The sequence below is a fragment of the Streptomyces coelicoflavus genome (genome assembly GCF_045041415.1).
GTDB classification, from domain to species: Bacteria; Actinomycetota; Actinomycetes; order Streptomycetales; family Streptomycetaceae; genus Streptomyces; species Streptomyces coelicoflavus.
The window spans coordinates 7,491,624-7,603,094 of record NZ_CP108218.1 but is presented as its reverse complement, the minus strand read 5'-3'; the positions used below and the strand labels follow the sequence as shown (position 1 = coordinate 7,603,094).

The 111,471-nt window shown below is 73.3% G+C and carries 105 protein-coding genes and 1 pseudogene (2 of these 106 running past the window's edge); 66 read left to right on the top strand and 40 right to left on the bottom strand.

Annotated features, from left to right (window positions below):
* On the top strand, nt 1–562 hold the 3' portion of the coding sequence (locus OHA99_RS34265) for an NAD(P)-dependent alcohol dehydrogenase (RefSeq protein WP_405698675.1). It extends 479 nt beyond the left edge of the window; 562 of the gene's 1,041 nt are visible here — the last part of the coding sequence; its start codon lies beyond the left edge, outside the window; it ends in the stop codon at nt 560–562.
* Between the two features lie 120 nt (nt 563–682).
* Here OHA99_RS34265 and OHA99_RS34260 read toward each other — a convergent pair whose 3' ends face one another.
* A complete protein-coding gene (locus tag OHA99_RS34260; protein ID WP_153181304.1) occupies nt 683–2,212 on the bottom strand; it encodes a helix-turn-helix domain-containing protein in 1,530 nt (509 codons plus the stop codon).
* A gap of 145 nt (nt 2,213–2,357) precedes the next feature.
* On the opposite strand from OHA99_RS34260, the gene OHA99_RS34255 reads away from it, so the two are divergent.
* The 3 genes from OHA99_RS34255 (at nt 2,358) to OHA99_RS34245 (ending at nt 5,420) form a co-directional block, all read left to right on the top strand.
* On the top strand, nt 2,358–2,978 hold the full coding sequence (locus OHA99_RS34255; RefSeq protein WP_194280210.1) for an L-threonylcarbamoyladenylate synthase: 621 nt from the start codon (nt 2,358–2,360) through the stop codon (nt 2,976–2,978).
* Between the two features lie 92 nt (nt 2,979–3,070).
* Nucleotides 3,071–3,826, top strand: a complete 756-nt coding sequence (locus OHA99_RS34250; RefSeq protein ID WP_366473669.1) for a dienelactone hydrolase family protein — start codon at nt 3,071–3,073, stop codon at nt 3,824–3,826.
* Between the two features lie 91 nt (nt 3,827–3,917).
* Nucleotides 3,918–5,420 (top strand): metallophosphoesterase family protein, encoded by a 1,503-nt coding sequence (locus tag OHA99_RS34245; RefSeq protein ID WP_405698673.1) that lies wholly within the window; start codon nt 3,918–3,920, stop codon nt 5,418–5,420.
* Nucleotides 5,421–5,444: 24 nt separating this feature from the next.
* On the opposite strand, the gene OHA99_RS34240 is transcribed toward OHA99_RS34245, so the two are convergent.
* On the bottom strand, nt 5,445–6,473 hold the full coding sequence (locus OHA99_RS34240; RefSeq protein ID WP_405698672.1) for a TauD/TfdA dioxygenase family protein: 1,029 nt from the start codon (nt 6,471–6,473) through the stop codon (nt 5,445–5,447).
* A 113-nt stretch (nt 6,474–6,586) separates the two neighbouring features.
* On the opposite strand from OHA99_RS34240, the gene OHA99_RS34235 reads away from it, so the two are divergent.
* Both OHA99_RS34235 and OHA99_RS34230 read left to right on the top strand, forming a co-directional pair.
* Nucleotides 6,587–7,417 carry an aldo/keto reductase gene (locus tag OHA99_RS34235; RefSeq protein ID WP_153181300.1) on the top strand — a complete coding sequence of 277 codons (831 nt, stop codon included), beginning with the start codon at nt 6,587–6,589 and terminating at the stop codon, nt 7,415–7,417.
* 56 nt (nt 7,418–7,473) lie between these two features.
* Nucleotides 7,474–8,115: a DNA polymerase ligase N-terminal domain-containing protein gene (locus OHA99_RS34230; protein ID WP_405698670.1), complete on the top strand. Its 642-nt coding sequence runs from the start codon at nt 7,474–7,476 to the stop codon at nt 8,113–8,115.
* Here the strand turns inward: OHA99_RS34230 and OHA99_RS34225 are convergent.
* The 4 genes from OHA99_RS34225 to OHA99_RS34210 form a co-directional block, all read right to left on the bottom strand.
* Nucleotides 8,110–10,467 (bottom strand): SpoIIE family protein phosphatase, encoded by a 2,358-nt coding sequence (locus OHA99_RS34225; RefSeq protein WP_405699044.1) that lies wholly within the window; start codon nt 10,465–10,467, stop codon nt 8,110–8,112. The genes OHA99_RS34230 and OHA99_RS34225 overlap by 6 nt on opposite strands.
* 61 nt (nt 10,468–10,528) lie before the next feature.
* Complete coding sequence (locus OHA99_RS34220; RefSeq protein WP_153181297.1) at nt 10,529–10,996, bottom strand: peroxiredoxin; 468 nt, start codon at nt 10,994–10,996, stop codon at nt 10,529–10,531.
* Nucleotides 10,993–11,373: a DoxX family protein gene (locus tag OHA99_RS34215; RefSeq protein ID WP_381501848.1), complete on the bottom strand. Its 381-nt coding sequence runs from the start codon at nt 11,371–11,373 to the stop codon at nt 10,993–10,995. The genes OHA99_RS34220 and OHA99_RS34215 overlap by 4 nt, the downstream gene beginning before the upstream one ends.
* A gap of 72 nt (nt 11,374–11,445) precedes the next feature.
* The gene (locus tag OHA99_RS34210) at nt 11,446–12,096 is read right to left on the bottom strand and encodes a TetR/AcrR family transcriptional regulator (protein WP_007446502.1); all 651 of its coding nucleotides are present in this window, start codon (nt 12,094–12,096) and stop codon (nt 11,446–11,448) included.
* A 244-nt stretch (nt 12,097–12,340) separates the two neighbouring features.
* On the opposite strand from OHA99_RS34210, the gene OHA99_RS34205 reads away from it, so the two are divergent.
* From OHA99_RS34205 to OHA99_RS34190, 4 genes and pseudogenes are all read left to right on the top strand, one after another.
* On the top strand, nt 12,341–13,795 hold the full coding sequence (locus tag OHA99_RS34205) for an MFS transporter (RefSeq protein ID WP_366473663.1): 1,455 nt from the start codon (nt 12,341–12,343) through the stop codon (nt 13,793–13,795).
* 96 nt (nt 13,796–13,891) lie between these two features.
* On the top strand, nt 13,892–14,872 hold the full coding sequence (locus tag OHA99_RS34200) for an ATP-dependent DNA ligase (protein ID WP_405698667.1): 981 nt from the start codon (nt 13,892–13,894) through the stop codon (nt 14,870–14,872).
* Nucleotides 14,873–15,013: 141 nt separating this feature from the next.
* Nucleotides 15,014–15,790 carry an NPP1 family protein gene (locus OHA99_RS34195; RefSeq protein WP_153181294.1) on the top strand — a complete coding sequence of 259 codons (777 nt, stop codon included), beginning with the start codon at nt 15,014–15,016 and terminating at the stop codon, nt 15,788–15,790.
* 39 nt (nt 15,791–15,829) lie between these two features.
* A pseudogene (locus OHA99_RS34190) lies at nt 15,830–16,432 on the top strand (hydroxymethylbilane synthase); the annotation flags it as partial.
* A 63-nt stretch (nt 16,433–16,495) separates the two neighbouring features.
* Here the strand turns inward: OHA99_RS34190 and OHA99_RS34185 are convergent.
* The gene (locus tag OHA99_RS34185) at nt 16,496–17,020 is read right to left on the bottom strand and encodes a hypothetical protein (RefSeq protein ID WP_381501842.1); all 525 of its coding nucleotides are present in this window, start codon (nt 17,018–17,020) and stop codon (nt 16,496–16,498) included.
* Nucleotides 17,021–17,322: 302 nt separating this feature from the next.
* Here OHA99_RS34185 and OHA99_RS34180 point away from each other — a divergent pair, with 302 nt between their 5' ends.
* Complete coding sequence (locus tag OHA99_RS34180) at nt 17,323–18,114, top strand: SigB/SigF/SigG family RNA polymerase sigma factor (protein ID WP_153182107.1); 792 nt, start codon at nt 17,323–17,325, stop codon at nt 18,112–18,114.
* Here OHA99_RS34180 and OHA99_RS34175 read toward each other — a convergent pair.
* Nucleotides 18,062–18,466 (bottom strand): ANTAR domain-containing protein, encoded by a 405-nt coding sequence (locus OHA99_RS34175; RefSeq protein ID WP_381501862.1) that lies wholly within the window; start codon nt 18,464–18,466, stop codon nt 18,062–18,064. The two genes, OHA99_RS34180 and OHA99_RS34175, sit on opposite strands and share 53 nt — an antisense overlap.
* A gap of 128 nt (nt 18,467–18,594) precedes the next feature.
* Here OHA99_RS34175 and OHA99_RS34170 point away from each other — a divergent pair, with 128 nt between their 5' ends.
* The gene (locus tag OHA99_RS34170) at nt 18,595–19,398 is read left to right on the top strand and encodes a VOC family protein (protein WP_194280209.1); all 804 of its coding nucleotides are present in this window, start codon (nt 18,595–18,597) and stop codon (nt 19,396–19,398) included.
* A gap of 10 nt (nt 19,399–19,408) precedes the next feature.
* Here OHA99_RS34170 and glgX read toward each other — a convergent pair whose 3' ends face one another.
* Both glgX and OHA99_RS34160 read right to left on the bottom strand, forming a co-directional pair.
* On the bottom strand, nt 19,409–21,556 hold the full coding sequence (gene glgX / locus OHA99_RS34165) for a glycogen debranching protein GlgX (RefSeq protein ID WP_405698665.1): 2,148 nt from the start codon (nt 21,554–21,556) through the stop codon (nt 19,409–19,411).
* Nucleotides 21,553–22,068: a pep a2 gene (locus OHA99_RS34160; protein WP_087792384.1), complete on the bottom strand. Its 516-nt coding sequence runs from the start codon at nt 22,066–22,068 to the stop codon at nt 21,553–21,555. The genes glgX and OHA99_RS34160 overlap by 4 nt, the downstream gene beginning before the upstream one ends.
* Before the next feature lie 314 nt (nt 22,069–22,382).
* Here OHA99_RS34160 and OHA99_RS34155 point away from each other — a divergent pair, with 314 nt between their 5' ends.
* The 6 genes from OHA99_RS34155 to OHA99_RS34130 all read left to right on the top strand — a co-directional run bounded on the left by OHA99_RS34155 (nt 22,383) and on the right by OHA99_RS34130 (nt 31,230).
* Complete coding sequence (locus tag OHA99_RS34155) at nt 22,383–22,664, top strand: DUF5133 domain-containing protein (protein ID WP_153181290.1); 282 nt, start codon at nt 22,383–22,385, stop codon at nt 22,662–22,664.
* Between the two features lie 61 nt (nt 22,665–22,725).
* Nucleotides 22,726–24,732 carry an alpha-1,4-glucan--maltose-1-phosphate maltosyltransferase gene (locus tag OHA99_RS34150; RefSeq protein WP_405698663.1) on the top strand — a complete coding sequence of 669 codons (2,007 nt, stop codon included), beginning with the start codon at nt 22,726–22,728 and terminating at the stop codon, nt 24,730–24,732.
* Nucleotides 24,729–26,447, top strand: coding sequence for a maltose alpha-D-glucosyltransferase (gene treS, locus OHA99_RS34145; protein ID WP_007388064.1), 1,719 nt, complete (start codon nt 24,729–24,731; stop codon nt 26,445–26,447). The genes OHA99_RS34150 and treS overlap by 4 nt, the downstream gene beginning before the upstream one ends.
* A gap of 28 nt (nt 26,448–26,475) precedes the next feature.
* Nucleotides 26,476–27,837 (top strand): maltokinase N-terminal cap-like domain-containing protein, encoded by a 1,362-nt coding sequence (locus OHA99_RS34140; protein WP_366473255.1) that lies wholly within the window; start codon nt 26,476–26,478, stop codon nt 27,835–27,837.
* A 3-nt stretch (nt 27,838–27,840) separates the two neighbouring features.
* Complete coding sequence (gene glgB / locus OHA99_RS34135) at nt 27,841–30,066, top strand: 1,4-alpha-glucan branching enzyme (RefSeq protein ID WP_366473256.1); 2,226 nt, start codon at nt 27,841–27,843, stop codon at nt 30,064–30,066.
* 72 nt (nt 30,067–30,138) lie between these two features.
* Complete coding sequence (locus tag OHA99_RS34130; RefSeq protein WP_153181286.1) at nt 30,139–31,230, top strand: glutamate--cysteine ligase; 1,092 nt, start codon at nt 30,139–30,141, stop codon at nt 31,228–31,230.
* A 62-nt stretch (nt 31,231–31,292) separates the two neighbouring features.
* Here the strand turns inward: OHA99_RS34130 and OHA99_RS34125 are convergent, their stop codons facing one another.
* A complete protein-coding gene (locus tag OHA99_RS34125; RefSeq protein ID WP_007446583.1) occupies nt 31,293–31,529 on the bottom strand; it encodes a DUF6480 family protein in 237 nt (78 codons plus the stop codon).
* Between the two features lie 153 nt (nt 31,530–31,682).
* Between OHA99_RS34125 and OHA99_RS34120 the strand changes: the two genes are divergently transcribed.
* Together OHA99_RS34120 and OHA99_RS34115 are read left to right on the top strand one after the other, a co-directional pair.
* Nucleotides 31,683–33,593, top strand: coding sequence for an AMP-dependent synthetase/ligase (locus tag OHA99_RS34120; protein WP_405698662.1), 1,911 nt, complete (start codon nt 31,683–31,685; stop codon nt 33,591–33,593).
* A gap of 130 nt (nt 33,594–33,723) precedes the next feature.
* Nucleotides 33,724–34,158: an ATP-binding protein gene (locus tag OHA99_RS34115; RefSeq protein ID WP_153181284.1), complete on the top strand. Its 435-nt coding sequence runs from the start codon at nt 33,724–33,726 to the stop codon at nt 34,156–34,158.
* Nucleotides 34,159–34,167: 9 nt separating this feature from the next.
* On the opposite strand, the gene OHA99_RS34110 is transcribed toward OHA99_RS34115, so the two are convergent.
* Together OHA99_RS34110 and OHA99_RS34105 are read right to left on the bottom strand one after the other, a co-directional pair.
* A complete protein-coding gene (locus OHA99_RS34110) occupies nt 34,168–34,641 on the bottom strand; it encodes an ATP-binding protein (protein WP_153181283.1) in 474 nt (157 codons plus the stop codon).
* A 43-nt stretch (nt 34,642–34,684) separates the two neighbouring features.
* The gene (locus OHA99_RS34105) at nt 34,685–35,056 is read right to left on the bottom strand and encodes a PRC-barrel domain-containing protein (protein ID WP_153181282.1); all 372 of its coding nucleotides are present in this window, start codon (nt 35,054–35,056) and stop codon (nt 34,685–34,687) included.
* A gap of 331 nt (nt 35,057–35,387) precedes the next feature.
* Between OHA99_RS34105 and OHA99_RS34100 the strand changes: the two genes are divergently transcribed.
* The 10 genes from OHA99_RS34100 (at nt 35,388) to OHA99_RS34055 (ending at nt 51,075) form a co-directional block, all read left to right on the top strand.
* Nucleotides 35,388–39,383, top strand: a complete 3,996-nt coding sequence (locus OHA99_RS34100) for a HAMP domain-containing protein (RefSeq protein WP_153181281.1) — start codon at nt 35,388–35,390, stop codon at nt 39,381–39,383.
* Nucleotides 39,380–41,842 carry a SpoIIE family protein phosphatase gene (locus OHA99_RS34095; RefSeq protein WP_366473258.1) on the top strand — a complete coding sequence of 821 codons (2,463 nt, stop codon included), beginning with the start codon at nt 39,380–39,382 and terminating at the stop codon, nt 41,840–41,842. The genes OHA99_RS34100 and OHA99_RS34095 overlap by 4 nt, the downstream gene beginning before the upstream one ends.
* A 124-nt stretch (nt 41,843–41,966) precedes the next feature.
* A complete protein-coding gene (locus tag OHA99_RS34090; RefSeq protein ID WP_007446567.1) occupies nt 41,967–42,359 on the top strand; it encodes an STAS domain-containing protein in 393 nt (130 codons plus the stop codon).
* A 155-nt stretch (nt 42,360–42,514) separates the two neighbouring features.
* Nucleotides 42,515–43,414 (top strand): STAS domain-containing protein, encoded by a 900-nt coding sequence (locus OHA99_RS34085; RefSeq protein WP_153181279.1) that lies wholly within the window; start codon nt 42,515–42,517, stop codon nt 43,412–43,414.
* A complete protein-coding gene (locus OHA99_RS34080) occupies nt 43,411–43,842 on the top strand; it encodes an STAS domain-containing protein (RefSeq protein ID WP_051005889.1) in 432 nt (143 codons plus the stop codon). Before OHA99_RS34085 ends, OHA99_RS34080 begins: the two co-directional genes overlap by 4 nt.
* The gene (locus tag OHA99_RS34075) at nt 43,842–44,282 is read left to right on the top strand and encodes an anti-sigma regulatory factor (RefSeq protein ID WP_007446573.1); all 441 of its coding nucleotides are present in this window, start codon (nt 43,842–43,844) and stop codon (nt 44,280–44,282) included. The genes OHA99_RS34080 and OHA99_RS34075 overlap by 1 nt, the downstream gene beginning before the upstream one ends.
* The gene (locus tag OHA99_RS34070) at nt 44,282–45,346 is read left to right on the top strand and encodes an ATP-binding SpoIIE family protein phosphatase (RefSeq protein ID WP_153181278.1); all 1,065 of its coding nucleotides are present in this window, start codon (nt 44,282–44,284) and stop codon (nt 45,344–45,346) included. Before OHA99_RS34075 ends, OHA99_RS34070 begins: the two co-directional genes overlap by 1 nt.
* Complete coding sequence (locus OHA99_RS34065) at nt 45,343–47,076, top strand: PP2C family protein-serine/threonine phosphatase (protein WP_153181277.1); 1,734 nt, start codon at nt 45,343–45,345, stop codon at nt 47,074–47,076. Before OHA99_RS34070 ends, OHA99_RS34065 begins: the two co-directional genes overlap by 4 nt.
* A 244-nt stretch (nt 47,077–47,320) precedes the next feature.
* Nucleotides 47,321–48,697, top strand: a complete 1,377-nt coding sequence (locus OHA99_RS34060) for an NAD(P)/FAD-dependent oxidoreductase (protein ID WP_194280208.1) — start codon at nt 47,321–47,323, stop codon at nt 48,695–48,697.
* Between the two features lie 131 nt (nt 48,698–48,828).
* A complete protein-coding gene (locus tag OHA99_RS34055) occupies nt 48,829–51,075 on the top strand; it encodes an FUSC family protein (RefSeq protein WP_194280207.1) in 2,247 nt (748 codons plus the stop codon).
* Nucleotides 51,076–51,098: 23 nt separating this feature from the next.
* Here OHA99_RS34055 and OHA99_RS34050 read toward each other — a convergent pair whose 3' ends face one another.
* The 5 genes from OHA99_RS34050 to OHA99_RS34030 form a co-directional block, all read right to left on the bottom strand.
* On the bottom strand, nt 51,099–51,533 hold the full coding sequence (locus tag OHA99_RS34050) for a hypothetical protein (RefSeq protein ID WP_042825638.1): 435 nt from the start codon (nt 51,531–51,533) through the stop codon (nt 51,099–51,101).
* Nucleotides 51,534–51,561: 28 nt separating this feature from the next.
* On the bottom strand, nt 51,562–52,395 hold the full coding sequence (locus OHA99_RS34045; RefSeq protein ID WP_165686865.1) for a DUF1206 domain-containing protein: 834 nt from the start codon (nt 52,393–52,395) through the stop codon (nt 51,562–51,564).
* 159 nt (nt 52,396–52,554) lie between these two features.
* A complete protein-coding gene (locus OHA99_RS34040; RefSeq protein WP_153181274.1) occupies nt 52,555–52,800 on the bottom strand; it encodes a DUF5133 domain-containing protein in 246 nt (81 codons plus the stop codon).
* 56 nt (nt 52,801–52,856) lie between these two features.
* Nucleotides 52,857–53,723 (bottom strand): SigB/SigF/SigG family RNA polymerase sigma factor, encoded by an 867-nt coding sequence (locus OHA99_RS34035; protein ID WP_153181273.1) that lies wholly within the window; start codon nt 53,721–53,723, stop codon nt 52,857–52,859.
* Nucleotides 53,724–53,909: 186 nt separating this feature from the next.
* A complete protein-coding gene (locus tag OHA99_RS34030; RefSeq protein WP_153181272.1) occupies nt 53,910–54,365 on the bottom strand; it encodes an ATP-binding protein in 456 nt (151 codons plus the stop codon).
* A 151-nt stretch (nt 54,366–54,516) separates the two neighbouring features.
* Between OHA99_RS34030 and OHA99_RS34025 the strand changes: the two genes are divergently transcribed.
* The 3 genes from OHA99_RS34025 to OHA99_RS34015 all read left to right on the top strand — a co-directional run bounded on the left by OHA99_RS34025 (nt 54,517) and on the right by OHA99_RS34015 (nt 57,068).
* Nucleotides 54,517–54,732, top strand: a complete 216-nt coding sequence (locus OHA99_RS34025) for a hypothetical protein (RefSeq protein ID WP_366473259.1) — start codon at nt 54,517–54,519, stop codon at nt 54,730–54,732.
* A gap of 48 nt (nt 54,733–54,780) precedes the next feature.
* Nucleotides 54,781–56,259 carry an aminotransferase class I/II-fold pyridoxal phosphate-dependent enzyme gene (locus OHA99_RS34020; RefSeq protein ID WP_405698657.1) on the top strand — a complete coding sequence of 493 codons (1,479 nt, stop codon included), beginning with the start codon at nt 54,781–54,783 and terminating at the stop codon, nt 56,257–56,259.
* Nucleotides 56,260–56,612: 353 nt separating this feature from the next.
* Entirely contained in the window at nt 56,613–57,068 is a 456-nt protein-coding gene (locus OHA99_RS34015; protein ID WP_153181270.1) for a cyclic nucleotide-binding domain-containing protein, read from the top strand.
* Nucleotides 57,069–57,075: 7 nt separating this feature from the next.
* Here OHA99_RS34015 and OHA99_RS34010 read toward each other — a convergent pair whose 3' ends face one another.
* Together OHA99_RS34010 and OHA99_RS34005 are read right to left on the bottom strand one after the other, a co-directional pair.
* The gene (locus tag OHA99_RS34010; protein ID WP_228126259.1) at nt 57,076–58,386 is read right to left on the bottom strand and encodes an MFS transporter; all 1,311 of its coding nucleotides are present in this window, start codon (nt 58,384–58,386) and stop codon (nt 57,076–57,078) included.
* 97 nt (nt 58,387–58,483) lie between these two features.
* Complete coding sequence (locus OHA99_RS34005; RefSeq protein WP_153181268.1) at nt 58,484–59,098, bottom strand: LysE/ArgO family amino acid transporter; 615 nt, start codon at nt 59,096–59,098, stop codon at nt 58,484–58,486.
* 77 nt (nt 59,099–59,175) lie between these two features.
* On the opposite strand from OHA99_RS34005, the gene OHA99_RS34000 reads away from it, so the two are divergent.
* Together OHA99_RS34000 and OHA99_RS33995 are read left to right on the top strand one after the other, a co-directional pair.
* Nucleotides 59,176–60,078, top strand: a complete 903-nt coding sequence (locus tag OHA99_RS34000; RefSeq protein ID WP_366473260.1) for a LysR family transcriptional regulator ArgP — start codon at nt 59,176–59,178, stop codon at nt 60,076–60,078.
* 125 nt (nt 60,079–60,203) lie between these two features.
* Entirely contained in the window at nt 60,204–60,455 is a 252-nt protein-coding gene (locus OHA99_RS33995) for a WhiB family transcriptional regulator (RefSeq protein ID WP_054100096.1), read from the top strand.
* 29 nt (nt 60,456–60,484) lie between these two features.
* Here OHA99_RS33995 and OHA99_RS33990 read toward each other — a convergent pair whose 3' ends face one another.
* Both OHA99_RS33990 and OHA99_RS33985 read right to left on the bottom strand, forming a co-directional pair.
* Nucleotides 60,485–62,158, bottom strand: a complete 1,674-nt coding sequence (locus tag OHA99_RS33990; RefSeq protein ID WP_366473261.1) for an FAD-binding dehydrogenase — start codon at nt 62,156–62,158, stop codon at nt 60,485–60,487.
* Between the two features lie 38 nt (nt 62,159–62,196).
* On the bottom strand, nt 62,197–62,820 hold the full coding sequence (locus OHA99_RS33985; protein WP_405698655.1) for a TetR/AcrR family transcriptional regulator: 624 nt from the start codon (nt 62,818–62,820) through the stop codon (nt 62,197–62,199).
* Nucleotides 62,821–62,942: 122 nt separating this feature from the next.
* Between OHA99_RS33985 and OHA99_RS33980 the strand changes: the two genes are divergently transcribed.
* The 3 genes from OHA99_RS33980 (at nt 62,943) to OHA99_RS33970 (ending at nt 65,641) form a co-directional block, all read left to right on the top strand.
* Nucleotides 62,943–63,575 (top strand): alpha-ketoglutarate-dependent dioxygenase AlkB, encoded by a 633-nt coding sequence (locus OHA99_RS33980; RefSeq protein ID WP_405698653.1) that lies wholly within the window; start codon nt 62,943–62,945, stop codon nt 63,573–63,575.
* A gap of 77 nt (nt 63,576–63,652) precedes the next feature.
* A complete protein-coding gene (locus OHA99_RS33975; RefSeq protein WP_153181263.1) occupies nt 63,653–64,399 on the top strand; it encodes an MBL fold metallo-hydrolase in 747 nt (248 codons plus the stop codon).
* 9 nt (nt 64,400–64,408) lie between these two features.
* Nucleotides 64,409–65,641 carry a DUF4032 domain-containing protein gene (locus OHA99_RS33970; RefSeq protein WP_153181262.1) on the top strand — a complete coding sequence of 411 codons (1,233 nt, stop codon included), beginning with the start codon at nt 64,409–64,411 and terminating at the stop codon, nt 65,639–65,641.
* A 20-nt stretch (nt 65,642–65,661) separates the two neighbouring features.
* Here the strand turns inward: OHA99_RS33970 and OHA99_RS33965 are convergent, their stop codons facing one another.
* Entirely contained in the window at nt 65,662–66,534 is an 873-nt protein-coding gene (locus OHA99_RS33965; protein WP_194280206.1) for a universal stress protein, read from the bottom strand.
* Nucleotides 66,535–66,743: 209 nt separating this feature from the next.
* Between OHA99_RS33965 and OHA99_RS33960 the strand changes: the two genes are divergently transcribed.
* From OHA99_RS33960 to OHA99_RS33920, 9 genes are all read left to right on the top strand, one after another.
* The gene (locus tag OHA99_RS33960; protein ID WP_153181260.1) at nt 66,744–68,420 is read left to right on the top strand and encodes an FAD-dependent oxidoreductase; all 1,677 of its coding nucleotides are present in this window, start codon (nt 66,744–66,746) and stop codon (nt 68,418–68,420) included.
* Nucleotides 68,421–68,431: 11 nt separating this feature from the next.
* On the top strand, nt 68,432–69,928 hold the full coding sequence (locus tag OHA99_RS33955) for an ATP-binding protein (protein WP_194280352.1): 1,497 nt from the start codon (nt 68,432–68,434) through the stop codon (nt 69,926–69,928).
* Nucleotides 69,925–70,278: a UBP-type zinc finger domain-containing protein gene (locus OHA99_RS33950; RefSeq protein ID WP_153181258.1), complete on the top strand. Its 354-nt coding sequence runs from the start codon at nt 69,925–69,927 to the stop codon at nt 70,276–70,278. Before OHA99_RS33955 ends, OHA99_RS33950 begins: the two co-directional genes overlap by 4 nt.
* A 287-nt stretch (nt 70,279–70,565) precedes the next feature.
* Complete coding sequence (locus OHA99_RS33945; RefSeq protein WP_153181257.1) at nt 70,566–73,529, top strand: helix-turn-helix transcriptional regulator; 2,964 nt, start codon at nt 70,566–70,568, stop codon at nt 73,527–73,529.
* A gap of 53 nt (nt 73,530–73,582) precedes the next feature.
* Complete coding sequence (locus tag OHA99_RS33940) at nt 73,583–74,260, top strand: AIM24 family protein (protein WP_153181256.1); 678 nt, start codon at nt 73,583–73,585, stop codon at nt 74,258–74,260.
* Nucleotides 74,261–74,356: 96 nt separating this feature from the next.
* Nucleotides 74,357–75,316 carry a threonine/serine dehydratase gene (locus tag OHA99_RS33935; RefSeq protein WP_153181255.1) on the top strand — a complete coding sequence of 320 codons (960 nt, stop codon included), beginning with the start codon at nt 74,357–74,359 and terminating at the stop codon, nt 75,314–75,316.
* 133 nt (nt 75,317–75,449) lie between these two features.
* Nucleotides 75,450–77,060: a serine/threonine-protein kinase gene (locus OHA99_RS33930; protein WP_405698649.1), complete on the top strand. Its 1,611-nt coding sequence runs from the start codon at nt 75,450–75,452 to the stop codon at nt 77,058–77,060.
* A gap of 57 nt (nt 77,061–77,117) precedes the next feature.
* Entirely contained in the window at nt 77,118–78,095 is a 978-nt protein-coding gene (locus OHA99_RS33925) for an LLM class F420-dependent oxidoreductase (RefSeq protein ID WP_405698647.1), read from the top strand.
* Between the two features lie 93 nt (nt 78,096–78,188).
* Entirely contained in the window at nt 78,189–78,617 is a 429-nt protein-coding gene (locus tag OHA99_RS33920) for an SsgA family sporulation/cell division regulator (RefSeq protein WP_153182105.1), read from the top strand.
* Nucleotides 78,618–78,652: 35 nt separating this feature from the next.
* On the opposite strand, the gene OHA99_RS33915 is transcribed toward OHA99_RS33920, so the two are convergent.
* Nucleotides 78,653–79,078 (bottom strand): DUF6328 family protein, encoded by a 426-nt coding sequence (locus OHA99_RS33915; protein ID WP_381499596.1) that lies wholly within the window; start codon nt 79,076–79,078, stop codon nt 78,653–78,655.
* A 255-nt stretch (nt 79,079–79,333) separates the two neighbouring features.
* On the opposite strand from OHA99_RS33915, the gene OHA99_RS33910 reads away from it, so the two are divergent.
* Complete coding sequence (locus tag OHA99_RS33910) at nt 79,334–79,675, top strand: hypothetical protein (protein WP_153181251.1); 342 nt, start codon at nt 79,334–79,336, stop codon at nt 79,673–79,675.
* 27 nt (nt 79,676–79,702) lie between these two features.
* Here OHA99_RS33910 and OHA99_RS33905 read toward each other — a convergent pair whose 3' ends face one another.
* From OHA99_RS33905 to OHA99_RS33885, 5 genes are all read right to left on the bottom strand, one after another.
* Entirely contained in the window at nt 79,703–80,686 is a 984-nt protein-coding gene (locus tag OHA99_RS33905; protein WP_153181250.1) for an aldo/keto reductase, read from the bottom strand.
* A gap of 12 nt (nt 80,687–80,698) precedes the next feature.
* Nucleotides 80,699–81,961, bottom strand: coding sequence for an FAD-dependent monooxygenase (locus tag OHA99_RS33900; protein ID WP_405698644.1), 1,263 nt, complete (start codon nt 81,959–81,961; stop codon nt 80,699–80,701).
* A gap of 97 nt (nt 81,962–82,058) precedes the next feature.
* Nucleotides 82,059–82,763, bottom strand: coding sequence for a ribonuclease H (locus OHA99_RS33895; RefSeq protein ID WP_153181248.1), 705 nt, complete (start codon nt 82,761–82,763; stop codon nt 82,059–82,061).
* Nucleotides 82,764–82,794: 31 nt separating this feature from the next.
* The gene (locus OHA99_RS33890; protein ID WP_405698643.1) at nt 82,795–83,592 is read right to left on the bottom strand and encodes a VOC family protein; all 798 of its coding nucleotides are present in this window, start codon (nt 83,590–83,592) and stop codon (nt 82,795–82,797) included.
* 93 nt (nt 83,593–83,685) lie between these two features.
* Nucleotides 83,686–84,168 carry a VOC family protein gene (locus OHA99_RS33885; RefSeq protein WP_381550806.1) on the bottom strand — a complete coding sequence of 161 codons (483 nt, stop codon included), beginning with the start codon at nt 84,166–84,168 and terminating at the stop codon, nt 83,686–83,688.
* A 209-nt stretch (nt 84,169–84,377) separates the two neighbouring features.
* Here OHA99_RS33885 and OHA99_RS33880 point away from each other — a divergent pair, with 209 nt between their 5' ends.
* Together OHA99_RS33880 and OHA99_RS33875 are read left to right on the top strand one after the other, a co-directional pair.
* Nucleotides 84,378–85,031: an ATP-dependent Clp protease proteolytic subunit gene (locus OHA99_RS33880; RefSeq protein WP_405698641.1), complete on the top strand. Its 654-nt coding sequence runs from the start codon at nt 84,378–84,380 to the stop codon at nt 85,029–85,031.
* Nucleotide 85,032: 1 nt separating this feature from the next.
* Nucleotides 85,033–85,635, top strand: coding sequence for a ClpP family protease (locus OHA99_RS33875; protein WP_054100107.1), 603 nt, complete (start codon nt 85,033–85,035; stop codon nt 85,633–85,635).
* 60 nt (nt 85,636–85,695) lie between these two features.
* On the opposite strand, the gene OHA99_RS33870 is transcribed toward OHA99_RS33875, so the two are convergent.
* Nucleotides 85,696–86,139: a helix-turn-helix domain-containing protein gene (locus OHA99_RS33870; protein ID WP_164385877.1), complete on the bottom strand. Its 444-nt coding sequence runs from the start codon at nt 86,137–86,139 to the stop codon at nt 85,696–85,698.
* A 254-nt stretch (nt 86,140–86,393) separates the two neighbouring features.
* Here OHA99_RS33870 and OHA99_RS33865 point away from each other — a divergent pair, with 254 nt between their 5' ends.
* A complete protein-coding gene (locus OHA99_RS33865) occupies nt 86,394–87,281 on the top strand; it encodes an RNA polymerase sigma factor SigF (protein WP_153182104.1) in 888 nt (295 codons plus the stop codon).
* 41 nt (nt 87,282–87,322) lie between these two features.
* Here OHA99_RS33865 and OHA99_RS33860 read toward each other — a convergent pair whose 3' ends face one another.
* Complete coding sequence (locus OHA99_RS33860; protein ID WP_405698639.1) at nt 87,323–87,778, bottom strand: ATP-binding protein; 456 nt, start codon at nt 87,776–87,778, stop codon at nt 87,323–87,325.
* A gap of 168 nt (nt 87,779–87,946) precedes the next feature.
* On the opposite strand from OHA99_RS33860, the gene OHA99_RS33855 reads away from it, so the two are divergent.
* From OHA99_RS33855 to OHA99_RS33845, 3 genes are all read left to right on the top strand, one after another.
* A complete protein-coding gene (locus OHA99_RS33855; RefSeq protein ID WP_153181242.1) occupies nt 87,947–88,531 on the top strand; it encodes a PRC-barrel domain-containing protein in 585 nt (194 codons plus the stop codon).
* A complete protein-coding gene (locus OHA99_RS33850; RefSeq protein WP_405699040.1) occupies nt 88,528–88,968 on the top strand; it encodes a hypothetical protein in 441 nt (146 codons plus the stop codon). The genes OHA99_RS33855 and OHA99_RS33850 overlap by 4 nt, the downstream gene beginning before the upstream one ends.
* A 153-nt stretch (nt 88,969–89,121) precedes the next feature.
* Entirely contained in the window at nt 89,122–90,393 is a 1,272-nt protein-coding gene (locus OHA99_RS33845) for a streptophobe family protein (protein WP_405698637.1), read from the top strand.
* Nucleotides 90,394–90,419: 26 nt separating this feature from the next.
* Here OHA99_RS33845 and OHA99_RS33840 read toward each other — a convergent pair whose 3' ends face one another.
* Nucleotides 90,420–90,830, bottom strand: coding sequence for a hypothetical protein (locus OHA99_RS33840; RefSeq protein WP_153181241.1), 411 nt, complete (start codon nt 90,828–90,830; stop codon nt 90,420–90,422).
* A 323-nt stretch (nt 90,831–91,153) separates the two neighbouring features.
* On the opposite strand from OHA99_RS33840, the gene OHA99_RS33835 reads away from it, so the two are divergent.
* Nucleotides 91,154–91,534, top strand: a complete 381-nt coding sequence (locus OHA99_RS33835) for a nuclear transport factor 2 family protein (protein WP_153181240.1) — start codon at nt 91,154–91,156, stop codon at nt 91,532–91,534.
* 101 nt (nt 91,535–91,635) lie between these two features.
* On the opposite strand, the gene mgrA is transcribed toward OHA99_RS33835, so the two are convergent.
* Nucleotides 91,636–92,628, bottom strand: a complete 993-nt coding sequence (gene mgrA / locus OHA99_RS33830; RefSeq protein WP_153181239.1) for an L-glyceraldehyde 3-phosphate reductase — start codon at nt 92,626–92,628, stop codon at nt 91,636–91,638.
* Nucleotides 92,629–92,756: 128 nt separating this feature from the next.
* Here mgrA and OHA99_RS33825 point away from each other — a divergent pair, with 128 nt between their 5' ends.
* Both OHA99_RS33825 and OHA99_RS33820 read left to right on the top strand, forming a co-directional pair.
* Nucleotides 92,757–93,641 (top strand): LysR family transcriptional regulator, encoded by an 885-nt coding sequence (locus OHA99_RS33825; RefSeq protein WP_381543585.1) that lies wholly within the window; start codon nt 92,757–92,759, stop codon nt 93,639–93,641.
* A gap of 52 nt (nt 93,642–93,693) precedes the next feature.
* Nucleotides 93,694–94,209: a mycothiol transferase gene (locus tag OHA99_RS33820; protein ID WP_153181238.1), complete on the top strand. Its 516-nt coding sequence runs from the start codon at nt 93,694–93,696 to the stop codon at nt 94,207–94,209.
* Here OHA99_RS33820 and OHA99_RS33815 read toward each other — a convergent pair.
* The 4 genes from OHA99_RS33815 to OHA99_RS33800 form a co-directional block, all read right to left on the bottom strand.
* Nucleotides 94,191–95,270: an adenosine deaminase gene (locus OHA99_RS33815; protein WP_405698636.1), complete on the bottom strand. Its 1,080-nt coding sequence runs from the start codon at nt 95,268–95,270 to the stop codon at nt 94,191–94,193. The genes OHA99_RS33820 and OHA99_RS33815 overlap by 19 nt on opposite strands.
* Before the next feature lie 66 nt (nt 95,271–95,336).
* Complete coding sequence (locus tag OHA99_RS33810; protein ID WP_405698634.1) at nt 95,337–95,732, bottom strand: VOC family protein; 396 nt, start codon at nt 95,730–95,732, stop codon at nt 95,337–95,339.
* Nucleotides 95,733–95,832: 100 nt separating this feature from the next.
* Nucleotides 95,833–96,732 carry an aldo/keto reductase gene (locus OHA99_RS33805; RefSeq protein WP_194280204.1) on the bottom strand — a complete coding sequence of 300 codons (900 nt, stop codon included), beginning with the start codon at nt 96,730–96,732 and terminating at the stop codon, nt 95,833–95,835.
* 28 nt (nt 96,733–96,760) lie between these two features.
* The gene (locus OHA99_RS33800; RefSeq protein WP_153181234.1) at nt 96,761–97,651 is read right to left on the bottom strand and encodes a glycoside hydrolase family 19 protein; all 891 of its coding nucleotides are present in this window, start codon (nt 97,649–97,651) and stop codon (nt 96,761–96,763) included.
* A gap of 503 nt (nt 97,652–98,154) precedes the next feature.
* Here OHA99_RS33800 and OHA99_RS33795 point away from each other — a divergent pair.
* Together OHA99_RS33795 and OHA99_RS33790 are read left to right on the top strand one after the other, a co-directional pair.
* The gene (locus tag OHA99_RS33795; RefSeq protein WP_153181232.1) at nt 98,155–98,598 is read left to right on the top strand and encodes an SPW repeat protein; all 444 of its coding nucleotides are present in this window, start codon (nt 98,155–98,157) and stop codon (nt 98,596–98,598) included.
* Between the two features lie 199 nt (nt 98,599–98,797).
* Complete coding sequence (locus OHA99_RS33790) at nt 98,798–99,067, top strand: GlsB/YeaQ/YmgE family stress response membrane protein (protein WP_054100119.1); 270 nt, start codon at nt 98,798–98,800, stop codon at nt 99,065–99,067.
* A gap of 15 nt (nt 99,068–99,082) precedes the next feature.
* On the opposite strand, the gene OHA99_RS33785 is transcribed toward OHA99_RS33790, so the two are convergent.
* Nucleotides 99,083–100,042 carry an NAD-dependent epimerase/dehydratase family protein gene (locus OHA99_RS33785; protein WP_153181231.1) on the bottom strand — a complete coding sequence of 320 codons (960 nt, stop codon included), beginning with the start codon at nt 100,040–100,042 and terminating at the stop codon, nt 99,083–99,085.
* A 144-nt stretch (nt 100,043–100,186) separates the two neighbouring features.
* Here OHA99_RS33785 and OHA99_RS33780 point away from each other — a divergent pair, with 144 nt between their 5' ends.
* Entirely contained in the window at nt 100,187–100,672 is a 486-nt protein-coding gene (locus OHA99_RS33780; RefSeq protein ID WP_405698633.1) for a nucleoside deaminase, read from the top strand.
* A gap of 42 nt (nt 100,673–100,714) precedes the next feature.
* On the opposite strand, the gene OHA99_RS33775 is transcribed toward OHA99_RS33780, so the two are convergent.
* On the bottom strand, nt 100,715–101,440 hold the full coding sequence (locus OHA99_RS33775) for a chaplin (protein ID WP_405698631.1): 726 nt from the start codon (nt 101,438–101,440) through the stop codon (nt 100,715–100,717).
* Between the two features lie 249 nt (nt 101,441–101,689).
* Between OHA99_RS33775 and OHA99_RS33770 the strand changes: the two genes are divergently transcribed.
* The 4 genes from OHA99_RS33770 (at nt 101,690) to OHA99_RS33755 (ending at nt 107,158) form a co-directional block, all read left to right on the top strand.
* Nucleotides 101,690–103,312, top strand: coding sequence for an alpha/beta hydrolase (locus OHA99_RS33770; RefSeq protein ID WP_153181228.1), 1,623 nt, complete (start codon nt 101,690–101,692; stop codon nt 103,310–103,312).
* Nucleotides 103,313–103,364: 52 nt separating this feature from the next.
* Nucleotides 103,365–104,459, top strand: a complete 1,095-nt coding sequence (locus OHA99_RS33765) for a chemotaxis protein (protein WP_153181227.1) — start codon at nt 103,365–103,367, stop codon at nt 104,457–104,459.
* A 123-nt stretch (nt 104,460–104,582) separates the two neighbouring features.
* Nucleotides 104,583–105,602, top strand: coding sequence for a Gfo/Idh/MocA family protein (locus OHA99_RS33760; protein WP_153181226.1), 1,020 nt, complete (start codon nt 104,583–104,585; stop codon nt 105,600–105,602).
* A 272-nt stretch (nt 105,603–105,874) separates the two neighbouring features.
* Nucleotides 105,875–107,158, top strand: a complete 1,284-nt coding sequence (locus OHA99_RS33755; RefSeq protein WP_405698628.1) for a PAS domain-containing protein — start codon at nt 105,875–105,877, stop codon at nt 107,156–107,158.
* On the opposite strand, the gene OHA99_RS33750 is transcribed toward OHA99_RS33755, so the two are convergent.
* Nucleotides 107,155–108,663, bottom strand: a complete 1,509-nt coding sequence (locus OHA99_RS33750; RefSeq protein WP_405698626.1) for a hypothetical protein — start codon at nt 108,661–108,663, stop codon at nt 107,155–107,157. The genes OHA99_RS33755 and OHA99_RS33750 overlap by 4 nt on opposite strands.
* A gap of 293 nt (nt 108,664–108,956) precedes the next feature.
* Here OHA99_RS33750 and OHA99_RS33745 point away from each other — a divergent pair, with 293 nt between their 5' ends.
* Together OHA99_RS33745 and OHA99_RS33740 are read left to right on the top strand one after the other, a co-directional pair.
* Nucleotides 108,957–110,099 carry an aminoglycoside phosphotransferase family protein gene (locus OHA99_RS33745; RefSeq protein WP_165686835.1) on the top strand — a complete coding sequence of 381 codons (1,143 nt, stop codon included), beginning with the start codon at nt 108,957–108,959 and terminating at the stop codon, nt 110,097–110,099.
* A 292-nt stretch (nt 110,100–110,391) separates the two neighbouring features.
* On the top strand, nt 110,392–111,471 hold the 5' portion of the coding sequence (locus OHA99_RS33740; RefSeq protein ID WP_405698624.1) for an N-acetylmuramoyl-L-alanine amidase. 864 nt of this gene lie beyond the right edge of the window; the window shows 1,080 of its 1,944 coding nt (coding positions 1–1,080); it begins with the start codon at nt 110,392–110,394; its stop codon lies beyond the right edge, outside the window.

Here is a 111,471-nt window from a genome sequence, read left to right as displayed (position 1 = left end):
CGCGATCAAGCGGTCGCTGCCCAAGCTGGTCCCCGGCTCGACAGCGGTGGTCATCGGCACGGGCGGTCTCGGCCACGTCGCGATCCAGCTGCTGCGCGCCCTGACGTCCGCCCGGGTCGTCGCCCTGGACGTCAGTGAGGAGAAGCTGCGCCTGGCCCGCGCGGTGGGCGCGCACGAGGCGGTGCTGTCGGACGCGAAGGCGGCCGACGCGGTGCGCGAGCTCACCGGCGGTCTCGGCGCCGAGGCCGTGTTCGACTTCGTCGGCGTGGCGCCCACGGTGAAGACGGCCGGGGCCGTCGCGGCCGTCGAGGGCGATGTCACGCTGGTCGGCATCGGTGGCGGCTCGCTGCCCGTCGGCTTCGGCATGCTGCCGTTCGAGGTGTCGGTCAACGCGCCGTACTGGGGCAGCCGCAGCGAGCTGATCGAGGTGCTGAACCTGGCCCGCTCCGGTGCCGTCTCGGTGCACACCGAGACGTACTCCCTCGACGACGCCCCGCTCGCCTACGAGCGGCTCCACGAGGGCAGGGTCAACGGGCGTGCGGTGATCCTGCCCCACGGCTGACACCGGCCCCAGGGGGCGCGACCGGTCCCCCGTTCCGGTCGTGCCCCCTGCCCGTCGAACCTACGTGGACGGCTCCGCCGTTGTGAATCGTGCCGATGCCCGCTGCCGGGCCCGAAGGACTCAGTCGTGCACAGGTGAGTCCGGATGGCCCGGTTTCGTCCCGTGCAGGAGCGGCTGGTCGAGGTCACCGGTCGCCAGGTGGGCCAGCACGACCTCGTACAGGTCGCTGCCGGCGGCGAGCAGCTCGCGTTCGAGGACGGGCTCGGCGCTGCGGACGTGCTCGCGCACGGTCTGCGCGTGCATGCCGAGTTTCTGCGCGGCGCGCTCGGCGTTGCCGCCGGCGGCGATCCAGGTGCGCAGGGTGCGCCGCAGGTCCCGGCCGTCCGGGTCGAGCCGGCCGAGCAGGTCGACGGCCCAGGTGCGCAGCGCGGGCCCGGACAGCAGGCCGGTGAGCCGGGCGGCTCCGGTCCGTGCGCCGGCGCCGGGCGGGGGTTCGGCGAGCCCCACCTGCGAGTTCAGGGCGAGGTGGACGGCGGCCCGGACGGTCAGGTCGGCGAAGTCCGTGCGCAGCAGCGACTCGACCCGGTCCATGCGGGCGCGGACCGTGTTGCGGCTGACGCCGAGGACCTTCGCCGTGTTGACGGCGGTGAACTCCAGGCCGAGCCGGGTGGTGGCCAGCAGCTCGGCACGCGTGTGGTGCGGCAGGGTGTCGAGCGGGCTCAGCACGCCGGCCGTCCAGTCGTGCAGCTCCGCCGGGTCCATCAGCCGCTCGGGACGGGTCCGCTCGGCGTACAGGGCCGCCTTCTGCGGGTGGAACCGGGCCACGGCGAGGGCACTGACGGCCTGGCCGTAGGCGGCCGCGGTACGGGCGAGGCCCTGCGGGGCGCTGCCGCCGAGGAAGACGCCGGGACGGTGGCCGACGAGCGAGCGCAGTTCCCGCCCGGCCGTGTCGCGCGGGGCGAGGACGATCACATGGCCGTCCACCGCCGGGCACCGTACGACCAGGGCCTGTTCCTCCGTGGCCGACACGCACTCCTCGGCCAGGCGGTCCCGTTCGGCGGGGCTGCTCTCCACGACGTACACGCAGGCCGTGTCGGTGTCGAGGAGGCCCGGCCAGAGTCCGGCGGCGACGCGCCGGGCGGAGACCGTGTCCTCCACCATCAGCAGTTGCAGGATGGCCAGGCGCAGGTCGGCGGTGGCCCGCCGCAGCCGGTGCCCGGCCGCGGTCGACTCGTGGCCGGCCAGCAGCAGCTCCATCACCTGGGCGGTGTGCGCGACGATGTCGGCAACGCGCCGGTCGAACGGTGTGGCGCGGGCCACCGCGAGGACGGCGGCCCGCGCCGGGTGGGACCGCTCCACCGGGACGAGCCGCAGATGGCGGCCCCGGTCCTCCAGTGCGGCCGACGCGATCCGGCCGGAGGTGACGTCGGCGACCAGTCCCTCGTCCAGCGGCAGGCGTGTGCCGGCCAGCAGCCGGCCGGTGCCGTCCTGCAACGAGACCGTCGCGTGCGCGGTGCCGGCGAGCCAGGCCACGACCCGGTGCAGGTCGCGTCCGGCCGGCCGCAGGTGCTCGAGCAGTTCCCGTGCCCATCCCGCATGCTCGCCGGCCCCGGATGTGCGCTGTCGTTCCTCGTCCTCTCGGCCCGCCACGTCGGCCTTCTCCTCGTCTCGCCTCGTCCCCGGCCCAGGTCGGGGACGTTACCCCATGGCCCTGTGCCCGGGCCTGTCGCGGAGCCGGCGGCGGGATCCGCCGGGCCTGTCGGGCGGGGCGGCCGGACGGGCATAAGCTCGGTGAATGGCGAAGTACTTCGACGTGCACCCCGACAACCCCCAGCCGCGCAGCATCGCCCAGGTCGCCGACAGCGTCCGCTCCGGTGCGCTGATCGCGTACCCGACGGACTCCTGCTACGCGCTGGGCTGCCGGCTGGGCAGCCGCGACGGGGTCGACCGCATCCGGTCGATCCGCAATCTGGACAGCCGGCACCACTTCACGCTGGTCTGCCAGGACTTCGCGCAGCTGGGCCAGTTCGTGCAGATCGACAACGACGTGTTCCGGGCGATCAAGGCGTCGACCCCCGGCAGTTACACCTTCATCCTGCCGGCGACCAGGGAGGTGCCGCGCATGCTCCAGCACCCCAAGAAGAAGACCGTGGGCGTGCGCATCCCCGACCACGTCGTCACCCAGGCCCTGCTCGCCGAACTCGGTGAACCGCTGCTGTCCAGCACGCTGTTGCTGCCGGACGAGGCGGAGCCGATGACGCAGGGCTGGGAGATCAAGGACCGGCTCGACCACGTGCTGGACGCCGTCGTCGACTCCGGGGACTGCGGCACCGAGCCGACCACCGTCGTCGACTTCTCCGGCGGCGAGGCGGAGATCGTGCGGCGCGGCGCGGGCGACACGTCCCGGTTCGAGTAGCGGGCGCCGTCCACGGAACAACCGAGAGACCGACAGACCGACAGACCGACAGACCGAGAGACCGAGAGACCGAGGGAAGGGCGCAACTCCGGATGACCGCAGTAGAGGGAACCGACGTCGACATCCCCACCGGCGACGGCACCGCCGACGCCTATCTGACGCACCCGGCCGACGGGGCACCGCACCCCGCGGTCCTGCTGTACATGGACGGCTTCGGGCTGCGCCCGTCCCTGCGCGCCATGGCCGACCGGCTGGCCGGGGCCGGGTACACCGTGGCGGTGCCCAACGTCCTGTACCGGGAGGGTCGGGCACCGGTCGTGGCACTGCCCGAGTTCATCGACCAGGCGTCGCGGCCGAGGATCTTCGAGCGCCTCGGCCCGATGATGCGGGCGCTCACGCCCGATCAGGTGGAACGGGACGCCGACGCGTACCTGCGGTGGCTGGCCGGCCGTCCGGAGGCGGCCGGCGGACCGGTCGCGGTGGCCGGTTACTGCATGGGCGCCGCCCTCGCCCTGCGTACCGCCGGCGCGTATCCCGACCGGGTCGCGGCGACGGCCGGCTTCCACGGCGGGAACCTGGCGACCGAGGCGCCGGACAGCCCGCACCTGGTGGCCGGACGCCTCACCGGGGAGGTGTACTTCGCCCATGCCGACGACGACCCGGGCATGCCCGCCGAGCAGCAGGAGCGCCTGGAGGCGGCGTTGACCGCGGCGGGCGTGACCCACCGCTGCGAGGTCTACCCGGGAGCGCACCACGGCTACACCCAGGCCGACACCTCCGCGTACGACGAGAAGGCGGCGGAACGCCACTGGGACGCCCTGCTCGGCCTCCTGAAGCGGACCTTCTGACCCGGACGTGCGCGAAACGGCCCGTGTGGAGCCGGACTTGGGCGGCCCGCCCCCGTCCGGCCCCCGGGCCGGACGTTGTTACCGTGCCGGGGTGTCCAACTCCTCACGTGATTCCGCCGAAGGCGCCGGCTGGGGCTCCGCCGAGCCCGGCGCCTACCGGGCGCTCATGCCGCAGCGCACCGAGAAACTGTCCTGGCTGAGCCCGGCAACACTGTGGGCCGCCCGCAACGGCGTGCTGGCCTCCTGGTTCGGGGACCCCACGGGCCGCACCCGCTCCCGCTGGGTGGCGCAGCGGGCGGCGGCCGGGGCGCCGGCCGGCAAGGTGATCCGGCGGGACGACCCCGACCGGTTCTCCTTCCTGGTCATCGGCGACACGGGAGAGGGCGACGATCCCCAGTACGCCGTCGTGCCCGGGCTGTTGCGGGCGGGCGGGGACACCCGGTTCGCGGTCCTCGCGAGCGATGTGATCTACCCGGTGGGCAGCGCCGACGACTACGGCACGAAGTTCTTCCGCCCCTACGCCGACTACCAGGCCCCCGTCTACGCGATACCGGGCAACCACGACTGGTACGAGGACCTCGGCGGTTTCATGCGCGTCTTCTGCGACGACGCCCCGCCCCTGCCGCCGGAGCCCGCGCCGCGCCCGTTCACGCCCGCGTGGCTGCGGTCCCTGCTGTGGCACCGGCCGCGCCCGGACGACGGCCGGCACCTGGACGAGGCCCGCAAGCTGCGCCCGGCCCCCGCCCAGCAGGCCGTCCAGCCGGGCCCGTACTGGGCCGTCGACGCCGGTCCGGTGCGGATCGTCGGCATCGACACGGGGCTGCTCGGCACGGTCGACGCCGAGCAGGGCGCCTGGCTGCGCGAGGTGTCGCGGGGCGACCGGCCGAAGATCCTGGTCACCGGCTCGCCCCTGTACGTGGACGGCGAGCACCACCCGTGCCCGATCGAGGGCGGCGGCACGGTCGACGACATCGTGCGCGACCCCGCCCACCACTACGTCGCGGCGATCGGCGGCGACATCCACAACTACCAGCGCTATCCGGTCGACGTGGGCGGGCGCACCGTGCAGTACGTCGTGGCGGGCGGCGGCGGCGCGTTCATGCACGCCACCCACACCATCCCGCGCGTCTCGGTGGCCGGCGTCTGCGAGGACGACTTCCGTTCCTATCCGCTGCGCGGCGACTCGCTCGCCTTCTACAGTGCCCTGTACGGCCGCCGGCTGCGGCTGCGCCGCTTCTTCACCCTCACGGAGGCCGAGGCGACGGCCGTGATCGCCGAACGCCTCGGCATCCGCACCGGCCGCGCCCCGGGCGACGCCGCGCGGGTCACCCGGCGCACCCGGATCGTGGCGGGGCTGCTGGGCACGGCCCGGCGGCCCGAGCGCCGGAAGCGGTTCCGGCTGCCCGTGCGCAAGATCTACACGTCGCTGTTCTCGCCGGGTTCGGCGACGTACAGCCCGCCCTTCTTCAAGTGCTTCCTGCGGCTGGACGTGACGCCGGAGGCGGTCCGGCTGCGCTGCTTCGCCGCCACGGGCAACCGGGCGCAAGAGATGGATCCGCCGGTCGAGGACGAGGTGACGATCCCGCTGGGGTGACGCGGCGCGGGCGGGCCGCCGGTCTCACCAGCGGCCCGCCTCGCTGCCCGTGACCGGCTCGGACGGGGTGCCGTCGACACCCACCGGAACGTCGCCGGTGAGCATCACCCGGTGCATGGTGCGGGCGTCGTCGAGGTGGGCGTGGTCGCCGGGGGCGAGGTGGATGGTGGCGCGGTTGTCCCAGAAGGCGACGGTGCCCGGCTCCCAGCGGAGGCGGACGGTGTACTCGGGGCGAGTGGCCTGCTCGACGAGGAGTTCCAGGATCGCCGCGCTCTCGGGGCGGGAGAGCCCGGCGATCTGTTCGACGTAGTAGCCGTTGACGAACAGCACCCGCTCCCCCGTCTCCGGGTGCACGCGGACCAGCGGGTGCACGGTCGCGGTCTGGTGGCCGAGGAGGTGCCGGAGGTAGGCGTCGTCGCCGGGCCGGGGCTGGTAGCCGACGCCCAGGCGGTGTTCGGCGCGCAGGGTGTCGGCGAAGGCGCGCAGGGGCGCGGACAGTCCGGCGTAGGCGGCGGCGAGGTTGGCCCAGGTGGTGTCGCCGCCGTACGGGGGGACGGCCTCGGCGCGCAGGATCGTGAAGGCCGGCGGGTCGACGCGGGCTCCGTGGTCGCAGTGCCAGCCGCGCAGCAGGGTGTGGCGCCGGCGCCGCAGCCACTCGTCGTGCTCCATCCCGAACCGTCCGCCCAGCTCCAGCCGGTCGGCGGTCGTCTCGACCTCCGGGAAGCCGGCCGGGGAGGCCTTGCCGCGCCGGGGCAGGACCACGGGTTCGCCGAAGAGGCGGGCGAACGCGACGTGGCCGGCGTGGTCGAGGCGCTGGTCGCGGAAGAACACCACCTTCCAGCGCAGTACGGCCGCCCGCACCGCCGCGACCTGTGCGGCGTCGAGGCCCGCCGCCAGGTCGACGCCGCGGATCTCCGCGCCGATGTGCCCGGCGGCCGGCCGCACCTCGATCTCCGCGGTCCCGGTGGCCGCCGTACGGGTGTCCGTCGCCGTGTCCGTCGCCGTGCCTGTTGCCCTGTCCGCTGCCCTGTCCGCTGCCCTGTCGGTCGTCATGCGCCGATCGTGGCAGACGCCGTTCCACGCCGTGCGGTTGATCACGGGTCCCGGCGTGGGCGAGGGTGGAGGCGGCGGCACACCGCCGCGCAGAGTCGAGGGAAGGTCCCACGGTGATCAGCATCCCGGCGTACACGCTCAACGACGGCACCACACTCCCCGCCCTGGGCCTGGGCACGTGGCCGATGAAGGACGACGAGGCGGAGCGGGCGGTGCGCGAGGCCCTCGGGGCGGGGTACCGCCTGATCGACACGGCGACGAACTACCGCAACGAGACCGGCGTCGGCCGCGGCGTCGCGTCCGCCGGTCTCCCCCGCGAGGAGGTCGTCGTGACGACCAAGCTGCCCGGCCGGCACCACGGCTACGAGGAGACGCTCGCCTCGTTCGAGGAGTCCCGCTCCCGTCTCGGTCTGGAGTACGTCGACCTGTATCTGATCCACTGGCCGCTGCCGCGTGTGGACAAGTACGTCGACTCCTGGAAGGCCATGGTCAAGCTGCGCGAGGACGGCCTCGTGCGGTCGGTGGGCGTCTCCAACTTCACGGCGGAGCACATCGAGCGGCTGGAGCGGGAGACGGGCGTCCTGCCGTCCGTCAACCAGATCGAGCTGCACCCCCTCTTCCCGCAGGACGAGCTGCGCGCCTACCACGAGCGCAAGGGCATCCGCACCGAGAGCTGGAGCCCGCTGGGCCGCGGCAGCGACCTGCTGGACGATCCCGCCGTCGCCGCGGTCGCCGGGGCGCACGGGGTGTCGCCCGCCCAGGCGGTCCTGCGCTGGCACACCCAGCTGGGCGCGGTGCCGATCCCGAAGTCCGCCGACCCGGCGCGGCAGCGGGCCAACCTGGACGTCTTCGGTTTCGAACTGGACGCCGAGCAGCTGAGCGCGGTGGCGGACCGCGCGCACCGCCGGATCGGCGGCGACCCGGAGGTGCACGAGGAGTTCTGAGCGGGGTACCCGGTCCCGGCGGCGAGGATCGAGGGCCTCCCGGGAAGGAGCGTCAGGTGGGCGGCGAGGACGACGGGCTGCGGGCCTATCACGGCAAACGGGACTTCGGCCGGACCGGTGAGCCCGCGGGGGACGGGTCGCCCGGCGAGGGCGGCGAGCCCCGCTTCGTCGTGCAGATCCATGACGCGAGCACCCTGCACTTCGACTTCCGGCTCCAGGTGGCCGACGTGCTCAAGTCCTGGTCGGTGCCGAAGGGTCCGTCGGCGGACCCGCGCGACAAACGGCTGGCGGTGCCGACGGAGGACCATCCGCTGGAGTACGAGGAGTTCGAGGGCGTGATCCCCGCGGGTGAGTACGGGGGCGGCACGGTCATCGTGTGGGACCACGGCACCTACGAGCCGCTCAGCCACGACCGCCGGGGACGGCCGGTCGACTTCGCCGAGTCGCTGGCGCACGGCCACTCCCGGTTCCGGCTGCACGGCGCCAAGCTGCGCGGGGAGTACGCGCTGACCCGGTTCCGCGGCGGCCCGGACCGCGGCGCCGGCGAGGACGCGGCGTGGCTGCTGGTGAAGACGGCCGGCGGCGGGCGCGGGCACGGCACCCCGGATCCCCGGCGGGCCCGCTCCGCGCGCACCGGCCGCACCCTGGCCCGGGTGGCCGCGGAGGACGGCACGGGACGGGAGCGGCCCGCGTCATGACGCGGGCAGCGGCTGTTCGGCCCAGATGGTCTTGCCGGTGTCCGTCTGGCGGCTGCCCCAGCGCTGGGTGAGCTGGGCGACCAGGAGCAGGCCGCGGCCGCCCTCGTCGTAGGCGTGGGCGCGGCGCAGATGGGGTGAGGTGGAGCTGGCATCGGAGACCTCGCAGATGAGGGTGGCCTGGCGGATGAGGCGCAGCCGGATGGGCGGCTCGCCGTAGCGGATGGCGTTGGTGACGAGTTCGCTGACGACGAGTTCGGTGACGAAGGCCGTGTCGTCGAGACCCCACGCCGTCAGCTGTTCGCCGACGGACCGTCTGGTGGCCGCCACTCCGGCGGGGTCGGGGCTGACGTCCCAGGTGCGCACCCGGTCCTCGCCCAGTGCCCGGGTGCGGGCCAGCAGCAGCGCGACGTCGTCGCCGGGCTCCTCGGGCAGTACGGCCTTGAGCACGCCGTCGCACAGCGCCTCCAGCGAGGTCGCGGGCGCGGCCAGCGCCCGGCACAGTTCCGCGGTGGCGTGGTCGACGTCGCGGTCGCGGTCCTCGATCAGTCCGTCGGTGTAGAGGGCGACGACGGAGCCCTCCGGCAGTTCCAGCTCCGTCGCCTCGAACGGCAGTCCGCCCACCCCGAGCGGCGGCCCGGCGGTCATGGCGACCGTACGGGTGCTGCCGTCGGGGAGGAGGAGGGCGGGCGCGGGGTGACCGGCGGCCGCCAGGGCCAGTCGCCGGGACACGGGGTCGTACACGGCGTAGAGGCAGGTGGCGCCCAGTTCCGCGATCTCCGCGTCGCCGCCGTCGTGCGCGCCGACGGCCGCGAGGTGGGTGACGAGGTCGTCGAGGTGGGTGAGGAGCTCGTCGGGGGGCAGGTCGACGTCGGCGAGGGTGCGCACGGCCGTGCACAGCCGTCCCATGGTCGCCGTGGACGGGATGCCGTGGCCCACGACGTCGCCGACGACGAGGCCGACGCGGGTGCCGGAGAGCGGGATCACGTCGAACCAGTCGCCACCGATGCCCGCCGCGGACCCGGAGGGGAGGTAGCGGTGGGCCACCTCGACCGCGGCCTGTCCGGGCAGGTCTCTGGGCAGGAGGCTGCGCTGGATCGCCAGGGCGGTGGCGCGCTCGCGCGCGAAGCGACGGGCGTTGTCGACGGAGACGGCCGCCCGGCCGGCCAGTTCCTCGGCCAGTACGGCGTCCTCGACGGCGTACGGCTCCCGGGGCGCGGTCCGGGCGGCCAGTGCGACGCCCAGGGTGGTGCCGCGGGCCCGCAGCGGCACGGCCAGGACCGAGCAGACGGCTTCGCGGAAGGGCCGGTTGTGCGGGGCCTCGGCCTCGCGGGTGCGCATCCACCGGTCGAACTCGGGGTCGCCGGGGCCGCTGAGCACGACGCGGCCCTCCCGCATCGCCCGGGCCGGAGGGCTGTCGGACGGGTGGACCTCGTGCCCGCCGAGGTGGACGGCGGGGGTGGGGAAGCCCTCGGTGGCGGAGACGTGGGCCACCCGGCGCAGTCCGGCGTGCTCGGGCGGCGTCGCGAGGGGTTCGTCGGTGCCCAGGACCCAGTCGAGCAGATCGACGGCGGCGAAGGCCGCGAACCGCGGCACGAGGAGCTGGACCAGTTCCTCGGCGGTGCGGGCGACGTCGAGGGTGGTGCCGACCGTGCCGGCCGCGTTCAGCAGGTCCAGCCGCTCGCGGGCGCGGTGCTGTTCGGTGCTCTCGAGCGCGGCCATGGCGACGGCGGTGAGCGCGCCGGAGGCGTCGTGCACCGGCCAGATCTCCACGGTCCAGGCGTGCAGCCGGGTGCTGGCCGGCGCCGGCGAGTAGCTCTCGTACTGGACGCGCCGGCCGGTGTCGGCGACGACGCGCAGGTGGTGCAGGAAGGTCCGGGCGTCGCCGTCGAAGTCCGCCAGCGTGTCGGACAGGCGGCGGCCGATCAGTTCGTCGGCCGGCCTGCCCATCATCCGGCACGTGGTCTCGTTGACGTGCACGAAGCGCAGGGCGGGGTCGAGGACGGACACCGACAGGGGGGCCTGCCGCACGGCGGCGTCGATCAGGGCGGGCGCCGGGCCGCCGGGCGGGTCGGCGGTCACCGCGCAGCCGTCCGCAGCGCCGTCGGCGCCCAGCAGCGGGCAGGCCCGCAGCCGCAGGCTCACCGGGTGGCCGTCGCGGTGGCGGATCACGGCGGTGCCGGCCGGGACGGTGCCGGACAGGAGGCCGGGGGGCGCGTCCCGCGCGAGCAGCTCCCGCGCGGGGCGTCCCACGACCGCCTCGGCCGGGTATCCGGTGAGCCGGCGCGCGCCCTCGCTCCACCCGGTCACCAGTCCGCGGGCGTCGACGATCATCGTGGCGGAGGAGTCCTCCATGCCGTCCAGGATCATCCCAGGACGATGCGCTATCAACCCGGGCGGGGCGCGGGCGGCCTTTTCACTCCCGGTGAGCGCGGAGGGCGGCGAGGGCGCGGTCGGCGTGCGTGTTCATCCTGAGTTCGCTGCGGACGACCTCCAGCAGGGTGCGGTCCTGTCCGACGACGAAGGTGACGCGCTTGGTGGGAGCCAGGCTGAACCCCCGCTTCACCCCGAACCGCTCCCGGACCGCGCCGTCGCTGTCGGACAGCAGCGGCATGCCCAGGCTGTGGCGTCCGGCGAACTCCTGCTGCCGTTCGACGGGGTCGCCGCTGACGCCGACGGGCCGGGCGCCGACGGCGGCGAACTCGGCGGCCAGGTCGCGGAAGTGGCAGGCCTCGGCGGTGCAGCCGGTGGTCAGGGCGGCCGGGTAGAAGAAGAGGACGACGGGGCCGTCGGTGAGCAGTCCGGACAGGCTGCGCGGGGTGCCGGTCTCGTCCGGCAGGGTGAAGTCCTCGACGGTGTCGCCGACGGCGGGAGGCCTGCTCATGACCGGCCCTCGCTGTCCCGGGCGACGGCGCGGGCCCACAGCACGAGCGGTACCTGCACGGGCAGCCGTCCGAGGGCGGCGGCCTTCCGCGGAGCGGGACGGTGGCGCCAGTCCCAGGCCATCTTGACGTTGGCGGGGAAGACCCCGACGAAGAAGGCGGCGGCGGTGAGCGCTGCGGCCCTGCGGGTGCGCGGCAGGGCGAGTCCGGCGGCGAGCGCGAGTTCGGCGACGCCACTGGCGTACGTCCAGGCCCGGGGTGTGCCGGGCAGGGAGCGCGGCACGGTGGCGTCGAAGGGGCGGGGCCGGGCGAAATGGGCGGTGCCCGCGGTGGCCAGCAGGCCGGCGAGCAGCAGGGGTGAGCGTTCGGACCGTGACACGGTTCCTCCTCGTGGGGGCCTGCCGCGCGATATTACTCGAGGGTAAGGTGCGCGGGGCGGCCGGGCGCCGCCTCAGCCGCGGGGCGTGACGGGGGCCAGCCACATGCCCACGATCGCGTCGACGAGGCCGTCGGCCGCGTCCTGCCAGCTGGCGCGCGGGGTGGGGCGGTTCTCGGCCAGGGCCCGCTCCCGCTCCTCCGCGGTGTGCACGATGAGATGGCGGGCCATGTCGCCCCGCTCCGCGCGGACCTCGTCCGGCAGCGCGGGCATGCACCGGTTGCGCCCCACGATGATCGCCCGCAGGGAGACGGAGGCGCGGGACTCCTCGGTCATGATCTCCCGCAGCGCCGGGTCGGTCATGACCTGGGCGCAGAACCGCGCGTACCAGGTGGGGCTGCCCAGCGCCGCCAGGTGGTCGAACTGGGGACGCACCAGGCAGTCCACCCAGTCGCGCAGGTCGGGCGAGTCGCCGAGCGCGGCGAGCTGCCGGGCGCGCAGCTCCTCGACCCGCTCCGAGTGGTGCTGAGCGATGGCCCGGACGAGGTCCGCCTTCGTACCGAAGTGGTAGCCGACCGCCGCGTTGTTGCCCTGCCCGGCGGCCTCGCTGACCTGGCGGTTGGAGATCGCGTACACCCCGTGCTCGGCGTACAGCCGCTCGGCGGTGGTCAGGATCAGCTGCCGGGTCGCGCTGACCTGTTCCGTCCGGCCCGTCCTGCCCGCCATGTTCACCACCGCGCCGGGACTGACTCCTCACGGCCCGCGACGACCAGTCCCTCGAGTCGTCGCAGGTCCGCCGTCGTACGGCGGGTTGTCACGGAAGCCTACGGGGCGGCGGCGTTGGGGCGCCGCCCGGCCCGGAGGCGCGCTTCCCCTCCACACCCCGTAGACTACTTCAAGCGACTGACTTAAATGTTTGCGCTCCGATTCTCACACTCGTGGCACCACTCATCGCTCGAAAGGCTCTTCCATGCCCGCTTCCCCCGCCCCGCCACGGCCGAACGCCGTGGTGGCGGTACTGGCCCTGGCCGGGATCGTCGTCGCACTCATGCAGACCCTGGTCATCCCGATCATCCCGGAGCTGCCGAAGCTCCTGGACGCGTCGGCCTCGGACGCGGCCTGGGCGGTGACCGCCACGCTGCTCGCCTCCGCGGTGGCCACTCCGGTCGTCGGCCGGCTCGGCGACATGTTCGGCAAGCGGCGGATGCTCCTGCTCAGTCTGATCCTGCTGATCGGCGGCTCGGTGGTCTGCGGGCTGAGCGACGAGCTGGTCCCGATGGTCGCCGGCCGCGCCCTCCAGGGCCTGTCCGCCGCCGTGATCCCGCTCGGCATCAGCATCATGCGCGACGAGCTGCCCGCCGAGCGGCTGGCCGGCGCCACCGCGGTGATGAGCGCCTCCCTCGGGGTCGGCGGCGCCCTCGGCCTGCCCGCGGCCGCGCTGATCGCGGACAAGCTGGACTGGCACATGCTGTTCTGGCTCTCCGGGGCGCTCGGCGCCGTCTCCCTGGCGCTGGTGCTGGCACTGGTGCCCGAGTCGGCGGTGCGCACCGGCGGCCGTTTCGACCTGCTCGGCGGTCTCGGCATGGCCGCCGGACTCGCGAGCCTGCTGCTGGCGATCTCCAAGGGCGGCGACTGGGGCTGGTCCTCGGGCACCACCCTCGGCCTGTTCGCGGCGGCCGTGGTGATCCTGCTGGTCTGGGGCTGGTGGGAGCTGCACACCCCGGAGCCCCTGGTCGACCTGCGCACCACCGCCCGCCGCCAGGTGCTGTTCACCAACCTGGCGTCCGTCGCCATCGGCTTCTCGATGTTCGCGATGTCCCTGGTGCTTCCGCAGCTGCTGCAGTTGCCCGAGGCCACCGGTTACGGACTCGGCCGGTCCCTGCTGACCACGGGTCTCGTGATGGCGCCGTCCGGCCTGGTGATGATGGCGTTCGCCCCGGTCTCCGCGAAGGTCTCCAGGTCCAGGGGCCCGAAGGTGACGCTGATGATCGGCGCCCTGATCGTCGCGGCCGGCTACGGTCTCAACATCGTGCTGATGGCCGAGGTCTGGCACCTGGTCCTGGCCTCCTGCGTCATCAGCGCGGGCATCGGCTTCGCCTACGGGGCCATGCCGTCGCTGATCATGGGCGCGGTGCCGGCGAGCGAGACGGCCGCCGCGAACAGCCTCAACACCCTCATGCGGTCCCTGGGCACCTCGGTCGCCAGTGCCATCGCCGGCGTGATCCTGGCCCAGCTGACGATCGACCTCGGCGGCTTCGCCCTGCCGTCCGAGAACGCGTTCAAGGTGGTCATGGGTATCGGCGCCGGCGCGGCCCTGCTGGCCGCCGCCATCGCGTCCTTCATTCCCCGGCACCGTCCGGCCGGCCCGTCGGCCGGCCCGGCCCCGGTCGACGGGGCGGCGGCGCAGCCCGCCTCCGCCCGCTGACCGCGACGGCGCCGGTCCCGCCCGGGACCGGCGCCGTTCAGGCGAACCTGGCGGGCAACGCGCGTGACGGCACCCGGGCGGGTCGAGTACTGACCCGTGGAGCTGCCGCTGATCCCTCCGATGCTCGCCACCCCCGGCACCCTGCCGTCCGCCGCGCAGGACGCACGCTGGGCCTACGAGACCAAGCAGGACGGCCAGCGCGTGGTGGTCTACGTGCCCGGCGACGGGAGCGTCCTGCTGCGCGCCCGCTCCGGCCAGGACATCACCGCCGCCTACCCCGAGCTGGCGCCGCTCGCCACCGTGCTCGGCGACACCCCGGCCGTGCTGGACGGCGAGGTGCTGGCCCTGGACGAACGGGGCCGCGCCGACTTCCAGTTGCTCCAGTCCCGGATGGGCCTCGCGCACGCCCCGGCCCGCGCGGCCCACCGGGCGGCGAGGGTCCCCGTCCATCTGGTGCTGTTCGACGCCCTGCACCTGGCGGGCCGCTCCCTGCTGCGCACCCCTTACACCGGCCGCCGCGAGCGGCTGACGGACCTCGGGCTGAACGGGCCGTCGTGGTCGACGCCGGCCGCGCTGGTCGGCCACGGCGAACAGGCCCTGCGGGCCACCCGCGAGCACGGTCTCGAGGGGCTGGTGTGCAAGCGGCTGGACTCGGTGTACGAGCCCGGGGTCCGCTCCCGTGCCTGGGTCAAGATCCGCAACATGCGCAGCGAGGACGTCGTGGTCGGCGGCTGGCTGCCCGGCAAGGGACGGTTCGGCGGCCTCCCCGGTGCCGTCCTGGTCGGCCAGCGCGCCGCCGGCCGGCTGCGCTACGTCGGCGGGGTCGGCACCGGCTGGAGCGCGGGCGAGCGGTCCGAGCTGGCCGCACTGCTTGCGGCCGCCGCGAGCGACGTCTGCCCCTTCGACCCGGTGCCGTCCGTGCCGGGGGCTCGCTGGGTCGTGCCCCGGCTGGTCGGCGAGGTCCGCTACAGCACCCGCACCCGCGAGGGCATGCTGCGCCAGCCGTCCTGGCTCAGGCTCCGCCCGGACCTGGCGCCCGAGGAGTCCGCCGCGGACGTTCCGGACGACCCGGTGTGAGCGGGTGACGCCGGATCAGGTGTTGGGCCGCTCTTCACCGCGGGGACGCCGGTGCGCCCTTGGCGCGCGAGGGAAAAGAGGGGACCCTGAACTCCCCTTCCCCCCACAGCCGTTGGGCTGCGCCACCCCGAGGAGGACGCGATGTTCCCGCGTACCGCCGCAACGCCCCGCCGCAGATGGCTCGCCGTGCCGCTCGGTGCCCTCGCCCTGGTCGTCGCCTTTCCCGCCACCGCCTTCGCCGCCCCGCCGCCGGGGCTGCCCGGCAACGCCGACAGCCTGGAGCGGGCGTACCAGCCCGCCTACGACTACGACACCGACGGCTGCTACCCGACCCCGGCCATCGGCGCCGACGGAGCGGTCAACGGCGGGCTGAAGCCGACCGGCGCCCTGAACGGCAACTGCCGCGACGCCGCCGACCTGGACAACACCAACGGCTACGCGCGCGCCAAGTGCGACGGCGACTGGTGCGCCTACATGTACGGCCTCTACTTCGAGAAGGACCAGGCCCTGCCCGGTACGAGCCTCGGCGGCCACCGGCACGACTGGGAGCACGTGGTGGTGTGGGTGAAGGACACCGCCGTGCAGTACGTGTCGACGTCCAACCACGGCTCGTTCAGCGTGCACGAGCGCTCCAACGTCCGCTTCGACGGCACCCACCCGAAGATCGTCTACCACAAGGACGGCATCAGCACCCACTGCTTCCGCCTGGCGACCTCGGGCGACGAACCGCCGGAGAACCACAAGGGCGCCTGGCAGTACCCGACCCTGGTGGGCTGGAACGGCTATCCGGCGGGCCTGCGCGACAAGCTGAGTGCCTACGACTTCGGCAGCGCCAACTTCGGCCTCAAGGACGGCAGCTTCGCCTCCCACCTGGCCGCCGCCAAGCCGTCCGGCATCCCCTTCGACCCGAACGCCTGAGGCGAACGGAAGGGGTGGGGCCGGTCGGGCGACCGCCCCATGGCGCCGGCTCAGGTCGAGCGCGTGCGGGCCGGGTCGGCCTCCCCGGAGGTCGACACCGCGCTGCTGTCGGGCGAGGCGGATCCCGCGGTTCACTGCGTCAAGGATGTGCCCGCCGACCGGCCGCCGCCCGCCGGCACGGTGTTCGCCGTGTTCCTGAAGCGGGACGACGTGCGGGACGCGCTCGTCCGTCCGGACGGGCTCACCCTGGACGGGCTGCCGGAGGGGACCCGGGTGGGCACGTCCTCGGTGCGCCGGGTCGCGCAGCCGGCCGGCCCCCACCCGCCCCTGCGGTGCGTGCCCTTCCGCGGCAACGCCGACCGGCGGCCTGCGAAGCTCGCCGCGGGCGAGGCGGACGCGCTGCTGCTCGCCGTCTCCGTCCTGGAGCGCATCGGCCCGGACGGCGACCCGATGGCAGGGCACACCCGCGTGGACCGCGGCGGGGAACTCCCGCTGCGGGCCCGCGTCTTCATGCCGGACGGCAAGACCCGGCTGAACGCCCACGCGTGGGCGGGCCCGCTGGACCCGGCGGCCCCGGGCACCTCGGTCGCGGTGGCCCTGCTGCGGCAGGACGCCCGGGAGGTCACCGACGGCATCGCGCACCAGAGGGTGCCGGCAGTCGGCAGGCCCCCGGGGAACGGGGCCCGAGTGCGGCCGCCCGGCGGGTCAGCCGGTGCCCTCCTCCGACTGGCCCCGCAGGAAGGCGCTCACCTGGTGCGCCACGCCCTCGTCCCGCACCGTGCCGCACGGGGTGGCGCCGGCCCCGTCGGGCAGCCCGAGGGCGCCGCTCCACAGCCGTCGGTCGGTCCACTCCTCGTCCACCCTCAGCTGAACCTGCACGTCCACCTGGCTCAGGCTCGCCTCCGGGCCGGCTCCGTAGAGCACGGCGGTGGCCCGGCGCAGCGGGTACACGTCGAAGCCCTCGATGAACTGGGAGTTGCGCCAGTCGAGGAAGGCGCTCTCCCCCTCGGGGCCGATCCGCACGTCGATCTGGCCGTCCTCCAGATGGATGCCGAGGTGCCGCCCGCCCCGGTTCTCCACGGTCACCCGGACCCGGAAGTACGTGAGCCCCTCGGCGGCGTCGTCGCGCCCGCGCGGCGGCTCGGCGGGCTCCAGACGGTGGACACGGACCCGCAGGCCGGCGTGCTCGTCGTACTCCTGCCAGTCCCCGACCACGTTCGGCTCGTACACGGTGCCCCTCTCGACCTCTCGACGCTGCTTCCTATCTGTGCGCCGATCGCACTGTCAAATGAGCGGAATGCGCTGTGGCCAGGGCCTTCGCCCCTTTTGATCGACGATCAAGCGTTGCGCAGGGACGATCCGCCGGCGCCCGCGCGCGCGATCACCCGGAGCGTGCCGCACATCACGTCCCGCTACCGGGCGGCCGCCCGGTCACCGGCGAGCCGCCGTTCGAGTGGCCGTCCGGGGCAATCGCGCTCAGTATCCATATATACGAGGACTTGCCAGCACCCCTGCTGAGGGAGGTGCGCGTGATGCGTGTCGCCGGCAGAACCCAGCCCCACCCGCACGACGACGCCCCCGACACGGCCGCGGCGTTCGACCGGCTCGCCGGGCTGACCGAGGGACCGGAGCGCAAGGCGCTGCGGGACGAACTGATCCGGGTCTGGCTGCCCATGGCGGAGCGGATCGCCGTCCGCTTCCGGGGCCGCGGCGAGAACCTGGAGGACCTCTATCAGGTGGCGGCCCTGGGCCTGGTGAAGGCCGTCGACCACTACGACCCGGAGCGCGGCCACGCCTTCGAGGCGTACGCGGTGCCGACCGTGACCGGGGAGATCAAACGGCACTTCCGCGACCACATGTGGACGCTGCACGTGCCGCGGCGCATCCAGGACCTGCGCAACCGGGTCCGCAGATCGGCGAAGGAGCTGGCGCAGACCACACCGGGGCGCGCGCCGACCGTCGAGGAGATCGCCGAGCACGCGCAGCTGACCACGGTCGAGGTGCGGACCGGCATGGAGGCCCTGGAGTGCTTCTCCGCGCTGTCGCTGGAGGCGGAGATGCCCGGCACCGACGGGTACGCGCTCGGTGACGCGCTGGGCGGGCCCGATCCCGCCTTCGACGCGGTCGTGGACCGGGTGGCGGTGCGGCCCTGCCTGGAGGCGCTTCCCGAGCGCGAGCGCACCATCCTCTACCTGCGCTTCTTCGGAGGGATGACGCAGAGCGGCATCGCCGAGCAGCTCGGCATCTCCCAGATGCACGTCTCCCGGCTACTCACCGGCTGCTTCGACCGGATACGCGAGGAGATCCTGGCGGAGGCGCGCTGAGCCCGGCCCCGACGCACACGGGCCGCCCCAGGCGGTCCTCCAGGGCGGTCAGGATCTCCTGCGGCATCACTCCGGTGCGCCCCCAGATGAGTACCGTTTCCGCCACATTGCGGAGTTTGATGTTCGTATGCTGGGAAACTTCCTTCAGGACGATCCACCCCTCGTCCGGCGTCACCCCGCCGAGGACGATGATCACACCGATGGCCTGGTCGACGACGGCGTGCGAGACCACCGCCTCCTTGAGCTGCCGCACCTGCTCCTGCAACCGGAAGATCTGGTCGGAGTCGGAGTCCGGGTCGGGGTCCGGACCGGTGCCCGGGCCGGGGTTCGGGCGCACGTCGGTGGGGGGCACGGTCACCTCGGGGCCTCCGTTTCGGCGCCATGTGCGGGGTACTCGCCAGGCGCCCGCCGCACTCCCGGCCGGACGACGCCGGTGTGCAGCCGGTGGCTGCCGGTGGACGAGACCAGGACGCGACTGCCATGAACCACGACATGACCTCCTCCACCCGCGGGGAAGGCCTGCTGTCCACGCACTCCGTGTACGGGGCGCCCTGCTGGGTGAGTCTGACCAGCCGTGACCTGAAGGTCACCGAGGAGTTCTACTCCGCCGTGCTGGGCTGGCAGTGGCGGCCCGCCCGGCTGGGCGAGCCGTTCCGCATCGCCCTGGCCGACGGGGTGCCGGTGGCCGGGATCGCGGCCGTCGCCGCGATGTGGCAGATGGCGGTGGCCTGGACGCCGTACTTCGCCGTGCGCAGCGCGGACGAGGCCGCGTCGCGGGCGCAGGAGCGCGGCGGCACCGCCGCGGTCGGGCCGATCTCCCTGCCGCCGGGGCGGGCGGCCCTGCTCGCCGACCGGGACGGCGCGACGTTCGGGGTCTGGGAGGGCGAGCTGTTCTCGGACTGGGACGCCTGGCGCACCAAGCGTCCCGCCTTCATCCGGCTGCACACCCGTGACGCCTTCGACGCCGCGATCTTCTACGGCGAGATCTTCGAGTGGGCGTCCGGGCAGGGCTGCTGCGAGGTCCGCTACGAGGGGGACGAGGTGGTCCTGCGCCACGAGGGCCAGGTCGTGGCCCGCATCGAGTCGGGGGCGCTGGGCGCGGCCCCGGACCCGGCCGTGCGGCCGCACTGGCAGGTGCACTTCGCGGTCGAGGACGTCACCGCCTGCGCCCGCGCCGCGGAGCGGCACGGCGGCAGCGTGCTCTCGCTGAGCGCCGACGAGGCGGTGCTCCGGGACTCCGACGGCGCGCAGTTCACGGTGACCGCGCGCCGTCTCGGCAGCTGACCTCACGGGCTCACCGGCCGGTGCGGGACGGCCGGGAGAGCAGCACCAGGCTGCGCTGTTCGACGGTCAGCCGGGTGCCCGCCTTGTACTCGGCCTCGTCGGGGACGCCCTCCGGGTCGGCGGTGTCGACGAGGGTCGCCCAGCGTTCGCCGTAGGTGGCGTCGGGCAGCCGGAAGTGGGCCGGCTCCCAGTGGCTGTTGAGCAGCAGCAGGAAGGAGTCGTCGACGACGGCCCGGCCCCGGGGGTCGGGTTCGGCGATGGCGTCGCCGTTGAGGAACACGCCGACGGTGTGCGCGTCGGAGCGCTGCCAGTCGTCGTCGGTCATCTCCCGCGCGTCGGGCAGCAGCCACACCAGGTCGGGCAGCGGCTGGTCGGCGTGGGTGAGGGTCTCGCCGCGGAAGAAGCGGCGCCGGCGCAGCACCGGGTGGTCGGCGCGCAGGGCGATCAGGCGCCGGGCGAAGTCCAGCAGCGCGCGCTGCTCGTCGCCGAGCCGCCAGTCGATCCAGGAGATCTCGTTGTCCTGGCAGTAGGCGTTGTTGTTGCCGCGCTGGGTGCGGCCCAGTTCGTCGCCGTGGCAGAGCATCGGGATGCCCTGGGAGAGCAGCAGGGTGGCCAGGAAGTTGCGCTGCAGGCGGCCGCGCAGCTCCCGTACGGCCGGGTCCTTGGTCTCGCCCTCCGCGCCGCAGTTCCAGGACCGGTTGTGGCTCTCGCCGTCCGCGTTGCCCTCACCGTTGGCCTCGTTGTGCTTGTCGTTGTACGAGACGAGGTCGCGCAGCGTGAACCCGTCGTGCGCGGTGACGAAGTTGACGCTGGCGCGGGGGCGGCGGCGGCTGTGCTGGTACAGGTCGGAGGAGCCGGTCAGCCGGGAGGCGAACTCGCCGAGCGTGTGCTCCTCGGCGCGCCAGAAGTCCCGTACGGCGTCGCGGTACTTGCCGTTCCACTCCGACCACAGCTGCGGGAAGTTGCCCACCTGGTAGCCGCCCTCGCCGACGTCCCAGGGCTCGGCGATCAGCTTGACGCGGCTGATCACCGGGTCCTGCTGGATGAGGTCGAAGAACGCGGAGAGCCGGTCCACCTCGTGGAACTGCCGGGCCAAAGTGGCCGCGAGGTCGAAGCGGAAGCCGTCGACGTGCATCTCGGTGACCCAGTAGCGCAGCGAGTCCATGATGAGCTGGAGCACGTAGGGGTGGCGCATCAGCAGGCTGTTGCCGGTGCCGGTGGTGTCGTAGTAGTGCTGCCAGTCCCCGTCCACCAGACGGTAGTAGGAGGCGTTGTCGATGCCGCGGAAGGAGAGGGTGGGGCCCCGCTCGTTGCCCTCGGCGGTGTGGTTGTAGACCACGTCGAGGATCACTTCGAGGCCGGCCTCGTGCAGGGTCTTGACCATCGACTTGAACTCGCTGACCTGCTGGCCGCGGGTGCCGAGGGCGGCGTAGCCGTTGTGGGGCGCGAAGAAGCCGATGGTGTTGTAGCCCCAGTAGTTGGACAGACCGCGGTCCAGGAGCACTCCGTCGTGGACGAACTGGTGCACCGGCATCAGCTCCACGGCGGTCACGCCGAGCGAGGTGAGGTGCTCCACGACCGCCGGGTGCGCGAGACCCGCGTAGGTGCCGCGCAGTTCGTCCGGCACGTCGGGGTGGGTGCGGCTGAGTCCGCGGACGTGGGCCTCGTAGATGACGCTCTCGGAGTACGGGCGCCTGGGCGGTCGGTCGTCGCCCCAGTCGAAGAAGGGGTCGGTGACCACGCCCAGCATGGTGTGCCCGGCGCTGTCGCCGGGGTCGGCCTTGCCCTTGGCCCGTTCGAAGAGGGAGGCGTGGTTGTCCACCAGCCCGTCCACGGCCCGGGTGTACGGGTCGAGGAGCAGCTTCGCCGGGTTGCAGCGGTGGCCGACGGCCGGGTCCCACGGGCCGTGGACCCGGTAGCCGTAGCGCTGCCCCGGGCCGACGCCGGGCAGGTAGCAGTGCCACACGAAGCCGTCGACGTCGGGCAGCGGGACGGTGCTGTGGTTGCCGTCGTCGTCGACGAGCACGAGGTCGACCCGCTCGGCGACCTCGCTGAACAGGGCGAAGTTGGTGCCCTGTCCGTCGTACGACGCCCCCAGGGGGTAGGGGTGCCCGCTCCACACGGGCGACCCCTTCCAGTTCGGCCTGGCCCGGGTCACCGGGCCTCCTCCAGGATGCCGTCGGGCGTACGGGCCCGGCCGGCCACCCGGGCCACCGGCATGATCTCTCGCGGCACTTCCAGCCCCTCCTGGGTGATCGGCTCGGGATCCGTCGCGACCAGCGGAACGCGTTCGCCGGCGCGGGCGCGGCGCGAGAACCAGATGACCTTGGCGCCGGTGTCGGTGGCGCAGCAGCCCCAGCCGTCGCTGTTGGCCGCGAGGTGCTGCAGACAGGTGCGCAGGTCCAGGTCGGGACGGAGCGCCTGGTCGTTGCCCCCTACGGCCGTGATGAGGTGCTGGTGGTTCCACCACATCTCGATCGACGTGTTCTTGTCGCTCGCGTGCTCGTCTATCGCCAGCAGCAGCATCTCGGCGCCCGAGCAGACGGGTTCGACGAGGTTCTCCAGGTTCCAGAACCGGAGGTGAGCGGCCAGGATGCGCCTGACCTGTCCGACCCGTTCCGGGCTCACTTCCACGTCGAGGTGGTAGTAGCAGGGCACTGCGGTCTTCATCGTCGTGGCTCCTCACCGCGAGGACTCTCGCTCCTCCGCGTCCCTTGGGGGACGGGCTCCCCGATCACGAAGCGTGAGCGCTGATCGCTTCTGAGTCACTCCAGAGTGGGAGCGGTAGTCCATTCGTGCAACACGAACAGCTCGGGGCCGGGATCGGGGCGGAGCGGACACCGGGAAAGCAGTTGAAGATCCAACAAGACGGGGTGTCACCATCCGTGCACCATGTGTGAAGAACTCGATCGCGCCCTCAGCATCGATCGTTCGTCCAGAACCCGATCGTCCGTACCACCGGACCGTCCGGAAGGTGACCGGCCATGCTGCTCCCCGCGAAAAGCGAAGTCGCCCGGCAGCTGCGGCATTACCGCGCCTGGGAACGCTCGATGCTGGCGTCCCCCACGGACGTCACCGTCCGGACCACCTTCGAGGACTCCGGATACACCCTCTGCGTGCTGATGGGGAAGCGGTGCGCGCGCGAGGCCGCGGACGCCGCAGAAAGGTATCTGCGGACGAACCTGCTCACCCACGCGCAGGAGCGGACGGAGCGGACGGAGCGGCTCTCCCCGGCGGGGCACGGGACCCCCTCGGGCGCGGCCTGAACCGATCGGCCCAACCCAGTCGGCCGGGCCCGCGCCCGGCCCCGAGCATGGCGGAGGTGAGATGCGGATGAGTGCGCCCGTGGGGATCGGACGTATCCCGGTCCGGGACGTCCACCCGGTGGTGGAGAACGGCAGGCGCCCGGCGAAGGCGGTGACGGGAGAGACGTTCGAGGTCACCGCGACCGTGTTCCGGGAGGGGCACGACGCGGTGGCCGCCAACGTCGTGCTGAAGGATCCCGAGGGCCGGCCGGGGCCGTGGACGCCGATGCGGGAGCTGGCCCCGGGCACCGACCGCTGGGGCGCCGAGGTCACGCCGGGAGCACCGGGCAACTGGACGTACCGGGTGGAGGCGTGGAGCGACCCCGTCGCCACCTGGCGGCACGCGGCGCGGATCAAGGTCCCGGCCGGCATCGACACCGGCCTCGTCCTGGAGGAGGGGGCCGAGCTGTACCGGCGGGCCGCCGCGGGGGCGCCGGCGGACTCCGGGCGGTCGGTGCTGCTGGCCGCGGCCGGGACCCTGCTCGACGACACCCTGCCGGTGGCCACCCGGCTGGCGGCGGCGTTGACGCCGGAGGTGGACGCGGTCCTGGCCCGGCATCCCCTGCGGGACCTGGTCACCTCCTCCGAGCCACTGCCCCTGCTCGTCGAGCGGGAACGCGCCCTGTACGGCGCCTGGTACGAGTTCTTCCCCCGCTCCGAGGGCACCCCCGACCGGCCCCACGGCACCTTCCGCACCGCCGCCCGGCGCCTGCCCGCGATCGCCGCCATGGGCTTCGACGTCGTCTACCTCCCCCCGGTCCACCCCATCGGAACCACCCACCGCAAGGGCCGCAACAACACCCTCGACGCCACTCCCGACGACGTCGGCGTCCCCTGGGCCATCGGCTCCCCCGAAGGCGGCCACGACAGCATCCACCCCGCCCTGGGCACCCTCGACGACTTCGACCACTTCGTCACCGAAGCCACCCGCCACGGCCTGGAGATCGCCCTCGACCTCGCCCTCCAGTGCTCCCCCGACCACCCCTGGGTCCACAAACACCCCGACTGGTTCCACCACCGCCCCGACGGCACCATCGCCTACGCGGAGAACCCGCCCAAGAAGTACCAGGACATCTACCCCCTCGCCTTCGACACCGACCCCGACGGCCTCCACGCGGAAACCGTGCGGATCCTGCGCCACTGGATGGACCACGGGGTGCGGATCTTCCGCGTCGACAACCCCCACACCAAACCCGTCGCCTTCTGGGAACGCGTCATCGCCGACATCAACGGCACCGACCCCGACGTCATCTTCCTGGCCGAGGCCTTCACCCGCCCCGCGATGATGGCGGCCCTCGCCCAGATCGGCTTCCAGCAGTCCTACACCTACTTCACCTGGCGCAACACCAAGCAGGAACTGACGGAGTACCTCACCGAACTCACGGGGGACGCCGCCTCCTACATGCGGCCCAACCTCTTCGCCAACACCCCCGACATCCTCCACGCCTACCTCCAGCACGGCGGCCGCCCCGCCTTCGAGGCCCGCGCCGTCCTCGCCGCCACCCTCTCCCCCACCTGGGGCATCTACAGCGGCTACGAACTCTGCGAGAACACCCCCCTGCGCCAGGGCAGCGAGGAATACCACGACAGCGAGAAATACCAGCTCAAACCCCGTGACTGGGCCACCGCCGACCGCGAGGGCACCACCATCGCCCCCCTCGTCACCCGGCTCAACACCATCCGGCGCGCCCATCCCGCGCTGCACCGGCTGCGGAACCTCCACTTCCACCACACCGACAACGACGCGCTCATCGCGTACAGCAAGCGCGCCGGGTCCGATGTCGTGCTGGTGGTCGTCAACCTCGATCCGCATCGCACCCAGGAGGCCACGATCTCGCTCGACATGCCGCAGCTCGGCCTGGACCGGCACGCGTCCGTGCCGGTCCACGACGAACTCACGGATCGGACCTACCACTGGGGCCGGACGAACTACGTGCGGCTCGAACCCGGCCGGGCTCCCGCCCACGTCTTCCACGTCCGGCGGCCGTCCGCCGGCACGCCGCAGAACGGAGGGGCAGGAGCCTCATGACCGTCAACGAGCCCGTGCCGGACACCTTCGAGGACACCCCCGCGGGGGACCGGCACCCGGACTGGTTCAAACGAGCCGTCTTCTACGAGGTCCTCGTCCGCTCCTTCCAGGACAGCAACGGCGACGGCGTCGGCGACCTCAAGGGCCTGACCGCCAAACTGGACTACCTGCAATGGCTGGGCGTGGACTGCCTCTGGCTCCCGCCCTTCTTCAAGTCACCGCTGCGCGACGGCGGTTACGACGTCTCCGACTACACCGCCGTCCTGCCCGAGTTCGGCGACCTCGCCGACTTCGTCGCCTTCATCGACGCAGCGCACCAGCGCGGCATCCGCGTGATCATCGACTTCGTCATGAACCACACCAGCGACCAGCACCCGTGGTTCCAGGAGTCCCGCAAGAACCCGGACGGTCCGTACGGCGACTACTACGTCTGGGCCGACGACGACACCCGGTACGCGGACGCCCGCATCATCTTCGTCGACACCGAGGCCTCCAACTGGACCTACGACCCGGTGCGCGGCCAGTACTACTGGCATCGCTTCTTCTCCCACCAGCCGGACCTCAACTACGAGAACCCGGCCGTGCAGGAGGAGATGCTGGCCGCCCTGAAGTTCTGGCTGGACCTGGGCGTGGACGGCTACCGTCTCGACGCGGTGCCCTACCTGTACGCCGAGGAGGGCACCAACTGCGAGAACCTGCCCGCCTCGCACGCCTTCCTCAAGCGGGTGCGCCGCGAGATCGACGCGCAGTACCCGGACACCGTGCTGCTGGCCGAGGCCAACCAGTGGCCGGAGGACGTCGTCGACTACTTCGGCGACTACGCCGTCGGCGGCGACGAGTGCCACATGGCCTTCCACTTCCCGGTCATGCCCCGCATCTTCATGGCGGTCAGAAGGGAGTCCCGCTACCCGGTCTCGGAAATCCTCGCCAAGACCCCGGCCATCCCGTCCGGCTGCCAGTGGGGCATCTTCCTGCGCAACCACGACGAGCTGACCCTGGAAATGGTCACCGACGAAGAGCGCGACTACATGTACGCGGAGTACGCCAAGGACCCGCGGATGCGCGCCAACATCGGCATCCGCCGCAGGCTCGCCACCCTGCTGGACAACGACCGCGACCAGATCGAGCTGTTCACCGCGCTGCTCCTCGCCCTCCCCGGATCACCGATCCTCTACTACGGCGACGAGATCGGCATGGGCGACAACATCTGGCTCGGCGACCGCGACGCCGTGCGCACCCCCATGCAGTGGACCCCGGACCGCAACGCCGGCTTCTCCACCTGTGACCCGGGGCGTCTGTACCTGCCCACGATCATGGACCCGGTCTACGGCTACCAGGTGACGAACGTCGAGGCGTCCATGGCCTCGCCCTCGTCCCTGCTGCACTGGACCCGCCGCATGATCGAGATCCGCAAGCAGAACCCCGCCTTCGGCCTCGGCACCTACACCGAGCTGCCCTCTTCGAACCCCGCCGTCCTGGCCTTCCTGCGGGAGTACGAGGACGACCTGGTGCTGTGCGTGAACAACTTCGCGCGGTTCGCCCAGCCCACCGAGCTGGACCTGCGCGAGTTCGCCGGACGCCATCCGGTCGAGCTGTTCGGCGGGGTCCGCTTCCCCGCCATCGGTGAACTGCCGTACCTGCTGACCCTCGGGGGCCACGGCTTCTACTGGTTCCGGCTCACCCGAGTCGCATCCCGCATCGGCCGCCGCGCTTGAGCGTGGGCCGAGGAAAGGACGCGTCACCATGCCGAAGACCGCACCCCTGCGCCCCAGACGCGGGCAGCTCGCCGAGCCGATGGCGTCGCTCGGCGAGTTGCTGCGCCAGTGGCTGCCGCGCCAGCGCTGGTTCGCGGGCAAGGACCGGCCCGTGGCCGAGCTGGGTCTGCTGTCGATGACCGAGCTGTTCCCCGGCTGTCTGCACCTCCTGGTGCACACCGGACAGGGCTCCGTGCCCTCCCCGGGCGGCGCCCCGCAGGCCGGGGACTGCTACCAGCTGCTGCTCGGCGTGCGCGAGCAGCCGTCACCGCGCCTGGGCCGGGCGATCATCGGGCAGGTGCAGGACGGTCCGCTGGCCGGGCGGACGGTCTACGACGCGCTGCACGACCCGCGCACCGCCCAGCTGCTCCTGGAACGGCTGCGGCATCCCGGCAAGGCGGGACCGCTGCGCTTCGAGGCCGACCCCGCCCGCCCGGTGCCCGGGGGTCTCGCACCGCGGCTGCTGGACGCCGAGCAGTCCAACTCCTCGCTGATCTACGGCGACGAGTTCATCCTGAAGCTCTTCCGGCGCGTCCAGCCCGGGGTCAACCCCGACCTGGAGGTGCCGGACGCGCTGGCCCGGCAGGGCTGCGGGCGGGTCCCCGCACCGGTGGCGTGGATGCGCACGACCCATCCGTACGGGGCGACGCTGGGCGTGCTCCAGCCGTTCCTGCCGGGGGCCTCCGACGGCTGGACCCTCGCCCTGAACGCGCTCGCCGCCGGGGACGAGTTCACCGTGCAGGCGCACGAGCTGGGACGGGCGATGGGCGACGTGCACCTCGCGCTGGCCTCCGCCTTCCCGGTCGGCGCCCCCGGCGAGAACGGCCGCACCGCGGCGGCGATGACCGAGCGCCTCACCTCGGCCGCGCACTGCGTGCCCGCGCTGCAGCCCTTCGTCCCGGGTCTGCGGGCCGCCTTCGCGGCGCTATCCACCTGCGACTCGGGGCCGCCCGCCCAGCGCATCCACGGCGACCTGCACCTCGGTCAGGTGCTCCGGGCCGGCCGGGACTGGTTCGTCATCGACTTCGAGGGCGAACCCTCGCGCCCGCTGGCCGAGCGGCGCAGCGCCCACTCCCCCGTCCGCGACATCGCGGGGATGCTGCGCTCCTTCGACTACGCCGCCCGGCAGCGCCGCCCGTGGCGCCCGGAGTGGGCGCGCCGCTGCCGGGAGGCGTTCTGCGCGGGCTATGCCGCCCGCGCCGGGTGGGACCCCCGCAAGAAGCACGGCCTGCTGCGCGCCTACGAGACGGACCGCGCGGTGTACGAGGTGCTGTACGAGGCCCGGCACCGTCCCGACTGGCTTCCCGTACCCATGGCGGCGATCGAACGACTCGCCGTGAGAGGAGACTGACCCGTGGCCCTCCGCGACACCTCGATCCCCGAGCCGTCCGCCCCGGCCCCGTACGCACCCGGTGCGTACGCGACCGCGCCGCCGCTGGACGACACCGACCGCGGGCGCCTGCTGGCGGGCGCCCACCACGACCCGCACTCCCTGCTCGGTGCCCATCCGGTGCCCGGCGGGGTCGCCTTCCGGGCGCTGCGCCCCTTCGCCCGCGAGGTGGGCGTGGTCGTGGACGGCGAGCCCCACGCCCTGGTGTCGGAGGGGGACGGCCTGTTCTCCGCCGTCCTGCCGCTGGCCCAGGTTCCCGCGTACACCCTGGTGGTGGCGTACGAGCAGGGCGAGGCGCAGGAGACACACGATCCGTACCGCTTCCTGCCCGCTCTCGGCGAGCTGGACCTGCACCTGATCGCCGAGGGGCGGCACGAGCAGCTGTGGCAGGCCCTCGGCGCGGAGCCGATGACCCACGAGGGCGTCACCGGCACCCGGTTCACGGTGTGGGCGCCGAACGCCCAGGGGGTGCGGGTCGCCACCGACTTCACGCACTGGGACGGCACCGCCTTCCCGATGCGTTCGCTGGGTTCGTCCGGGGTGTGGGAGCTGTTCCTGCCGGGCGTCGGCGAGGGCACCCGGTACAAGTTCGAGATCCACTCGCGGTACGGGCACCGGTTCCTGAAGGCCGACCCGATGGCCCGCGCGGCCGAGGAGCCGCCGAACACCGCGTCCGTGGTGACCGCATCGCGCTACGAGTGGGACGACGCGGAATGGATGCGGACCCGGGCCGACACTCCTGTGCACGAGGCGCCGTTCTCGGTGTACGAGGTGCACCTGCCGTCCTGGCGGCCGGGCCTGACCTACCGCGAGCTGGCCGAGGAGCTGCCCGCGTACGTGAAGGACCTGGGCTTCACCCACGTCGAGCTGATGCCGGTCGCCGAGCACCCCTACGGACCGTCCTGGGGGTACCAGGTCACCGGCTTCTACGCGCCGACCGCGCGCCTCGGCTCGCCGGACGACTTCCGCTTCCTGGTCGACGCGCTGCACCGGGCCGGGATCGGCGTGATCATGGACTGGGTGCCGGCGCACTTCCCCAAGGACGACTGGGCGCTGGGCCGCTTCGACGGGGACCCGCTGTACGAGCCCGGCGACGAGCGGCGCGCGACCCACCCGGACTGGGGGACGTACACCTTCGACTTCGCGCGCACCGAGGTGCGCAACTTCCTGGTCGCCAACGCCGTGTACTGGTGCGAGGAGTTCCACATCGACGGGCTGCGGGTGGACGCCGTCGCCTCGATGCTGTACCTGGACTACTCGCGCGACTCCGGCCAGTGGGAGCCCAACCAGTACGGCGGCCGGGAGGACCTGGCGGCGATGGGGTTCCTCCAGGAGATGAACGCGACCGTCTACCGGCGCTGCCCCGGCGTGGTGACCATCGCCGAGGAGTCGACCGCGTGGGGCGGGGTGACCCGGCCGACCGACACCGGCGGGCTCGGCTTCGGCCTGAAGTGGAACATGGGCTGGATGCACGACTCGCTGGAGTACGCCGCCCACGAGCCGGTGCACCGCAAGTACCACCACCACGAGATGACGTTCTCGATGGTGTACGCGTACAGCGAGAACTACGTGCTGCCGATCTCCCACGACGAGGTGGTGCACGGCAAGCAGGCGCTGGTGTCGAAGATGCCGGGCGACTGGTGGCAGCGGCGGGCGAACGTGCGGGCGTACCTGGGCTTCATGTGGGCCCACCCGGGCAAGCAGCTGCTGTTCATGGGGCAGGAGTTCGCGCAGGGCGCCGAGTGGTCGGAGAAGCAGGGCCCCGAGTGGTGGCTCCTTGACGAGGGGTACCACTCGGCGGGCGACCACCGCGGGGTGCGGGACCTGGTCCGTGAGCTCAACACCCGCTACGCCCGCACGCCGGCCCTGTGGCAGCGCGACACCGACCCGGCAGGATTCCGGTGGGTGTCGGTGGACGCGGCCGAGGACAACGTCTTCGCGTTCCTGCGGTACGGCACGGACGGCACTCCGCTGCTGGCGGTGTCCAACTTCTCCCCGGTCGTCCGGCACGCGTACGGGCTCGCCGTCGGCGACGAGGCCGTCGCCTGGCAGGAGGTGCTCAACACCGACGCCGAGGAGTACGGCGGCAGCGGCGTGGCCAACCCGGACCCGGTCAAGCCGGAGGACGGGAGCATCCGGATCACGCTGCCTCCGCTGGCGACGGTCTGGCTGATGCCGTACGCGCTGTGAGGCGACCAGGTGTCCGACCGGCTGCCCGGGGCAGTCGGTCGGTGGCACCGGCCCACAGAAAGGCGGCATCACGTGCGCACCGTCGGAGTGGAGGAGGAGCTCCTCCTGGTCGATCCCGCGACCGGTGAGCCGCGGGCACTGTCCGCCGCCGTGCTCGCCCGGGCCTCGCTGGACGACACCGGGCAGGACGTGTTCGAGAAGGAGCTGCACGAGCAGATGCTCGAGTTCGCCACGCATCCGCAGGCGGACATGGAGCGGCTGCACGCGGAGATCGTCCGGTGCCGTGAGGAGGCCGGGCGGCACGCCGGGGGGATCGGGTGCGCCGTCGCCGCGCTCGCCACGTCACCGCTGCCGGTGACTCCTTCCATCGGCGTGAACCGGCGCTACGAGTGGATGGCCGAGCAGTACGGCGTCGTGGTCCACGAGCAGCTGGTCCTGGGCTGCCACGTGCACGTCTCGGTCGAGTCCGACGAGGAGGGCGTCGCGGTGATCGACCGGGTGCGGCCCTGGCTGCCGGTGCTGGCCGCGCTGAGCGCGAACTCGCCGTTCTGGCAGGGCCGCGACTCCTCGTACAGCAGCTATCGCAGCCGGGTCTGGCAGCGCTGGCCGTCGGCCGGTCCCACGGAGCTGTTCGGCTCGGCGGAGCGCTACCACCGCCGGGTCGCGGACATGCTCGCCACCGGAACGATCCTCGACGACGGGATGGTCTACTTCGACATCCGGCTCTCCCAGCGGTACCCGACGGTCGAGTTCCGGGTCGCGGACGTGTGCCTGGACGCCTCGACGGCCGTCGTCCTCGCCGCGTTCGCCCGCGCGCTGGTCGACACCGCGGCCCGGGAGTGGCGCGAGGGGGCGGAACCTGCCGGGACCAGCGTGAGCCTGCTCCGGCTCGCGGCCTGGCGGGCCGCCCGGTCCGGACTGGCGAGTGAGCTGCTCCACCCCGCGACCATGCGGCGGATGCCCGCCGGGACGGTCGTACGGGTTCTGCTGGAGCACACCGAGGAGGCCCTCGCGGCGGCGGGCGACCTCGAGCGGGTGCGCGAAGGTGTCGACGAGCTGTTGCGGCACGGCAACGGCGCCCGGGTGCAGCGCGAACTGCTGGACCGCACGGGCAGCCTGCGGGAGGTCGTCGCCGCGTGCGTGCGCCGGACCCAGGCGGTCTGAGACATCACCGGTCGGGTCCGGTGGAGCGGTCGGCAGAGCGGGCCGGTCAGCAGGCGGACCGATTAGTAGATCAGGACCAGGGCGTAGCCCAGGAGACCCGCCGCGAAGATCAGCACGACCGCGAGGATCAGCGTCATCGGCCCCTTGGCCCAGCCCTTGGCAGGGTTGCTGAGCAGGTCCTGGGGGCCGGCCTCGGGCATGCTGCTCTCCGCCGGCGGGGTCTCCCCGGGCGGCACGCCGCCGCCGGGCTCCAGGCCGGTGCTGAGCCGGGGGTCGGGATCGGGGTTCACGTAGGTCATGTCCCCCGGGTCCCCAGATCCGGCCGGATCACCGGGTGAGAACACTTCTGCCGTCCCGGCCCCCCGTCGCCCGCGGCTGGGCTAGCCTCCGAGCACCGCCGACCACGGTACCCGTCGGCCACGTCACCGTCCGTACACGTCAGGAGCCGGCGCATGCGCGACCCCGCTCTCGCTCCCCCGGTCGTCCCGCCGCTGACCGGCGGACTCGCCGACAGCCTCTTCGAGACGGCCGCCCGCACGCCGGCCCTGCCGATGCTCGCCCGCCGCCGGGGCCCCGGCTCCGCCCACTGGAACCAGGTGACGGCCGAGGAGTTCCGCGACCAGGTGGTCGCCGTGGCGAAGGGCCTGATCGCGAGCGGGATCTCGCCGGGCGACCGGGTGGCGATCCTGGCCCGCACCCGGTACGAGTGGACGGTCTTCAGCTACGCCCTGTGGACGGTGGGCGCCGAGGTCGTGCCGGTCTACCCGACCTCCTCGCGCGACCAGGTCGAGTGGATCCTGCGGGACGCGGGCTGCGTCGGCGTGCTGGTCGAGGACGAGCAGAGCGTGATGACGGTCGGCTCGGTGTGCGCGTCGCTGCCCGCCCTGCGCCACGTCTGGCAGCTGGACGCGGGCGCGCTGGACACGCTGGCGGAGCGCGGTGCGTTCCTTCCGTTCGCCACGGTCGACTCGATGCGCCGCATCGTGCTGCCGGACTCCACCGCGGTGGTCGCCTACACCTCGGGCACCTCCGGCCGCGCCCTGGGCTGTGCGCTGAGCCACCGTGGTCTGGCCGGGCCCTGCGACACCCTGCTCGCCGGCTGGGGCCACACGGTGGCGCCGCCGGGAGAGCAGGGCGCGGTCCTCGCCTTCCTCCCCTTCTCGCACGTGTACGGGCTGATGATCCAGAGCCTGTGCGTGCGGGGCGGGCTCCTCATGGCGCACGAGCCGGCGATGACCGGGGAGGCGCTCTCCTCCGCCCTGTGTTCGTTCCGGCCGACGTATCTGTACGCCGTGCCGTCGGTCCTGGAGAAGATCTACAAGAACTTCCTGCGCGCCGCCCAGCAGGCGGGGCGCGGTGCCCTGTTCGAGCGGGCCGCGGGCACGGCTCGGGACTTCGCCGCCGCACTCGAGCGCCGGCGCCTCGGCAGGGGGGCCGGGCCCGGCCTCGACCTGCGGCTCCAGCACGCCCTGTACGAGCGGACGGTCTACCGGCGGCTGCGCGACGCGCTGGGCGGCCGGGTGAGCCGGGCCACGTCCGGCGGTTCGCCGCTCAGCCGCGAGCTCTCCCTCTTCTACGAGGGCATCGGCGTCTACGTGCACGACGGCTACGGTCTGACGGAGACCAGCGGCGGCCTGACGATGCAGCCCTGGGGCCGGGAGAAGTCGGGCACCGTGGGGCAGGTGCTGCCCGGCATGGAGATCCGGGTGGCCGACGACGGGGAGATCCTGGTGCGCGGGCCGTCGCTGTTCCAGGGGTACATCGGGGACGAGGCCGCCACCCGCGGGGTGATGCGCGGCGGCTGGCTGGCCACCGGCGACCTCGGGCACCTGGACGACGAGAACTACCTGGCGATCACCGGCCGCAAGAAGGACGTCATCATCACCAGCGGCGGCAAGAGCGTGGCCCCGGCCGCCCTGGAGCAGCGGCTGCGGATGCACCCGCTGATCCACCAGGCGGTGGTGGTGGGCGACAAACGGCCCTGCGTCGGTGCGCTGATCACGCTGGACCCGGAGTTCCTGGCGCACTGGCGGGCGGCCCTGGCCCTGCCGGGCGACGCCCCGGCCCGGGAGGCGCGCGAGGAGAACGCGCTCGGGGAGGAGATCGCGCGGGCCGTGGCCGCGGCCAACAGCGCGGTGTCGCGTTCGGAGTCCATCAGGGTCTTCCGGGTCCTGCCCGACCCGTTCGACGTGGCGGGCGGACTGCTCACGCCGTCGATGAAGCTGAGGCGGGACGAGATCGTACGGACCTACTCCCTGGAGATCGACGCGATGTACGAGGCGCGCTCGCACCGCAGGCCGGAGCGGCCTCCGTCTCGGGAACCGGCCGGCTGGGAGGACGCCGAGAACGTGTTCCTCCGCTGATCCGGCGCCTGTCCCACCCCTGGCCGGGCGACACCGACGCGACTAGGTTCGGCCGGCACGGGAACTTACAACGGAGGGAATGCGAAGCAGAAGGGACGGCGCCCGGCCGGTGCCGGGCCGGGAAGGCGCAATGGCAGCCGAGTCGCGTTGGGACAGGACACTGGCTTCCGAGGAGATCACGAACCGCACCGCCAGCTTCACCGGGGAGTTGCACAACGTGACCGGTGCGCGGCTGGTCGCGGAGGAGTTCCTCTACGACCTCGCCCGGGCGGCGCCGCCCGCGGCACCCGAGCACTGGGACGACATACTCCTCGTCGTCACGGAGCTGGCGGCGAACGCCGTGCAGTACGCCCCGGGACCGTTCCAGCTGCGGCTGCGCCGCACCTTCGACGGCGTGCACGTCGTGATGCACGACACCAGTACGACGGAGCCCGCGCCGCGCCCGTTCCGCCCCAGCAAGGGCGGCGGCGGCATCGGCTGGCACCTGATCCACACCCTGTCCGACCAGGTCAGCGTCGTCACCGGGCAACGGGGCAAGGACATCCACGTCTTCCTGCCCTGGTGACCGCGTCGGTCACCCGGCGGCCGCGGCGCGCAGGGGTACCAGCGCGCTGATCGTCTTGCCGCCCCCCGGACGCAGGTCGACGGCGACGTCCCGGGCGAGGCGGGCGACGAGGGGCCAGCCGTATCCGCCCCCGGGGTGGGTGGTGGGAAACGAGTAGGCGTCCCGGGGCACCACCGCGCTGTTGTCGTGGACGGCGATCCACAGTCCCTCGTCCGTGGGCCGGACCTCGAAGCCGGTCAGTCCGTCGCCGTGCCGGATCGCGTTGGTCACCAGTTCCGAGACCACGAGCAGCAGGTCGACGACGTCCTCCTCGCGCACCTCGCGGCCCGGCCCGCCCCAGCGCGTGCGCGCCACCGACTCCGCGTACGCCCGTGCGGCCGCCGCTCCGGCCCCGGTGCCCGGCGCCGGTACGGCGAAAGGCGGGAGGTCGGGTGGTGCCGTGACGGCCGTACGGGGCGTGGTGGTCCGGTCGGCTGGTCGCATGTCTGTGGTTTCCCCGGCTTCCGCTTGCTGTCGTTCGGTCCGGTCAGGTCGCGGGGCTCTCCCGCGGCGGCAGCCGGTGGTAGTAGTCGCCGACGGACTCCAGGTAGTCCCGGTCCATCGTCTCGCTGTCGGTCCGGAACCTGGGCGCGGCCTTGACCTGGGCCCTGGTGCAGTTCAGCGTGACCGTACGGGCCCCGGCGTCGATGCTCCGGACCACGCCGACCGGCACGAGGACGCTGCGGCCGAACACCCAGACGCCGGTGTCGACGACGAGGTGCGGCATGCCGAAGTGCTCGGCCTGCCGGTCCACGTGCCCGACGGTGCCGTCGCCGGCGACGACGGTGAGGCCCGTCAGGTCCGCCCCCGCCTCGTGACCGCTGTCCGCCGCGTACGACCAGATGCTCTCCATCGGCACGCCGTCCTTCCCTCCCGTGTCGGTGACGACCGTGGAGCCGGGCGGACGCGATGGGCCGGACCGGCTCCACAGCAGCTGATACCCGGCCCGGGCCGCCGCATTCGGGCCCGGCGGCCACTCGGCGTGACCCGTGCGGGGGTACGCGTTCCGCCGGGTGGCACGTGGCTTTGTCCGCACCCGGCACCTGGGTTAGCCTCTGACGTATTTTTCTGCTGGGGGCAATCCGTGAACCGCGCGGACGCGGGCACGGAAGGCCGGACCGCCCGAGCGGTCCGGAGGGGGTGGTGAGTCCTCGCCGCGAGGACTCCCGGGGAGCGGAACGAGGGCAGGCATGACCAGCGACAGCACCGGATCCGTCGACGCGGTTCCCGGCGACCAGGAGTTGCGCCGTCTCCTGGCGGGCCTGACGGCCGTGCGGGACGGCGACTTCGGCACCCGTCTGCCGGACGACGCGGACGGCCTGATGGGCGACATCGCCAAGGTCTTCAACGGCATGGTGGACCAGTTGTCCGTGTTCACCTCCGAGGTCACCCGCGTCTCCCGCGAGGTCGGCACCGACGGACGGCTCGGCGGCCAGGCGAGGGTGCCGGGGGTCTCCGGCACCTGGGCCGACCTGACGGACTCGGTCAACGCCATGGCGGGCAATCTCACCACCCAGGTCCGTGACATCGCCCAGGTGGCCACCGCGGTCGCCAAGGGCGACCTCTCGCAGAAGATCGACGTGGACGCCCGGGGCGAGATCCTCGAGCTGAAGAACACCATCAACACCATGGTCGACCAGCTCTCCGCCTTCGCCGACGAGGTCACCCGCGTCGCCCGCGAGGTCGGCACCGACGGGCGGCTCGGCGGCCAGGCCGACGTCCAGGGCGTGCGGGGCACGTGGCGCGACCTCACCGACTCGGTGAACTTCATGGCGGGCAACCTGACCAACCAGGTCCGCAACGTCGCCCAGGTGGCCACCGCCGTGGCCGAGGGAGACCTCTCCCAGAAGATCACCGTGGACGCCCGCGGCGAGATCCTGGAACTGAAGAACACCATCAACACCATGGTCGACCAGCTCTCCGCCTTCGCCGACGAGGTCACCCGCGTCGCCCGCGAGGTCGGCACGGCGGGCAACCTGGGCGGGCAGGCCCGGGTGCGCGGGGTGTCGGGCACCTGGAAGGACCTCACCGACAACGTCAACGTGATGGCGTCCAACCTGACCGGCCAGGTCCGCTCCATCGCCCAGGTGGCCACCGCCGTGGCCCGGGGCGACCTCTCGCAGCGGATCACCGTGGACGCCGAGGGCGAGGTCGCGGCGCTGGCCGACGTGATCAACACGATGGTGGACACGCTCTCCGCCTTCGCCGACGAGGTCACCCGCGTCGCCCGCGAGGTCGGCACCGACGGACGCCTGGGCGGCCAGGCACACGTGCCGAACGTCGCCGGCACCTGGAAGGACCTCACCGACAACGTCAACTCGATGGCCAACAACCTCACCAACCAGGTGCGCAACATCGCCCTGGTGACGACGGCGGTGGCCCGCGGCGACCTGTCGAAGAAGATCGACGTCGACGCGCGCGGCGAGATCCTCGAACTCAAGACGACGATCAACACCATGGTCGACCAGCTCTCCGCCTTCGCCGACGAGGTCACCCGGGTGGCCCGCGAGGTCGGCACCGAGGGCCGACTCGGCGGCCAGGCCGAGGTGGAGGGCGTCTCCGGCACCTGGAAGCGGCTCACGGAGAACGTCAACGAGCTGGCCGGCAACCTGACCCGCCAGGTCCGCGCGATCGCCGAGGTCACCTCCGCCGTCGCCGAGGGCGACCTGACCCGCTCGGTCAACGTGGAGGCCTCCGGCGAGGTCGCCGAGCTCAAGGACAACATCAACGCCATGGTGGAGTCCCTGCGCGAGACCACGCGGGCCAACCAGGAGCAGGACTGGCTCAAGACCAACCTCGCCCGCATCTCCAGCCTCATGCAGGGCCACCGGGACCTGCCCGTCGTCGCCGAGCTGATCATGGACGAGCTGGTGCCGCTGGTGTCGGCCCAGTACGGGGCCTTCTACCTGGCCGAGGACGGCGACGACGGTCCCGAGCTGCGGCTCGTCGGCTCCTACGGCTACCCGGAGGACACGGCCAGACCCACCCGCATCGCCTTCGGCCGCACCCTCGTCGGCCAGGCCGCGCGCAGCCGGCGCACCATCATGGTGAACGAGCTGCCGCCGGGCTACCTGACCATTTCCTCGGGGCTCGGCGAGGTGGTGCCGGCCGCGCTGGTGCTGCTGCCGATCGTGGTCGAGGGACAGGTCCTCGGTGTCATCGAGCTCGCCTCGGTCGTCCCGTTCAGCCAGATCAACCGGGACTTCCTGGAACTGCTGATGGAGACCATCGGGGTGAACGTCAACACGATCGTGGCCAACGCCCGTACCGACGAACTCCTCGCCGAGTCGCAGCGCCTGACCGGCGAGCTCCAGGCCCGCTCCGCGGAGTTGCAGACGCAGCAGGAGGAGTTGCAGCACTCCAACGCCGAGCTGGAGGACAAGGCGTCCCTGCTGGCGGCGCAGAACCGGGACATCGAGGCGAAGAACCTGCAGATCGAGCAGGCCCGGCAGGAGCTGGAGGCACGCGCCCAGCAGCTGTCGCTGGCCTCGAAGTACAAGTCCGAGTTCCTGGCCAACATGAGCCACGAGCTGCGCACCCCGCTCAACAGCCTGCTCATTCTGGCCCAGTTGCTCGCCCAGAACCCCTCGCGCAACCTCACCCCGAAGCAGGTCGAGTACGCGGGCATCATCCACTCGGCGGGCTCCGACCTGCTGCAACTGATCAACGACATCCTGGACCTGTCGAAGGTCGAGGCGGGGAAGATGGACGTCTCCCCCGAGCGCGTGCCCCTGGGCCGGCTCATCGAGTACGTCGAGGCCACCTTCCGGCCCATGACCAGCCAGAAGGGCCTGGAGTTCACGGTCGCGACGGCTCCCGGGGCGCCGGCGGACCTGCTGACCGACGACTCCCGGCTGCGTCAGGTGCTGCGCAACCTGCTGTCCAACGCGGTGAAGTTCACCGAGCGCGGCGGCGTGGCGCTCTCCGTCGAGCCGGCGCCCGACGACGAGGTGCCCAGGGGCGTCGTCCGGGGCGGGCCCGTGGTGGCCTTCCGGGTGAAGGACACGGGCATCGGCATCCCAGAGCAGAACCTGGAGTCGATCTTCGGCGCCTTCCAGCAGGCGGACGGCACGACGAGCCGCAAGTACGGCGGCACCGGGCTCGGCCTGTCCATCACGCGGGAGATCGCCCAGCTGCTGGGCGGCGCCGTCACGGTGGACAGCACGCCCGACCGGGGCAGCACCTTCACGCTGTACCTGCCGGTGGCCCGGCCGGACTTCGAGGACCTGCTGGCCCGCGGCCCGGAGCGGATCCCGGCCGACGCGTCCGCCGGCGTGCTCGACCGTCCGCTGCCGGTGCCCGAGCCGACCGGCGGCCACCGGCAGCGGCCGCGGCGCCTGCTCGTCGTGGAGGAGCGTCCGCGCGGGCTGCTCACCCTCGTCGCGGAGAGCGTCGTCGCCGATCTGACGCACGGGCGCGACGACGCGGGCGACCGGCCGCCGCTCGACGTGATCACGGCGGTGGGGGCCGAGGAGGCCGCCGGGGCGCTGGCGGCCGAGCCGTGCCACTGCGTGGTACTGGAGCTGGGCATGCCGGACGGCGAGGCGTCCCGCTTCCTGGACGCACTGCGGGGCGACTCGGCGCTGGCGAGCGTGCCGGTGCTCGTGCACAGCGGGCACCGCGCGGACGCCGCCCTGGAGGAGGACCTGCGCTCGGGCTCGGCCGGCCGGACCCTGGAGTTCCTGGCCGGACTCGACGAACTGCGCGAGCGCATCGCCCTGCACCTGGCCGCCGAGGAGCCCGGGGACGTGCTGTCCCTGGTCCGGCCGGACGAGCCGCCGAACCCGGACCCGCGGGCCGGTCAGGATCCGCCCACCGGACGCACGGTCCTCGTCGTCGACGACGACGCGCGCAACCTCTTCGCGCTCAGCGGCATCCTGGAGCTGCACGGGTTCCGGGTCCTGCACGCGGAGAACGGCCGCCGGGGCATCGAGACGCTCGTGGACCACCCGGACGTGGCGCTGGTCCTGATGGACGTGATGATGCCGGAGATGGACGGCTACACGGCGACGGCCGAGATCCGCCGCATGCCGCGGTACGCCGAGCTGCCGATCATCGCGGTGACTGCGAAGGCGATGCCCGGCGACCGGGAGAAGAGTCTCGCCTCGGGCGCCAGCGACTACGTCACCAAGCCGGTCGACACCCGGGACCTCATCGCCTGTGTCCGACGGTGGCTGCCCGCATGAGCACCCCCGAGCAGCCCGGCGATCCGGCCGGCGCGGTCCGGCGGGACGTGTCCGACCCGGTCGGCATGGCCCCGCTGTCGCCCGTGGGCAGGCTGGCGGCCACGGTCGACCGGCTCAGCCGCGAGGTGCGGGCCGCCCAGGCGGAGGCCGAGGGCCGGGCGCTGATCGAGCTGGCCAAGGGCGTCCTGGTCGCGCGGCTCGGCTGTGGTCCGGCCGAGGCCGCCCGGCAACTCGCCGAACTGGCCGAACAGTCCCAGGCGACGCCGCTGGAGTTCGCCGTCGACGTCATCAACCAGGCCGCCCGCGACCGCGTGTCGGAGGTGACGGAGGCGTTTCTCGCGGCCACCGCCGCCGTACGCACCGCGGGTGCGCGGGACACGGACGGCGGGGGCGCCGCGGGAGCCGGGGCGGCCGCGGAGACGGTGGCCGAGTCGGCCGCCGTACGGCTGCGGGCCGCCGAGAGCGGCGCGCTGGCCGCGGACGACACCCAGGCCGTCGCCGACGCGCTGCTCGAGCAGGCGCTGCGCCCGCTCGGCGCGGTCGCGGTGGCCATCTGGGCGGCCGGGTACGACGGTTCGCTCACCCTGGTGGGCAGCGCCGGGTTCCCGCCCGCCGAGGCGGCCCGCTGGCGCTACGTGCCGCCGGACGTGGCGACGGTGGCCCGGTGCGGACTGACCGAGCGGTCGGGGCAGTGGTTCGCGTCGCTCGCCGGAACGGGGCTGCCCAGTGTGGGCCGGCACCAGTACCCGGACGGCGGCAGGGTCGCCGTGCCCGCCGGTACCGGGGGGCGCATCCACGGTGTGCTGGAGATCGCCTGGCCGGCGCCGCTGCCCCCGCAGCCGCCCCAGGTGGTCCGTCAGGTGGAGGCGCTGGCGGAGCTGTGCGCGCACACCCTGGAGTCGTACACGCCGCCGCGCGGCCCCGGGCAGGAGCCGCGGGTCATGCCGGATGCGGTGGAGCTGATGGACCTGGCCGACGGACTGCACGACCCCGCCCTCGTCCTGGTGCCGCACCTGGACGCGTCGGGCCATCTGGCGGACTTCCGCATCCAGCACGTGAACAAGCGCTTCATGGACCCGGCCGGGCGGCCGCGTGCCGTCGTGGGGGGCGCGCTGCTCCTCGAGGCGTACCCGATGGCCGCCGGGGACAGCGAGCTGTTCCAGAACGTGGAGCGGGTGTACGCCACCGGCGAGCCGTTCCGGGCCCGGCACCTGAACCTGACCGCCCTGGTGGACCAGGTGCCGCTGTCGGCGGTCGCGGACATCAGCGTCAGCCGGCACGGCAACGCCGTCCTGCTCATCTGGCGCATCGAGGACGAGACGGCCCGGCTGGCCAGTCTCCTCCAGCACGCCCAGCGGCTCGGCCGCATCGGCGGCTTCGAGGAGAACCTGCTGACCGGCGAGATCACCTGGAACGGGCAGCTCTTCGACCTGTACGGGCGCCCGCACACGAGCACGCCGGTGCCGCTGGAGGAGCTGGCCGCCCACGCCCACCCGGACGACGCCGTGGCCATCGGGCGGTTCCTGCGCACGCTGCTGCACCACCGGCGGCCGGCGTCGGCGGCGTTCCGGCTGCGGCGGCCCGACGGGGTGACCCGGCACGTGCGCGTGGTGGCCGAGCCGGTCCTGGACACCGACGACCGGCTGCTCCTGGTGCGGGGGGCCTGCCAGGACATCTCCGCCCAGCACTGGACGGAGGTGGCGCTCGCCGCGACCCGCGACCAGCTGGCCCACACCGAGCAGCAGGCCGTCGAGCGCGCCCGGCTCACCCTTCAGTTGCAGCACGCCATCATGCCGCCCGCCCAGACCCCCCTCCAGGTGCCGGACCTCCAGGTGGCCGTCCGCTACCGGCCCGCGGAGACGGAGCAGTTGGTCGGCGGCGACTGGTACGACGCGGTGATGCTGCCGAGCGGTCTCGTGCTGCTGTGCGTGGGGGACGTCGCCGGGCACGGGATAGAGGCGGCGACCAGCATGGTGGTGCTGCGCAACGCACTGCGCGGTCTCGCGGTGACCGGGGCGGGGCCGGGGCAGCTGCTGTCCTGGCTCAACATCGTGGCGCACCACCTGACGGGCGGCGTCACCGCCACGGCGGTGTGCGGCCTGTACGACCCGGCCCGGCGCAGTCTGCGCTGGGCGAGGGCGGGCCATCTGCCGCCCGTGCTCGTCCGGGGCCCGGGGGCGGAGCCGCTGCCGATGGTCAGGGGCATGCTGCTGGGGGCGGTGGCGGAGGCGGCGTACGAGGAGGCCGAGGCGCAGCTGGCCGCCGGGGACACCCTGCTCATGTACACCGACGGGCTGATCGAGCGCCGCGACCGCCCGGTGGAGGAGGCGCTGGCCCAGCTGCTGAGCACGGTGCGCCCGACGCCGACCACCCTGGACCAGCACCTGGACCGGCTGCTCACCTACAGCAGGTCGGACACGGACGACGACACGTGTCTGGTGGGCATCCGGGTCGGGTGACGCGCGGAAGCCGGGGGCAGCCGGGGTCCCGGCCGGCAGGTGTGGAGTCGGGATTCGGGGGTATCCGCCCGGCGCGGTGGGCCACACGACGGCCCGCCGCGCCGCCGCGTTGTTGGAGGTACACGTGCCCATAGCCCAGAACCCGCTGTCCGTCGAGGTGACGCTGCCGCGGGAGGATGTCGCGCTGCTCAAGGTGGAGGGTTACCTGGACGTCGACACGGCGACCGAGTTCCAGCACCACCTGGCCAACCAACTCCACCACGGCCGCAGGCACTTCCTGCTGGATCTGTCGGAGGTCCCGTTCATGGACTCGTCCGGCATGAACATCATCCTGCGCGTCTACCAGGAGGCCCGCGATCTGCCGGGCAGTGTGCACATCATCTCGCCGGCCCCGGCGGTGCTGCGCGTCCTGGACCTGACGGGGGTGAGCATCACGGTGCCGGTCTCCGGGAGCGTCGACGAGGCGCTGGCCCGCGTCGACGCGCACCCGGAGGGTCCGCGGGTGCCCGACGCCTGAGCAGGCCGCCCCGCGTCTCCTCCGAGCCCGTCGTACGGAAGCAGGTGTCGTGCGAGGTCGGCGGGTGGATACAGTTGTCGCCCGGCAGAGTCACGTCGCCGGCACGCCGTCCCGTGGGGGCGGGTGCGGCGCAACGCGGATGAGGAGTGGGACAGGTGCCGGAGCAGGCCGAGGGAACCGCGGGAGCGCCGACGCGCGAGGTCAGGGACTTTCTGCGGCGTCGTGGTGAGCAGATCGCCCAGCGGTGGGCGGACGAGCCCTTGTTCCGGGCGGTGTTCACCGTCTCGCGCGACGAGGCGGTCGAGGCGGGCAAGGCCGTCGTGGACGCGCTGGCGCAAGTGGCGGACGCGGCGCGGGCGGAGGACCCGGACGCCGCCGGATTCACGGCGGTGCGCGAGCAGTTGGCGCGGATGGGCGCGGCCCGCTCGCGCGCCGGGCTGAGCACCGCCCAGGTGTCGAGCGAGCTGGCCGCGCTGCGTCCGCCCGTCGAGAACCTCCTCGTGGCCGATCTGCCGGAGGATGCCGCGGTCGAACACGTGCGGTCCTGTGTCACCACACTGAACGTGCTGATGGGCACGCTGCGGGTCGTGGTCATGCAGACGGCGCTGAGCGAGGGGCAGGAGCTCATCGACCGCCAGCGGCTTCAGCTGCTCGAGGTGGCCACGCCGGTCATCAAGCTGTGGGACGGCATCGTGGCCGTGCCGCTGATCGGCACGCTGGACAGCGCGCGCAGCCAGGTGGTGATGGAGACCCTGCTGGAGTCCATCGTCGAGCAGCAGGCGCGCTACGCGATCCTCGACATCACCGGCGTTCCGACCGTGGACTCGCTGGTGGCGCAGCACCTGATGAAGACGGTCGCAGCGGCCCGGCTGATGGGCGCCGAGTGCATCGTCTCCGGCATCCGGCCCGCGATCGCGCAGACCATGGTCCACCTGGGCCTGGACCTCGGCACGGTGGTCACCCGGGCGAGCCTCGCCGACGCGCTGGGATACGTGCTGCACCAGCTCGGGGTCGGCATCACCACGCCCGGCACGAACGGTTCGGTCGCACGGTGAGCCAGGGGTTTCCCGGGGCCCAGGGGGCTCCGGTGACAGGGCATGTTCCGGTGCTCCGGCTCGGTGAGGTCCTTCTGGTCACGCTTCAGGGCGATCTGCACGACAGCACCGCGCAGCAGCTCCAGGAGGACCTCGCCGAGACGATCGTGCGCAGCGGTGCCACGGGCGTGATCATCGACGTCTCCGGCGTGGAGATCGTCGACTCCTTTCTCGGCCGGATCCTGGCCGAGATCGCCGGACAGACCGGCCTGCTGGCCGCGCGGACCGTGCTGGTCGGCATGCGTCCGGCGGTCGCCATCACGCTGGTCGAGCTGGGCCTGACGCTGCCGGGCGTGCACACCGCGCTCAGTACCGAGGTGGCCATGGAGGTTCTCAGGCAGCAGGCCCCGTCGTCCCGCTTCGGCGGACTCGGCCAGGAGCGTTTGTGATGCACACTGCCGCGGGCTCCCAGGCCCGCCTGCCGATCCGTTCGGACATGGATCTGGTGTGGGTGCGACAGCATGTGCGGCAGGCGGCCGCCCAGCTCGGCTTCGGCCTGGTGGACCAGACCAAGCTGGTCACGGCGGCCAGTGAACTGGCCCGCAACACGCTCGTGTACGGCGGTGGCGGCACCATGGAGACGGAGCCGCTCGTCGAGGGCACCACGCACGGGCTGCGGCTGACCTTCAGCGACGAGGGGCCCGGCATCCCGGACCTGGAGCAGGCGCTCAGCGACGGCTTCACCTCCGGCGGCGGTCTGGGCATGGGGCTGGGCGGTGCCCGGCGTCTGGTGCACGAGTTCGGGATCGAGAGCACGCCGGGCGCCGGGACGACGGTGCGGGTGACGTCCTGGGTGGGCCGGCCGCCCCGCCCGCGTGAGGAGTCCTGATGCCCCGCGTGTGGGACGTACCGGTGCACGACTCGACCCGGGTGCGCGACGCCCGGGTGGCCGCGGAGCACGCGGCGGCCCTGGCCGGTCTCGACGAGCAGCGGACCTCGACGGCGGCACTGGTGGCGACCGAGCTGGCCACCAACCTGCTCAAGCACGCCGGGGGCGGCCGGGTCGTCGTCGACGTGGTGGCCCCGCCCGTCCTCGCGGCCGGCCGGAGCACGGCGCCGCGGGTGCAGATCGCCACGGTCGACCACGGCCCCGGGATCGCCGACGTGTCCGCCGCGCTGCGTGACGGCTTCACCACCACGGGCTCCCTCGGTGCGGGGCTCGGCACCTGTGCGCGCCTCGCCGACGACTTCGACCTGCACAGCGTCCCCGGCCGGGGCACGGTCGTCGTCGCCCGGGTGGGCCCGGTGCCCGAGATCCGCGCCTTCGATCCCGGACCGGCGGGCCGGCTGCGGGCCGGCGCGGTGAACGTCCCGTTCGGCGGCGCCGAGTACTCGGGCGACGCCTGGGCCTGGGTCCGGGACGGGGACCTCGTCACGCTGATGCTGGCCGACGGTCTCGGTCACGGCCCGGAGGCGGCCCATGCCTCGACCGCCGCCGTGGAGGCGCTGCGGGGCTCGGCCCACCTGGCGCCGGCCGAAGTGGTACGGCGGCTCGACCGGGCGCTGTCCGGCACCCGCGGCGCGGCCGTCGCGGTGGCCCAGGTCGACACGCGGGCGTCGGTGCTCAGGTTCACCGGTGTCGGCAACATCGGGGCGCGGCTGTGCGAGGGCGGCACCTGGCGGCATCTGGTGTCGCGCCCCGGCATCGTCGGCACCCACCGGCCCACCACGCTGCGCGAGGAGGAGTCGGCCTGGGCGGACGACCGGGTGCTGGTCCTGCACAGCGACGGTCTGCCGAGCCGGTGGTCGCCGACGTCCGACACGTGCCGCACCTCGGCCGACCCGGCGGTGACCGCCGCCGTGACGATCCGTGACGCCAGCAGCCCGGCCCGGCCCGTGCGGGACGACACCGCCGTCGCCGTGCTGGCCCCGACCCCGCCGGATGGCCCATGACCCGAACCTGGCAGATCAGCGACGTCACCGACGCGGCCCTGGCGCGCATCGCCACCGCGCGGCTGGCGACGGCCTGCGGCGTGCCGCCCGTGGAGCGGACGCGGCTGACGGCCTCGCTCGGCGCACAGCTGCGACTGTGCCTGACCAAGGGCGGCACCTGGCGGCTCACCCTGGAGACCGGCCCCGACTCCCGCCCGGCCGCGGGAGCCGGGGGGCAGGTGCTGCACGCCGTGGTGACGCCGTCGCCCGAGGCGGCCGCCGCCGGGCAGCCGCCGTGGCGGGTCACGGTGCCGTGCCCGGAAGCGGCGCCGGACGTCCGCACCGACGGCGTGGTGGACGACCCGGCGGAGCTGGCTCAGGCCCTGCTGGGGGCCGACGAGGACACGGCGCTGGTCCTGGAGCGGCTCACCGAGCAGGAGGACCTGGTCGACTTCCACCGGGAGGAGTTGCAGCAGACGAACCAGGGCGTGGTGGCGCTGCACGCCGAACTGGACGCCGCCGGACGGGCCCAGCGCGAGGCGTTCGCCGCCGAGCGCAAGGCGCGTACCGAGGCGGAGAACGCCCGGCGCAGGCTGACCTTCCTGGCCGACGCGAGCGCGGTGCTGACGGCGTCGCTGGACCATCACGAGATCGTGCGCCGGCTGCCGGAGCTGCTGGTGCCGGAGTACGCGGCGAGCGTGGACATCTGGCTGTTCGACCAGGACGGCGACCGGCCGGGCCCCGCCCACGCGGCCGCCGCGGTGGTCGCCGCCCGCACCGGACGGCCGCAGTACGCCGCCGCGCACCCCGGCGGGCTGCCCGGCGTCGACGACCAGCCGCCCTCGGCACTGGCCCCGGAGCGGCCCCTGCTGTGCATCCCGCTGCCGACGCGGCAGGCACCGCTGGGTGTGGTGACCCTGTCCCCGCCCGGGGAGCGCTGGGACCCGGACGACGCCGTCATGCTGGTCGAGCTGACCCGGCGGGCCAGCATCGCGATCGACCACGCCCAGCGCTACCAGCACAACCGTGACATCGCCGAGACGCTGCAACGGGCCCTGCTGACCGAGTTGCCGGCCCCGCCCGGACTCACGCTGGCCGCGCGCTATCTGCCGGCCACCCACGGGCTGAACATCGGCGGCGACTGGTACGACGCCTTCCGGCAGCCGGACGGCGGTGTCATCGCCGTGGTCGGGGACGTCACCGGGCACGGGCTGCGGGCGGCGGTGATGATGAGTCAGCTGCGCACCGCCCTGCGCGCCTACGCGGTGGACGGCGGCAGCCCCGGGCAGTTGCTGACCCGTCTGCACACCTTCCTGCACCACCTCCAGCCCGACCTGTTCGCCACCGCCGTCATCGCGCGCTTCCACCCCGACGACCCGAGCGTGACCTGGGCGGCGGCCGGACATCCGCCGCCGGTGCTGCGTACCCCGGACGGACGGGTCCGCACCCTGGACGCGAAGCCCGGTGCGATGCTCGGCATCCCGATGCGGCAGGAGATCGCGGACCACACGGTGCCCATGGCGCCCGGTTCGACGCTCGCGCTGTACACGGACGGTCTGGTGGAGCGCCGCGCCCGCGGCATAGACCCGGGCATCGCGCGGCTGGCGCAGGCGCTCGGGTCGTTCGGACCGGCCGAGCTGGACGCCGATCTGGAGGGTTCGGCGGAGGGGATCCTGCGTCCGATGCTCAGCGACTCCGAACGCGACGACGACGTGTGTCTCCTGCTGTGTCACCTGCGCGGTCGCGACTGACACCGCACCGTCTTCACGCGGTTCGCTCCCGCCCGGTGCGTTCCCGGGCGGGGCGGGGCATGGTGGTGACCGGGCCATGTCCCCTGCCCGCACCGGGCCGTGTCGCCTGCCTGCCGCACCCGGCTGGCCGAAGCGGTCCGGGCACGGTGACATGGGGCGAGGTGACATCGGCGAGGTGCGAAGAGGCGATCCTCGGGCAGGCGAATGGCGTTCGCGGCGGACCGCCCCGGAGCCGCAGGAAGGGATGAACACCGTGACACGACCCAGGATCCTGGTGGTCGGCGCAGGTTTCGCCGGCGTGGAGTGCGTCCGTCGTCTGGAACGCAGGCTCTCGCCGAGCGAGGCCGAGATCACTCTGGTGACCCCGTTCTCCTACCAGCTCTATCTGCCGTTGCTGCCGCACGTCGCCGCCGGGGTGCTCACCCCCCAGTCGATCGCGCTCTCGTTGCGCCGCAGCAGCAGGTACCGGACCCGGATCATCCCGGGCGGCGCCATCGGCGTGGACCTCAAGGCGAAGGTCTGCGTGGTGCGCACCATCACCGACCGGATCGTCAACGAGCCCTACGACTACATCGTGCTGGCGCCCGGCAGCATCACCCGCACCTTCGACATCCCGGGACTCACCGACCACGCGTTCGGCATGAAGACGCTCGCGGAGGCCGCGTACGTCCGCGACCACGTCATCTCCCAGCTGGACCTCGCCGACGCCAGCGAGGACCCCGTGGAGCGCGCCTCCCGGCTCCAGTTCGTGGTGGTGGGCGGCGGCTACGCGGGCACCGAGACCGCGGCGTGTCTCCAGCGGCTGACGCACGCGGCGGTCAAGCGCTACACGCGGCTGGACCCGGCCCTGATCAAGTGGCACCTGATCGACATCGCGCCGAAGCTGATGCCGGAACTGGGCGAGCAGCTGGGCCGGGACGCGCAGCGGATCCTCACGCGGCGCGGCATCGAGATCTCCCTGGGTGTGTCCATCGCCAAGGCCGGGGAGGAGGAGGTCACCTTCACGGACGGCCGGGTGGTGCCCACCCGCACGCTGATCTGGACGGCGGGCGTGGTCGCGAGCCCGCTGATCGCGACGCTCGGCGCGGAGACGGTCAAGGGACGGCTCGCGGTCACCGCGGAGATGTGCCTGCCGGACCACGACGGAGTGTTCGCGCTCGGCGACTCCGCGGCCGTGCCCGACCTCACCAAGGGCCAGGAGGGTGCCGTCTGCCCGCCCACCGCGCAGCACGCGATGCGGCAGGGCCGGCACGTCGCCGAGAACCTCATCGCCACGCTGCGCAACCAGCCGATGCGGCCGTACGTGCACAAGGACCTCGGTCTCGTCGTCGACCTCGGCGGCGCCGACGCGGTCTCCAAGCCGCTCGGCGTCGAGCTGAAGGGCCTGCCCGCGCAGGCGGTGGCCCGCGGGTACCACTGGTCGGCGCTGCGCACGGGTGTGGCCAAGGCGCGGGTGGCGGCCGACTGGGCGCTGAACGCGATCGCGGGGGACGATTTCGTACGCACCGGTTTCCAGGCCCGCAAGCCGGCCAAGCTCAAGGACTTCGAGTACACCGACGCCTATCTGACGCCGGAACAGGTGCGGGAGCGGGTGGAGGGGGCGGACCGGGCGGAGTTGTGACCGCGGTCGCCCCCGCGGCCCGTGCCGGACCGGGGCATGACATGCTGAGAAGTGGATCTCGGCGTGAACCGGCCGGGACATGGCTGGAACCGGCTGTGAGGGCCGGCTGAATCGGGAGAGTGTTCGGCGGCGTGAAGGCAGCGGGACGCCCGGCGCGGACACGGCTGCGCGACCGCGTCGCCGCGTCCGACCCCGGGCTGTTGCGGCTGACGGCGGGCTTGCGGACGGTCGGCGCCATCGCGCTGACGCTGGGTGTGCTCGCCCTGTCCGGCGTGGACGTCAAGCATCTGGTGGCGGGCGCCATGACGGCGATGGTCGCGACCTTCGCCATCCGGGAGAAGGAACCGGGTCCGCAGGCCGTCACGCTGGCGCTCGGCCTGCCCGTCGCCCTGGCCTCGGTCTCGCTGAGCACCCTGCTCGCCTCACGGGTCGTCATCGGGGACGCCTTCTTCGTCGTCCTCATCTTCTGCGCGGTCTTCGTCCGCCGGTTCGGCGACCGGGGCACGGCCCTCGGGCTGATCGGCTTCCAGGTCTACTTCGTGTCGCTGTTCGTCGGCGGGAAGGTGTCCGGGCTGCCGGGGCTGTGGGCCGCCGTCGCGGTGGCGTTCGCGTCCAGCGCGGTGGTGCGTTTCGGGGTGGTCCCGGCGACGCCGGCGCGCATCCTGGGCCTGCTGCGGCAGGCGTTCCGGGCCCGGCTGGCCCAGCTGATCGCCACGCAGATCGAGTTGCTGGACGCCGGTCCCGACGCCATCGACAAGACGCTGGAGCGGCTGCGCGACGGCACCGCGCGCCTGCACGAGACGGCCCTTCTGATCCAGTCGCGGCTGGAGGAGGGCACGCCCGACGCGTCCACGGCACGCCTGGTGCAGCGGCGCATCGCGGACGCCGAGATCGCCGCCGAGCGACTCGGTCTGCTGCTGCTGACCGCGCGCAGCGCCGAGCGGGCGGACACCCTGACCCTGCACCTGCCGGGCGCGCCCGCCCCCACCGTGGGCCATTCGCCGGCACCCGGCGAGGCCACGGAGACGCTGCGCCGCGATCTCACGGCGCTGCGCGCCCTGGTGCTGCGCCCGCCCGCCGAGGCACGCGGCACCGCGCTGTCCCATCTGCGCAACCGGCTGCTCGGCTACCGGGACGAGGAGAACCTGCCCGAGGCGACCGCCGCCGTCCAGGACGTGTTCCGCGGCATCGGCGAGACGGCGCGCGCGGTCATGGGTCTCAGGATCGCGCTGGACGGACCGCAGGACGAGTCCGACGACTCACCGGCCACCGCCAGGTCCCGTGAGGAGCTGGACGCCGAGGACGCGGCCATCGACGCCGGTGAGGAGGCGGCGCCGGAGGAGGAGCAGACCGGGCTGCGGCGGCCCACCACGCGCGCCGCGGTGCAGGTGGCCGTGGGATCGTCGCTGGCCATCGCCGGCGGGGAGCTGCTGTCCACGCAGCGCTGGTACTGGGCGGTGCTCACCTGCTGGATCGTCTTCATCAACACCGCTTCCACCGGTGAGATCCTGGTCAAGGGCTACCGTCGGCTGCTGGGCACCGTGCTGGGCGTGGTGGCGGGCATCGTGCTGGCCGGTCTGGTCGGCAACCACACCTGGACGGCGTTCGGCCTGGTGCTGGTGCTGATCTTCGCGATGTTCTACACGGCGCCGCTGTCCTACACGCTGATGTCGTTCTTCGTCACCGCGATGCTCGGGCTGCTGTACACGTTGCTGCACACCTACAGCATGTCGGTGCTGCTGCTGCGGGTGGAGGAGACGGCGCTCGGCGCGGCCTGCGGGATCGTGGCGGCGGCGCTGGTGCTGCCGATCCGCACCGACCGGCGTACGAACGAACTGCTCGGCACGGTCCTGGAACGGCTCACCGACGTGACGGAGGGTGCCGTCGACCAGCTCAGCGGCGGCCCGGAGGCCGATCTGCTGGACACGGCGCGGGAGCTGGACCAGGCGCTCGGCGATCTGCGCGCCGCCACCCAGCCGCTGACCCACCCGATCACGCCGCTGCGGGCCCGGCGCGACACGGCCCAGTACGTGGTGGCGCTGCTGGAGACCTGTGCCTATCACGCGCGGTCGCTGGCGGCGACGGCCGAACTGCTGCCCACCCATCCGTCGATCGCGGCCGACCCGCGGCTGCGCGGCGCGGTGCGGCGCACGGTGCGCAACATCGAGGCGATCGCCGCCAAGGTCGCCGACGACGGCGCGGGGACGGAGGTGGAGACCGGACCGAGCATCGCCTCGCTGCTGGAGCCGGACGCCGCCGGAGTGCCGCGGTACGGCCGCATCACGGGCCGGGTGCTGCGGCACCTGGAGCGGCTGGACGAGGCAGTGGTCGGCCTCGCCCGGCCGCTGGGTGTGCCCGTCAGGGCGCCGCAGCGGTGACGGTCCCACCCGGGTGGTGAGGGTCAGAAGTCGCTGGGCAGGCCACTGGCCTCGGCGATGCCGCGCAGTTCCTCGTTCTGCTGGTGGCGTTCCTTGAGGTAGTCGGCGATCTCGCCGAGGCGCTCGGGGTCGGAGGCGGTGGCCGCGTCGGTGACGACCCGGACCGGGCCGGTCTCGTCGGTGTCGATCTCGACGACCTCGTTGTCGAGACGTCCGGTGACGGCGGTGGCGATGACCAGTGCGGCCTCGTCCCTGATCTCCTGGGGCAGCGCCTCGGCGTTGTCCCCGTCCAGGGAGAAGTCGATGGTCGGCATCTGCTGCTCGTCGATCGCCTGGAGGACCGGTTCCACCACGCTGAGCAGCAGCTGGTAGTCGTCGTTCGGCATGCGAACGCGCAGGAGGTCGAGGTAGACGTCCACGGGACGTCCGTCCGGCGGAGGAATCTCGTGTTCGTTCATTCGCCCCGTGTTCCCCGTGCCGGGCCGCTCAGACCCTCCGCCAGCGGGCGAGGGTGAAGGAGAACACGCCGAACAGCACCAGACCGGCGGCGACCAGGGCCAGCAGCCAGGGGCCGAGAGGGGTGTCGGCGAAGGAGCGGAGGGTGTCGTCCAGTCCCTTGACCCGGTCGGGTTGGTAGTCGACTGCGGCCCGTACCGCGAAGGCGCCCGCACCGGCGAAGACGAGGCCGCGAGCCACCCCGCCGCCGACGCCGGTGACGTCGACCAGCCGCCGGACACGGGGGCTCAGCGCGCCGAGCTTCAGCTTCTTGTGATAGCTGCGGCGCACCGCCTGTACGCCGATCACGGCTCCGGCGACGACGATCGCGACGCCCGCGACACCCACCAGCCACCGGCCGGCGGGTATCTCCATCACCCTGGCCGTGACGTCCCGGGACTGCCGGTCGCTGGAGCCGCTGCCGCCGGCGCCGGCCGCGAAGGCCAGTACGGAGTAGGCGACGAACGCGTAGAACACGCAGCGGGCGGCGGCGGGCAGACGCTTGCGCGCCGTGTGGCCGTCCTTGCCGGTGACGCCGAAGAGCGCCTCGGACAGCCGCCACAGCGCCATGCCGACGAGCCCGGCGCCGAGCGCCCAGAGCAGCACGGCCCCGAACGGCTTGTCCGACAGCTCGGCCAGGGCGCCGCCCCGGTCCGCCTGCCGGTTTCCGGTGCCGAAGGCGATCTGCAGGGCCAGGATGCCGACCAGCAGGTAGATGACGCCGCGGGCGGTGAGCCCGGCCCGGGCGGCACCCTCGGCCGCCGACCCGTTCGCGGCCCGCCGGGCGCGCCCTCGTCCGGTGACTGCCAGGACACGTGCGTTCATGTGAATCCCCTCCCGGAGTCCGGATGCCCCGGCTTCCTGTGCGCACACCGTGCGGTCGTCGGCGTACGGCTGTCGACGTGCGGCTGCCCGTACACCGTCGGGCGGGTACGGGCAGTCGTGGCATCGCGCCCCTGATCGTCCTTGTCCGTGCGTTCCTCGTCAGTCCGCCACGCCGGCGGGCGCGGCGGACTGCGCGGGAGCCGGCTCCAGCGCGTCGGCCAGCTGGCGCCGGGCGGCGTCCAGGGCCCGCGTCACGTCCCGCGTACCGGTCGACACGCACAGCGTGTAGGCCAGGTCCCGGGTCCGCGGGCCCGGCTCGCCCGTCGCGCCCGCGGCCTCGTCCACCGCGGCCGCCTCGTACTCCTCCAGGAGCCTGCGCAGTACCTCGGGGTGTGGCATCAGCATCCGTCTCGTCCCTCCCTGGTCCCCCGGCCCGTCCGGCGTGTCGTCCGTCCGGCTCCTCACGTGCGCACCGCGTGGCCGGGGCGGGTGGCCCGCTCCCCCATCGCCTCGTCGCGCACGCGGGCGCAGCTGCGGCTGATCAGCCGCGAGACGTGCATCTGCGAGATGCCCAGGCAGTCCGCGATCCGGCTCTGCGTCATGTCCTCGAAGAAGCGCATGTAGAGAATGGCGCGCTCACGTTCGGGCAGCCTGCGCAGGCCCTCCTTGGCGGACTCCCGGTCGATCACGGTGTCGTACGAGGCGTCGGCGGCGCCGAGGGTGTCCGCGAGGCTGTAGCCGTCGTCGCCGGCCGACAGTTCGGCGTCCAGCGACAGGGTGCTGAAGCTCTCCAGCGCCTCCATGCCGGCGCCGACCTCTTCCTCGGTCAGCCCGGTGTGGGCGGCGAGGGCGGCCACCGAGGGTTCGGGACTGCCCGGGCTCTGGACGAGTTCCCGGCGGGCGACGCGCACCTTGTTGCGCAGTTCCTGGACCCGGCGGGGCACCCGCAGGGCCCACATCCGGTCGCGGAAGTGGCGCTTGACCTCGCCGGTGATGGTGGGGACGGCGTAGCTCTCGAAGGCTCCCCGGCCGGGGTCGAAGCGGTCGATGGCCTTGACCAGGCCGAGCGCCGCCACCTGGCGGAGGTCCTCGAGGGATTCGCCGCGGTCCCGGAACCGTCCGGCGATCCGGTGGGCCATGGGGAGCCAGGCCGTGACCAGTTCGTCGCGCACGGCGTCCCGTTCGGGCCCGTCGGCCAGTCCGGCCAGCCGGCCGAAGAGCGCCATGGTGTCGGGGGCGTCGTCGTGCCGCCGGCGGGCCGGGGCTGCGGAGGAATCGGCGGTGGGGTGGGGGGTACCGGGACGGATGGTGGGCGTTTCTATGAGCATGCGGATTCGCTCCTGAACGGTGGTCTCAGGGGACTTTCCGCGGGAACGGCGCTGTCCGGGGTGGCCCCGGCACAGCCGGAGTGTCCGAAACAGCCGTACCGCTCCCGCTGCTGCGCCTCCGGTCCGAAGCACGAATCTGCGACTGCCCCTGCCCCGGTGGAACAAACTCCGCTCTTCCAAAAGTCATCAGGACAGCGGAACGACGACGGTGATGCACTTGCCGCCCGAGGGAAGATCTGCCACGCGCACCTCGCGGGCCAGCCGGCAGACGATCGGCCAGCCCCGCCCACCCAGGCGCCGGTGGCCGCGGTCGTCGGTGGGCGGCACGGCCACCGGGAGGTCGTGGCTGCGGTCGCACACCGACAGCAGCACGCCCGGGTGCGCTCCGGGTCCCACGACGTCGACCTGGAAATCGGTGATGCCGCCGCCGTGCAGGATGGCGTTGGTGGTCAGTTCCGAGGCCACCAGCACGGCGTCCGACAGGGCGCGCACGTCGCAGGACGCCGCGCCGTGGAGACCGCGGCACTCGGTGACGGCGTGTTCGACCGCCTTGCGCGCGTCGGCGGGCCTGCACGGCCGGCACCGGTGGTGCGGGTCCGTGCCGCGCCGTTCGACGGGTCGGGTCGTGTCCCTCTCGCTCATCCGTCGGCTCCCTGGTAGGTCCGGTTCGGTTCGCCGGCGTGCGCGCCGTGCGGCCCCGTCACTGTCGGCTGACCTCTGCCGGTACCGGCAAACCTTCGGTCCTCCTTGCGGCCCAAGGGATCCGGGCGCCCTGCGGGGGTACGCGAAGTGCATGACGGATGTTGTGGACTCGGACGAACTGCTGCGCCGCATGCACCGGGCGAGGGCCTGTGCCCTGGAGGAGGGACGCAACTGGCGGGCGCGCAGCGAGGAGCTGCGGCCGACCGACCCGGAGGGCTCGCGGGAGGCCGCCGTACGGACGCTGGCGTACGAGGCCGTCCTGCGGGTGCTCGACGAGGTGCTGACCCCGGGCCGGAACGCGCGGTGAGGGACCTCGGGACAGATTGACGGACCGCCGGAAGGGAAACCGGGCGGCATGACAGCCGATCACCGCCGCGCACCGGTCCTGGAAGCCCTCGTCGAGTACCGCCGCGAGGGGCGGCTGGCGTTCACGCCGCCCGGGCACAAGCAGGCGCGCGGCGCGGACCCGGCGGTGCGCGAGGTGCTGGGCGACGCGGTGTTCCACGGCGACGTGCTGGCGACGGCCGGGCTGGACGACCGGCTCACCCGGGGGCGGGTGCTGCAACGCGCCCAGGAGCTGATGGCGGACGCCGTCCACGCCGATCACACGTTCTTCTCGACGTGCGGGAGCTCCCTGTCGGTGAAGGCGGCGATGCTGGCCGTCGCGGGGCCGCACGAGAAGCTGCTGATCGGCCGGGACGCCCACAAGTCCGTGGTCTCGGGGCTGATCCTTTCCGGCATCGAACCGGTCTGGGTCGAACCGCGGTGGGACGCCGAGCGCCATCTGGCCCATCCGCCGTCCGCGGAGGCGTTCGAGGAGGCGTTCACCGCCCATCCCGACGCCAAGGGCGCCCTGGTGACGAGCCCGACGCCGTGCGGCGCGAGCGCCGATCTGCGGGCCGTGGCCGAGGTATGCCACCGGCGTTCGGTGCCGCTGATCGTCGACGAGGCGTGGGGCGCGCATCTGCCCTTCCACCCCGACCTGCCGTCCTGGGCGATGGACGCGGGCGCCGACATCTGTGTGACCAGCATCCACAAGATGGGCAGCGGTCTGGAGCAGGGCTCCGTGTTCCATCTGCGCGGCGACCTGGTGCAGCCGAAGCTCCTCGGGATGCGCGCCGACCTGCTGAGCACCACCAGCCCCTCGGTACTGATCTTCGCCGGTCTGGACGGCTGGCGCCGCCAGATGGCACTCGGCGGCCAGGAGCTGATGGGCGGGGCGCTGCGGCTGGCGGCCGACGTGCGGGCGGCGATCGAGGAGATCGACGGGATGCACGTCAACGACCGCGACGACTTCTGCGGCCCCGGCAGGGCCCACGGCTTCGATCCGCTGCCGGTCGTCATCGACCTCGACGGGCTCGGCATCCCCGGTTTCCAGGCGGCGGACTGGCTGCGCGAGCACCGCGGCGTGGTCGCCCACATCACCGACCACCGCCGTATCGGCGCGCAGATCACCCACGGCGACGACCGGGAGACCGCGGACGAACTGCTCACCGCCCTCAAGGACCTGGCCCGCGCCGCCGGCGGCCTGGAGCCCGCGCCGCGTGTCGAGGTGCCGTCCCCGGCCCGGCTGCGGATGCCGCAGGTGGTCCTGCCGAGGGACGCCTTCTTCGGGCCCACCGAGGACGTGCCCCTGGACCGGGCCGCGGGCAGGGTCGCGGCGGAGATGATCACGCCGTATCCGCCGGGCATTCCGGCCGTGCTGCCGGGTGAGCGGCTGGCCGAGCCGGTCCTGCGCTATCTGCGCAGCGGTCTGGAGGCCGGGATGTACCTGCCGGACCCGACCGATCCGGCACTGGAGACGATCCGGGTGGTCGCGGAGCGTGACGAGTGAGGAGCGGGCCGGGGCGGGCGAGTGAGGAGCGGGCCAGGGGCGGACGAGTGAAACGGGTCACTCGCCCCGGTACCGGTTTCGCGGAACACCCGGAGATGGTTTAGCGTTCATCCAAGTGGCGACGGAGTCGACCGAAATGTCCTCCGCGGTCACCGCTTACGGCCCTGGCCGGCCTCCCCCGTCCGGCCAGGGCATTTTCATGCTCTTCGCACGCCCTCGCCCCCTCGTTCCCGGTTCTCGCACGGAATCCGTACGGGATTCGCCGTCCGCCGAGGTGCTCAGGGCGCCGGCAGCGACTGAAATGGGCATAGGGAAAGCCCCGGAACCGAATCGCCGGCGAGGAGCCCCGTGCCATGACCAAAGCGATCAAACTCCTGAACGCCCTGCCCCTCCCCCAGCGCGCGCGGCTGATGGAGCTGGCCCAGGAGGTCTCCTTCCCGGAGGACGACCGGATCTTCGAGGCGGGAGGCAGGGCGGACCGCTTCTGGGTCATCCGCTCCGGCGCGGTCTCCCTGACCCAGCGGGTGACGTCCCTGCAGCGGGTCACGGTCGCCAGTCTCGGGGTGGGCGACCTGCTCGGCTGGTCCTGGCTGTTCCCGCCCTACGAGTGGGACTTCGGCGCCGAGGCGTTCAGCCCGGTGCGTGCCTACGAGTTCGAGGCGGACGCGGTGCTCGACCTGTGCGAGCGGGACCCGCAGCTGGGCATCGTGCTGGTGCGCTCGGTCGCGGAGATCCTCGCGCACCGGCTGGAGAACACCAGGGGCCGGCTCATGGAGCACTACGCGCTGCACGGCCGCGGCGCCCTGTGAGGCGCGGTCAGACGCGGTAGCGGCGCAGCGCCGGCATCGCGGCGGCCAGCGCCAGCATCACGGCCACGACGAGCAGCCCGCCCCCGGCCACGGCCTCCCGCGCGCCGAAGGCGGAGCCCGCCCCGCCGTGCAGGACGTCGGCCAGCCGCGGGCCGCCCGCCACGACGACGGTGAACACGCCCTGCATCCGCCCGCGCATCTCGTCGGTGGCCGCGGACAGCAGGATCGCCCCGCGGAACACCATGGAGACCATGTCGGCGACCCCGGCCACGGCCAGGAACGCCACCGCGAGCCACAGGCTGCCGCTCAGGCCGAAGCCGGTGATGGCCGCACCCCACACGACGACCGCGCCGATCACCATCCAGCCGTGCCGGCGCGCCCGCGAGAAGGTTCCGGAGAACAGCCCGCCGGCCACGGCGCCGACGGGGATCGCCGCGAACAGCAGACCGAGCGCGAGCCCCTCGCCGTACGGGGCGTACGTCTCGGCGGCGAGCTGCGGGAACAGGGCGCGGGGCATGCCGAACACCATGGCGACGATGTCGGCCAGGAAGGACAGCAGCAGCACCTTGTGCCCGGCGATGTAGCGGAAGCCCGCCACCACCTCGCGCACGCCCGCGCGCCGGACCGCCGTGCCCGCGAGCGGGGGCAGCGCGGGGAGCCTGTAGACCGCCCACACGGTGACGCACAGGGCCAGCGCGTCGATCAGGTACAGCTCGGGCAGTCCGATCACCGGGATCAGCGCACCGGCGAGCAGCGGCCCGACCACCTGCCCGGTCTGCATGACGGTCGAGCCGAGGGCGTTGGCGGCGGGCAGCTCGTCCTCGGGCACCAGGCGGGCGATGGAGGCGTTGCGGGCCGGGGCGTTGAGGCCCCAGAAGGCCTGTTGCAGCGCGAGCAGCAGCATCAGCGCGGCCACCGACGCCATGCCGGTGACCGCCTGTATCCAGAAGAGCAGCGAGGTCACCGCGATGCCGGTGTTGGTGATCAGCAGAAGCTTGCGGCGGTCCATGGTGTCGGCCACCGCGCCGCCCCACAGGGCGAAGACGATGAGCGGCAGCAGCCCGGCGAGACTCGCGGCGCCGACCCAGGCCGAGGAGCCGGTGATGTCGTAGATCTGCTTGGGCACGGCGACCGCGGTGAGCTGGCTGCCGACGGCCGTGACGATGGTCGAGGACCACAGCCTGCGGTAGGCCGGGCGGCGCAGGGGGCGGGTGTCCATGGCCCACCGGCGCCATCCGCGCTGCCGCGTCCCGTCCGGCGCCGTGGCCTTCACGTCCGGTTCGGTGCCGCTCTCGCCGCTGCTCTCGCTGGTGTCCACGCGCTTCCTACATGCTCGGTACATCTTTCGATTGCGAGGATCACTATCGCAGCTTCGTTCGAGCCCCTTGGGGCGCGTGCGGCCGGATCCGGCCCGCTCAGGCCCCGGCGACCAGGGAGACGCCGAGGACGACCATGGTGGCGGCCACCAGGCCGTCGAGGACCCGCCAGGCCGAGGGCCGGGCCAGGAAGCGGCCGAGGTAGCGGGCGCCGAAGCCGAGCGCGGCGAACCAGACCAGGCTGGCCGCGGCGGCTCCGAGGCCGAAGGTCCAGCGCAGCGGCCCCCGGTCGGCGGCGACGGAGCCCAGCAGGAACACGGTGTCCAGGTAGACGTGCGGGTTGAGCCAGGTCAGCGCCAGGCAGGTGAGTACGGCCCGGCGGCGGGAGCCCGCGGCGTCGCCCTCCGCCCGCAGCGCGCCGGACGGGCGGAACACCCGCCGGGCGGCCAGGGCGCCGTAGCCGAGCAGGAAGGCGCCGCCGATCCAGCCGACGGCGGTCAGCGCGCCCGGCCAGGCCACCACCACGGCGCCCACTCCGCCGACGCCGAGGGCGATGAGCAGGGCGTCGGACAGCGCGCAGATGCCGACCACGGCGAGGACGGCGTCGCGGCGGATGCCCTGACGCAGGACGAAGGCGTTCTGGGCGCCGATGGCGACGATGAGCGAGAGGCCGGTGCCGAAGCCGGCGGCGGCTGCCGTGAGGGCGCTGTTCATGCCCCCGACGCTAAGCGGGCGATCACCGGACGTACAGCTAAAGATTCTTACGTAACATTAGGCAGTGTGATGACGACATGACGCCGCCCTTCGCGGACCTGCCGCTGGACCATGTGCGCACCCTGCTGGCCGTCGTGGACGAGGGCACCTTCGACGCGGCCGCCGACGCCCTGCACGTGACACCGTCCGCGGTCAGCCAGCGGGTGAAGGCACTGGAGCAGCGCACCGGCCGGGTGCTGCTGCTGCGCACCAAGCCGGTGCGGGCGACCGACTCCGGTGCCGTGCTGGTGCGGCTGGCCCGGCAGGTGGCGCGGCTGGAGCGGGACGCCTCGGCCGAGCTGGGCCTGCGGGGGGCGGGCGAGCCGACCCGGGTGACGGTGGCGGTGAACGCCGACTCGCTGGCGACCTGGTTCCTGCCCGCCCTCACCCGCATCCCCCGGGATCCCGCCCTCTGCTTCGAACTGCGCCGGGAGGACGAGGGCCACACGGCGACGCTGCTGCGGGAGGGCGTGGTGATGGCGGCGGTGACGTCGTCGCCGGAACCGGTGCCGGGCTGCACGGTCCGGACGCTGGGCCGGATGCGCTATCTCCCCTGCGCCGCCCCCGAGTTCGCCGCGCGGCACCTGGAGGCGACGCCGCGGGAGGCCGTCGCCGACGCCCCGGTGGTGGTCTTCGACCGGCGGGACGACTTCCAGGACTCCTTCGCGCGCCGGCTGGGTCACCGTGGCGCGAGTGCCGCGCGGCACTACGTGCCGACCTCGGAGGGCTTCGTCGAGGCGGTCGCCACCGGTCTCGGCTGGGGCATGGTCCCGCAGCCGCAGGCCGAGCCCCTGCTGCGCACCGGCCGGCTCGTCGGCTTCGCGCCGGACCTGGCGGTGGACGTCACGCTGTACTGGCAGCAGTGGAAGCTCGACTCCCCGGCTCTGGCCGCGGTGGCGGACGCGGTGGTCACGGCGGCCGCGGACGCGCTGGGCCGGTAGACCCACGGAGGCGGACGCGGCGCCTCACTCGGACCGGGCCGGTTTCACCCCGCTGTCGACAGGTCACCCGCAACGGAGTAAGCCATGCACGAGGACGCGAACGATACCGATCGCAGGTGACTTTGATGGACAACTGGCGAGAGCACGCCGCATGCCGGACGGAGGACCCCGACCTCTTCTTCCCGATCGGCACCACCGGCCCGGCCGCTTTGCAGACCGAGCAGGCGAAGGCGGTCTGCCGGACCTGCCCGGTCCGGGAGCAGTGCCTGCGGTGGGCGCTCGACACCGGGCAGACCCTCGGTGTCTGGGGCGGTACCAGCGAGTTGGAGCGCCGTGCGCTCAAGCGGCGCGAGGCCGTACGCCGCAGGTCGGCGTAACCCGGCGCCCGCGCCGCCCGGTTGGCCGCTCAGGCGGTCTGCCGTGCCGCGGCCCGGCCCGCCGCCCGTCCGGAGAACAGGCAGCCGCCCAGGAAGGTGCCCTCCAGCGCGTTGTACCCGTGCACCCCTCCCCCGCCGAAGCCGGCCACCTCGCCGGCCGCGTACAGGCCCTCGACCGGGGTGCCGTCGGCGCCCAGGGCGCGGGAGTCCAGGTCGGTCTGGATGCCGCCGAGGGTCTTGCGGGTGAGGATGTGCAGCTTGACGCCGATCAGCGGGCCCGCGGCCGGGTCGAGGATGCGGTGCGGGGTGGCGACCCGGCCGAGGCGGTCACCGATGTAGCGGCGGGCGTTGCGGATGCCCTGCACCTGGGCGTCCTTGGCGTACGGGTTGGCCATCTGCAGGTCCCGGGCCTCGATCTGGCGCCGGAGTGCGGCGGCGTCCAGGAGTGGCTTGTCGGTCAACCGGTTCATCCTGTCCACCAGTTGCTCCAGGTCCGGCGCGGTCACGAAGTCGGCGCCCTCGCGCAGGAACGCGTCCACCGGGGCCGGGGCGCCCTTGCCGAGGACGCGTTCGCGCAGGAAGCCGACGCGGTCCTTGGCGGTGATGTCGGGGTTCTGCTCGGAGCCGGAGAGCGCGAACTCCTTCTCGACGATCTTCTGGGTGAGGACGAACCAGGAGTGGTCGTGTCCCGCGAGGTCCTCGGCCGTGCGCAGGTGCCGCAGGGTGCCCAGGGTGTCGTAGCCGGGCAGGTACGGCTCGGGCAGCCGGCGGCCCAGCGCGTCGAACCACATGGAGGACGGTCCGGGCAGGATGCGGATGCCGTGGCCGGGCCAGATCGGGTCCCAGTTGCGCACGCCCTCCGTGTAGTGCCACATGCGGTCGCGGTTGACCAGGCGGGCGCCCGCCTCGGCGCTGATGCCGAGCATCCGGCCGTCGACGTAGGCGGGGACTCCGGTGACCATCTCGGCGGGCGGGGTGCCCAGGCGTTCGGGCCAGTGGCGGCGGACGATGTCGTGGTCGGCGCCGATGCCGCCGGAGGTGACGACGACGGCCTGGGCGGTGAGTTCGAACTCTCCGGCCGCCTCGCGGCTGGAGGCGACGCCGCGCGGCGAGTGGTCCGGGGCGAGGACCGTGCCGCGCACCCCGCGCGCCGTGCCGCCCTCGACGACCAGGTGGTCGACGCGGTGGCGGTGGTGGAAGGTGAGCAGCCCGTCCCGCACCGCCTGCTTCGCGTACCGCACGAAGGGCTCGACCACGCCCGTGCCGGTCCCCCAGGCGATGTGGAACCGGGGCACGGAGTTGCCGTGCCCGCCGGCCCTCAGGTCGCCGCGCTCGGCCCAGCCGACGGTGGGCAGGAAGGTGATGCCGTGTCCCGCGAGCCAGGACCGCTTCTCCCCCGCCGCCCACTCCACGTAGGCCCGCGCCCAGCGCACCGCCCAGGAGTCCTCGTCGTCGGTGCGGTCGAAGCCGGCGCTGCCCTGCCAGTCGCTCCAGGCCAGGTCGAAGGAGTCCTTGACGCCGAGGCGGCGCTGCTCCGGGGAGTCGACGAGGAAGAGGCCGCCGAAGGACCAGAAGGCCTGCCCGCCGAGGTTGGCCGCGTTCTCCTGGTCGACCAGGGCCACCCTCCGCCCCCGGCTGGTCAGCTCGTGGGCCGCGACCAGGCCCGCGAGACCCGCTCCGACCACGATGACGTCGGCATCCATGGCGACCGTCCCTTCCTGTTGTGTCGATGACCCCGTGGTCAGTGACGCGTGCTGCCGTCGGTGAGCAGCGCGGTGAGCAGTTGTCCCAGCCAGATCCGGGCGTGTGCGACGTCCCGGTCGAGGAGCAGCTGGGTGGTGACCCCGTCGTACGCGGCGACCACGGCGTGCGCGGCGTGCTCCGCGTCACCCAGCACGGCGGGCAGGGCGGTGTGTCCGCGGGCCCGGGCGAGCCGGTCGGCGATCGCCCGCCTGAGAAGGGCCCGGTGCTCCAGCAGGGTCCGGGCGACGTCCGGGTCGCGGGCGGCGTGCACGAGGAAGTCCGTCTTCACCAGGAGCCAGTCCCGGTCCAGGAGCAGCACCTCGGTGACGCGCTCCACGGCGGCCGGCACGTCCAGGCCGGGGCCGTCGGAGGCGAGGGCGGCGGACACCTGCTCGGCGATCAGGCCGGCCCGTTGCCTGTAGAGGGCGAAGAACAGCTCGTCGAGGCTGTCGAAGTTGGAGTAGAAGGCGCCGCGGCTGTACCCGGCGGCCTCGCAGACCTCCTCGATCGACACCCGCCCGAACCCCTTGGCGGCGAACACCTCGAACGCGGCGTCCAGGAGGTTGGCGCGGGTGCGCGCGCGGCGTCTGGTCACCCGCCCGTTCGTCTCCCGCACCGCCATGCCCGGCCCCTTCGTTCCGTTCGATGCGCGAATGTATCGGATACAGCGGTGTATCGAAAGGGCCTGGACGCGCGCCTCCCACTAAATAGAACACAGTTTCGATGAAGGAGTACGCTGGTGCCATGACCACGCACCACCTCCAGGGCTCGCTCTTCGACCAGACCGACGAGGTCGGACTCGGCTCCCTCGACGGGCTCCGCCGCACCCGCCTCGGCTCCGGTGCCTGGATCGACCTGCTCCCCGGGTGGCTGAGCGGCGCCGACGCGCTCTTCGAGCGGCTGGCCACCGAGGTCCCCTGGCGCGCCGAGCGGCGCGAGATGTACGAGCGCGTCGTCGACGTACCCCGGCTGCTGGCGTTCTACGGCGCGGCCGACCCGCTGCCGGACCCCCTGCTGACTCAGGCGCGCGACGCCCTGTCCGCGCACTACGCCGAGGAGCTGGGCGAGCCCTTCACCACGGCCGGCCTGTGCCACTACCGCGACGGCCGGGACAGCGTCGCCTGGCACGGCGACCGGATCGGGCGGGGCGCGCGTCAGGACACGATGGTCGCGATCCTCTCCGTCGGCACGCCCCGTGATCTGCTGCTGCGCCCGGCGGGCGGGGGCGGCGAGACGGTGCGCCGCCCGCTGGGCCACGGCGACCTGATCGTGATGGGCGGCTCCTGCCAGCGCACCTGGGAGCACTGCGTTCCGAAGAACACCCGCGCCGCCGGGCCCCGCATCAGCGTCCAGTTCCGCCCGCACGGCGTGCGCTGAGGGCCGGGCAACCGCCCGTGCTCCTTTTCTGGTTGGCTGTCCCGCGCGGGGACCACCGACCTGGAACGCGGGAGACCATGAGCGCGGACGTACGGCAAGTGGCCGACGGTACCTACCTGGTGCACGGCGGCAACACCAACTGGGTCATCCTCACCGACGGCGACGCGGTGACCCTCGTCGACACCGGATACCCCGGCGACCGCCGGGCGCTGCTCGACTCCCTGGCCGCCGTCGGAAGTTCGCCCGAGGCGGTGGCGGCGGTGCTGATCACCCACGCCCACAACGACCACCTGGGCTCGGCCGAGTACCTGCGTGCCGCCCACGGCACCCCGGTCCTGCTGCACGAGGCCGAGGTGCCGCACGCCCGGCGCGACTTCCTCCAGCAGGTGTCGGTGGGCACGGTGCTGCGCAACGCCTGGCGCCCCGGCGTGCTGCCGTGGATGGCGCACGTGCTGCGCACCGGCGGCACCGAGCAGCACCCGGTGACCGCACCGGCGGCCTTCCCGGCGGACGGCGCCCTCGACCTGCCCGGCCGGCCCGTGCCGGTGCACACCCCCGGGCACACCGACGGACACTGCGTCTACCACCTCCCCGACGCCGGGGTGGTGATCTCCGGCGACGCACTGGTCAGCGGCCACGCCATCTCACGGATCGAGGGACCGCAGCTGCTGCCGGACCTGTTCCACCACGACCGGCCGGGCGCGATCGCCTCGCTCGACGTCATCGCCGGTCTGGAGGGCGACGTGCTGCTGCCGGGCCACGGTCCGGTCCACCGGGGGCCGGTGAAGGATGCCGCGGACCTGGCCCGGGAACGGGCGTTCTAGAGTCGGGGCATGGCCTTGCAGATCAGCGCCACCAACCCGGAGCATCCCGCGCTCCTGCTCGAACTGCCCTGGCAGCTGCCGCTGGAGCAGTGGCCCGAGGAGTATCTCGTGCCGCTGCCCCGCGGCATCTCCCGGCACGTGGTCCGCTACGCGCGCGCCGGGGACGAGGTCATCGCGGTCAAGGAGCTGGCCGAGCGGCCCGCGCTGCGCGAGTACCAGCTGCTGCGCGACCTGGACCGGCTCGCCATCCCGGCGGTGGACGCGCTGGCCGTGATCACCGGCCGCACGGACGCCGCCGGGGCCGCGCTGGAGCCGGTGCTGGTCACCCGGCACCTGGGCGGGTCGCAGCCGTACCGGTCGATGTTCGAGACGACGCTGCGCCCGGCGACCATGCACCGGCTGATGGACGCCCTCGCGGTGCTGCTGGTCCGGCTGCACCTGGCCGGGTTCGCCTGGGGCGACTGCTCGCTGTCCAACACGCTCTTCCGGCGCGACGCGGGCGCCTACGCCGCCTACCTGGTCGACGCCGAGACCGGCGAGCTGCACCCGCGGCTGAGCCCCGGGCAGCGCGACTACGACCTCGACCTGGCCCGGGTCAACATCAGTGGCGAACTGCTCGACCTGGAGGCCTCCGGGGCGCTGCACCCCTCCGTCGACCCGGTCGACTTCGGTACGGAGATCTGCGCCCGCTACCGGAGCCTGTGGGAGGAGCTGACCCGCACCTCGGTCTATCCGGCGGGCAAGTACCACTACATCGAACGCCGGATCCGGCGCCTCAACGACCTCGGCTTCGACGTGGCCGAGATGCAGATCGAGCACGCCTCCAACGGCGACGCGGTCACCTTCGTGCCCAAGGTCGTCGACGCCGGTCACCACCAGCGCCAGCTGCTGCGCCTGACCGGGCTGGACGCCGAGGAGAACCAGGCCAGGCGGCTGCTCAACGACCTGGAGAGCTGGATGGCCACCCAGGACGACTACGCCCCGGGCGACCCCCTCGGCGCCCGTCCCGAGGTCCTCGCCCACCGCTGGGTGCGCGAGGTCTTCCGGCCCACCGTGCGCGCCGTGCCGCTGGAGCTGCGCGGCGCGATGGACCCGGCGGAGATCTACCACGAGCTGCTGGAGCACCGCTGGTACCTCTCCGAGCGGGCCCAGCACGACATCGGCCTGGACACGGCGGTCGAGGACTACCTCGTCAACATCCTGCCCGGGGCGCGGGGGACGCTGCGGCCCACGGCGGACTGAGCGGCGGCCCCCGCCGGACCTCACGTGTGCGGGACGACCGCCACCGGGCACTCCGCGTGGTGCAGCACGCCGTGGGCGACCGAGCCGATCCGGGCGCCGACGGCGCTGCGGCGGGCGCGGCGGCCGACGACCACCAACTGGGCGTTCGCGGAGGCCGACAGCAGCACCTGGCCGGCGCTGCCCATCTCCACGTGCTCGACCACCGGAACGTCCGGGAAGCGTTCGCGCCAGGGTGCGAGGGCCTCGCCGAGCGCCTTGTGCTCGTACTGCTCCAGGCCGCCGGCCTCGTCGGCGAGCGCCATGGAGCCGGGGCTGTAGGTGAACACCGTCGGCAGGGTCCAGGCGCGTACGGCCCGCACGGTGGCGCCCCGGGCGGCGGCCGCCTCGAACGCGGCCCCGACGACGTCGGCACTGTCCTCGGGCTCGCCCTGCTGGCCCACGACGACCTCGCGGCCCGCGGCCTCGGCGGCGGCCTCGTCACCGGCGCGCACGAGGACGACCGGCCGGGTCGCCTCGGCGATCACCTGCTGCCCGACCGAGCCGAGCAGGAAGCCGACGACCGGTCCGTGGCCGCGCGAGCCGAGGACCAGCGTCTCGGCGTCGGCCGCGGCGGCGAGCAGGGCCGCCACCGCGTCGCCCTCGCGCAGGTCGGTCGTCACCGTGAGGCCGGGGTGCCGCTCGGTGACGGTGCCGACCGCCTCGGCGAGGGCGTCCCGCGCCCACCCCTCCTGGGTCTCCCGCTCCACCGTGCCCGCCACGCCCTGTCCCTGGAACCGCCAGGCGTGCACGACGTGCAGCGGGGCACCGCGGCGGACCGCCTCCCTCGCCGCCCAGGCCAGTGCGGCCAGGCTCTCCTGCGAACCGTCCAGGCCTGCCGTGATCGGGCGCGTCATGCGGGTCCCTCCCTGTGTCGCGGTCACGTCGTTCATGGCGCCCAGTCTTCCCCAAGCCCGCCGCGTCACCGCGCAGGGGGCACCGGGCGGGTGGCGGCGCCCCCGCGCTGCCTGAGCGAGGACCGGCGATCGAACATACGATGGGGTGCAGGCCGGTGCGGTGACGGGGACGCCGTGCCGTGAATCCGGCCGCGCGACGTGGGGGACGTATGGCACAGGCCGACGCGGAGGCACGGACCGTCATCATGACCGTGGACGACGATCCGGGGGTCTCCCGCGCCGTCGCCCGCGACCTGCGGCGGCGCTACGGCGCCACGTACCGGATCGTGCGCGCGGAGTCCGGCGAGTCGGCGCTCGACGCGCTGCGCGAACTGAAGCTGCGCGGCGACCTGGTGGCCGTGATCCTCGCCGACTACCGGATGCCGCAGATGAACGGCATCGAGTTCCTCGAACAGGCCCTGGACGTGTACCCGGGCGCCCGGCGGGTGCTGCTGACGGCGTACGCGGACACCAACGCGGCGATCGACGCGATCAACGTCGTCGACCTGGACCACTACCTGCTCAAGCCCTGGGACCCGCCGGAGGAGAAGCTCTACCCGGTCCTGGACGACCTGCTCCAGGCCTGGCGCACCGGCGACCACCGGCCGGTGCCCAGCACCAAGGTCGTCGGGCACCGCTGGTCGGCGCGGTCCTCGGAGGTCCGGGAGTTCCTGGCCCGCAACCAGGTGCCGTACCGCTGGTACTCCGCCGACGAGCCGGAGGGGCGGCGGCTGCTGTCGGCAGCCGGGCAGGACGGGCAGCGCCTGCCGGTGGTGGTCACGCCGGACGGGACCCCGCTGGTGGAGCCGGAGGCGCCCGAGCTGGCGGCCCGGGTGGGTCTGGCGACCACGCCGACGGCCGACTTCTACGACCTGGTGGTGATCGGCGGCGGCCCGGCGGGGCTCGGCGCGGCCGTGTACGGGGCCTCGGAGGGGCTGCGCACGGTGCTGGTGGAGCGGTCGGCGACCGGGGGCCAGGCCGGGCAGAGCTCGCGCATCGAGAACTACCTGGGCTTCCCCGACGGCGTCTCCGGCGGCCAGCTCACCGAGCGGGCCCGGCGGCAGGCGGCGAAGTTCGGCGCCGAGATCCTCACGGCGCGCGAGGTGACCGGCCTGGAGGCGAACGGCGCGGCGCGCGTCGTGCGGTTCTCGGACGGCTCGGCGATCGCCGCGCACAGCGTCATCCTGGCGACCGGCGTGTCCTACCGGCAGCTGACCGCGCCGGGCACCGAGGACCTGGCCGGCTGCGGGGTGTTCTACGGCTCGGCGCTGACCGAGGCGGCCTCCTGCCAGGGCCACGACGTGTACATCGTCGGCGGCGCCAACTCGGCCGGGCAGGCCGCGATGTACCTGGCCCGGGGCGCCAAGTCGGTGACGCTGCTGGTGCGCGGCGGCTCCCTGGAGGCGTCGATGTCGTACTACCTGATCCAGCAGATCGAGGAGACGCCCAACATCCGGGTGCGCTGCTCCACCGTCGTCGAGAGCGCGCACGGCGACGGCCACCTGGAGCGGCTCACCCTGCGCGACGCGGAGAGCGGCGCCACCGAACTCGTCGACGCGCAGTGGCTGTTCGTGTTCATCGGCGCGGCCCCGCTGACCGGCTGGCTGGACGGCACGGTGCTGCGCGACGAGCGGGGCTTCATCCTCGCCGGGCCCGATCTGACCCCCGACGGGCGGCCGCCGGCCGACTGGGAGCTGGACCGGCCGCCGTACCACCTGGAGACCAGCGTCCCGGGCGTGTTCGTGGCGGGCGACGCCCGCGCGGAGTCCGCCAAGCGGGTCGCGTCCGCCGTCGGAGAGGGAGCCATGGCCGTGATGCTCGTCCACCGGTACCTGGAGCAGTCGTGAGCGCCCGGCCGATGCCGTGCAGCCCCGAGGAGATCGGGAAGCTGTTCCTGTTCGAGAAGCTCACGCCGGAGCAGCTGGGCCGGCTGTGCGCCGAGGGCCGGGTGGAGCTGTTCGAACCCGGCCCGGTGTACGCCGAGGGTGAGGACGCCACCTGCTTCTACGTGATGCTCGAGGGCACGGTCGTGCTGACCCGCCGGGTCGGCGGGGACGACGTGGAGACCAACCGCACCTCGCAGCCCGGGGTGTACGCGGGCGCGATGCAGGCCTACGTCGGCGACCGGGTGCCGCAGGTCTACAACAACTCCATGCGGGTCACCGGGCCGACGCGGTTCTTCGTGCTCCCGGCCGACACCTTCGCGGCCGTGATGCGGGAGTGGTTCCCGATGGCGGTGCACCTGCTGGAGGGGCTGTTCTTCGGCTCCAAGAACACCCAGCGCACCATCGGCCAGCGCGAACGGCTGCTGGCGCTGGGGTCGCTGTCCGCCGGTCTCACGCACGAGCTGAACAACCCGGCGGCGGCCGCGGTGCGGGCCACCTCGACGCTGCGGGAGCGGGTGGCGAAGATGCGGCACAAGCTCGCCGTGATTGCCGAGGGCCCGTTCTCCCGCGACGCGCTGGCGGGGCTCATCGAGATACAGGAGCGCACGGCGGAGCGGGTCGCCAAGGCCCCCTCGCTCAGTCCGCTGGAGGCCGCCGACCGGGAGGACGAACTCGGCGACTGGCTGGCCGACCACGGCATCGAGCACGGCTGGCAGCTCGCGCCGACCTTCGTGCAGGCCGGTCTCGACACCGGGTGGCTGGAGCAGGTCGCGGCGGCCGTGGACGCGGAGATCCTGCCGGGAGCGGTCGGCTGGCTCAACTACACGGTCGAGACCGAGCTGCTGATGAACGAGATCGCGGACTCCACCGCCCGCATCTCCCACCTGGTGGACGCGGCCAAGCAGTACGCGCAGCTCGACCGGGCGCCCTACCGGACGGTCGACGTGCACGAGCTGCTCGACAGCACCCTGCTGATGCTCTCCGGCAAGATCGGCCCGCGGATCGAGGTCGTCAAGGAGTACGACCGTACGGTGCCCGGGATCCCGGCGTACCCGGCGGAGCTGAACCAGGTGTGGACCAATCTCATCGACAACGCCGTCGCCGCGGTGAACGACGCGGGCGGCGAGGGGACGCTGACCGTGCGGACGGCGCTGCACCACGACCGGCTGCTGGTGGAGTTCCGCGACACCGGCACCGGGATCGCCCCGGAGATCCGGGAGCGCATCTTCGACCCGTTCTTCACCACCAAGCCGGTGGGCGAGGGCACCGGGCTCGGCCTGGACATCTCCTGGCGGATCGTGGTCGACAAGCACCACGGCGGCCTCCACGTCGAGTCCGAGCCGGGCGACACCCGTTTCCAGGTGCTCCTCCCGCTCACCGCCACGGAATCCGACACCGCCGAACCCGGAGAGGCGACCGACCCGTCCGACCCGACCGACCTCACCGATCCGACCGAGGAGCCGGTATGACCAGCGACACCGGAATCGATCCCACCGTCCCGCCGAGCGGCAGCGGCTGCGCCGAGTGCGACGCGGCCGGCGGCTGGTGGTTCCACCTGCGCCGCTGCGCGAGCTGCGGCCACGTCGGGTGCTGCGACAGCTCCCCCGGACAGCACGCGACCGGGCACTACCGGTCCACCGGGCACCCGATGGTGCAGAGCTTCGAACCGGGCGAGGACTGGTACTGGGACTACGCGACCAACGAGGTCCGCGCGTCGGGCCCGGACCTCGCTCCGCCGGGCAGCCACCCGGACGACCAGCCGGCACCGGGCCCGGCGGGCCGGGTCCCGGCGAACTGGGCGGCGACCCTCCACCGCTGACCCGGCCACGGCGCCGCCCTGCCCGAGGGCCGGCCCCGACCGCCCCCCGCGCACCACGCCGTCCGGACACCCGGCCGAACCGCCACCGCGCAGGGTGCACCGACCGGTCCGGCACCGGGCGACCGCCGCACGTCCCGGCGGGAACGCGCCCCTCGGCCCGGACCGGCCGGGCGGCCCCGGAGGATGCGCGGACTTCCCCGGCCCGGCGTCACCGCCGTACGCCCCGCGGAGCGGTCCGCGGAGGGGCCCCGAAACCGGGAGGCCCGTGGTCCGGCCCGCGTGTCAGGATGGGCGGCGTGCCGCAGACCTCACTCACCAGCCCGCTCGTCGGCCGCGAGGACGAACTCGCGCGTCTCACCGGCGTACTGGAGCGCGCCCGCGCCGGCGAGGCCCGTGCGGTGCTCGTCGCCGGGGATGCGGGCGTCGGCAAGACCCGGACCCTGGACGAGGTCGCCGGACGGGCCGCCGCGGCCGGGACGACCGTGCTCACGGGGCACTGCGTGGACCTGGGCGACGTGGGCCTGCCGTATCTGCCGTTCACCGAGATCCTGGGCGTGCTGGCCGCCGACGAGCGGTTCGCCGCCGTGCTGGCCGGGCATCCGGTGGCCGACCGGCTCCTCGGCGGCGGCCCGGACGACGGGACCGACGCCGCGCCCTCGCGCCTCAGGCTCTTCGAGGGCGTGGCCGCGCTCCTGACCGAGCTGGCGGACGTCGCGCCGCTGCTGCTGGTCCTGGAGGACCTGCACTGGGCCGACCAGTCCTCCCGGGACCTGCTGAGGTTCCTGCTCAGCCGGGGCGTCCTGCAACGGCCGGCGGGCGGGACGCCCGGCCACCGGCTCGCGCTGTTCGCCTCGTACCGGGCGGACGACCTGCACCGCCGCCATCCGCTGCGCCCGCTGCTGGCCGAGCTGGTGCGGCTGCCCGGTGTGGAGCGGCTGGAGCTGCGGCCGCTGCCGGACGCCGACGTGGCCCGGCTGGTGCGCTCGCTGCGTCGGCGGCCGCTGCCCGACACCACCGTGCACCGGATCGTGGAGCGGGCCGAGGGCAACGCCTTCTACGCCGAGGAACTGGTCGCGGCCACGGACGCGCCCGCCGGGGGCGTGCCCAGCGGGCTGGCCGACGTGCTGCTCATCCGGTTCGAGCAGCTCTCCGAGACCGCCCAGCAGGTGCTGCGCACCGCCGCCGTCGCCGGGCGCCGCGTGGGACACGGCCTGCTGCGGGACGCCGTCGGGCTGCCCGAGGAAGAGCTGGAGTCGGCGCTGCGCGAGGCGGTGGAGCGGCAGTTGCTGGTCTCCGCCGACGGGGACACCTACTCCTTCCGGCACGCGCTCGCCCGGGAGGCGGTCTACGCCGATCTGCTGCCGGGTGAACGGGCCCGGCTGCACGGCGCGTTCGCGCGGCTGCTCGCCGGTCCCGACCGCCGCTCCGACAGCGCGGCCGAGCGCGCGCACCACTACCGCGAGAGCCACGACCTGCCCGAGGCGCTCGCCGCCTCCCTGGAGGCCGCCGACCACGCCCAGCGGGTCGGCGCGCCCGCCGAGGAACTGCGGCACGTCGAGGCCGCCCTGGACCTGTGGACGGCGGTCGACGCGTCCGCGCGCCCCGCGGGCCCGCACGCGGTGACGCTCACGCTGCGTGCCTCGGCGGCCGCCGTGCACGCCGGTGAGCTGCACCGCGCGGTCTCCCTCACCCGGTCCGCGCTGGCCGGCCTCGGCCAGGACGCCGACCTGGAGCTGGCCGCCCGCGTCCGCTACACCCTCGCCGGCAACCTCCTGAGCGTCGACGACCTGGAGGCCGCGTACGCCCACAGCAGTGCGGCGCTGGCCCTGATCCCCGCCGAGCCGCCCTCGTCGACGTGGGTGTGGGCGGCGGCCACGCATGTGACGACGGCCCGCCAGGTCGGGGAGAACGAGACGGCGCTGCGGGTGGCCCGCCGGGCGCTGCGGGTCGCCGAGGAGCTGGAGGTCACCGACGCCCGCGCCGATCTGCTGATCTCCCTGACGAGCCTGGAGGGCCACAACCGCTCCACCACGGCGGGCCGGGAGCGGCTCCTCGAGGCGCGCGAGCTGGCGCGGCGGGCGGGCAACGCGCCCGTGGAGCTGCGGGCGCTGTTCAACCTCGCCATCGGCTGCTTCGAGTCCGGCGACCTGGAGGACTGCCTGCCCTGGGCGTCGGAGGGACTGGACCGGGCCCGCCGCGCCGGGCTGCTGTCCTCGCCGTACCCGCGGGAGATGCGGTATCTGCGGCTGCTGGTGCGGTACACGCTGGGCCACTGGGACGAGGTGCTGCGGGAGTCCGCCGAGGACGCCGGGGAGGTGACGGTCGTGGAGGGCCACGCCCTCGGGCCCGGGCTGTACGTGGCGCTGGCGCGCGGCGACTCCGGCGTGGCCGACCGGGCCGCGGCCCTGCTGGAGGGGCCGTTCGACTGGATGGCGCGGATGGTCGCGGCCGTGGTGCTGACCGACGCGGCGGCGCTGCGCGGGGACGCGGAGGACGCCGTGCGGTGGATGCGGTCCAGCGTGGAGGCGCTCACCGAGGCGGGCACGCGGCCCACCGTGACCCTCCGGCTGGCCACCCTCGCGCTGTCCGCGGTCGCCGACACCGTGACCGAGTCGCGCCGCGCCTCGGACGCCGCGGGAGTGGCCCGCTGGACGGACACGGCGGCCGAACTGCTGGCCGACGCCCGCTGGTCCGCCGCGCACGGCTACGACGACGCCCCGCAGGGCCCGGAGGGCCGGGCGTGGCTGGCGCGCGCGGAGGCCGAGTGGTCCCGGGTCGCCGGCCCGGTCCCGGACCCGGCGGCCTGGGAGAGGGCGGTGGCCGCCTTCACGTACGGCGACGCCTACGAACGGGCGCGGTGCCGGCTGCGGCTGGCCGAGGCCCTGCTGGCCGCCGACCGCCGCGAGGACGCGGCCGCCGAGGCGGACGCGGTACGCGGGGAGGCCGACCGGCTCGGCGCCACGGTGCTGCGCGAGCGGCTCGACGACCTCGTCCGCCGCGGCCGCCTCACGGGCACGGCTCCGGCCGGTCCGGGCGCCGCCGTGCTGACCGCCCGCGAGCAGGACGTCCTGCGGCTGCTCGCCCTGGGCCACAGCAACCGGCGGATCGGCGAGGAGCTGTTCATCAGCGCCAAGACGGCGAGCGTCCACGTGTCCAACATCCTCGCCAAGCTCAACGCGGCGAGCCGCACGGAGGCGGTGGCGGTCGCCCACCGGCAGGGGCTGGTCGCACCGGAGCACAGCTCGTCGTAGCCCGGCCGCGCCGGATCTTGGCGGAACGGAACGCTCCGGGCCACGATGCCGTCATGAAGGGTGACCTCTTTTCCAGCGAGCACATGGTGCGCCCCGCCACGGCGCCGGGCATGACCGTCGAGAACGCCAAGTGCATCCGGTACGCGGTGAACGGCGAGATGCTCGCCAGACAGGGCGCGATGATCGCCTACCGGGGCAGTCTGCAGTTCGAGCGCAAGGGCCAGGGCGTGGGCGGCATGCTCAAACGCGCGGTCACCGGGGAGGGACTGCCGCTGATGGCGGTGCGCGGACAGGGCGAGGCCTGGTTCGCGAACGAGGCGCAGAACTGCTTCGTCGTCGAGGTCGAGCCCGGCGACGAGTTCACGGTCAACGGCCGCAACGTCCTGTGCTTCGACGCGTCGTTGTCGTACCGCATCGCCACCGTGAAGGGCGCGGGCATCGCCGGCGGCGGACTGTTCAACAGCGTCTTCACCGGGCACGGCAGGCTGGGCCTGGTGTGCGAGGGCAACCCGCTGGTCATTCCGGTCTCGCACCAGTACCCGGTGTACGTGGACACGGACGCGGTCGTCGGCTGGTCCGCGGGGCTGGCGACGTCCCTGCACCGTTCGCAGTCCATCGGCTCGATGCTGCGCGGCGGTTCGGGCGAGGCGGTCCAGCTGGTGCTCCAGGGCGAGGGCTTCGTCGTCGTACGGCCGAGCGAGGCGGCGCCGCAGAAGACGCAGCAGCACTGAGCCGGCCCCGCGCAGGCGACTTGTTGACCTTGGGGAGCTCGCGCGAAAGGCTGCGTACGGGCGCGGATCACCGCCCGCGCCGGAAGGAAGACTGCCTTGATCGCGATCACGGAGATCGAAGCCGCGGCCGAGCGGATCGCCGGACACGTCGTACGCACCCCGACCGTGCCGAGCCCGGGGCTGTCCGCGCTGCTCGGTGTCCCGGTCACCGCGAAGCTGGAGCTGCTCCAGCGCACCGGTTCGTTCAAGGCGCGCGGCGCGACGGCGAAGCTGCTGTCGCTGACCGACGCCGAGCGGGCCGCCGGTGCCGTCGCGGTCAGCGGCGGCAACCACGGCATCGCGGTGGCGGTGATGGCCGCGGCCCTGGACGTGAAGGCCACGGTGGTCATGCCGCGTACGGCGCCGGCCCGTTCGGTGGAGATCGCCGAGGAGGCGGGCGCCGTCGTGCGGCTCACCGACGGCATGGACAGTGCCTTCGCGCTCGTCACCCGGCTCCGGGAGGAGGGGCTGACCCTGGTCCATCCCTTCGACGACCCCGTGGTGGTCGCGGGCCAGGGCACCGTGGGACTGGAGTTCGCCGAGGACGCCCCGGACCTCACCGACGTGCTGGTGAGCATCGGGGGCGGCGGGCTGATCGCGGGCGTGGCGGCGGCGCTGCGGGCGCTGCGGCCCGGGGTGCGGGTCTGGGGCGTGGAGACCGAGGGCGCCGAGGCCATGTCACGGGCGCTGGCGGAGGGCGGACCGCTCGCGGTGCCGCTGTCGTCGGTCGTCACCACGCTGAGCGCGCCGTCCGTCTCGCGGCTGACGTACGACCATGTCGCGGAGCTCGTCACCGAGGTGCTCGTGGTGCCGGACCGGGAGGCGGTCCGGGGTTCGCTGGCGTTCGCCGAGCACGCCAAGGTGTGGACCGAACCGGCCGCCGGCTGTCTGCTGCCGGCGGCCCGGCGGGTGGTGGAACGGGTCGGCGACGACGCCCGGATCGGGCTCGTGGTGTGCGGCGGCAACACGACGGTGGCCGACATGACGGTGTGGGCGGACCGCTTCGGACTGCGCTGACGTACGGGACGGCGCCGAGCCCGGCTTTTTGAAGAAGGGTCAGAAAGGGACCGGTCGGGCGCCGGGGCTGAACGCACCCCGGTCCCCTCGACGTACCTCTGGTCAAGCCGAGAGCCGGCGGTGCGAACGAGGGATGGCCATGGGCAGGGCGCACGTCTCCCCACACGAGCTGGTCGCCGGACGCTACCGCCTGCTCGAGGTCGTCCAGCGCGAGACGAACCGTGTGTGCTGGTCCGGGGAGGACGCCACGACCGGCCGTCCGTGCCTGGTCACGCAGATCGCACTGCCGCAGGACCGGGCCGGCGAGACCGGCCACCGGGCTCCGGGCCGGGTGATCCGCACCGGTGAGGCCATGGCGTCGCTGTGTCCCGGGCGGATCGCCGCGGTCTCGGACGCGGTGGTCGTGGACGGCACGCTGTGGACGGTGTCCGAATGGGTCGCCGGTGTTCCGCTCGGCGACCTCCTCGACCGCCGGGGGGCGTTCGGCCACGCCCGGGCCGCACGCGTCGGGCTGGAGCTGCTCGCGGTGCTGGAGACGGCGCACGCGCACGGCGTGACGCACGGCGAGCTGAGCCCGGGGCAGGTGTTCGTGCGCGAGGAGGGCTCCGTCGTCGTCACCGGCTTCGGGCTGGCGGGCGCCACCCTCGCGCCCCGGCTGACCGCACCCGCGTACGCCTCGCCCGAGCAGGCCCGCGACGAGCGGATCGGTCCCGCGGCCGACCTGTGGACGCTGGGCGCGATCCTCTACACGATGGTCGAGGGCCGTCCTCCGTTCCGTGACCGGGGCCGGCCCGAGGCGACGCTGAGGGGGGTCGACCGGCTGCCGCTGCGCACGCCGGTGCGTGCCGGGCCGCTCACCCGGGTCGTGCAGGGGCTGCTGCGCAAGAACTCCCGGGAGCGGCTGACCCGCCCCGTGGTGCGCGCGGCCCTCGCCCGGGCGCTGGCGGAGGACCCCGACGGGGCCGGGGACGAGGTGCCCCGGACGGGGCCGGGCGGTGGGTACGCGGTCGCCCGGAGGACGGGGCGCGGCCGGTCGCGGCGGACCGTGGTCGCCGGGACGGCCCTGGCCGTCGTCGCGGTGACGGCCGCCGTCCTCGCCGCCCTCGCCCTCACCGACGGGCGCCCAGGTGCGGGTGACGGCGCCGAGGCGGGCGCCGGGCAGCGCACCTCGGCACCCGTCGGCCCGCCCACCGGCTCCGGCCCCTCCTCCCCCGCGGGCGGGCCGGGCGCCGGCGCCTCACCCTCCGCGCCCGGTCCCTCCTCACCCGGCCCCTCAGCGCCGGCCGGGTTCCGCCGCTACGAGGCGCCGGAGGGCTTCTCCGTCGCCCTTCCCGAGGGCTGGCGGCGGTTGGACACCTCCCGGGTGCCGGGCGGCGCCTACCGGGTGGTCTTCGGCGCGTCCGGCGACCCGCGCACCCTCGCCGTCACGTACAGCAGGCGCGCGGGCGACGACCCGGTGGCCGTCTGGCGCGACGACGTCGAGCCGGGCCTCGAACGCTTTGGCGGCTACCGGCGGATCGGCGACATCCGCGCCACCACCTACCGGGGCCGCGAGGCGGCCGACATGGAGTGGCTGGCCCGGGGAGACGGCGCCCGGGTACGCACCTTCGGCCGCGGCTTCCTGCTCGGCGGGGGACGCAGCTTCTCGCTGCGCTGGACGACGCCGGCCGGCGACTGGGACGACAGCGCGAACGAGCGGGCGCTCGCCGCCTTCCTCGGAACCTTCCGGGAGGGCACGGCGTGACCCCTTCCGTCCCGTTTCCCCCTGTTTTCCCTCCGGTCGGGCGGGGACTCGGCCGCCATGGCACACATCGGGTACACGATGATGACCGAGCAGGCCGGCCCGCGGGAACTCGTCGGCCATCTGGTGCGGGCCGAGGAGGTGGGGTTCGACTTCTCGGTGACCTCGGACCACTACTTCCCCTGGCTGCGCTCGCAGGGCCACGCGCCCTACGCCTGGAGCGTGCTGGGCGCCGCGGCGCAGGCGACCTCCCGCATCCCGCTGATGACCTACGTGACGTGTCCGACCTTCCGCTACCACCCGGCGGTGGTGGCGCAGAAGGCGGCGACGCTTCAGCTGCTGTCGGAGGGCCGGTTCCGGCTGGGTCTCGGCTCCGGCGAGAACCTCAACGAGCACGTGACGGGCGGCGGCTGGCCCTCGGTCGACGTACGGCACGAGATGCTCCGGGAAGCCGTGGAGATCATCCGGGCGCTGTTCCGGGGCGGCCATGTGAACCACCGCGGCACGCACTTCGACGTGGAGTCGGCCCGCCTGTGGGACCTGCCGGACAGTCCGCCGCCCATCGGCATCGCCGTCTCCGGGGAGCGCTCCTGCGAGCTGGCGGGCGAGTTGGCCGACCTCGTGATCGCCACCGAGCCGAAGGCGGGGCTGCTGGAGTCCTTCGGCCGGCACGGCGGCGAGGGCAAGCCGCGCGTGGGTCAGCTGCCCGTCTCCTACGATCCCGACCGGGACACGGCGATCGAGCGGGCCCACTCCCAGTTCCGCTGGTTCGGCAGCGGCTGGAAAGTCAACTCCGAGCTGCCGCACCCGGACTCCTTCGACGCGGCCACCCAGTTCGTGACGCCCGACGACATCGCCGATTCCATCCCGTGCGGTGACGACCCCGACGCCTTCGTGGCGGCCGTACGCCCGTACGTCGAGGCCGGGTTCACCGAGATCGCGCTGGTGCAGATCGGCGGCGAGTCCCAACCCGCCTTCCTGGACTGGTCGGAGCGGACCCTGCTGCCCGCGCTGCGCGAGGCGTTCGGCCGCGACTGAAACCGGCGGGCGGGCGAATCACTCGAACGCCGGAGCATCTTGCCCGTGAAGCGGGTACTAGAGGGCTTTACGTCCGTCCCCCTGGAGGCTCTCGTGAACACCGTCGTGCACAAGACCATGGTCGTGCAGCTGCGGACGGGCGACGCCGGCGACCGGTTCCCGGTCCTCGCCCACCTCGGTTACGACGCGGCGGACCCGTTCGCCCTCACCGTGGTCTTCAGCCACGACGGACGGGTGCTCGCCGAATGGGCACTGGACCGGGAGATGGTCGGTGAGGGCCTCACCCGCCCGGTCGGGGTGGGCGACGTGCGGATGCGGCCCGAGTCGCGGGGCATGTGGGACGAGCTGCGCCTCGAACTGCTCGGCGACGACCGGGCCGACGGGGAGCGCCACCGCGCCGTGGTGTTCGTGTGGGCCGCGGCCGTCGAGGCGTTTCTGCGCGAGACGTACACGGTGGTCCGGCCCGGCGAGGAAGAGGTGTGCGCCGACGACTTCCTCGCCGAGCTGACCGCCGAGGGCTGAGGAACCGCCGGGCCCGGTCGCCGAGGCACGGTGCCTCAGCGGGCCGTGTGGCGGTGCCGGGTCCACAGGGGGATCCCGAACCAGCACAGCAGGTACCAGAGCACCACTCCGGTGACGAGGTAGGGCACGAAGCCGTCGTGGGTCGCGACGCGCAGGATCAGCAGGAGCGAGCAGGCCGTCGTCGCGAGCAGCAGCACCAGGCCGAGCACCGTCAGCCGGGACGCCCATCGCACCGCCTGGGGTTTCACCCGCCGCCCGGAGACGAGGCGGTGCAGGGACACCGGTCCGATCAGGGCGCCGGTCGTCACGGCCCCGAGGACCACAGTGATCAGGTAGATCGTCCGGTCGGTGTCCGAGAGGGTGTCGTACTTGGGCTGGAACACGACGGTGAGCAGGAAGCCGAACAGGATCTGCACGCCCATCTGCGCGACGCGGACCTCCTGGATCAGCTCCGTCCACATCCGGTCGGCCCGTTCCTCCTCGGTCTCGTTGCGCCCCCTGCGCCGGGTCTGTCCCTCAGCCGATCCCGAGTCCGAGTCCGGGTCCGGGTCCGAGTGCGTCACGTCTGCCTCCCGTCGACCGTCGCCTGCGTCCCCCTTCCCTCTTCCCGGGATCCCCGTACTCAGGCGCGGGTCCGGCGGCGACGCCCGGTTTGGGTGATCGGGGGGCGGTTACACGGGCCGGGACCCACCCAGGCGCGGCAAGGAAGGCGAAGGATGTCCGACACTCAGCTCACCGTGACGCTCGACGGCGGCGGCATCGACGACGCGCGGGCGATCGTCCACGCGCTGGAGGGTGTCTTCGGGACCCCCGGCGACCTGCCCGCGGACGAGGGGGCGACGGTGCGCACCGCGACCTTCGACTCCCCGGACGCCCCGCGGGCCGCCGCCCCGGCAGCGGGCGGGGCGCTGTCCGGGCCGGTGACGGTCACCGTGCAGGGCACACCGCGGGCGGTGGAGGCGGCGAGCGAGACGCTGTCCCGTGCCTTCACCGCGCGCGACGAGGGAGCGGCCTCCGGCGACCAGGAGCGGGAACGGCAGTTGCTCCTGGAGCCGTGAGACCGTGCGGCACCGCCCGGGGGCCGCCTACCAGCGGCCCTCGACCTGGTCCTTGACGCGCCGCTCGTAGAGGTCGCGGATCGCGGCGAGGGTGGCGTCGGACAGCTCCGGCAGCCGGGCGGCGTCCGTGTTGGCTCGGGCCTGCTCCGGCGAACGGGCGCCCGGGATCACGCTCGTCACACCGGGCTGCTGGACGATCCAGCGCAGCGCCAGCTGGGCCGGGGTGTATCCCTCGGGGGCGAGCGCGGCGAACTCCGCGGCGGCCTCCACACCGGTGGCGTAGTCGACGCCGGAGAAGGTCTCGCCCTGGTCGAAGGCCTCGCCGTGCCGGTTGAAGTTGCGGTGGTCGTTGGCCGCGAAGACCGTGTCCTTGGTGTACTTGCCGGTCAGCAGGCCGGAGGCCAGCGGCACCCGGGCGATGATGCCGACGCCGGCCTCGCGGGCGGCGGGCAGGACCTCGCGCAGGGGCTTCATCCGGAACGGGTTGAGGATGATCTGGACGCTCGCCACGTTCGGCCGGGCGATCGCGGTCAGCGCCTCCTCGCAGGTCTCGACGCTGAGGCCGTACGCGGCGACGCGCTCCTCCTCGACGAGGGTGTCCAGGGCGTCGAACACCTCGTCGCTGGAGTAGACGGCCGTCGGCGGGCAGTGCAGCTGCACCAGGTCGAGCCGGTCGACGCCGAGGTTGCGGCGGGAGCGGTCGTTCCACTCCCGGAAGTTGTCCAGGACGTAGTTCTGCGGGATCTGGTCGACCCGGCGGCCCATCTTGGTGGCGACCAGCACGTGCAGGTCGGGCCTGCTCGCGAGGAAGGTCGCGATGGTCTGCTCGCTGCGCCCGTCGCCGTAGACGTCCGCCGTGTCGAAGAAGGTCACCCCCGACTCGGCCGCCGCCTCCAGTACCGCGAGGGCTTCCTTGTCGTCGACGTCTCCCCAGTCGGCGCCCAGTTGCCAGGTGCCGAGGCCGACCACCGACGCGTGCTGATCCGACCTGCCGAAAGTGCGCTCGTCCATGGCGTCAGTCTGTCATCCGCGGCGCGCGGGCATCGCGTCGGGACGCCCGGAGCCGGCTCGACCGTCGCCGGTGGCGAGCCTGCGCGCCTGGACCGTGCGCGCGACCACCGGTCCCAGGCGGCGCTTGACCCGGCGCAGCGTCTCGAGCCGGCCGGCCGCCCGGTCGATCCGGTAGTACAGGCGGGGCGGGAGATACGGCAGCAGCGGCGAGTGGCGCTGACCGAGCAGGGCGAACATCTGCTGCGGGGGCAGGCGGATGTAGCGGGGCAGGTTCTCGTACCACTGGGCGCTGAGCCGGGCCGCGCTCTGCGCCGGCAGCAGGGCCGTCCTGCGTTCGCGTTCGTAGTGGGCGAGGGCGCCCGGAAGGGGGAGGCCCGGCTCGCGCAGTGCGGTGGCCAGGGCCATGGCGTCCTCCAGGGCGAGCGTGGTGCCGGCGCCGACGGAGTAGTGCGTGGTGTGGGCCGCGTCGCCGAGCAGGACGAGGTTGCCGCGGGACCAGGTGCGGTTGGTGACGGTGCGGAAGACGGGCCAGGCGGTGCCGGCCCGGCCGGAGGAGCGCGCGGTGAGGGGGTGGCCGTCCAGGACGTCGGCGAAGAGCTTCTCCAGCAGGACGAGCCCCTCGGCCTCGTCGGCGCGGTCCAGGCCCAGGCCGGTCCAGGTCCCGGGGGCGCACTCGACGACGCAGGTGCTGCCCTCGGGGCCGTAGCCGTAGCCGTACGCCCAGATCCAGCCGTGGTCGGTCTCGGTGAAGGCGAAGGTGAAGGCGTCGAAGACCTTGGTGGTGCCGAGCCACACGTAGTGGTTGCGGCCGCCGGTGATCTCGGTGCCGAAGTGGCCGGCGTGGTGGCCGCGCAGGGCGCTGCCCGCGCCGTCGGCGGCCACCACGAGGTCGGCGGCGGGCGGGTCGGCGGCGGTGACCGGGTGCTCGTACTCCAGGTGTACGCCCAGTTCGCGGGCGCGGGCGGCGAGGAGGGCGAGGAGGCGGTGGCGGCCGATGCCGAAGCCCTCGTCGCCGTGGTGCCGGGTGGCGAGGTCGCCGACGTGGGCGACACCGTCGCGCCAGCGCACGGAGTGCTCCTCGACGGCGCGGGCGGAGTCGGGGTCGTGCTCCTGGAGCCGGTCGAGCAGTCCGCGCCAGTAGGTGACGCCCCAGCCGTAGGTGGACCCCTCCGGGTCGCGTTCGTACACGGTGACGTCGTGGGTCGGGTCCTGCCGCTTCAGCAGGATCGACAGATACAGTCCGGCGGGTCCACCGCCGACGCAGGCGACCTTCACACACACCCCTGGTATGCACTCATAACGGTCATTCGGGACCGCAGGGTAACAAGGGGAAGGTGGCGGGCCGGCGCCACGCGGCCGTGGACGGCGCGGATTATCCGGCGGCCACCGTGCGGCACTCCGGGTGGCCCCAGCCCTGGTCGTTCTTGGCGATGGACTCGCCGGCGGCGTACGAGCGGCCGCACAGGCAGCGACCGGGGAACTTCGCCTTGATGGTGCGGGCCGAGGAGCCGCCGCCCTTGCGGGCCGTGCCGGACGATCCCCGGCGCGGCGCCTTGCGGGCCGCGGGGACGTCCGGTGCGGGCGGCGGTTCCGGCGAGCCGAGACCGCTGCCCGCGGCCTCCTGCACGACGGCCGCCTGGCTGGCGGCGCGGTCGGCGAAGTCGTTGAGCCGGTCGCCGTCGACCTGGTGGGCGGGTACGTAGCGGAACTCGACCGAGCGCCCGTCGAGCAGCTCGTCGATCCGCACGACCAGCTCCTGGTTGGCGACCGGCTTGCCGGCCGCGGTCTTCCAGCCGTTGCGCTTCCAGCCGGGCAGCCAGGTGGTGACGGCCTTCATGGCGTACTGCGAGTCCATGCGGACCTCGAGCGGCACGCCGGGGTCGGTCGACGCCAGCAGGCGTTCCAGCGCCGTCAGTTCGGCGACGTTGTTGGTGTTCCTGCCGAGCGGGCCCGCCTCCCAGCGGACCGGGGTCTCCGACGCGTCGGCCACCACCCAGGCCCAGCCGGCCGGGCCCGGGTTTCCCTTCGAAGCCCCGTCGCACGCGGCCACTACACGTTCACGCATGCGCTCGATCATGCCATGGTCCGGCGGGGTGTCCGGACAGGGTTCAGGAGGCGTCCGTGACCTTGGGCATCTCCCCCTCGGTGGTCGTGACGTCGATCACCGAGAAGGCCGCGCCCTGCGGGTCGCTCAGCGCCGCGAACCGGCCGAAGGGGGTCGTGACCGGACCGAACCGCAGGATGCCGCCCAGTTTCGTGGCGCGGGCCACGGCGTCGTCGCAGTCCTCGACGGTGAAGTAGACGTTGATGTGGGGCGGGACCTCGGGCGGGAAGTCCTCCGTCATGGCCATGCGGCCCAGGACGGGGTCGTCACCGAGGTCGAAGAGGCGGAAGTCCACCTGGTCGTCCTGCATCTGCCGGGCCCGGTAGGAGAAGACCGCCGGGAAGAAGGCGTCCGACTTCGCGGGCTCGCGGGTGAAGACCTCGGCCCAGCAGTAGGCGCCGGGCACGGCCGTCGCCTCGAAGCCCTCGTGCCGGTCGCCCTGCCAGACGCCGAAGACGACGCCGCTCGAGTCGCGGGCCAGGCACATGGTGCCGAAGTCGCCGACCCGCATGGGCTCGAGGAGCAGTTCGCCGCCGGCCTCGCGGATCCGGGCTGCGGCCGCCGCCGCGTCCGGGGAGGCGAGGTAGAGGCACCACTGCGACTGGTCCTCGTGACCGGGCGGGGGCGGGACCACGGCGGCCACCGCCTTGCCGTCGGCGTAGCACTGCGTGTAGTTGCCGAACTCCGACGACGACTCGCCGAAGGTCCAGCCCAGGACGTCGCCGTAGAAGCGCTTGGCTCCCTCGACGTCGGTGAACATCGCGTCGGCCCAGCAAGGGGCTCCTTCGGGTGGCACGGCCATGGCTGCCGCCTCCTGTGCGAACGTGCGGGTGGATGGGGGTCGGGTGCGGGTCGGTTGGGGGTCGGGCGGGGGTCGCTCCCCGGCGGGTGCGGGTCACTCCCCGGCGTACGCCCGCTCCAGCTCGGCGATGTCGAGCTTGCCCATCGACATCATGGCCTTGTTGGCGCGCGCCACCCTGGCGGGATCGGGGTCGCGGAACATCTCCTCGAGCCGGCTCGGCACGACCTGCCAGGACACGCCGAACCGGTCCTTGAGCCAGCCGCAGGGGCCGCCCTCGCCGCCGCCCTCGGTGAGCGCGGTCCAGTAGTGGTCGACCTCGTCCTGGTCCGCGCAGGTGATCTGGAAGGAGACCGCCTCGTTGAACTTGAACTGCGGGCCGCCGTTGAGGGCGACGAACCTCTGCCCGTTGGCCGTGAACTCCACGGTGAGCACCGAGCCGGCCGGCTGGGGCGCTCCCTCGGGATAGCGGGCGACGGCGCCGATGCCGGAGTTCTTGAAGACGGAGACGTAGAAGTGGGCGGCGTCCTCGGCCTCGCCGTCGAACCACAGGCACGTGGTGAATCCGTCGGTGCTCATGACTACCTCCTGGGGGCGGAACACGGTCACCACTGTCGACCGGCGCGGGCCGCGGAACTCATCGCTCTGCCGGTGGCGAATCTGCCGCGGGCAGAGAAACCCCCGGCGGGGCCCGCAGCGGGCCGAGAGTGGAGGAATCGCGGCACGTCCGGCCGCGCACCACTCCCACCAGCCGTTCAGGACTGGTGACGACTCGACAAGGAGCGCCGATGTCTCCACTCTTCACCGGCCCGGCCCCGGTCGCATCCCCCAGGGCCGAGGAGGGCGACACCCCCGCGACCCGGTTCGACGACCGGCTCGCCGAGCAGTTGCTCGACCAGCGGATCGTGCTGCTGGGCACGCAGGTCGACGAGGTCTCCGCGAACCGGGTCTGCGCCCAGTTGCTCATCCTGTCCGCGCAGGACCCGCGCACCGACATCAGCCTGTACGTCAACAGTCCCGGCGGCTCCGTGCATGCGGGGCTCGCCATCTACGACACCATGCGGCTGATCCCCAACGACGTCTCGACGCTGGCCATGGGGTTCGCCGCCAGCATGGGGCAGTTCCTGCTGAGCGTCGGCACGGCGGGCAAGCGCTACGCGCTGCCGAACGCGCGGATCATGATGCACCAGCCGTCTGCGGGCATCGGCGGCACCACCGCCGACATCGAGATCCAGGCGGACAACCTGGAGTTCACCAAGCGCACCATGGAGCGGATCACCGCCGAGCACACCGGTCAGAGCGCCGAGACCATCTCCCGGGACGGCGACCGCGACCGCTGGTTCACGGCCGAGGAGGCCAGGGAGTACGGAATGGTGGACCGGGTCGTGCAGTCCTTCGCGGATGTGCGCCCGGCCGCCGCCAAGCGACGGATGGGGCTGTGACATGGGGAGCTACACGATTCCGAACGTCGTCGAGCGGACCCCGCAGGGCGAGCGGTCCTACGACGTGTTCAGCCGGCTCCTGTCGGAGCGGATCATCTTCCTGGGGACCGAGATCGACGACGGCGTGGCCAACGTCGTGATCGCGCAGCTCCTGCATCTGGAGTCGTCGGCCCCGGAGAGCGAGATCGCGATCTACATCAACTCTCCGGGCGGCTCGTTCACGTCGCTGATGGCCATCTACGACACGATGACCTTCGTCCAGGCGCCGATCTCGACGTTCTGCGTCGGGCAGGCGGCGTCCACGGCGGCCGTGCTGCTGGCGGGCGGCGACCCCGGGCGGCGGTTCGCGCTGGAGCACGCACGGGTGCTGCTGGGGCAGCCGGCCAGCGGCGGGCGCCAGGGCACGGTCTCCGACCTGGCGCTCCAGGCCAAGGAGATGGTGCGGATCCGCTCCCAGGTGGAGGAGGTGCTGGCCCGCCACACCCACCACGACGTCGCGACGCTGCGTGCGGACATGGACCGCGACAAGGTGTTCACCGCCGAGGAGGCGGTGGCGTACGGGCTGGCCGACGAGGTGCTCGCCCGGCGCCTGGCGCGGGTGTGAGCCGCCGGGCCGGTGCCCCGCTCCCGGCGGGGCCACCGGCCCGTGCGCGACCGCGCATCCTCAGGCGGCCAGGCACATCCCGTCGAACCGCGCGCCGGACGTGCCCCGGCCCGCTCGCGCGCCGGTGTGCCGGGAGGTCAGGCGGACCAGCTCGCCCTGCGCCCGGGCCAGCAGGTCGCCGAGTCCCAGTCCGAGGGCGCCGGCGGCGGCCGCCAGCACCTCCGAGGACGCCTCCTTCCGGCCGCGCTCCACTTCCGACAGGTACGGCATGGAGATCCGTGCGGCCTCCGCGACCTCCTTCAGCGTGCGCTCCTGGTCGAGGCGTTCACGCCGCAGGACGTCCCCGACCAGATCGCGCCACAGGGGCTCGCGCACGGTGGGCGGCCTTCGCTCCGGGGAAACCGGCGAGGCGGCGGGGCGGGCCCCCGGGGGCCCGGACTGCGGGCGCGCGGACTGCGGGCGCAACGGAATGACGCGGGCTTCGTTCGGCACGTGGCTGGTCACCTCCTCAGCCTAGGGTTCCGGCCGGATCACGGAAGGGTGCGGCGTTCCGCCCTCAGGGAAATCCCGGCGGGCTCCGGGGTGCCGCGCACCTCCCGCGGGACTACTCTGAAAAGGTACGCAGCACCCCGCGAAGACGCCGCGGCACACGGATCCGGCCACCCGTGAAAACGGGGGCATGTGCCGCCGCGACCCGGGTACCCGCAAGCGGGAAAAGCCTAGGGAGACGTCGAACCGTGACTTTCGTGGGAGAGGTAATGGAGACCGCCGTGGTCCGGCCGGAAGCGCAGGTTGTCGAGAAGACCGCCGGGAGCGGGACGGGTGAGGGATCACCGCTGGCTCACGTGGACCCCCGCACCGTGGCCCCGCGTGACGCACGGCAGCTGTCCCGCCAGTTCTTCCAGCGCCTGACGGAACTCGAAGAGGGCACGCACGAGTACCAGTACGCGCGCAACACGCTGATCGAGATGAACATGTCGCTCGTGCGGTTCGCCGCGGGCCGCTTCCGCGGTCGCGGGGACGACATGGAGGACATCGTCCAGACCGGCATGATCGGCCTCATCAAGGCGATCGACCGCTTCGAGCTGTCCCGCGAGGTCGAGTTCACGTCCTTCGCGCTGCCCTACATCGTCGGCGAGATCAAGCGCTTCTTCCGGGACACCACCTGGGCCGTGCACGTGCCGCGGCGGCTCCAGGAACTGCGCGTGGAGCTGGCCAGGGCCCGCGAGGAACTCTCCTCCCGCCTGGACCGCGAGCCCACCGTCGCCGAACTCGCCACTCTGATGAACATCGGCGAGAACGAGGTGATCGAGGGCCAGATCGCGTCCAACGGCTACAACTCGTCCTCGCTGGACGCCGCGCTGACCGGTGACGGGCCCGAGAACGGCGAGTCGGTGCTGGCCGACTTCATCGGTGTGGAGGAGGACGGGCTGCGGCTCGTGGAGGACTTCCACTCGCTGGCCCCGCTGATGGCCGAGCTGAGCGAGCGCGACCGGCAGATCATCCACCTGCGGTTCGTCGAGGAGGCCACGCAGGCGGAGATCGGCGAGCGGCTCGGCTGCTCGCAGATGCACGTGTCCCGGCTGATCAAGCGGATCATCGGCCGGCTGCGCGAGGGCATGCTGGGCGAACTCGGCTGCGCCTGAGCCCCGGCCGCTGCCCGGCCCCGCGGTGACGACGGTGCCCTTCACCCTCCGGTGAGGGGCACCACGGCGCGTACCCGCTTGCCGACCGGGACGGGTTCGATGACGACGGTCTCCACCAGGGCGTGCACGATCTCCAGGCCGTGCCCGCCGACGCGCTCGGGGTCCCGGGCGAAGCGTTCGGGCACGGCGCCGCTGCTGTCGTAGACGGTCACCGCCACCGAGCTGCCCGTGCCCTCCAGCTCCAGGATGTACGGCCCCCTGCTGTGCCGGTCCGCGTTGGTGACCAGCTCGCTCACCACCAGGAGCACCGCGCCGTCCGCGCGGGGACCGATGGTGGCGCACCACTCGGTCCTCAGCTGGTCGAGGAAGAGCGAGGCGAAGGAACGCGCCTGCGCTATGCATCCCGGCTCACCGGAGTAGTGTGCCGCCCGCCTCAGCGGTTCAACGGGTACGTCGAAACCAGTCGGTATCACTGCCCCGTCCAGGTACTCGGTCATGCGTTTCTCTCTCGGAAGCCGGACTGGCCGGACGCTACTGCACCTGTCCTCGTACCCCGAGCCGCGCATCGCAGTCCCCGTCTCTTCACAGTGCGGGCATCGTCACAGTGGTGCGGGGAACCCGTGGGTGCGAGAAGGGTGTGCGATCGGGCGGGGGAAGGGTGTGCGATGGACGAACTGATGGCCGCGCGAAGCCTGACCACCCGGCCGGTGGTCACCCTCGGCGGCGATGCCGTCGCCCATGTCAAGGACACCGTATGCGACGCCGCCGCGGGCCGGATCACCGGTTTCACCCTGACCGGACGGGGCCTGCTGTCCGGCCCGCTGAAGGAGGCCCTGCCGTGGCAGGCGGTGTACGCGCTGGGCCACGACGCGGTGATGATCCGGGACCGGCGCGGCCTGGTGAACGCGGCGGCGATGACGGCGCACCAGCAGAACCTGCGGTCCCGGTTGCTGGGGGCCAGGGTGGTGACCGGGGCAGGGGCGGACATCGGCACCGTGCTCGACGTGGTGGTGGAGGGCGGTACCGGGGGGCGGATCGTCGGCTTCCGGGTGGCGGCGAGCCGGCGGTTCGTGCCGGGCCCGGCCCGGCACCGGCGCCGGGTGTACGTGCCGCGCGGCGAGGCGCTCACGGTCGCCGGGCGGGCCCTGGTCCTCCCCGAGGACGCCGTCCGGCACGTCGCGGACGATCTGCCCGGCTTCACCGCCCTGGTCGGCGGGGTGCCCGGCCGGTGGAGGGGTTCGCTGCCGTGATGCTGTTCACCGAGGTGCGGGGGCTGCCGCTGCTCGCACCGGAACCGGCCGGCGGCGGCCCGCTCGGCACCGTGTCGTCCCTGACCGTCGCCGTCGGGTCCGGGTCGGTCAGTCATGTCCGCTTCCGCGACGGGCGGTTCGGCCGTGAGAAGGCACTGCCGTGGGACGCGGTGGACACGGTCGGACCGGGCGCCGTCCGCCTCCGGTCCGCCGCCGTCCTCGAGACGCTGCCGTCCCACCACGACCTGCCGACCCACCACGACCTGCTGGGGCGCCGGGTCCTCGTCGAGACGGGCACCGAGCACGGCACGGTGCTGGACGTCGCCTTCGACACGCGGACCGCCCGTCTCCTCGCCCTGTTCACCACCCGCGGCGAACTGCCGGCCGGCCGTCTGCTGGGCCTCGGCGGGTACGCCGTCGTCGTGCGGGCGGCCTGAACACCGGCCGGGTCCCGGCACTCGCCGCGCTCCGCCGTCCGGTGCGAACGGCCCTGTCGGCGGGCGCCGCCCGCGGGGGCTGCTTAGCGTGACAGCGTGAACGCGCGCACCCCGCCGGTACCGCCCGAGCCTCCCGTGCCTCCCGTGCCTCCCGTGCCTCCCGGATCCTCCGGCCGCGCGGTCGCCCGTCACGGCTGGGCGCAGGCCCTCGGTACGGTGCTGGCCGGGCTGGTGGCCATGGGAGTCGTGGCCGCGCTCGGGCTGTGGGCGGCCGGTGCCGCGGACCTGCCCGACAACGCCTTCCCCCGGGTCGTCGTGGCGACCGTCGTCACCGCCGTGGGCGGCGCGCTGGAGATGTCCGGCGACGCGGGCGAGCTGGCGGCCACCGACGCCGGGCTGACCGTGATGCCGCTGTCCGTCACCCTGACCGGTGCCCTGGTGATCGCCTGGGGGTTTCTGCGGCCGCTGCGCCACCGGTCCGTCATCGGCGTCCCGGAGCTGGCCGGCTGGGCCGGGCGGATCGGCGTCCTGTGGCTGCTCGCCCTCGTCGGGACGGCGTTCGCCGCACGCCAGACCTTCGAGGTCTCCCTCGGCGAGGGCCTGCTGAGCGACCTCGGCGATCTGTTCGGCGTCACCCCGACGGTCGGCTTCACCGCCGACGTGCCGCTGACCGTCCTGTTCGGACTGCTGTGGCTGGCGGGTGTGCTCATCGTCGCCCTGCTGGCCTCGCGGCGGGCACCGCTGCCCGGGGGCCTGCCCCGGTTGCGGACGTCGGTGCGGCCGCCCGCGCAGGCGATGGTCGCGCTGCTGCTCGCGTACGTGGTCGTCGGCGTCGTCGTCGCCCTGGTCACCGCCGGGACGCGTGGTCGTCCCGCGGACACCTTCGCCGTACTCCTGCTCGGGCTGCCGAACCTGGCCTGGCCGGCGCTCACCATCGGCCTGGGGGCGACCTGGAACGGACGGGTGGAGGGGCCGTTCGGTCTTCCGATGCCCCAGGTGCTCGACGAGGTGCTGCGCACGCCGGACGTCTCGACCGTGAACGTGGGCACGCTCGCCGAGCACGACGGGCGGATGTGGTGGCTGCTGGTCGCCGCGGCGGTCCTGGTCACGGCCGCCGGGTTCCTCATGGTGTCCCGCTCCCCCGCCCGGGCGCCGGCCTGGCTGCACGCGGTGCGCATGGCGGTGGCGCTGGCGCTCACGGTCCTCGCGGTCGGCCTCGTCGGCCGGATCTCCGCCCACTACGGACTGTCGGTCCTCGGCATCGGTGACCTGGGCGGCGGGCTGTCCGGGCGGTTGTTCCTGCGCCCGCGCCTGTGGGGTGCGGTCGGTCTGGCGCTGCTGTGGGGGCTGGTCGCCGGGTTCCTGGGCGCGCTGCTCGCGCGGTGGGTGGGTGAGCGGTCCCGGTCCGGCCGGGCGGGTTCCTGATCCTGCCGGTGCGGCGGCACGGGGGCTCAGGCGACGGGGACGACCAGGGGCGGGGCGGCCCGCTGCATGCGGAGCGCGTCCACGGACTCGGCCATCAGCTCGTACTCCGTGGTCTCGTCACTGGTCGCGACGAGCACCAGATGTCCTGCGGCCAACTCGTCGGCGACCAGCTCCTGTTGTACGTCGTCGGCGCACCAGGTGCGCAGCATGCGCGGCACGTCGGGCGCGTCGTCGGCGACGGGAGTCAGGGCGCCGCGCGGTAAGTGGGGGGTGTCGGGCTGCGGATCCAGCCGCTCGGCGATCCAGGTCGCCCGGTCCCGCAGCCACCACAGGGCCAGTGCGAGGGTGGGGGCCCGGTAGGTGCCCAGCGGGACGCCGATGCGCCGGCCGTCGCAGACACCGTAGGCCGTGACGTGGCACAGGAACTCGTCGTGCACTGCTACCCTCCCCCGTCACCCAGGCGCCCTGCCGGTCAGGCATGACGTCCGTGCGGCTCGTGTGCTGTGCGTGAGGGCTCTGTCGCATGGTGTGAGAGGCCCTAGTGGTGAGTATGTTCACGACTGAACCACTGTCACCACGAATTTCCGGCCAGTCTCCTGGCATATTCGGGGCGCGGGTTGGCCGAAACGGCGTGCCGGGTGCCATGACCCCGGGAGTAATCGACGGCGTCCGCCGGGGCGGGCAGTGTGGTCGTACCGGGTCACCGAGACCGGGATCCGGCTCCTGACCAGCGCACCCACCTCATTGGAGGCTGATCGCCATGTCCGCACCCACCCGTCGTTACGAGGACGCCGTCGCCCGCTACTTCGAGGCCTGGAACGCGGCCCCGGACGCGGTGGCCAAGGCGGTCGCCGCGGCCTGGACGGAGGACGGCGGCTACACCGACCCCCTGGCCGACGTGCGCGGCCACGAGCAGATCGCCGCCGTGGTGGCGGCGGCGCGGGAGCAGTTCCCCGGTTTCTCCTTCCGGCTGTCGGGTGCCGTCGACGGGCACCACGACACGGCGCGCTTCTCCTGGGAGCTGGTGAGCGAGGCCGACGGTTCGGCACCGGTGGCCGGGTTCGACGTGATCGCCCTGGACGGCGAGGACCGCATCCGGTCGGTGTTCGGCTTCCTGGACCGGGTGCCCGCGGCGGCCTGAGCACGGCGGGACGCGTACGGACACGTCGATGCCGGAGGCGGGGGTGCCTCCGGCATCGGCGTGTGCGCGTCCCGCCCGGGGGCGGACTGCAGGGGTGCGGACTAGCCCTTGACGACCTTGTCGATGCGCGCCAGTTCGTCGGTGTCGAAGTCGAGGTTTCCGATGGCCGCGACGCTGTCCTCCAGCTGCCGCGGGCTGCTCGCGCCGACCAGGGCCGAGGTCACCCTGCCCTGCCGCAGCACCCAGGCCAGCGCCATCTGGGCCAGTGACTGGCCGCGGGACCCGGCGATGTCGTTCAGGGTGCGCAGCTTGCCGACCAGTTCCTCGGTGACGGCGTCGGAGTTGAGGAAGGGGCTGTCGCTCGCGGCCCGGGAGTCCTCCGGGATGCCGTTCAGGTAGCGGCCGGTCAGCAGGCCCTGCTCGAGCGGGGAGTAGGCGATGGAGCCGGTCTTCAGCTCGTCGAGGGCGTCCAGCAGGCCGCTGGTCTCGGGGCGGCGGTCGAGCATGGAGTAGCGCGGCTGGTGGATCAGCAGCGGGGTGCCCAGGTCGGCGAGGATGCGGGCGGCCTCGCGGGTCTGCTCCGGCGAGTAGTTGGAGACGCCGACGTAGAGCGCCTTGCCCTGCTGCACCGCGGTGTGCAGCGCGCCCATCGTCTCCTCCAGCGGAGTGTCCGGGTCGGGGCGGTGCGAGTAGAAGATGTCGACGTACTCCAGGCCCATCCGGGACAGGCTCTGGTCCAGGGACGACAGCAGGTACTTGCGCGAGCCCCACTCGCCGTACGGCCCGGGCCACATCAGGTAGCCGGCCTTGGTGGAGATCACCAGCTCGTCGCGGTACGGCGCGAAGTCGGCCTTGAGGGCCTCGCCGAGCGCGGACTCGGCCGAGCCGGGGGGCGGGCCGTAGTTGTTGGCGAGGTCGAAGTGGGTGACGCCGAGGTCGAAGGCGCGGCGCAGGATGGCGCGCTGCGTCTCGACGGGGCGGTCCGGGCCGAAGTTGTGCCACAGGCCGAGCGAGAGCGCGGGGAGCTTCAGGCCGCTGCGTCCGGTGCGCCGGTAGGGCATCTCCGCGTAGCGGTCGGGGTGTGCGGTGTACAACGCGACTCCAGAGGGGTTGGCCGCCGAGGTTCGGGGCTTGGGTGGAACCGTCCTCCACTCTCCCGTGACCTGCGTGCAGTGGTCCAACAGAAGAATCCGATGGGATTGCGCGGTTACGCTTCTGAGTCATGGAACTGCGTCATCTCCAGCACTTCGTGGCGGTCGCCGAGGACCAGCACTTCACCCGGGCGGCGGAACGGCTGCTGGTGTCCCAGTCCGGTCTTTCGGCGTCGATCCGGGCGCTGGAGCGGGAGCTGCGGGCACCGCTGTTCGTGCGCACCACGCGCCGGGTCACGCTGACGGAGGCGGGGCGGGCGCTGCTGGAGGAGGCACGGCGGATCCTCGCCCAGGTGCGGTCGGCGCACGAGGCGGTCGCCGCGGTGCAGGGGGTGCTGCGCGGGACGCTGTCGCTGGGCGCCGAGCAGTGCATCGCCGGGGTGCCGGTGGCCGGGCTGCTGGCGGCGTTCCGGCGGCGCCACCCGGACGTGGAGATCCGGCTGCGGCAGGCGGGTTCCGGGGAGCTGGCGGAGGAGGTCGCGGCGGGCCGGCTCGACCTGGCCTTCGCCTACCGCACGCAGGCGGACACGGACCAGCTGCGCTCGGTCTCGCTGGGCGGCGAGCCGATGACGGTGCTGTGCCACCCCGACCACCGGCTCGTGGCGGACGGTGCGGTCCTCACCCCGCACGACCTCGCCGACGAGGTCTTCGTCGACTTCCACCCGGACTGGGGCCCGCGCCGCGTCACCGACGCCGTCTTCGCGGCAGCCGGGGTACGGCGGACCGTGCCGCTGGAGGTGAACGACGTGCACGGGCTGCTCGACCTGATCGACGAGAACCTCGGCATCGCGGTCGTGCCGCGCCATTTCCGGCACAAGCGGGCCGCCCTGACCTCGCTGCCGCTCAAGGACGCGGACGGGACGGAGTACGAGACGATCGCGCTGCTGCCGTCCGCGGCGGCCACCAGCCCTGCGGCGCGGGCGCTGATGGGGCTGCTGGACACGGGGAGCGTGTGAAGGAGGGGGTGAACGGGGAGCGCGCGCGGTCCGACTGCGCGATGGTGGACGTATGCATGCGAAGGACATCCTCATCGAGGGCTACGGCCGTATCCAGGAAGAAGTCCACGCCGCCGTCGAGGGCCTGGACCCCGACGGCCTGAACGCCCGCCCCGCCGCCGACGCCAACTCCGTCGCCTGGCTGGTCTGGCATCTCACCCGCGTCCAGGACGACCACATGGCCGGTGCCTTCGGGCTCGACCAGGTGTGGCTCACCGGGGAGTGGGAGAAACGCTTCGGCCTGGGCCTGCCCCGCCGCGACACCGGGTACGGGCACGGCTCCGCCGAGGTCGCGAAGGTGCGGGTCGACTCCGGCGACCTGCTGACCGGCTATTACGACGCCGTGCACGAGCAGACGCTGACCGCCCTGCGCTCCCTGACCGCGAAGGACCTGGAGCGGGTCGTCGACGACAACTGGGACCCGCCGGTCACGCTCGCGGTGCGGCTGGTCAGCGTCCTGTCCGACGATCTCCAGCACGTCGGACAGGCCGCCTATGCGCGCGGGCTCGTTCAGAGCGCGGACGCGTAGCCCGGCAGGACCACGTCCCGGATGAGGGCGTTGCGCTCGTCGAAGGGGAGGAAGGCGCTCTTGAGGGCGTTCACGGTCACCGTGCGCAGGTCCTCGACGCCCCAGCCCGCCTGCTCGACCAGCAGGGACATCTCGCGGGTCATCGTCGTGCCCGAGACCAGGCGGTTGTCGGTGTTGAGGGTGACGCGGAAGCCGAGGTCCTTCAGCGCGGTGATCGGGTGCTCGGCGATCGAGGTCGCGGCGCCGGTCTGGAGGTTGGAGGTCGGGCACATCTCCAGGGCGATCCGGCGGTCGCGCACCCAGGCGGCGAGCCGGCCGAGCTTGCCGGCGGCGAGGTCGGGGATGTCGTCGGTGATGCGCACGCCGTGGCCGATGCGCTGGGCGCCGCACACCTGGAGGGCCTGGTGGATGCTGGGCAGCCCGTGCGCCTCGCCGGCGTGGATGGTGAAGGGCACGTTCTCGCGGCGCAGGTGCTCGAAGGCGGCGAGGTGGTCGGCGGGCGGGAAGCCGTCCTCGGCGCCGGCGATGTCGAAGCCGACGACGCCCGCGTCCCGGAAGGCGACGGCGAGGTCGGCGGCCTCGCGTACCCGGTCGAACATCCGCATGCCGCAGAGCAGGGTGCCGACCCGGACGGGCGTCCCGGCGGCGGCCGCCCTGGCCATGCCGGCGGCAAGGCCTTCCTGGACGGTCTCCACGACCTCCCCCATCGAGAGCCCGCCCCTGGTGTTCAGTTCGGGGGCGTAGCGGACCTCGCCGTAGACGACGCCGTCGGCGGCGAGGTCGAGGACGTACTCCTCGGCGGTGCGCAGCAGCCCCTCTCGGGTCTGCATCACGGCGAGGGTGTGCTCGAAGGTGGCGATGTAGCGCACCAGGTCCCCGGAGTTGGCGGCCTCGTAGTACCAGGCGGCCAGCTCGTCGGGGTCGGTGGTGGGCAGCGTGTGGCCGACGGCCGCCGCCAGCTCGACGACGGTCGCCGGGCGCAGGCCGCCGTCGAGGTGGTCGTGGAGGACCGCCTTGGGGAGGCGGGTGAGGGTCTCGGTGTCTATGCGCGTAGATGACATGTGCGGTGGTTCCTCGGTGGTTCTGGGAGCGAGTGCGGGGACGGGTGCGTGATGTACGGGGGACGGTCAGGGGGCGGCGGGCTGGAGCAGGTCCCAGCGGTTGCCGTACAGGTCCCGGAAGACGGCGACCGAGCCGTAGGACTCGTGGCGGGGCTCCTCCAGGAAGGTCACGCCGGCCGCCTTCATACGGGCGTGGTCGCGGGCGAAGTCGTCGGTGTGGAGGAAGAAGCCGACCCGCCCGCCGGTCTGGTCACCGACCCTGGCGCGCTGGGCGTCGCCCTTGGCGCGGGCCAGCAGCAGGGCCGTGCCCCGCGCCGGTCCGCCGGGCTCCACGACGACCCAGCGGGAGCCGTCGGGCCGGGGCGTGTCCTCGGCGAGGCGGAAGCCGAGGGCCTCGGTGTAGAAGCGGATCGCCTCGTCGTAGTCGTCGACGACGAGGGCGACCAGGGCGATGCGTGTCATCGGCACCTTCCGGGACGGGCGATTGACGGGAGAGGTTATACGTAAAACTCACCGGACGCCAAGTCCCCCGCCCCGGGGGACCGGCGCCGTGCGGCGCGGGTCAGGCGGTGCGGGCGCCGTCGAGCCGGGCCAGTTCCTCGCCGGTGAGGCGGAGGGCGCCCGCGGCGACGTTCTCGGCGAGGTGCACGGGGTCGCCGGTGCCGGGGATGGCCAGGACGTGCGGGCCCTGGTGCAGGGTCCAGGCGATCCTGACCTGGGCGGGGCTCGCCCCGTGCGCCCGTGCCACCGCGCGCACCTCCTCCTCGTGGGCGGTGCCGGCGCCGCGCGGTCCGGCCTCGCCGGCGATGGCGTAGAACGGCACGAAGGCGATGCCCTGGGCGCGGCACTGGGCCAGGAGCGCGTCGGTGGCGGGGTCGTGGAAGCCGAGTCCGTACCGGTTCTGGACGCTCACCACCGGGGCGATGGCCTGCGCCTCGGCGAGGTGCCGGGGCTCCACGTCGGAGAGGCCGAGGTGGCGGATCAGTCCCGCCTCGCGCAGTTCGGCCAGGGCGCCGAAGTGGTCGGCGACCGAGTCCTGCCGCATGCGGCGCAGGTAGACGACGTCGAGATGGTCGCGGCCGAGCTGGCGCAGGTTCTCCTCGACGTGGGCGCGCAGGTCCTCGGGGCGGGCGGAGGTGCCCCACTCCCCCGCCCAGTCGCGGTACGGGCCGACCTTGGTGGCGATCACCAGGTCGTCGGCGTAGGGAGCGAGCGCACGGTTGATCAGTTCGTTGGCGGAGCGCAGGGAGGAGAAGTAGAACGCGGCGGTGTCGATGTGGTCGACGCCGAGTTCGACGGCCCGGCGCAGTACGGCGAGGGAGCGCTCGCGGTCGCTCGGGGTGCCGAGGTGGAAGGCGGCGCTGCCCGTCAGCCGCATCGCGCCGAAGCCGACGCGGCGGACGGGCAGGTCGCCGAGGTGCCAGGTGCCCGAGGACTCCGCGGTGATCGTTTCCGAGGTCATCGGCGGAGTTTCGCACACCCCGTGAGGCTCAGCAGTACAGGTTTCCGCCCGGGGAGACGCCGAGGATCTGGGCGAACTGCTGGTACTTGGTGACCCGGCTCTGAACCTGTGCGGGGTTCTTGCCGTCGCACTCCAGCGAGCCGTTGATGGAGCGGATGGTCTGGCCGAAGCCGGCGCCGTTGACCATCGCGTTGTGCGGGGTCATGGTGCCGGGTCCGGACTGGGTGTTCCAGTACCACAGGCCGGTCTTCCAGGCGACGGCCGCGTCGTTCTGCACCAGCCAGGGGTTGCCGAGCAGGTCGATGCCGAGCGCGTCGCCGGCGGCCTTGTAGTTGAAGTTCCAGCTGAGCTGGATCGGGCCGCGCCCGTAGTAGGCGGCCTGGCCGGCCGGGCAGCCGTAGGGCTGGTTCCAGTCGCAGTAGTGGGGGTAGTTGGCGGTGTTCTGCTCGACGATGTGCACGAGGCCGCCGGTCTCGTGGCTGACGTTGGCGAGGAAGGCCGCGGCCTCCTGCTTCTTGGTGGTGTCGCTGCCGGTGTTGGCGAAGCCGGGGTAGGCGCTGAGCGCGGCGGTGAGACCGCTGTAGGTGTAGAAGGAGTTCCGGCCCGGGAACATCTGGTTGAACTGGGCCTCGCTGACGACGAAGTCGCCGACCGGCGTCTGCGAACCGCCGTCACAGGCGTACGGGTCCCAGTACCAGGTGCTGATGAGCGGGTCGTATCCCGGGTTGGCGTGCTCGGCGATGTAGGCCTTGCCGTCGGTGTAGCGGACGATGTCGCCGGTGTTGTAGTTCGCGTCGGCCGACCAGGCGGGGTAGCTCGAACACGCGGCGGCCGACGCTTCGTCGGCGGGCGCGAGCAACGGCACGGCGCCCGCGAGGGCGAGTGCGGTGATCACGGCTGATATGCGGCGCCTCGACACAGGCTTGTCTCCTTCTGCGGAGCACGGCCGCTCCCGTACAGGGTCACAGCGGAGCGGAACCTTGTGCGCACGTGCCGGCGGGAACCGGCCACGGCGTGGGGGCGGCCGTGGAGGGGGGTGTGGAGGCACACTCAACCGCGTTGGTATGTACCAGTCAAGGGTGTAGACCAGTCAACTCGACGACTCCCGCGCCGGGTTGGCATCGCCGGGTCAGCGGCGGGTCGCCGGGATCAGCCCGCGGTGCGACAGGAGGCGCTGGACACGCGCGCGAGGTCGACGTGGCGTCGCCGGGTGGGATCCGGTCGCGTTGTCATGCCGACGATCGCGGCAGCTCCGCTCGAGGACGGTCGAGGAGAACCGGACCGGCGGCACTCGCGCGACGATCGCGCGATCAAGCGATCCCGGGCTCCTCATCTCTACACATAAGGGCGGAATAAGAGCAGAATGGACGTATGCGGCGCTACCGCACACCGCACCTCGGCCCAAGCCAAAGGAGACGACTCATGGCCAACGTCTCGCACCCTCGAGGTGACATCACCAGCCACCCGGACGCCCCGGAAATGCAGGCGCGCTACGCGCGCATGCTCGGTGGTCGCGACGTGGCGTTCGTGGACGGGCCGGTGTTCCTGCTCGGCCTCTACTGTGCCGTGTCCCCGTGGATACTCCACTTCACCACCAGCCAGCCCTCACTCGTGGCCCACAACCTGATCGTGGGCATCGCCATCGGTCTGCTGGCCCTCGGATTCACCCGCGCCCCGGAGCGCATGTACGGCCTCAGCTGGGCCATGTGCGCGATCGGCGTCTGGATGATCATCTCGCCGTGGATCGTCGGCTCGAGCCCGGACGCCGGCGTCATCTGGAACAACGTCGTCATCGGCGCCCTGGCCTTGATTCTGGGCATGGTCTGCGCCGGTACGGCGGCGCGGAGCGCCCCACGCAGGCACTAGACGCACCGGAAGGAGACGGCACGGGCCGGGCCCGCACCCGCGGGCCCGGCCCGTCGCCCGTGCTCCCGCGCACGCGCCACCCCCAGCCCCTCCGCCCGCGGTCGCCGACGGGGCGGCACCGGCGGACTGCACCCGCCCGTGGTGGGCAGACGCATCACTGCGGGGGTCACTGCGGGGGTCTTGACACGAAGGGGTGGAGATGGAGATCGACGGCATCATCAGCGCCATCGTCATCGGTGTGGTCATCGGCGTGCTGGGCCGGCTCGTCATTCCGGGCCGGCAGCGCATCGGCGTCCTGTGGACGATTCTCGTCGGCATCGTCGCCGCGTTCGTCGGATCGTGGATCGCGTCGGCGTTCGGCGTGGCCGACACCGACGGCGTCGACTGGGTCGAGTGGCTCATCCAGATCGGCCTGGCCGCGGTCGGCGTGGCAGCACTGGACCGGTCCAGGTCTCGCCCGGGCCGGTGAGAAGGGGCACGACCGTCACCCGTTGCGGAGCCACGCCTCGTACCAGGTGACGGTCGCGTCCACGGTGTCCGCGAGCGACGCCGGGGCGACCCCGAAGAACCGCTCGAAGGCGCTGGAGTCCACGATCTGCGGCTCCGTGTGCTGGTAGAACATCTCCTCGTACTCGGCCATCATCTGCTCGTCGAACGGACCGTAGGCGCGGGCCCGGTCGAGCACCACGACGTTCAGCGGGCGGCCCACCCGCTTCTCGACCATCGCGTGGATCTCGCGCGTGCTGACGGCGGGCGCGGTCGGCAGGTGCCAGACGCGGCCGTCGCCGTCGGGACGCTCACCGAGGGTGGCGAGGCCGGCCGCCACGTCCGCTATGCCGGTGTAGCTGTGCGGCAGGTCGATGTCACCCATGGCCACGACGTCCCCTCCGGTGAGGGCGCCGGGGAAGACCGCCGCGCCCAGGGACGAGTTGAGGACGCCGGGACCGACGAAGTCGGCGCTGCGGCCGAGGACCACGCGGGCCCGGCCCGACCGGTGGGCGGCGAGGTACCGCTCGTCCAGCTCGGCGCGCATCCGGCCCTTCCGGCTGGTCGCCTTCCAGGGACTGCCCTCGGTCATCACCGCTCCCCCGGTCTCGCCGTACGGGTACAGCGTGTCGAGCACGACCAGCCGGGCTCCGCTCTCCTCGACGGCGGCCAGGACAGCCTCCTGGACCCGCGGCATCACCTCGACCTGGAGGTGGTAGGCGACGTTGACGCAGTGGTGGACGACGGCGGCGCCGCGTACGGCGGCTCGGGCGCCGTCGGCCGTGCTCACGTCGGCGGCGACGCGCTCGACGCCGTCGATCTCCGGACCCGCGGCCCCGCGGTCCACCAGCCGGACGGGGTGCCCCCGGCGCACCAGCTCACGAGCGAGCGCGGTGCCGGCCGGACCGGATCCCAGGACGGTGTGCGGGGCGTGCGGCTGCGGGGTTGCGGTGGACATGGCGCTCCTCGTTGACTCGACCGACTAGATGCACTCTCTTTCGTTAGAGACTCTAACGCCCGCGAACAGCAATAGGCAAGATGCTCCCGTGCGGGAGACATAGGCTGAGCGGGAAGGATCACGTCACGAGGAGGGCCGTACGCCATGGTCGTGAAGGACACCGAACTGCCCCATCTGCACCGTTGTGTGGAGCTGGCGGCCGAGGCACTGGAAGCCGGCGACGAGCCGTTCGGGTCGGTGCTGGTGGGCGGGGACGGCACGGTGCTGGCCGAGGACCGCAACCGGGTGGCCGGCGGCGACCGGACGCGTCACCCGGAGTTCGAGCTCGCGCGCTGGTCCGCCGCCCGGCTGACCCCCGGGGAACGCGCCGCGGCCACGGTGTACACGTCCGGCGAGCACTGCCCGATGTGCGCCGCCGCACACGCGTGGGTCGGCCTCGGGCGCATCGTGTACGTCGCCTCGTCGGAGCAACTGGTGGCATGGCTGACGGAGTTGGGGCTCGCCCCGGCGCCGGTGCGGCCGCTTCCCGTGCGGGAGGTGGCGCCCGACGTGACCGTGGAGGGGCCGGTGCCACAGCTCACCGAGGAGATCCACGCCCTGCACCGGCGCTTCCACGCGGGACGCGCCTGAGCCGGGGCGCCGTCGGGTGAGGACGGGCCCCGGTCGACGCGCTCAGCCCCGGGCGCCCGGCCGGAAGCGCCGGTGGAGGGCGGTTCCGCCCAGCACGAGTGCGGCACCGCCGGCGAGGGCGACCAGGGTTCCGTCCGCCCCGGTGTGGGCGAGGGCCACCCGCTCCCGCGGCGGCGCGGCGTGCGGGGACGGTGCGGGCCCGGCGCGCTCCTCGTCGGGGGCGGACGGCTCGGGCTCCGCCGGGGGCCGTACGGCTTCCGGGGTGTCGCCGGAGTCGTTGACCGACTCGTTGCCGACGGCCGGGTTGCCGATGCCGGCCACGTTGACGCTGTTGCCGCTGACGTTCACCGGGAGGTGCACCGGCAGCTGCACCCCGTTGCCGGAGAGCACGCCCGGCGAATCCTTTCCGCTTCCCTCGGCGACCGCGCCGCCCGGCGCATCCCCGGATGCGACCTCCGACGTGCTGCCGGACGCACCGTCCGCGGCCTGCGCCCCGGAGTGCGACGCGTCCGTCTCCGCACCGTTGGCGCAGCTGTTGCCGGCGGCCGGGTTCAGGAGCCCGGCCACGTTCACCGTGTTGCCGCACACGTTGACCGGCACGTCCACCGGGAGCTGGACGGTGTTCCCGGAGATCAGTCCGGGTGAACCGGCCGAGGATCCGTCGGCGGCCGCACCGTCGGACGCGAACGCCGCGCACGCCGGCATCGTGACGGCCAGCGCGCCGGAGGCGGCGACGGCGAGCACACCGTTTCGGGTAACCCTTCTCATGAGGTTCCCTGCCTTCCAGACATGGTCGCGGGCACTCGCCCGCACCGGTTAAACCCCGGGCGCACCATCCCAGTTATGGCTTATCGGTCTTTCACCCCATCGAGTGGGCGGTTCATCGAACAGGTGGTGCCCCGTCCGGTGCGTGCCCCGTACGGTGCGCCGTCGCCCGGAGGCGCCGGGTGCGAAGCCCCCTTATGGTGAGCGAGGGCGCCGACCACCGGTCCGCGACGGGGCGCCCGGGAGGCATCGATGCAGGCCAAGCTGGAGACTCGGCCCACGGTCCGGCGCCGCGCGGTCACCGGAGCGCTCGGCCTGGCACTGCTGGGTGCGGGACTGCCCGCCGCGGATGCCGCGACGACGGTGACCACCACGACCGCCGCCGCCTCGCAAGAGGGGTCGGGCCTGTCCCGGTTCTACGACCAGAAGGTCACGTGGTCGGCGTGCGAGGGCATGGAGATGCCGAAGGACCTGCAATGCGGCAAGGTCACCGTCCCCGTCGACTACGCGCACCCCAGGGGCAGGACCCTCGACGTGGCCCTGGCCCGGTACCGGGCGACCGGCGACTCACGGGGCTCCGTCCTCCTGAACTTCGGCGGCCCCGGCGGCTCCGGCATCAATGAACTCGCCGTCGGCGGCAAGGAGTTCATGCACCTCACCAACGGCTACGACGTCGTGACCTTCGACCCGCGCGGCGTCGGCCGCTCCTCCCCGGTCTCCTGCGGACCGGCCACCCTGAAGATCATGGAGGCCACGGACGGGGACGAGGGGACGGGTGACGCGAAGGACGCGCTGAAGCGGCTGCGGGACGCGGCGGCCGAGTGCGCCAAGTACTCCGGTCCCGTACTGCCCCACATAGGCACGGTCGACGCCGCGCGCGACATGGACGTGATGCGCCGGGCCCTCGGCGACGACCGGCTCAACTACCTGGGCTTCTCCTACGGAACCCGGCTGGGGGCGGTGTACGCGGCCCAGTTCCCCGACAAGGTCGGCCGGATGGTGCTCGACGGTGTGGACACGCTGACGGAGTCGCTGACCGAGCAGGGGCTGGCGGGCGCGCGGGGGCAGCAGACGGCGCTGGAGAACTTCCTCGACTGGTGCGTCGAGGACGTCGCCTGCCCGTTCGGCCAGGACGCGCGAAGCGCCAGGGAGCAGGTCGTGCGACTCGTCGCCTCCCTCGACTCCGACCCGGTGCCGTCGGCCTTCGGCGAGCCCTTCACCGGGCAGGACATGGTCGGCGCGATCGGGCAGGCGCTGTACAGCCGGGACCTGTGGCCCTCGCTCGAGCGGGCGCTCGCGCAGTTGCTGGAGGACGGGGACACCCGCGGCCTGGAGGGCTTCTCGTCCGGCGGCGTCACCTTCCCGGTCCGTGAGGACACGGGCGGGGCCGGGCTCACGGACGAGGAGGACGTCCCCATGGACAACCTTCCGGCCGCCCTGATGGCCATCAACTGCGCCGACGACCCCGACCGTCCCACCGCCGCCCAGGTCACCGCGTCCCTCGGGCCGCTGCGGGCACGGTACGAGGAGGCCTCGCCGGTCTTCGGCCGGTACCGGCTCACCCAGGTGCTCATGTGCTACGGCCGTCCCAAGGGGACGGACTACATCCGGGACGACGTGAAGAACCTCGACACCGCGAAGATGCTCCTGGTCGGCACCCGCGGCGACCCGGCCACGCCGTACCGCTGGACGACGGAGACGGCCGACCGGCTCGGCCCCTCCGCCGTCGTCCTCGACAACCGCGGCGAGGGGCACACCGGCTACGCGTCCTCCGAGTGCGTGCACCGCAAGGTCGACGACTTCCTGCTGTACGGCTCCCTGCCGGCCGGCGGCGGCTCGTGCGGCTCCGAGTCCCCCGGCGACGGGTCCGACTGAGCGGCAGCCCGTTCCGAATGCCCGATATGCCCGTTGGTCCTATCGTGCTGTCATGGAGCACGATCTGAGTCCCGCCACCCTCGCCGGGCTGCGGCGCCCCCGCCCGTACCCGGCCGTGTCCGTACTGACGCCGACGCACCGCCGCGAACCGGACAACGCCCAGGACCGGGTCCGGCTGCGCAACGCGGTCGCCGCGGCCAAGAAGCAGCTGGAGGAGGATCCGTCGGTCAGCCGCGACCGGCGCGCGGAGGTGTCCCGCGAGCTCGACCGGGCCCTGGCCGAGGTCGACCTGACGTACGCCGAGGACGGTCTGGCGATCTTCGCCGCCCCCGGCGAGCACCAGGTCTGGACCCTCAGCCGTTCGGTGCCCGAGCGCGTGGTCCTCTCGGACACCTTCCTGACCCGCAACCTCGTCGCCGCGCAGGCCGCCGAGCGGCCGTTCTGGGTCCTGTCGGTCGCCGCCGACCGCGTCAAGCTGTGGAGCGGCGGCGGCGGCCGGGTCGTCGAGGAACACCTCGGCGGTTTCCCGCTGGACCGGCCCGCGGAGGACTTCGACCCCGAGCGCCAGGAGCGGATCGGCGACGCGCCGAGCACGTTCCGGGACGAGGGCACCCGCGCATTCCTGCGTGACGCCGACGCCGCGATGGGCAAGGTGCTGCGTGCGCACCCCCGGCCGCTGTACATCACCGGCCCCGAGCCGGCGCTGTCCCTGTTCGACGAGGCGGGCGCGCTCGCCTCGGACGCGGTGCTCGTCCCGCACGGCGGGCTCGCGCACGGTTCCGCCGAGGCGGTGTGGCAGGCGGTGCGGCCGGCCCTGGAGGACGAGGCGCGCGGATCGGTCGAGGCGGTGGCCAGGGAGCTGGACGCGGCTCGCGGCCGCAAGGACTTCGCAGCCGGCGTGGACGAGCTGTGGGAGAGCGCCCACACGGGTCGCGTCCGGCTGCTGGCGGTCGAGGAGAACTTCAAGGTGACCATGCGCGACGACGGTGAGCACCTGCTCCCGGCCCGCGACGGCGACCTCGACGCCCGCGAGGACATCGTGGACGAGATCGTCGAGCAGTGCCTCGAGACGGGCGCCGACGTGCGGTTCGTGCCGGACGGCGCGCTCCGGGACGCGGACGGCATCGCGGGGGTGCTGCGGTACTGACGCGCCCCGCCGCTCCGGGGCCGTTCCTCTCACCCGCCCCCTTGACGGGCGTGAAAGCCTGGTCGCCGTACACGCACCCGCTGCTCGCGGGTGGGCGGCGGACGGTGAAGGGGCGGGCGCGGCGTGAGCGATCTTCTGGGTGTGGCGGTCCTGGGCGCCGGCCACATGGGTGCCGACCACGTACGGCGGCTCGACCGGCTGGTGAGCGGCGCCCGGGTCGCCGCGGTGGCGGACCCCGACGCCGAGCGGGCGAAGGAGGCCGTGGGCGGCATCGACGGGGTCGCCGTGCACACGGAGGCCGAGGCCGCGCTGGACGCGCCGGGCGTCGAGGCCGTCCTGATCGCCTCGCCCGGCGAGGCGCACGAGGACGCGCTGCTGGCCGCCTTCGCACGGGGGCTGCCGGTCCTGTGCGAGAAGCCCATGGTGCCGGACGCGGCGGGCGCGCTGCGCGTGGTGGAGGCGGAGGCGCGCCTCGGCCGGAGGCTGGCGCAGATCGGGTTCATGCGGCGGTACGACGCCGAGTACCGGCAGCTGAAGTCCCTCCTGGACGGCGGGCGTCTCGGCCGGCCGCTGATGCTGCACTGCGTGCACCGCAACGTCTCCTCCCCGCCGCACTTCACCTCGGCGATGCTGATCAACAGTTCCGTCTCGCACGAGATCGACGCGGCCCGCTGGCTGTTCGGCCAGGAGCTGAGCGCGGTGACCGTGCTGCGTCCGCGGCCGTCGGCCGGTGCGCCCGACGGCCTGCTCGATCCGCAGTTCGTGCTCTTCGAGACCGAGGGCGGAGCCGTGGTGGACGTGGAGGTCTTCGTCAACTGCGGCTTCGGCTACGAGGTGCGCTGCGAGGCCGTCTGCGAGTCGGGCAGCGCCCGGATCGGGCAGGCCCACACCATGGTGGTGACGGCGGCGGGCGGCGCGCGGGAGGAGGTGCCGCAGGACTACCTCGTGCGGTTCGCGGACGCCTACGACCGCCAGGTGCAGAGCTGGGTGGACGCCACCCGGCGGGGCCGGGTCACCGGGCCCGGTGCGTGGGACGGGTACGCCGCCGCCGCGGTCGCCGAGGCCGGGGTGCGAGCACTGGAGACGGGCGCACGCACGCCCGTCGAACTGGCGCCCCGCCCGGCCCTCCACGACCCGGCATAGAACAGGAGTCCGTCGAACGTCAGAGCGACGACATCCCCGACCATGCGGCTTCTTCAAGTCCCGTAGGAATTCTACGACTTGCTCCCGATCCAGGGGGTGTCGCACGCGTACCCGAGTCACTCCGGGAAGACTGTGGCATATGCCGGAAGCACCACCGTATCGTGTGTTGCCGAATCCCTTACGACGCGTGGTGGGCTGTGCAACAGTCGTAACGGTCCTTCCGTCACCCTCGGTTCCGCCTTGGTCGTACCGTCAGCACATCGGAGTGCGTCATGTCGTCCCATCTCTCCGCGGACCACCCGGCCGCCCAGCCACCGGGGCACGGCTCGGTCGAGGCACTCATATCGCAGGCGCGGCGGCTGCGCGGCGACGTCGACGCGGTACGGCGGGACAGCCAGGAGGGCTCGGCCAACGCCCGGGGACGCTGGCAGCGCGCCCTGTACGACCTGGCGTTGCACCAACTCACCGACCTGGACGCGCACTTGGCGCAGCTGCGGGACGGCCCGGCACCCGCGCCCCGCCCCGGTTCACTGCTCAGCCGCGTCGGCAGCGCGGAGTGGAACCTGCTGACGGACGAGGCGGAGTGGTCCGGGGAGCTCTTCCACATCCTGGGCCGTGCCCCGGGGTCCGTCCCGCTGAGCCTCGACGAACTCCCTTCCCTGGTACTCGCCGAGGACCGTCCGAAGCTGACCGCGCTGGTCACGGACTGTCTCGTCGACGCCCGCCCCATCGACGGCGAGTTCCGCGTGGCCCACCCCGACGGGGCCGTACGCACCGTGCACATGATGGGCGAGCCCGTCCTGGACACCGACGGCAGCACCGCGTCGATGTGGGCGGTGCTGCGGGACGTCAGCGAACTGCGCCGCAGCCAACGGGTGGTGAGCGAGACCCGTGACTCGCTCCGGCACCCTCCGCCGCCGCCCTGGCACGGTCTGCTCCGGTTCCCGGACGAGGGGCGCCCCGGTCTCGACCTGGCCGCCGCGCACCTCCCGTCGGTGCCGTCGGCGGGCCCGCGGTCCCGGTACGGCGGCTGGTACGACGCGTGTCCGCTCGGCGTCGACGGCGACACCCTCCTCACCGTGGGCGACTTCGAGGCCGCGGGGGACACCGAGGCACACGACCCGGCGGTGTTCGTCGGCGCGCTGCGCGGCCTGGCGCTGGCCGGAACCCGGCCCGGACAGCTGCGAAGCCGCCTCGCCGCACTGCTCGAGGACACCGCCCTGTCGCCGGTGCGCGGCGCCGTGTACTGCGGTTACCGGCCGGGCACCCGCACCCTGACGTGGGCCGACGCCTCGGGCGCCGTCCCGCTGTTCTTCCGCGGCGGGACGGGCCGTGGGCTCTCCGGGCAGGCCGAGGCGACCCTCGAAGCGGGCGACCTGCTGCTTCTGCACACCGGGGCGCTCGAACCGGCGGCCGTGCGGCACCTCCTCTCACTGGCCCCCCGGCTGACAGGGGCGGGCCCGGCACAGGACGTCGTACGGATCGTGACGCACGAACTCGATGACTTTCCGAGCCGTCAGGACGCCTGTGTGCTGGTGGCCAGGGTGACGCCCTAGGCCGGCGCGACCGTGCCGCCCGGGCCCTTCCCCCTGGGTGGCTTGCTCTTGGGCAGCGCCAGTTTGATCTCCTCGCGCAGCTCCTGGATCTGCGGGTAACCGGCGTACTCGGCGGTGAGCCGGTACATCTGGCGCAGCCGGTCCCAGGTCCGCTGGGAGGAGTTGGAGCCCATCGACACCAGGGCCAGGCGCGCGTAACGGTCCGCCTGTTCGGGGTCGTCGGCGATGAAGCAGGCGGAGGCCATCGACAGGTAGTCGAAGATCTTCGACCGCTGCCGGCCGTCGATCCTGAGGCCCAGCGCCTTGTCCGCGTAGTGCTGGGCGTGCGCGGCGGCCCCCGGTTCGAACTCGGCGAGCGTCCGGTAGGCCAGGGCCTGCATGCCGTACAGGTCCTCCTCCTTGAACGTCTGCATCCAGTCCGGGGGCGGCACGTCCGCCTTGTCGGAGACGAAGAGGTCCTCGGCCCGGCCCAGGGTGCGGCGCATCGCCTGGCCCTTGCCCATGGAGGCCTGCGCCCAGGCCTCGATGGTGTAGAGCATGGCCTTGGTGCGCGGCAGCACCTGCTCGCCGGAGCCGGACTGGGCGAGCTTCATGAGGTCCAGGGCCTCGTCGGGCTTGCCCAGGTGCACCATCTGGCGGGCCGCCCGGGACAGGGCCTCGCCCGCCCGGGGCCGGTCGCCGCCCTCGCGCGCGGCGTGCGCGGCGATCACGAAGTACTTCTGGGCCGTGGGTTCCAGGCCGACGTCGTGCGACATCCAGCCCGCGAGGACGGCGAGGTTGGCGGCGACGCCCCACAGGCGCCGCTGGAGATGGGGTGGGTGGTGGTAGGCGAGCATGCCGCCCACCTCGTTGAGCTGGCCCACCACGGCCTTGCGCTGGAGTCCGCCGCCCCGGGCGGCGTCCCAGGCGCGGAACACCTCGACCGAGCGCTCCAGTTCCTCCACTTCCTGCGACCCGATGGGGGCGGCCTCGTAGCGGTCGAACCCGGCGGGGTCGGCGTGCAGGGGTTGGTGGAGGTCGGGGGCGTCGGCCGCCAGGGCCGGGTCGGTGTGCAGCCAGTCGTGCATGGCGCTGCTGAGTGCGGAGCCCGCGGCGAGCGCGGCGCCCGCGCCCACCAAGCCGCGTCGGTTGAGCATGAGGTCCATTCCCGTGAATTCGGTGAGGACCGCCGCAGTCCGCTCGGGCGCCCACGGCACGCCGTCGGGATGCTCTTCGCTCCCGTCGTGTGGCCGTTTCCCCGCACGCCCGTGCCGGACCAGACCGAGGTCCTCGATGGTCACGACACGGCCGAGACGCTCGGTGAACAGAACCGCCAGCACCCGCGGCACCGGATCGCGCGGGATCTCTCCCATGTCGATCCACCGCCGCACCCGCGAGGTGTCGGTCGCCAGCTGGGGGTGGCCCATGGCCGCCGCCTGCCGGTTGACCAGCCTCGCGAGTTCGCCCTTGGACCAGCCGGCCAGGCCGAACAGGTCCGACAGGCGGGTGTTGGGTTCTTTGCTCACGTCAAGCCCCCAGGTTCTCGGCTGAGTTGACAGTAGCCCCGTGCGGGTTGCCGGGCGACTATTCGCCACCGTTCGCCAGGGTGCGCCAGATGGTGTGCCACGGGCGGCCGGGTGTCAGGTAGGAATGCGCCACCCCGACCCGGTCGCCGCGGGGACACTCCCCAGGGTGGCCCCAGGCGGCCGGTCGGGCGGCGCGACGGCTTTCGGAAGGCGTGCCCCCGGCACCGAACGGACCGGACGGGCACCGCGCTTCAGGCAGGCACAGCAGGCACACGAAGGGATCTGTCTCGCCCATGTACGCAGCATCGTCCTCCGTGTCCGCCCCGCAGCGCTCGCTGCACCCCCGCCCGGCGGCGGGCGGCGGCCCCTATCTCGCCCCCGCGCGTCCGGCGGCCCCGGTGCTCGGGGCGGGCAGGGCGCGGCACGGCGCGGGGCCCGGCACCCAGCCCCTCAGCGGAAGAATCGACCTGTCCGGCCCCCAGGGCGCCCAACTGCGCACGGCGATCGCCGCCGTGCACCGGATCTGCCCGGAGTTCTCCCCCGTGCAGGTGCTGCGGCGCAGCGGGCGGTCCGTGCTCCTGGTCGGTACGACCGGGCGCAGCACCGCGGTGGCCAAGTGCTTAGTGGACCACTCCCCCGCGTGGGCGGAGCGCAGCCGGCACGAGATAGGGGCATACCGCTCGTTCGTCCGGCAGCGCCCTCCGGTGCGGGTGCCGAGACTGATCGCGGCGGATCCGGACAACGGCACGCTGGTCATCGAGCGGATGCCCGGGCGGGTGGCGGCGTTGCAGCGACACCCCCTGGAGGCCCCGCCCCGGGCCGACATCAGGGCGACGATCGGAGCGGTCTGCCGGCTGAACGCCTGGCGGCCGCCCGCCGGCACCTTCGACGCGCCGCTGGACTACGCGGCCCGGATCTCCCGCTACCACGAGCTGGGGCTGCTCACCGACCGGGACCTGGGCGACCTTCAGAAGCTGCTGCACGGCATCGCCCACGCCGGCGGGCGCCAGGGCCTGGGCCAGTTCTGCCACGGTGACGCGCTGCTGTCCAACGTCCTGATGTCTCCGGCCGGTCCGGTGCTGGTGGACTGGGAGCACGCGGGCTGGTATCTGCCGGGCTACGACCTGGCGACGCTGTGGGCCGTCCTCGGCGACGCCCCGGCGGCCCGCCGTCAGATCAGCCAGATCGCCCAGGCGACGGGCACCGCGGCGCGCGACGCCTTCCTGGTGAACCTGATGCTCGTCCTGACCAGGGAGATCCGTACGTACGAGACGGCCGTGCAGCGTTCGATGCAGGACACGGTCGCCGCGTCGTCGGCGCCGGTCCACCCGGGTGCCGCGCCGACCGGCGAGGAGCAGCGGCTGCTGCTGCGCAGGCTGCACGACGACTGTCAGATGGCGCGCCGGGCCGTGCGGGCGGCGGTCGGCACGCGCTGACGGGACGGCGCGAACAGGACGACGGTGCGCGGTGTGCCCTTCCGACAGGGGGGCGCACCGCGCTTTTCGTGTCCGTCGGCCCGGGTGTACGCAGGGGCCACAGGTGTACGCCACTGACGCCCCGCAGGCCCGTGGGCCGCCGCCACGAAACTCGCCGAATCCCCTGCTGACGTGGGAAATCGCCGCCATGACGGCATGATTGACGGATCGTCGGACCGCCGGGTACGACTGACCCAGCCCGGCCCCGCACGCCCGTCACGTCCCCCACGCCCGACCGTCACAGGAGGCCGCTTTGCGAGGATCCCCCGTCGTGCCCGCCCTGGCCACCGCGGCGCTGCTGCTGCCGCTGCTCGGCGCGGCACCGACCGCCGCCGCGCCCCCGGACGCGCCGCCCGCCCCGGACCGCCTCCAGCGGGCGTTCGCCTCCGCGGCGGCCGAGTACCACGTGCCGCAGAGCGTCCTGCTCGGCGTCTCCTACCTTCAGTCCCGCTGGGACGCGCACGCCGGCGCGCCGAGCGTGACCGGCGGCTACGGCCCGCTGCACCTCACCGACGCCCGCACGGCACTGGCCGAGGCGCCCCGGTCCCACCACTCGGTGGGCACCGAGGACCCGCGCGGCGACGACGCGCGCACCCCGCTGCACCCGGCGGACGGGGCCGCGCCGTCGTCCACCGGCCTGCCGGCCCGGCTGACCACGCTGCCCAGGGCCGCCGAGCTGACCGGGCTGAGTCCCGAGGCGCTGCGCACCGACCCGGCCGCGAACGTGTCGGGCGGCGCCGCGCTGCTCGCCGCCGCCCAGCGGGAACTGGGCGAGCCGCTCAGTTCGGACCCGGCGGACTGGTACGGGGCGGTGGCCCGTTTCTCGGGCGCGGAGGACTCCGCGACGGCTGCGGCGTACGCCAACGACGTGTACGAGGTCATCCGCACGGGTGAGCGGCGCACCACGGACGCCGGCCAGCGGGTCGCCCTGGCCGCCCGCCCCGGCCTGGCGCCCGACGTCTCGCAGCTGAAGGGCGCGGACCTGCGCGCCGCGTCCGCCGCCGGGACCGAGTGCCCGAGGTCGGTGTCCTGCGAGTGGATCCCCGCGCCGTACGAGGAGTTCGGCGACGGCGACTACGGCAACCACGACCTGGGCGACCGGCCGGCCTCCCAGCGGATCCGCTACATCGTGGTGCACGACACGGAGGGCACCTGGAACGGCGTCCTCAACATGGTCCAGGACCCCACCTACGTGTCCTGGAACTACACGCTGCGCTCCACCGACGGGCACATCGCCCAGCACGTGAAGGCGAAGGACGTCGCCTGGCACGCGGGCAACTGGTACGTCAACGCCAAGTCGATCGGCCTGGAGCACGAGGGCTTCCTGGCGGAG

What these genes read in the sequence shown, in the direction of transcription:
- OHA99_RS34035 (WP_153181273.1), bottom strand. Translation starts at nt 53,723, where the DNA reads ATGCTCATAGAAACGCCCACCATCCGTCCCGGTACCCCCCACCCCACC.
- OHA99_RS34100 (WP_153181281.1), top strand. Translation starts at nt 35,388, where the DNA reads ATGACCAGCGACAGCACCGGATCCGTCGACGCGGTTCCCGGCGACCAG.
- OHA99_RS34075 (WP_007446573.1), top strand. Translation starts at nt 43,842, where the DNA reads ATGCACACTGCCGCGGGCTCCCAGGCCCGCCTGCCGATCCGTTCGGAC.
- OHA99_RS33910 (WP_153181251.1), top strand. Translation starts at nt 79,334, where the DNA reads ATGTCCGACACTCAGCTCACCGTGACGCTCGACGGCGGCGGCATCGAC.
- OHA99_RS34040 (WP_153181274.1), bottom strand. Translation starts at nt 52,800, where the DNA reads ATGCTGATGCCACACCCCGAGGTACTGCGCAGGCTCCTGGAGGAGTAC.
- OHA99_RS34110 (WP_153181283.1), bottom strand. Translation starts at nt 34,641, where the DNA reads ATGCGACCAGCCGACCGGACCACCACGCCCCGTACGGCCGTCACGGCA.
- OHA99_RS34015 (WP_153181270.1), top strand. Translation starts at nt 56,613, where the DNA reads ATGACCAAAGCGATCAAACTCCTGAACGCCCTGCCCCTCCCCCAGCGC.
- OHA99_RS33960 (WP_153181260.1), top strand. Translation starts at nt 66,744, where the DNA reads ATGGCACAGGCCGACGCGGAGGCACGGACCGTCATCATGACCGTGGAC.
- OHA99_RS33895 (WP_153181248.1), bottom strand. Translation starts at nt 82,763, where the DNA reads ATGATCGAGCGCATGCGTGAACGTGTAGTGGCCGCGTGCGACGGGGCT.
- OHA99_RS33915 (WP_381499596.1), bottom strand. Translation starts at nt 79,078, where the DNA reads ATGTGGACGGAGCTGATCCAGGAGGTCCGCGTCGCGCAGATGGGCGTG.
- OHA99_RS33975 (WP_153181263.1), top strand. Translation starts at nt 63,653, where the DNA reads ATGAGCGCGGACGTACGGCAAGTGGCCGACGGTACCTACCTGGTGCAC.
- OHA99_RS33855 (WP_153181242.1), top strand. Translation starts at nt 87,947, where the DNA reads ATGGACGAACTGATGGCCGCGCGAAGCCTGACCACCCGGCCGGTGGTC.
- OHA99_RS34255 (WP_194280210.1), top strand. Translation starts at nt 2,358, where the DNA reads ATGGCGAAGTACTTCGACGTGCACCCCGACAACCCCCAGCCGCGCAGC.
- OHA99_RS34060 (WP_194280208.1), top strand. Translation starts at nt 47,321, where the DNA reads ATGAACACCGTGACACGACCCAGGATCCTGGTGGTCGGCGCAGGTTTC.
- OHA99_RS34095 (WP_366473258.1), top strand. Translation starts at nt 39,380, where the DNA reads ATGAGCACCCCCGAGCAGCCCGGCGATCCGGCCGGCGCGGTCCGGCGG.
- OHA99_RS33930 (WP_405698649.1), top strand. Translation starts at nt 75,450, where the DNA reads ATGGCCATGGGCAGGGCGCACGTCTCCCCACACGAGCTGGTCGCCGGA.
- OHA99_RS34240 (WP_405698672.1), bottom strand. Translation starts at nt 6,473, where the DNA reads ATGACGACCGACAGGGCAGCGGACAGGGCAGCGGACAGGGCAACAGGC.
- OHA99_RS33815 (WP_405698636.1), bottom strand. Translation starts at nt 95,270, where the DNA reads ATGTCATCTACGCGCATAGACACCGAGACCCTCACCCGCCTCCCCAAG.
- OHA99_RS34225 (WP_405699044.1), bottom strand. Translation starts at nt 10,467, where the DNA reads ATGGAGGACTCCTCCGCCACGATGATCGTCGACGCCCGCGGACTGGTG.
- OHA99_RS33770 (WP_153181228.1), top strand. Translation starts at nt 101,690, where the DNA reads ATGCAGGCCAAGCTGGAGACTCGGCCCACGGTCCGGCGCCGCGCGGTC.
- OHA99_RS33970 (WP_153181262.1), top strand. Translation starts at nt 64,409, where the DNA reads ATGGCCTTGCAGATCAGCGCCACCAACCCGGAGCATCCCGCGCTCCTG.
- OHA99_RS34030 (WP_153181272.1), bottom strand. Translation starts at nt 54,365, where the DNA reads ATGAGCGAGAGGGACACGACCCGACCCGTCGAACGGCGCGGCACGGAC.
- OHA99_RS34210 (WP_007446502.1), bottom strand. Translation starts at nt 12,096, where the DNA reads ATGGCGGGCAGGACGGGCCGGACGGAACAGGTCAGCGCGACCCGGCAG.
- OHA99_RS34120 (WP_405698662.1), top strand. Translation starts at nt 31,683, where the DNA reads ATGCGCGACCCCGCTCTCGCTCCCCCGGTCGTCCCGCCGCTGACCGGC.
- OHA99_RS33765 (WP_153181227.1), top strand. Translation starts at nt 103,365, where the DNA reads ATGGAGCACGATCTGAGTCCCGCCACCCTCGCCGGGCTGCGGCGCCCC.
- OHA99_RS33865 (WP_153182104.1), top strand. Translation starts at nt 86,394, where the DNA reads ATGGAGACCGCCGTGGTCCGGCCGGAAGCGCAGGTTGTCGAGAAGACC.
- OHA99_RS34205 (WP_366473663.1), top strand. Translation starts at nt 12,341, where the DNA reads ATGCCCGCTTCCCCCGCCCCGCCACGGCCGAACGCCGTGGTGGCGGTA.
- OHA99_RS34140 (WP_366473255.1), top strand. Translation starts at nt 26,476, where the DNA reads ATGCCGAAGACCGCACCCCTGCGCCCCAGACGCGGGCAGCTCGCCGAG.
- OHA99_RS34020 (WP_405698657.1), top strand. Translation starts at nt 54,781, where the DNA reads ATGACAGCCGATCACCGCCGCGCACCGGTCCTGGAAGCCCTCGTCGAG.
- OHA99_RS34180 (WP_153182107.1), top strand. Translation starts at nt 17,323, where the DNA reads ATGCGTGTCGCCGGCAGAACCCAGCCCCACCCGCACGACGACGCCCCC.
- OHA99_RS33990 (WP_366473261.1), bottom strand. Translation starts at nt 62,158, where the DNA reads ATGGATGCCGACGTCATCGTGGTCGGAGCGGGTCTCGCGGGCCTGGTC.
- OHA99_RS33860 (WP_405698639.1), bottom strand. Translation starts at nt 87,778, where the DNA reads ATGACCGAGTACCTGGACGGGGCAGTGATACCGACTGGTTTCGACGTA.
- OHA99_RS33940 (WP_153181256.1), top strand. Translation starts at nt 73,583, where the DNA reads ATGAAGGGTGACCTCTTTTCCAGCGAGCACATGGTGCGCCCCGCCACG.
- OHA99_RS33790 (WP_054100119.1), top strand. Translation starts at nt 98,798, where the DNA reads ATGGAGATCGACGGCATCATCAGCGCCATCGTCATCGGTGTGGTCATC.
- OHA99_RS34195 (WP_153181294.1), top strand. Translation starts at nt 15,014, where the DNA reads ATGTTCCCGCGTACCGCCGCAACGCCCCGCCGCAGATGGCTCGCCGTG.
- OHA99_RS33945 (WP_153181257.1), top strand. Translation starts at nt 70,566, where the DNA reads ATGGGCGGCGTGCCGCAGACCTCACTCACCAGCCCGCTCGTCGGCCGC.
- OHA99_RS33995 (WP_054100096.1), top strand. Translation starts at nt 60,204, where the DNA reads ATGGACAACTGGCGAGAGCACGCCGCATGCCGGACGGAGGACCCCGAC.
- OHA99_RS33785 (WP_153181231.1), bottom strand. Translation starts at nt 100,042, where the DNA reads ATGTCCACCGCAACCCCGCAGCCGCACGCCCCGCACACCGTCCTGGGA.
- OHA99_RS34065 (WP_153181277.1), top strand. Translation starts at nt 45,343, where the DNA reads ATGACCCGAACCTGGCAGATCAGCGACGTCACCGACGCGGCCCTGGCG.
- OHA99_RS33745 (WP_165686835.1), top strand. Translation starts at nt 108,957, where the DNA reads ATGTACGCAGCATCGTCCTCCGTGTCCGCCCCGCAGCGCTCGCTGCAC.
- OHA99_RS33885 (WP_381550806.1), bottom strand. Translation starts at nt 84,168, where the DNA reads ATGAGCACCGACGGATTCACCACGTGCCTGTGGTTCGACGGCGAGGCC.
- OHA99_RS33820 (WP_153181238.1), top strand. Translation starts at nt 93,694, where the DNA reads ATGCATGCGAAGGACATCCTCATCGAGGGCTACGGCCGTATCCAGGAA.
- OHA99_RS33835 (WP_153181240.1), top strand. Translation starts at nt 91,154, where the DNA reads ATGTCCGCACCCACCCGTCGTTACGAGGACGCCGTCGCCCGCTACTTC.
- OHA99_RS33825 (WP_381543585.1), top strand. Translation starts at nt 92,757, where the DNA reads ATGGAACTGCGTCATCTCCAGCACTTCGTGGCGGTCGCCGAGGACCAG.
- OHA99_RS33880 (WP_405698641.1), top strand. Translation starts at nt 84,378, where the DNA reads ATGTCTCCACTCTTCACCGGCCCGGCCCCGGTCGCATCCCCCAGGGCC.
- OHA99_RS33955 (WP_194280352.1), top strand. Translation starts at nt 68,432, where the DNA reads ATGCCGTGCAGCCCCGAGGAGATCGGGAAGCTGTTCCTGTTCGAGAAG.
- treS (WP_007388064.1), top strand. Translation starts at nt 24,729, where the DNA reads ATGACCGTCAACGAGCCCGTGCCGGACACCTTCGAGGACACCCCCGCG.
- OHA99_RS34150 (WP_405698663.1), top strand. Translation starts at nt 22,726, where the DNA reads ATGCGGATGAGTGCGCCCGTGGGGATCGGACGTATCCCGGTCCGGGAC.
- OHA99_RS33810 (WP_405698634.1), bottom strand. Translation starts at nt 95,732, where the DNA reads ATGACACGCATCGCCCTGGTCGCCCTCGTCGTCGACGACTACGACGAG.
- OHA99_RS34125 (WP_007446583.1), bottom strand. Translation starts at nt 31,529, where the DNA reads ATGACCTACGTGAACCCCGATCCCGACCCCCGGCTCAGCACCGGCCTG.
- OHA99_RS34045 (WP_165686865.1), bottom strand. Translation starts at nt 52,395, where the DNA reads ATGAACGCACGTGTCCTGGCAGTCACCGGACGAGGGCGCGCCCGGCGG.
- OHA99_RS34160 (WP_087792384.1), bottom strand. Translation starts at nt 22,068, where the DNA reads ATGAAGACCGCAGTGCCCTGCTACTACCACCTCGACGTGGAAGTGAGC.
- OHA99_RS34115 (WP_153181284.1), top strand. Translation starts at nt 33,724, where the DNA reads ATGGCAGCCGAGTCGCGTTGGGACAGGACACTGGCTTCCGAGGAGATC.
- OHA99_RS34220 (WP_153181297.1), bottom strand. Translation starts at nt 10,996, where the DNA reads ATGAGCAGGCCTCCCGCCGTCGGCGACACCGTCGAGGACTTCACCCTG.
- OHA99_RS34005 (WP_153181268.1), bottom strand. Translation starts at nt 59,098, where the DNA reads ATGAACAGCGCCCTCACGGCAGCCGCCGCCGGCTTCGGCACCGGCCTC.
- OHA99_RS33875 (WP_054100107.1), top strand. Translation starts at nt 85,033, where the DNA reads ATGGGGAGCTACACGATTCCGAACGTCGTCGAGCGGACCCCGCAGGGC.
- OHA99_RS34250 (WP_366473669.1), top strand. Translation starts at nt 3,071, where the DNA reads ATGACCGCAGTAGAGGGAACCGACGTCGACATCCCCACCGGCGACGGC.
- OHA99_RS34025 (WP_366473259.1), top strand. Translation starts at nt 54,517, where the DNA reads ATGACGGATGTTGTGGACTCGGACGAACTGCTGCGCCGCATGCACCGG.
- OHA99_RS33795 (WP_153181232.1), top strand. Translation starts at nt 98,155, where the DNA reads ATGGCCAACGTCTCGCACCCTCGAGGTGACATCACCAGCCACCCGGAC.
- OHA99_RS33985 (WP_405698655.1), bottom strand. Translation starts at nt 62,820, where the DNA reads ATGGCGGTGCGGGAGACGAACGGGCGGGTGACCAGACGCCGCGCGCGC.
- OHA99_RS33950 (WP_153181258.1), top strand. Translation starts at nt 69,925, where the DNA reads ATGACCAGCGACACCGGAATCGATCCCACCGTCCCGCCGAGCGGCAGC.
- OHA99_RS34000 (WP_366473260.1), top strand. Translation starts at nt 59,176, where the DNA reads ATGACGCCGCCCTTCGCGGACCTGCCGCTGGACCATGTGCGCACCCTG.
- OHA99_RS33780 (WP_405698633.1), top strand. Translation starts at nt 100,187, where the DNA reads ATGGTCGTGAAGGACACCGAACTGCCCCATCTGCACCGTTGTGTGGAG.
- OHA99_RS33805 (WP_194280204.1), bottom strand. Translation starts at nt 96,732, where the DNA reads ATGACCTCGGAAACGATCACCGCGGAGTCCTCGGGCACCTGGCACCTC.
- OHA99_RS33905 (WP_153181250.1), bottom strand. Translation starts at nt 80,686, where the DNA reads ATGGACGAGCGCACTTTCGGCAGGTCGGATCAGCACGCGTCGGTGGTC.
- OHA99_RS34155 (WP_153181290.1), top strand. Translation starts at nt 22,383, where the DNA reads ATGCTGCTCCCCGCGAAAAGCGAAGTCGCCCGGCAGCTGCGGCATTAC.
- OHA99_RS33755 (WP_405698628.1), top strand. Translation starts at nt 105,875, where the DNA reads ATGTCGTCCCATCTCTCCGCGGACCACCCGGCCGCCCAGCCACCGGGG.
- OHA99_RS34050 (WP_042825638.1), bottom strand. Translation starts at nt 51,533, where the DNA reads ATGAACGAACACGAGATTCCTCCGCCGGACGGACGTCCCGTGGACGTC.
- OHA99_RS33890 (WP_405698643.1), bottom strand. Translation starts at nt 83,592, where the DNA reads ATGGCCGTGCCACCCGAAGGAGCCCCTTGCTGGGCCGACGCGATGTTC.
- OHA99_RS33980 (WP_405698653.1), top strand. Translation starts at nt 62,943, where the DNA reads ATGACCACGCACCACCTCCAGGGCTCGCTCTTCGACCAGACCGACGAG.
- OHA99_RS34170 (WP_194280209.1), top strand. Translation starts at nt 18,595, where the DNA reads ATGAACCACGACATGACCTCCTCCACCCGCGGGGAAGGCCTGCTGTCC.
- OHA99_RS33965 (WP_194280206.1), bottom strand. Translation starts at nt 66,534, where the DNA reads ATGACGCGCCCGATCACGGCAGGCCTGGACGGTTCGCAGGAGAGCCTG.
- OHA99_RS34070 (WP_153181278.1), top strand. Translation starts at nt 44,282, where the DNA reads ATGCCCCGCGTGTGGGACGTACCGGTGCACGACTCGACCCGGGTGCGC.
- OHA99_RS33925 (WP_405698647.1), top strand. Translation starts at nt 77,118, where the DNA reads ATGGCACACATCGGGTACACGATGATGACCGAGCAGGCCGGCCCGCGG.
- OHA99_RS33775 (WP_405698631.1), bottom strand. Translation starts at nt 101,440, where the DNA reads ATGAGAAGGGTTACCCGAAACGGTGTGCTCGCCGTCGCCGCCTCCGGC.